This window comes from Anaerocolumna jejuensis DSM 15929 (genome assembly GCF_900142215.1).
GTDB lineage: Bacteria > Bacillota > Clostridia > Lachnospirales > Lachnospiraceae > Anaerocolumna > Anaerocolumna jejuensis.
The window spans coordinates 115,344-230,686 of sequence record NZ_FRAC01000009.1 but is presented as its reverse complement, the minus strand read 5'-3'; the positions used below and the strand labels follow the sequence as shown (position 1 = coordinate 230,686).

Annotated in this window: 97 protein-coding genes and 2 pseudogenes (2 of these 99 cut by a window edge); 80 read left to right on the top strand and 19 right to left on the bottom strand. The window is 41.7% G+C overall.

What is annotated here, in order from left to right; translation table 11 throughout:
• Window positions 1–130 carry the 3' portion of a helix-turn-helix transcriptional regulator gene (locus tag BUB77_RS08925; RefSeq protein WP_073274933.1) on the top strand. Its footprint begins 86 nt before the window's first position, so the window shows 130 of its 216 coding nt (coding positions 87–216); its start codon lies beyond the left edge, outside the window; it ends in the stop codon at window positions 128–130.
• Window positions 117–554 (top strand): hypothetical protein, encoded by a 438-nt coding sequence (locus BUB77_RS08920; RefSeq protein WP_073274931.1) that lies wholly within the window; start codon window positions 117–119, stop codon window positions 552–554. Before BUB77_RS08925 ends, BUB77_RS08920 begins: the two co-directional genes overlap by 14 nt.
• Window positions 555–667: 113 nt before the next feature.
• Here the strand turns inward: BUB77_RS08920 and BUB77_RS08915 are convergent, their stop codons facing one another.
• Both BUB77_RS08915 and BUB77_RS08910 read right to left on the bottom strand, forming a co-directional pair.
• Entirely contained in the window at window positions 668–1,420 is a 753-nt protein-coding gene (locus tag BUB77_RS08915) for an EFR1 family ferrodoxin (RefSeq protein ID WP_073274930.1), read from the bottom strand.
• 11 nt (window positions 1,421–1,431) lie between these two features.
• Complete coding sequence (locus tag BUB77_RS08910; protein WP_073274929.1) at window positions 1,432–1,815, bottom strand: ArsR/SmtB family transcription factor; 384 nt, start codon at window positions 1,813–1,815, stop codon at window positions 1,432–1,434.
• 319 nt (window positions 1,816–2,134) lie between these two features.
• On the opposite strand from BUB77_RS08910, the gene BUB77_RS08905 reads away from it, so the two are divergent.
• The 4 genes from BUB77_RS08905 to BUB77_RS08890 all read left to right on the top strand — a co-directional run bounded on the left by BUB77_RS08905 (window position 2,135) and on the right by BUB77_RS08890 (window position 7,484).
• Window positions 2,135–2,815: a response regulator transcription factor gene (locus BUB77_RS08905; protein ID WP_073274927.1), complete on the top strand. Its 681-nt coding sequence runs from the start codon at window positions 2,135–2,137 to the stop codon at window positions 2,813–2,815.
• Window positions 2,812–3,840, top strand: coding sequence for a sensor histidine kinase (locus BUB77_RS08900; RefSeq protein ID WP_073274926.1), 1,029 nt, complete (start codon window positions 2,812–2,814; stop codon window positions 3,838–3,840). The genes BUB77_RS08905 and BUB77_RS08900 overlap by 4 nt, the downstream gene beginning before the upstream one ends.
• Before the next feature lie 543 nt (window positions 3,841–4,383).
• Window positions 4,384–6,777, top strand: coding sequence for an ABC transporter permease (locus BUB77_RS08895; RefSeq protein WP_073274925.1), 2,394 nt, complete (start codon window positions 4,384–4,386; stop codon window positions 6,775–6,777).
• A 41-nt stretch (window positions 6,778–6,818) separates the two neighbouring features.
• Entirely contained in the window at window positions 6,819–7,484 is a 666-nt protein-coding gene (locus tag BUB77_RS08890) for an ABC transporter ATP-binding protein (RefSeq protein ID WP_073274924.1), read from the top strand.
• Between the two features lie 6 nt (window positions 7,485–7,490).
• On the opposite strand, the gene BUB77_RS08885 is transcribed toward BUB77_RS08890, so the two are convergent.
• On the bottom strand, window positions 7,491–8,912 hold the full coding sequence (locus BUB77_RS08885) for an MFS transporter (RefSeq protein ID WP_073274922.1): 1,422 nt from the start codon (window positions 8,910–8,912) through the stop codon (window positions 7,491–7,493).
• Between the two features lie 150 nt (window positions 8,913–9,062).
• Between BUB77_RS08885 and BUB77_RS08880 the strand changes: the two genes are divergently transcribed.
• The 5 genes and pseudogenes from BUB77_RS08880 to BUB77_RS30885 all read left to right on the top strand — a co-directional run bounded on the left by BUB77_RS08880 (window position 9,063) and on the right by BUB77_RS30885 (window position 13,182).
• A complete protein-coding gene (locus tag BUB77_RS08880) occupies window positions 9,063–9,677 on the top strand; it encodes a TetR/AcrR family transcriptional regulator (protein ID WP_073274921.1) in 615 nt (204 codons plus the stop codon).
• A 147-nt stretch (window positions 9,678–9,824) separates the two neighbouring features.
• Window positions 9,825–10,967, top strand: a complete 1,143-nt coding sequence (locus BUB77_RS08875; RefSeq protein WP_073274920.1) for an aldo/keto reductase — start codon at window positions 9,825–9,827, stop codon at window positions 10,965–10,967.
• A gap of 109 nt (window positions 10,968–11,076) precedes the next feature.
• A complete protein-coding gene (locus BUB77_RS08870) occupies window positions 11,077–12,183 on the top strand; it encodes a hypothetical protein (protein WP_073274918.1) in 1,107 nt (368 codons plus the stop codon).
• A gap of 181 nt (window positions 12,184–12,364) precedes the next feature.
• The gene (locus BUB77_RS08865; protein ID WP_073274916.1) at window positions 12,365–12,790 is read left to right on the top strand and encodes an acyl-CoA thioesterase; all 426 of its coding nucleotides are present in this window, start codon (window positions 12,365–12,367) and stop codon (window positions 12,788–12,790) included.
• Between the two features lie 53 nt (window positions 12,791–12,843).
• Window positions 12,844–13,182: pseudogene (locus tag BUB77_RS30885) on the top strand (oleate hydratase).
• A gap of 122 nt (window positions 13,183–13,304) precedes the next feature.
• Here the strand turns inward: BUB77_RS30885 and BUB77_RS08855 are convergent.
• On the bottom strand, window positions 13,305–13,889 hold the full coding sequence (locus BUB77_RS08855) for a TetR/AcrR family transcriptional regulator (protein WP_073274914.1): 585 nt from the start codon (window positions 13,887–13,889) through the stop codon (window positions 13,305–13,307).
• A 186-nt stretch (window positions 13,890–14,075) separates the two neighbouring features.
• Here BUB77_RS08855 and BUB77_RS08850 point away from each other — a divergent pair, with 186 nt between their 5' ends.
• The 7 genes from BUB77_RS08850 to BUB77_RS08825 all read left to right on the top strand — a co-directional run bounded on the left by BUB77_RS08850 (window position 14,076) and on the right by BUB77_RS08825 (window position 21,912).
• Window positions 14,076–15,269, top strand: a complete 1,194-nt coding sequence (locus BUB77_RS08850; RefSeq protein ID WP_073274912.1) for an MFS transporter — start codon at window positions 14,076–14,078, stop codon at window positions 15,267–15,269.
• 375 nt (window positions 15,270–15,644) lie between these two features.
• Complete coding sequence (locus BUB77_RS29850; RefSeq protein ID WP_170866619.1) at window positions 15,645–15,794, top strand: hypothetical protein; 150 nt, start codon at window positions 15,645–15,647, stop codon at window positions 15,792–15,794.
• A gap of 113 nt (window positions 15,795–15,907) precedes the next feature.
• Complete coding sequence (locus BUB77_RS08845; RefSeq protein ID WP_073274910.1) at window positions 15,908–16,732, top strand: nitroreductase family protein; 825 nt, start codon at window positions 15,908–15,910, stop codon at window positions 16,730–16,732.
• A gap of 476 nt (window positions 16,733–17,208) precedes the next feature.
• Complete coding sequence (locus BUB77_RS08840; protein ID WP_084124038.1) at window positions 17,209–17,658, top strand: Fur family transcriptional regulator; 450 nt, start codon at window positions 17,209–17,211, stop codon at window positions 17,656–17,658.
• A gap of 118 nt (window positions 17,659–17,776) precedes the next feature.
• The gene (locus BUB77_RS08835) at window positions 17,777–18,214 is read left to right on the top strand and encodes a MarR family winged helix-turn-helix transcriptional regulator (protein ID WP_170866618.1); all 438 of its coding nucleotides are present in this window, start codon (window positions 17,777–17,779) and stop codon (window positions 18,212–18,214) included.
• A gap of 87 nt (window positions 18,215–18,301) precedes the next feature.
• A complete protein-coding gene (locus tag BUB77_RS08830) occupies window positions 18,302–20,062 on the top strand; it encodes an ABC transporter ATP-binding protein (RefSeq protein ID WP_073274906.1) in 1,761 nt (586 codons plus the stop codon).
• Window positions 20,059–21,912 carry an ABC transporter ATP-binding protein gene (locus tag BUB77_RS08825; RefSeq protein ID WP_084124036.1) on the top strand — a complete coding sequence of 618 codons (1,854 nt, stop codon included), beginning with the start codon at window positions 20,059–20,061 and terminating at the stop codon, window positions 21,910–21,912. Before BUB77_RS08830 ends, BUB77_RS08825 begins: the two co-directional genes overlap by 4 nt.
• 296 nt (window positions 21,913–22,208) lie before the next feature.
• Here the strand turns inward: BUB77_RS08825 and BUB77_RS08820 are convergent, their stop codons facing one another.
• The 3 genes from BUB77_RS08820 to BUB77_RS08810 form a co-directional block, all read right to left on the bottom strand.
• Window positions 22,209–22,652, bottom strand: a complete 444-nt coding sequence (locus tag BUB77_RS08820; RefSeq protein WP_073274904.1) for a MarR family winged helix-turn-helix transcriptional regulator — start codon at window positions 22,650–22,652, stop codon at window positions 22,209–22,211.
• Window positions 22,653–22,794: 142 nt separating this feature from the next.
• Window positions 22,795–23,853, bottom strand: coding sequence for an epoxyqueuosine reductase (locus BUB77_RS08815; protein ID WP_073274902.1), 1,059 nt, complete (start codon window positions 23,851–23,853; stop codon window positions 22,795–22,797).
• 409 nt (window positions 23,854–24,262) lie between these two features.
• Window positions 24,263–24,637, bottom strand: a complete 375-nt coding sequence (locus tag BUB77_RS08810; RefSeq protein ID WP_073274900.1) for a winged helix-turn-helix transcriptional regulator — start codon at window positions 24,635–24,637, stop codon at window positions 24,263–24,265.
• A 134-nt stretch (window positions 24,638–24,771) separates the two neighbouring features.
• On the opposite strand from BUB77_RS08810, the gene BUB77_RS08805 reads away from it, so the two are divergent.
• From BUB77_RS08805 to BUB77_RS08795, 3 genes are all read left to right on the top strand, one after another.
• Window positions 24,772–25,440: an NAD(P)H-dependent oxidoreductase gene (locus BUB77_RS08805; RefSeq protein WP_073274898.1), complete on the top strand. Its 669-nt coding sequence runs from the start codon at window positions 24,772–24,774 to the stop codon at window positions 25,438–25,440.
• A gap of 333 nt (window positions 25,441–25,773) precedes the next feature.
• Window positions 25,774–26,361, top strand: coding sequence for a TetR/AcrR family transcriptional regulator (locus BUB77_RS08800; protein ID WP_073274896.1), 588 nt, complete (start codon window positions 25,774–25,776; stop codon window positions 26,359–26,361).
• Window positions 26,354–26,779, top strand: a complete 426-nt coding sequence (locus BUB77_RS08795) for a flavodoxin domain-containing protein (protein WP_073274894.1) — start codon at window positions 26,354–26,356, stop codon at window positions 26,777–26,779. Before BUB77_RS08800 ends, BUB77_RS08795 begins: the two co-directional genes overlap by 8 nt.
• Window positions 26,780–26,921: 142 nt before the next feature.
• Here BUB77_RS08795 and BUB77_RS08790 read toward each other — a convergent pair whose 3' ends face one another.
• From BUB77_RS08790 to BUB77_RS08780, 3 genes are all read right to left on the bottom strand, one after another.
• The gene (locus BUB77_RS08790) at window positions 26,922–27,245 is read right to left on the bottom strand and encodes a pyridoxamine 5'-phosphate oxidase family protein (RefSeq protein WP_242962434.1); all 324 of its coding nucleotides are present in this window, start codon (window positions 27,243–27,245) and stop codon (window positions 26,922–26,924) included.
• 143 nt (window positions 27,246–27,388) lie between these two features.
• The gene (locus BUB77_RS08785; RefSeq protein ID WP_073274892.1) at window positions 27,389–28,276 is read right to left on the bottom strand and encodes a DegV family protein; all 888 of its coding nucleotides are present in this window, start codon (window positions 28,274–28,276) and stop codon (window positions 27,389–27,391) included.
• Window positions 28,277–28,534: 258 nt separating this feature from the next.
• Complete coding sequence (locus tag BUB77_RS08780) at window positions 28,535–29,119, bottom strand: hypothetical protein (protein ID WP_073274891.1); 585 nt, start codon at window positions 29,117–29,119, stop codon at window positions 28,535–28,537.
• Between the two features lie 781 nt (window positions 29,120–29,900).
• On the opposite strand from BUB77_RS08780, the gene ytvI reads away from it, so the two are divergent.
• Together ytvI and BUB77_RS08770 are read left to right on the top strand one after the other, a co-directional pair.
• On the top strand, window positions 29,901–30,965 hold the full coding sequence (gene ytvI, locus BUB77_RS08775) for a sporulation integral membrane protein YtvI (RefSeq protein WP_073274889.1): 1,065 nt from the start codon (window positions 29,901–29,903) through the stop codon (window positions 30,963–30,965).
• A 163-nt stretch (window positions 30,966–31,128) separates the two neighbouring features.
• A complete protein-coding gene (locus BUB77_RS08770) occupies window positions 31,129–32,262 on the top strand; it encodes a GntR family transcriptional regulator (protein ID WP_073274887.1) in 1,134 nt (377 codons plus the stop codon).
• A 60-nt stretch (window positions 32,263–32,322) separates the two neighbouring features.
• On the opposite strand, the gene yeiL is transcribed toward BUB77_RS08770, so the two are convergent.
• The gene (yeiL, locus tag BUB77_RS08765; RefSeq protein ID WP_073274885.1) at window positions 32,323–32,985 is read right to left on the bottom strand and encodes a transcriptional regulator YeiL; all 663 of its coding nucleotides are present in this window, start codon (window positions 32,983–32,985) and stop codon (window positions 32,323–32,325) included.
• A 183-nt stretch (window positions 32,986–33,168) separates the two neighbouring features.
• Between yeiL and BUB77_RS08760 the strand changes: the two genes are divergently transcribed.
• From BUB77_RS08760 to BUB77_RS08625, 29 genes and pseudogenes are all read left to right on the top strand, one after another.
• Window positions 33,169–34,338 (top strand): U32 family peptidase, encoded by a 1,170-nt coding sequence (locus BUB77_RS08760; RefSeq protein ID WP_073274883.1) that lies wholly within the window; start codon window positions 33,169–33,171, stop codon window positions 34,336–34,338.
• A 14-nt stretch (window positions 34,339–34,352) separates the two neighbouring features.
• A complete protein-coding gene (locus BUB77_RS08755) occupies window positions 34,353–35,159 on the top strand; it encodes a hypothetical protein (RefSeq protein ID WP_073274881.1) in 807 nt (268 codons plus the stop codon).
• Window positions 35,160–35,240: 81 nt separating this feature from the next.
• Window positions 35,241–35,876, top strand: coding sequence for an HAD family hydrolase (locus BUB77_RS08750; RefSeq protein ID WP_073274879.1), 636 nt, complete (start codon window positions 35,241–35,243; stop codon window positions 35,874–35,876).
• Window positions 35,877–35,901: 25 nt separating this feature from the next.
• Window positions 35,902–37,392, top strand: a complete 1,491-nt coding sequence (locus tag BUB77_RS08745) for an IMP dehydrogenase (protein ID WP_073274877.1) — start codon at window positions 35,902–35,904, stop codon at window positions 37,390–37,392.
• A 394-nt stretch (window positions 37,393–37,786) separates the two neighbouring features.
• Window positions 37,787–39,640 carry a sensor histidine kinase gene (locus BUB77_RS08740; RefSeq protein ID WP_073274875.1) on the top strand — a complete coding sequence of 618 codons (1,854 nt, stop codon included), beginning with the start codon at window positions 37,787–37,789 and terminating at the stop codon, window positions 39,638–39,640.
• An 18-nt stretch (window positions 39,641–39,658) separates the two neighbouring features.
• Window positions 39,659–41,329: a response regulator gene (locus BUB77_RS08735; RefSeq protein WP_073274873.1), complete on the top strand. Its 1,671-nt coding sequence runs from the start codon at window positions 39,659–39,661 to the stop codon at window positions 41,327–41,329.
• Between the two features lie 190 nt (window positions 41,330–41,519).
• Window positions 41,520–42,467 carry an ABC transporter permease gene (locus BUB77_RS08730; RefSeq protein WP_073274871.1) on the top strand — a complete coding sequence of 316 codons (948 nt, stop codon included), beginning with the start codon at window positions 41,520–41,522 and terminating at the stop codon, window positions 42,465–42,467.
• 31 nt (window positions 42,468–42,498) lie between these two features.
• Complete coding sequence (locus BUB77_RS08725; protein WP_073274869.1) at window positions 42,499–43,389, top strand: carbohydrate ABC transporter permease; 891 nt, start codon at window positions 42,499–42,501, stop codon at window positions 43,387–43,389.
• Window positions 43,390–43,454: 65 nt separating this feature from the next.
• Window positions 43,455–45,203: a type 2 periplasmic-binding domain-containing protein gene (locus tag BUB77_RS08720; RefSeq protein WP_073274867.1), complete on the top strand. Its 1,749-nt coding sequence runs from the start codon at window positions 43,455–43,457 to the stop codon at window positions 45,201–45,203.
• A 98-nt stretch (window positions 45,204–45,301) separates the two neighbouring features.
• Entirely contained in the window at window positions 45,302–47,614 is a 2,313-nt protein-coding gene (locus BUB77_RS08715) for a hypothetical protein (RefSeq protein WP_073274866.1), read from the top strand.
• 303 nt (window positions 47,615–47,917) lie between these two features.
• Window positions 47,918–48,127: a GNAT family N-acetyltransferase gene (locus BUB77_RS08710; protein WP_278277713.1), complete on the top strand. Its 210-nt coding sequence runs from the start codon at window positions 47,918–47,920 to the stop codon at window positions 48,125–48,127.
• 32 nt (window positions 48,128–48,159) lie between these two features.
• Entirely contained in the window at window positions 48,160–48,702 is a 543-nt protein-coding gene (locus BUB77_RS08705; RefSeq protein ID WP_073274863.1) for a beta-class carbonic anhydrase, read from the top strand.
• Between the two features lie 346 nt (window positions 48,703–49,048).
• Window positions 49,049–51,103 carry an SPFH domain-containing protein gene (locus tag BUB77_RS08700; protein WP_084124030.1) on the top strand — a complete coding sequence of 685 codons (2,055 nt, stop codon included), beginning with the start codon at window positions 49,049–49,051 and terminating at the stop codon, window positions 51,101–51,103.
• A gap of 269 nt (window positions 51,104–51,372) precedes the next feature.
• Entirely contained in the window at window positions 51,373–51,828 is a 456-nt protein-coding gene (locus BUB77_RS08695) for a MarR family winged helix-turn-helix transcriptional regulator (RefSeq protein ID WP_073274861.1), read from the top strand.
• 167 nt (window positions 51,829–51,995) lie between these two features.
• Window positions 51,996–52,817, top strand: coding sequence for a hypothetical protein (locus BUB77_RS08690; RefSeq protein WP_242962431.1), 822 nt, complete (start codon window positions 51,996–51,998; stop codon window positions 52,815–52,817).
• A gap of 273 nt (window positions 52,818–53,090) precedes the next feature.
• Window positions 53,091–53,801: pseudogene (locus BUB77_RS30810) on the top strand (DUF5655 domain-containing protein); the annotation flags it as partial.
• A gap of 21 nt (window positions 53,802–53,822) precedes the next feature.
• Window positions 53,823–54,122: a DUF1905 domain-containing protein gene (locus BUB77_RS30880; RefSeq protein ID WP_073275221.1), complete on the top strand. Its 300-nt coding sequence runs from the start codon at window positions 53,823–53,825 to the stop codon at window positions 54,120–54,122.
• A 474-nt stretch (window positions 54,123–54,596) separates the two neighbouring features.
• On the top strand, window positions 54,597–57,260 hold the full coding sequence (locus BUB77_RS08675) for a translation factor GTPase family protein (protein WP_073274859.1): 2,664 nt from the start codon (window positions 54,597–54,599) through the stop codon (window positions 57,258–57,260).
• Window positions 57,261–57,350: 90 nt separating this feature from the next.
• The gene (locus BUB77_RS29390; RefSeq protein WP_139241139.1) at window positions 57,351–57,566 is read left to right on the top strand and encodes a hypothetical protein; all 216 of its coding nucleotides are present in this window, start codon (window positions 57,351–57,353) and stop codon (window positions 57,564–57,566) included.
• A 574-nt stretch (window positions 57,567–58,140) separates the two neighbouring features.
• Window positions 58,141–59,175 carry a LacI family DNA-binding transcriptional regulator gene (locus tag BUB77_RS08670; RefSeq protein ID WP_242962429.1) on the top strand — a complete coding sequence of 345 codons (1,035 nt, stop codon included), beginning with the start codon at window positions 58,141–58,143 and terminating at the stop codon, window positions 59,173–59,175.
• A gap of 32 nt (window positions 59,176–59,207) precedes the next feature.
• The gene (locus BUB77_RS08665) at window positions 59,208–60,128 is read left to right on the top strand and encodes an ABC transporter permease (RefSeq protein ID WP_073274857.1); all 921 of its coding nucleotides are present in this window, start codon (window positions 59,208–59,210) and stop codon (window positions 60,126–60,128) included.
• A 12-nt stretch (window positions 60,129–60,140) separates the two neighbouring features.
• Window positions 60,141–61,073, top strand: coding sequence for a carbohydrate ABC transporter permease (locus BUB77_RS08660; protein WP_073274855.1), 933 nt, complete (start codon window positions 60,141–60,143; stop codon window positions 61,071–61,073).
• A 133-nt stretch (window positions 61,074–61,206) separates the two neighbouring features.
• A complete protein-coding gene (locus BUB77_RS08655) occupies window positions 61,207–62,769 on the top strand; it encodes a DUF3502 domain-containing protein (RefSeq protein WP_073274853.1) in 1,563 nt (520 codons plus the stop codon).
• Between the two features lie 187 nt (window positions 62,770–62,956).
• Window positions 62,957–65,035, top strand: coding sequence for a beta-galactosidase (locus BUB77_RS08650; protein WP_073274851.1), 2,079 nt, complete (start codon window positions 62,957–62,959; stop codon window positions 65,033–65,035).
• Between the two features lie 276 nt (window positions 65,036–65,311).
• Window positions 65,312–66,373 (top strand): AraC family transcriptional regulator, encoded by a 1,062-nt coding sequence (locus BUB77_RS08645; protein ID WP_073274850.1) that lies wholly within the window; start codon window positions 65,312–65,314, stop codon window positions 66,371–66,373.
• 90 nt (window positions 66,374–66,463) lie between these two features.
• The gene (locus tag BUB77_RS08640) at window positions 66,464–67,819 is read left to right on the top strand and encodes an MATE family efflux transporter (protein WP_073274849.1); all 1,356 of its coding nucleotides are present in this window, start codon (window positions 66,464–66,466) and stop codon (window positions 67,817–67,819) included.
• Window positions 67,797–68,756, top strand: coding sequence for an aminoglycoside phosphotransferase family protein (locus BUB77_RS08635; protein ID WP_073274848.1), 960 nt, complete (start codon window positions 67,797–67,799; stop codon window positions 68,754–68,756). The genes BUB77_RS08640 and BUB77_RS08635 overlap by 23 nt, the downstream gene beginning before the upstream one ends.
• Window positions 68,757–68,909: 153 nt before the next feature.
• Window positions 68,910–69,677 (top strand): carboxymuconolactone decarboxylase family protein, encoded by a 768-nt coding sequence (locus tag BUB77_RS08630; protein ID WP_073274847.1) that lies wholly within the window; start codon window positions 68,910–68,912, stop codon window positions 69,675–69,677.
• 87 nt (window positions 69,678–69,764) lie between these two features.
• The gene (locus BUB77_RS08625) at window positions 69,765–70,244 is read left to right on the top strand and encodes a flavodoxin (RefSeq protein ID WP_073274846.1); all 480 of its coding nucleotides are present in this window, start codon (window positions 69,765–69,767) and stop codon (window positions 70,242–70,244) included.
• Window positions 70,245–70,538: 294 nt separating this feature from the next.
• Here BUB77_RS08625 and BUB77_RS08620 read toward each other — a convergent pair whose 3' ends face one another.
• Window positions 70,539–71,135, bottom strand: coding sequence for a TetR/AcrR family transcriptional regulator C-terminal domain-containing protein (locus tag BUB77_RS08620; RefSeq protein ID WP_073274845.1), 597 nt, complete (start codon window positions 71,133–71,135; stop codon window positions 70,539–70,541).
• Window positions 71,136–71,338: 203 nt separating this feature from the next.
• On the opposite strand from BUB77_RS08620, the gene BUB77_RS08615 reads away from it, so the two are divergent.
• From BUB77_RS08615 to BUB77_RS08570, 11 genes are all read left to right on the top strand, one after another.
• Window positions 71,339–72,043 carry an ABC transporter ATP-binding protein gene (locus BUB77_RS08615; protein WP_278277712.1) on the top strand — a complete coding sequence of 235 codons (705 nt, stop codon included), beginning with the start codon at window positions 71,339–71,341 and terminating at the stop codon, window positions 72,041–72,043.
• Entirely contained in the window at window positions 72,043–75,681 is a 3,639-nt protein-coding gene (locus tag BUB77_RS08610; protein ID WP_073274843.1) for an FtsX-like permease family protein, read from the top strand. Before BUB77_RS08615 ends, BUB77_RS08610 begins: the two co-directional genes overlap by 1 nt.
• 148 nt (window positions 75,682–75,829) lie before the next feature.
• Window positions 75,830–76,105, top strand: a complete 276-nt coding sequence (locus tag BUB77_RS08605) for a YciI family protein (protein WP_073274842.1) — start codon at window positions 75,830–75,832, stop codon at window positions 76,103–76,105.
• Between the two features lie 251 nt (window positions 76,106–76,356).
• Window positions 76,357–77,472, top strand: a complete 1,116-nt coding sequence (locus BUB77_RS08600; RefSeq protein ID WP_073274841.1) for an aldo/keto reductase — start codon at window positions 76,357–76,359, stop codon at window positions 77,470–77,472.
• A gap of 43 nt (window positions 77,473–77,515) precedes the next feature.
• Entirely contained in the window at window positions 77,516–77,935 is a 420-nt protein-coding gene (locus tag BUB77_RS08595; protein ID WP_073275219.1) for a cupin domain-containing protein, read from the top strand.
• Between the two features lie 14 nt (window positions 77,936–77,949).
• Window positions 77,950–79,116: an iron-containing alcohol dehydrogenase gene (locus BUB77_RS08590; RefSeq protein ID WP_073274840.1), complete on the top strand. Its 1,167-nt coding sequence runs from the start codon at window positions 77,950–77,952 to the stop codon at window positions 79,114–79,116.
• A 602-nt stretch (window positions 79,117–79,718) separates the two neighbouring features.
• Window positions 79,719–80,243: a helix-turn-helix domain-containing protein gene (locus BUB77_RS08585; RefSeq protein WP_073274838.1), complete on the top strand. Its 525-nt coding sequence runs from the start codon at window positions 79,719–79,721 to the stop codon at window positions 80,241–80,243.
• Entirely contained in the window at window positions 80,240–81,076 is an 837-nt protein-coding gene (locus BUB77_RS08580) for an alpha/beta fold hydrolase (protein ID WP_073274836.1), read from the top strand. Before BUB77_RS08585 ends, BUB77_RS08580 begins: the two co-directional genes overlap by 4 nt.
• A gap of 57 nt (window positions 81,077–81,133) precedes the next feature.
• Window positions 81,134–81,499 (top strand): DUF4180 domain-containing protein, encoded by a 366-nt coding sequence (locus BUB77_RS08575; RefSeq protein WP_073274834.1) that lies wholly within the window; start codon window positions 81,134–81,136, stop codon window positions 81,497–81,499.
• A 293-nt stretch (window positions 81,500–81,792) separates the two neighbouring features.
• Window positions 81,793–81,960 (top strand): hypothetical protein, encoded by a 168-nt coding sequence (locus BUB77_RS29845; protein WP_170866617.1) that lies wholly within the window; start codon window positions 81,793–81,795, stop codon window positions 81,958–81,960.
• A 167-nt stretch (window positions 81,961–82,127) separates the two neighbouring features.
• Complete coding sequence (locus BUB77_RS08570) at window positions 82,128–88,661, top strand: GH92 family glycosyl hydrolase (RefSeq protein WP_073274832.1); 6,534 nt, start codon at window positions 82,128–82,130, stop codon at window positions 88,659–88,661.
• Window positions 88,662–88,703: 42 nt separating this feature from the next.
• Here BUB77_RS08570 and BUB77_RS08565 read toward each other — a convergent pair whose 3' ends face one another.
• Complete coding sequence (locus tag BUB77_RS08565) at window positions 88,704–89,156, bottom strand: Rrf2 family transcriptional regulator (RefSeq protein WP_073274831.1); 453 nt, start codon at window positions 89,154–89,156, stop codon at window positions 88,704–88,706.
• Window positions 89,157–89,276: 120 nt separating this feature from the next.
• Between BUB77_RS08565 and BUB77_RS08560 the strand changes: the two genes are divergently transcribed.
• The 6 genes from BUB77_RS08560 (at window position 89,277) to BUB77_RS08535 (ending at window position 92,985) form a co-directional block, all read left to right on the top strand.
• The gene (locus BUB77_RS08560) at window positions 89,277–89,801 is read left to right on the top strand and encodes a nitroreductase family protein (RefSeq protein WP_073274829.1); all 525 of its coding nucleotides are present in this window, start codon (window positions 89,277–89,279) and stop codon (window positions 89,799–89,801) included.
• A 419-nt stretch (window positions 89,802–90,220) separates the two neighbouring features.
• Window positions 90,221–90,904 carry a dihydrofolate reductase family protein gene (locus BUB77_RS08555; protein WP_073274827.1) on the top strand — a complete coding sequence of 228 codons (684 nt, stop codon included), beginning with the start codon at window positions 90,221–90,223 and terminating at the stop codon, window positions 90,902–90,904.
• Window positions 90,905–90,950: 46 nt separating this feature from the next.
• Window positions 90,951–91,442: a GNAT family N-acetyltransferase gene (locus BUB77_RS08550; RefSeq protein ID WP_073274825.1), complete on the top strand. Its 492-nt coding sequence runs from the start codon at window positions 90,951–90,953 to the stop codon at window positions 91,440–91,442.
• A 272-nt stretch (window positions 91,443–91,714) separates the two neighbouring features.
• Window positions 91,715–91,969: a helix-turn-helix transcriptional regulator gene (locus BUB77_RS08545; protein WP_073274823.1), complete on the top strand. Its 255-nt coding sequence runs from the start codon at window positions 91,715–91,717 to the stop codon at window positions 91,967–91,969.
• Window positions 91,950–92,408, top strand: a complete 459-nt coding sequence (def, locus tag BUB77_RS08540; RefSeq protein ID WP_073275217.1) for a peptide deformylase — start codon at window positions 91,950–91,952, stop codon at window positions 92,406–92,408. The genes BUB77_RS08545 and def overlap by 20 nt, the downstream gene beginning before the upstream one ends.
• Before the next feature lie 37 nt (window positions 92,409–92,445).
• Entirely contained in the window at window positions 92,446–92,985 is a 540-nt protein-coding gene (locus BUB77_RS08535) for a ribonuclease FAU-1 family protein (RefSeq protein ID WP_073274821.1), read from the top strand.
• Between the two features lie 156 nt (window positions 92,986–93,141).
• On the opposite strand, the gene BUB77_RS08530 is transcribed toward BUB77_RS08535, so the two are convergent.
• Both BUB77_RS08530 and BUB77_RS08525 read right to left on the bottom strand, forming a co-directional pair.
• Complete coding sequence (locus tag BUB77_RS08530; protein ID WP_084124063.1) at window positions 93,142–94,023, bottom strand: YibE/F family protein; 882 nt, start codon at window positions 94,021–94,023, stop codon at window positions 93,142–93,144.
• 153 nt (window positions 94,024–94,176) lie between these two features.
• Window positions 94,177–95,307 (bottom strand): YibE/F family protein, encoded by a 1,131-nt coding sequence (locus BUB77_RS08525; protein WP_073274819.1) that lies wholly within the window; start codon window positions 95,305–95,307, stop codon window positions 94,177–94,179.
• Window positions 95,308–96,158: 851 nt separating this feature from the next.
• Between BUB77_RS08525 and nadA the strand changes: the two genes are divergently transcribed.
• The 8 genes from nadA to recA all read left to right on the top strand — a co-directional run bounded on the left by nadA (window position 96,159) and on the right by recA (window position 104,887).
• Window positions 96,159–97,067: a quinolinate synthase NadA gene (gene nadA, locus BUB77_RS08520; RefSeq protein ID WP_073275215.1), complete on the top strand. Its 909-nt coding sequence runs from the start codon at window positions 96,159–96,161 to the stop codon at window positions 97,065–97,067.
• Window positions 97,068–97,160: 93 nt separating this feature from the next.
• Entirely contained in the window at window positions 97,161–98,474 is a 1,314-nt protein-coding gene (locus BUB77_RS08515; protein ID WP_073275213.1) for an L-aspartate oxidase, read from the top strand.
• Complete coding sequence (gene nadC / locus BUB77_RS08510) at window positions 98,437–99,297, top strand: carboxylating nicotinate-nucleotide diphosphorylase (protein WP_073274817.1); 861 nt, start codon at window positions 98,437–98,439, stop codon at window positions 99,295–99,297. Before BUB77_RS08515 ends, nadC begins: the two co-directional genes overlap by 38 nt.
• Window positions 99,298–99,627: 330 nt before the next feature.
• Window positions 99,628–99,975 (top strand): PadR family transcriptional regulator, encoded by a 348-nt coding sequence (locus tag BUB77_RS08505; RefSeq protein ID WP_073274815.1) that lies wholly within the window; start codon window positions 99,628–99,630, stop codon window positions 99,973–99,975.
• Window positions 99,962–101,341: an FtsW/RodA/SpoVE family cell cycle protein gene (locus tag BUB77_RS08500; protein WP_073274813.1), complete on the top strand. Its 1,380-nt coding sequence runs from the start codon at window positions 99,962–99,964 to the stop codon at window positions 101,339–101,341. The genes BUB77_RS08505 and BUB77_RS08500 overlap by 14 nt, the downstream gene beginning before the upstream one ends.
• A 562-nt stretch (window positions 101,342–101,903) precedes the next feature.
• Window positions 101,904–102,287, top strand: coding sequence for a MerR family transcriptional regulator (locus tag BUB77_RS08495; RefSeq protein WP_073274810.1), 384 nt, complete (start codon window positions 101,904–101,906; stop codon window positions 102,285–102,287).
• Between the two features lie 70 nt (window positions 102,288–102,357).
• Complete coding sequence (locus BUB77_RS08490) at window positions 102,358–103,338, top strand: aldo/keto reductase (protein WP_073274808.1); 981 nt, start codon at window positions 102,358–102,360, stop codon at window positions 103,336–103,338.
• A 430-nt stretch (window positions 103,339–103,768) separates the two neighbouring features.
• Window positions 103,769–104,887 carry a recombinase RecA gene (recA, locus tag BUB77_RS08485; RefSeq protein ID WP_073274807.1) on the top strand — a complete coding sequence of 373 codons (1,119 nt, stop codon included), beginning with the start codon at window positions 103,769–103,771 and terminating at the stop codon, window positions 104,885–104,887.
• A gap of 250 nt (window positions 104,888–105,137) precedes the next feature.
• Here recA and BUB77_RS08480 read toward each other — a convergent pair whose 3' ends face one another.
• Window positions 105,138–105,557 carry an acyl-CoA thioesterase gene (locus tag BUB77_RS08480; RefSeq protein WP_073274805.1) on the bottom strand — a complete coding sequence of 140 codons (420 nt, stop codon included), beginning with the start codon at window positions 105,555–105,557 and terminating at the stop codon, window positions 105,138–105,140.
• 662 nt (window positions 105,558–106,219) lie between these two features.
• Between BUB77_RS08480 and BUB77_RS08475 the strand changes: the two genes are divergently transcribed.
• Both BUB77_RS08475 and BUB77_RS08470 read left to right on the top strand, forming a co-directional pair.
• Window positions 106,220–107,965, top strand: a complete 1,746-nt coding sequence (locus tag BUB77_RS08475) for an ABC transporter ATP-binding protein (protein ID WP_073275209.1) — start codon at window positions 106,220–106,222, stop codon at window positions 107,963–107,965.
• Window positions 107,962–109,812 (top strand): ABC transporter ATP-binding protein, encoded by a 1,851-nt coding sequence (locus tag BUB77_RS08470; protein WP_084124024.1) that lies wholly within the window; start codon window positions 107,962–107,964, stop codon window positions 109,810–109,812. Before BUB77_RS08475 ends, BUB77_RS08470 begins: the two co-directional genes overlap by 4 nt.
• 8 nt (window positions 109,813–109,820) lie before the next feature.
• Here BUB77_RS08470 and BUB77_RS08465 read toward each other — a convergent pair whose 3' ends face one another.
• The 3 genes from BUB77_RS08465 to BUB77_RS08455 all read right to left on the bottom strand — a co-directional run bounded on the left by BUB77_RS08465 (window position 109,821) and on the right by BUB77_RS08455 (window position 114,660).
• Window positions 109,821–110,675 carry an aminoglycoside 6-adenylyltransferase gene (locus BUB77_RS08465; RefSeq protein WP_073274804.1) on the bottom strand — a complete coding sequence of 285 codons (855 nt, stop codon included), beginning with the start codon at window positions 110,673–110,675 and terminating at the stop codon, window positions 109,821–109,823.
• Window positions 110,676–110,911: 236 nt separating this feature from the next.
• Window positions 110,912–113,953 carry an ABC transporter permease gene (locus tag BUB77_RS08460; protein ID WP_084124022.1) on the bottom strand — a complete coding sequence of 1,014 codons (3,042 nt, stop codon included), beginning with the start codon at window positions 113,951–113,953 and terminating at the stop codon, window positions 110,912–110,914.
• 5 nt (window positions 113,954–113,958) lie between these two features.
• A complete protein-coding gene (locus tag BUB77_RS08455; protein WP_073274801.1) occupies window positions 113,959–114,660 on the bottom strand; it encodes an ABC transporter ATP-binding protein in 702 nt (233 codons plus the stop codon).
• 262 nt (window positions 114,661–114,922) lie between these two features.
• On the opposite strand from BUB77_RS08455, the gene BUB77_RS08450 reads away from it, so the two are divergent.
• On the top strand, window positions 114,923–115,343 hold the 5' portion of the coding sequence (locus BUB77_RS08450) for a TetR/AcrR family transcriptional regulator (protein ID WP_073274799.1). It continues 143 nt past the right edge of the window; only the first 421 of its 564 coding nucleotides appear in the window; it begins with the start codon at window positions 114,923–114,925; its stop codon lies beyond the right edge, outside the window.

Below are 115,343 nucleotides of genomic sequence, written 5' to 3'. Positions count from 1 at the left end.
CGTAGGCTCCCTTGAAAACGGGAGATATAATCCATCCATTCTTTTAGCTTTTAAAATTGCCCGCTACTTTGGGTTGCAGATTGAGGATATCTTTATCTATGAGGAGGTTGAACAGGATGAAAAGCAATAAAGACGGAAAGTATGCCATATTTTCGGTATTAGGTTTTATTATATTTGCAGCAGGTTTTGTACTGCTCAGATTTGTACGGGATGGGGAGGGGATTATGCGAACTCTGCCCTATCTGTTCATTGGAGTTGGCGCAGGTGTATTTGGACAGAACCTTGGTGAACTGCTGAAGATACAAGCGGTGAAGAAAAATCCCCAGGCCGCAAAGCAGATTGAAATCGAAGCGAAGGATGAGCGTAACATCATCATCAGTAATAAAGCAAAAGCCAGGGCATACGACTTAATGCTGATGGTTTTTGGAGCATTAATGCTGGCTTTTGCTCTAATGCAGGTGGAAATATATGTAATACTCATATTTACAGCAGCTTATCTTTTTATCGTTTTTTCCAATGTCTATTATCTGAGCAGATACCAAAAAGAAATGTAACCGGCTAAAAAGGCCAATGGTGAGCTATTACCGGCAAAAGCTAAGCGGTCCGCTTCTGAAAGTATGTTCTTTCAGGAGCAGGAATCCGGCAGAAGATATTTCGTGAACAATTATCAGGGTTTTTCGCTGAGAAAGTATCTCGGTTTTCCCTTGGATTTATTCCGGTACTCAATGGCCTCTTTCGGGCAGCCGCAGATACATGCCATGCAATGGGTGCAATTACCGCTCCATTCCGGCCTGCCAACCTTAAGATGAACATTGTTGATCGGACAGAGAGTGACACATTTTCCGCAGCTGATGCAGGAATCGGTGGAATAAAAGCCCTTGTCGCTGACGATTATGGAATAGAACAGGGGATTTACCGCTGTACTTTGAAACCTGTCCAGAGGGGATATATTTTCTTTGGGAAGCGGCATTTCCTTCTTAATACACTCCGCCGTTTGTAAAATATGCGGTTTGGAGTTTTCGATAATTTTCAAAGCCTCCGTTTTATCTGGGGCGTTATACATGGCAATATAGTTTTCCGGCATTATAATAGATGAAATGCCCATAAATTCAAATCCTTTATCCAGGCATAGTTTTTTCAGATAATATACAGCATTACCCGTCTGGCTTCCGCAGGTCATAACGAAATAGGCTTTTTTACTTCCGGAAAAGGCTGCTTTGCGAAGGAAGGCATCCGCTATTCTGGGAATCCGCCAGGCATAGGTCGGCATAACAAAAACATATGGCTTACTGGATGAAAGCTGGTTGTAATCCCCCTTTTTTATCCCTTCATTCATGGAAAACATTTCATCCTCTGTCGCATCTGCAATAAGATTTGCTGCATATCGGCTATTACCGGTACCGGTGAAATACAATATCATAAAGTCCCTCCTTAATCCTCACCCCTTCTGTCAGGGGCATCTGTGACGAGTTCTCGAATGTGGGCAAACAGTGCCTCAATCTTCTTCAGTTCAGATTCACTGTAATCAATATAGTAGTAATTTCGCGTTCCCACACGCCGAAGTCCGATGATTCCGGCATCCATCAGGATTTTGATATGATGGGATACGGCAGGTCTGGACAGGTTGGTGCGGCCTGTTATCTCACCTACGCGAATACCCTGGCAGTCGCTTTTTAGCAATGCAATAATGATTAACTGCCTGGTTTCATCACCCATTGCAGTGAATGCTTTCTGGCAAGCCTTAAATTCCTCGGATAAGCCTATCAGGCAGTCTTTATACTTCTCTTGGCCAGTACATTTTTTATAATCACTCATGTGTATCATCCTTTACAAATTGAATGGTTCATAGGTTTATATGTTTGAACCATTATATCATATATTTTTTAAAATTATCCATTGGGAAAGAAAATCGAGACGATTAAATATATGATGGAAAAATAGATGAAGAGGCAAACGTAAGAGACTATTGTGATTTTACGGCCCGTTATGGTAAACTATTAACAAAAGGAAGAAGTTAGAAAATGCGTTGCATTTTCAATTTTTCTATATAAACAGTTTCACAAGCAAGCTTGCGATACGCCTGCAGATAAAGGTTTGAGAAGCCGTGGGCAAAATAGAAATGAGGAGGCAAAGAATGAAGAATATTCTTGTTATAGAAGACGATGTTATAATGAATTCCGGAATATGCTATAACCTGGTATTGGAGCAGTACAATGCCGTTCCCGTTTATAATGCAGCTGCGGCACTGGAGAAAATACAGTCACAGTCTTTTGAGCTGGTTGTTCTGGACGTAAATTTGCCTGACGGCAGCGGCTTTGAACTCTGTCCTAAAATCAAGGCGGTACAGGATATTCCGGTTGTATTTTTGACAGCCTGTGATCTGGAAAAGGATGTAATGACTGGCTATGAGCTGGGAGGGGATGATTATGTAACCAAGCCCTTTCAGATTAATATCTTCTGTAAAAAGGTCGCTGCTATTTTAAAACGGTGTGAAAAAAAAGGCAGCGAAGCTGTTTCTATTTGCGGTGACCTAATCATTGATTTTAACAGGCTCACAGCTGTCCTACATAACGAACCAGTAATTTTCACACCAACGGAATATAGAATGTTGAAGGTATTTACTGAAAATCCCGGTATTCTCCTGACAAAGCAGGTTCTCCTTGAGAAGCTGTATGATGTGGATGCAAATTTTGTGGATGAACATGTCCTTACGGTCAATATCAACCGGTTGCGGAGCAAAATAGAAGTTGGCGGAAGAAAATTTATTAAAACCGTTTATGGCATGGGTTATCTCTGGGCAGGCGATAAGAGATGAAAAACAGTTCTTCCTGGGATAAGCTTTCTATCGGTTTCAATGCTGCCTATATCCTTCTGCTGCTGAGCTTTGTTGCAGCTGCCTTCCTTTATTCGGAGGATTGGATTATCCGGGGAGGGGCCATCGTATTTGCACTGCTTTTACTCTTGCTGGCTATTGCCTTTATGAGATTACTTCGAAAACAGTTGGTAACTTTTTCCGCTTCATTGGCGGACTGTATCGATCATATGATTAATGGGAAAAAAGATATCAGCTTCGAGCTGGAGGATGAAACCTTAAGGTCAAAGCTGGGCTACAGGCTGAGGCGCCTGTATGAAATCATGCAGCGCAGCAGCGGGGAGATTCAGTCTGAAAAGGAAATGATGCAGGAGATTATTTCCGATATCTCACATCAGGTCAAAACTCCGCTGACTAACCTGAAAATCTATAATTCCACTCTTCTGGAACGCCAGCTGCCTCAGGAGAAGGAGCGTGAATTCCATTTACTGATGGAAAATCAGATTAACAAGCTTGAATTTTTAATGCAGTCCATGGTGAATATGTCAAGGCTGGAAACAGGGCTGATTACCCTGGCCGTTCAGCTGTCGCCGGTCTATGATACCATTGCCCTGTCTCTTGGCGGAATCGTACTTCCGGCAGAACAGAAAAACATAGAAATTACCGTTGACTGTTCCCCCCTGATTACTGTTCCCCATGATAAAAAGTGGACGGCAGAGGCGCTTTTCAACATACTGGATAACGCTGTCAAATATACCGGGCAGGGCGGCAAGATCACCATCAAAGCGGAACGCTGGGAAACTATGACCAGGATTGACATAGCTGATACCGGGAAAGGGATACCCGAGCAGCACTATGCGCAGATCTTTAAACGCTTTTACCGGGAAGAGGATGTCCATGACGTGGATGGTGTGGGCATCGGCCTTTATTTATGCCGTGAAATCATATCCCATCAGGGGGGATACATACAGGTGAAATCCGAGCCGGGCAAAGGCTCCGTATTTTCGGTTCTATTGCCCAATGAGTGAGTTTTTACAGGGTAATCAGCAACTGCTTTCTTATGAAGCTCCCGCCGGCATTAGGTATTGCAATGATTTATAATATTGCAATGATTTATAATATTGCAATGATTCATAAATATATGGAAATCCATAAATATAATGGGGCTGTTGCAAAATAAAGCTCTGGAAAGTATGACTTGTCACACACCGGTTGGCTGACATCTGACATGATTTGTATGCTAAAATCTTATATAAAATGTTCGCTTATAGCATACAAATCATACCATCTGTCTGTCTAACAGTGTGTGGCAAGTCATACTCCCCAGAGCTTCATTTTGCAACAGCCCCATCTTTATAGTATGGAAAAACAACAGCATTGGCAGCTTGCCTTTTCTGAATGTAAAAGTATCAAACCTGTGATATTTTATTTTGGAATTGAGATAATAGGGAGACATTTATCCTGTATTATGAGTATATCGGGTAAGATTACAGGAGGATGTACAATGAATATATTAAAAACGAGCAGCCTGAAAAAGAAGCTGCTATATTGGGGGACAGGAGGTGCCGGTTTTGTTTCAAAATAATAACAGAGGTGTGATAAAGCACATTTCAGCAGCAAATCTGAGAAGCAGCAAAATGCGTAACCGCCTTGCGGGAATAGTAATCGCACTGGCTGCATTTCTTTTAACGCTCACCCTGACATTTGGATATAATGCCGATATGGAGATGAAAAACAGAACAAGCTATCAGGGCGTATTTGAAAATTCCAGTGTGCAGGTGATTGAAAGAATCCGGACAAATCCGGACGTCAAAGCTTTTGGAACCTACCGGCAGGCCGGAATTGTGAAAAATAAAAATATCAGTCTGTCTTTGTTATATTCGGATGTAAAAATGCTGGAGCTGTCCAATGTACGGGTGAAAACAGGTTCAATACCTGAAAATACAAATCAGATTGCTATTGAAAAAGGCTACTTGGATTCCATTCAGCCAGGAGCGCAAATCGGTGATACGATTACTCTAAATTACCGCAACAATGTGAGTAAGGAAATGCAGACAAATAGCTTTGTTATCACAGGCTTTCTGGAGACCGGAGCCGAAAGCGAACCGAACAGGAAGACCTTTAATGCGATTGTATCCCAGGCCTTTATTAATTCCGACCCGGCACTTTCTTCGGCCTATTTATCCGTTGTAATTCAGATAGCAGATGCAGATAAATACTCCAATGGGGACTTGAAGAAAAAAATCAAAGAAGTCGGGGAAGCAGTCGGCCTTCCGGAACAATCCGTTAGAATCAACTATGTGAATATTGACAGCAATAATGCCACACCTGAGACCACCGCCGTTGTATTTGCAATCGTTTTTATCATCGTAACCGCATGTGCCCTCGTGATTTACAACATTTTCTACATTGCAATTATGCGTAAGGTAAGGGAATACGGGCAATTGCGTATTATTGGAACAACCCGGAAACAAATCAGAAGGATGGTCTTTCGCGAAGGTAAAGTGATGTCACTGCAGTACATACCCCTGGGTACACTGGCAGGCTGCGGAGTAAGCTACGCCCTAAGACCCTCCATGTGGCTTATGCGGTCAAGTGTAATACTTGCTCTCTGTGCAGGGGGTGCGGCGTTTCTTACCGTAATGCTGTCCATTCGAAAGCCCGCCCGAATCGCTGCCGGTGTTTCACCTATGGAGGCAGCCCGTTATACGAATTTCCATATTGGATTAAAGAGTAAAAGGCATACCTCCAAAAGGCTTACTCCCTATGCTCTTGGAAGAATGTATCTGGCGAGAAACAGGAAGAAAACGGCAGTCACCTTCCTGTCCCTTACCTTAAGCGGTATATTGCTTATTGCGGCCGCTTCGCTGCTGTCCTCTGTAGAAACTGCCAAGCGCGCCGGGCACGAATTTCCTTATGGCGGCGAATACAGAATCTCTTTAAACGATGATCTGGTGTCTCCGTCAACATCTTACAGTGATCTTCAAATAGACAATCCCCTTTCGGATGAGCTGAAAACGAAAATATCTTCCATTAGCGGCGTGGACAGTGTGGAAGTCCATAAATATATCAAGAGCAGGCTGGAAGGGGTAAAGCTTGACGATGGAATTATCGGTATTGATAATATCCGGGAAAAGGATTACAGCAAATATGAAAAATATATGAAAGAGGGGGCTTTGCCAGAGGACTCAGCAGAGGATATGCAAATCCTTGTGAACCGGGGAACAGTTACCTATGAATATTTTGGACTGCACTATAAAACCGGGGACAAAATTGCAATGGACCTTTATGACGGGGATAAGCAGATCAGGAAGGAATTTATTGTGTCCGGTGTCATTGAAAATAAAAGCAGCAGTGATACCTTTTTCCTGCCGGATAAGGTGATGGATGAGATTATGACCAGGAATTGCAATTTAAGCTTTGAGATATTGTCCGGGCGGGGCTATTCGGCTGATGTGGAGGCACAGCTGCTGGCACTGACCTCCTCCGATGAAAAGCTTGAATATGTATCCTTGAAGGAGCAGGCAGAGCTATATAAGAGCGTTTTCCATGTCATGATTATTACGGTTTATGCTTTTGTTGCCGTGATTGCATGCTTTGGCCTGGTGAATCTGGTGAATACGATTATCACAAATATTTTGTCTAGAAAAAACGAGATTGGCATTTTACAGGCTGTGGGATTAAGCAGGACACAGCTGCTCAAAATGCTGAATACCGAAAATGCCTATCTGATATACGGAAGCTTTGCCCTATCCGTGCTCCTTGGAAGTATTCTGGGATATGCCGCCTGCAGGATTGCGGAAAACACCGGCGGGCTGTCCTATTTCATTCAATACAAATTCCCGCTTTCAATGATTGGGTTGTATTTTATTCTGATAACAGCTCTGCAGATTGCAGTTACAAGAATCATTGGGTACAGCATGCAGAAGCAGAGTGTGGTTGTTCGCCTGCAGGAGGTTTCATAACAGTATTTATTTCAGGTAAATAGAATGAAGGAGGTCTTCCCATGAATATATTGGAGACAAGGGGATTAAAAAAGTATTATGGTACGAAAGGAAATCTTGTAAGAGCATTGGACGGTGTTGACCTGGCTGTGGAGCAGGGAGAATTTGTGGCTGTTGTCGGTACCTCCGGCAGCGGAAAATCCACACTGCTGCATATGCTTGGCGGTCTGGATAATCCTACCTCCGGCAATGTTATGGTGGACGGAAAAGAGCTGTCCAAAATGAATGATGACCAGTTAACGATTTTTAGGCGCAGGAACATCGGATTTGTGTTTCAGAGCTATAACCTTGTGCCAATCCTGAATGTCTATGAAAATATTATCCTGCCGGTCGAACTGGACGGTGACAGGCCGGACAAGGAATTCACAGATAAAATTGTAGGAATGCTGGGGCTTACGGAGAAGCTTGATAGTATGCCGAATAATCTGTCCGGCGGCCAGCAGCAGCGTGTGGCCATAGCACGGGCACTGGTAACCAAGCCGGCCATCCTCCTTGCTGACGAGCCGACAGGTAACCTTGACAGCAAAACCAGCCAGGAGGTCCTGGGACTCCTGAAAATGACCAGCCGGCAATTTCAGCAGACCATTGTGATGATTACCCATAACAATGAAATTGCTCAGCTCGCCGGCCGGATTGTACGGATAGAGGACGGCAGAATAGTCCGTTAATAGGCTTTATCCGACAGCCCTTCTGGTTTTCCCCCTGAACAGTGTAAGCATCAGTGCTGCCAGTGCACAGCAGGCTGCCACAATGCAGATAGTGCGCATAGCGTAATTGAATGCATCCTGCTGTAAGAGAGTGCCGTGAACTCCCTTGGCAGCGAAAGCGGAGGTGGCATAGCTGACCCTGGAGGAGAGCAGAGCCGCTGAAATTGCCTCACCCAGTACCATGCCTATATTGCGCATGGTTCCAAGTGTTGCACTTGCAACACCTCTGCTCTGTGCCGGGGCGCTTCCCATAACAGCACTGTTGTTTGGCGTATGAAAAAGCCCGGCTCCCATACCGGTGACTGCAAATGCCAGAAGTAATAAAATGGGCGAAGTGTCCGGTCTGAAACTGCTGAAAATAAAAATTGCTGCTGCCAGAATGCCAAGACCTGCACTGCTGATAAGCCGGCTGTCGGATTTATCGGATATTGCACCGCTTACAGGGGCTATTGCCATCATCATCAGGGACATAGGAAGCATTATCAGCCCGGAAACAGAAGCAGAGAACCTGTGCTGTTGCTGGAGATAATACGGTGCAAGGAAAACCATCATAAATTCACTCATATAGAAAAAGGTTGCGGCGAAATTACTTACGGCAAAAACCCTGTTTTTAAAGAGATTCAAATTGAGTATCGGATGACTGCATTTCTTTTCATAAATAAGAAATACGGCAAGCAAGGTAATCCCCAGGAACAGAGAAATTAAAATTGAAATGGAATTAACATTTGTTTTGCCAATCCGATCAAGGGGCAAAAGAATCAGTGTGAGGGAAGCCATAATCAGAATGCTTCCGGCAGAATCGAATTTTGCACCGGCTTTTGGGGCATCCGGCTGTATGTTTCTCATGGCAAGCATTGTGCCGATTAGGCCTATGGGAATATTAAGAAAGAAGATGCTGTTCCAGCCGAAGGCTGAAGCCAGAAAACCACCCAGTGAAGGTCCGGCACAGGTTGCCACTGCTACGGCCATGGAGGTTATGCTAAGTGCTTTTCCCCTGTTTTCCGGTAAGACCGAATTTGTTACAATGGCACTTCCTGACGCCATCATCATTGCGCCGCTCAATGCTTCAAGAACCCGAAACACAATCAGCATCGCGATATTCGCTGACAGGCCGCAAAATATGGAAGCCACTGTAAAACCGATAAAACCGGACACATAGACTTTTTTAAGCCCATAAAGATCTGAAATCCTTCCAAAGGTAAGTTGTGTAGTACACAGGGTGAGCAAATAAGCAACGACCACCCACTCTACGACGGCGATGGTGGTGTGAAAAGCTGTTTGCATAAGAGGCAGTGCTACATTCACTGCGTTGATGTCAAAGCAGGTCATGAATGTACCAAGAGCGACAGTAACCACTGTCAAATTGGTTTTTTTTTGATTCGTTTGCATTGGTGTCCTTCTTTCTGAAATTATATGAGTAAATACTCACATTTAATATAACTCCATGAATGCAGTCTGTCAATACTAAATATGAGTAATTGCTCATATTGTTGACAAATAAGGCTGCTTGCCTTACAATAATCACAAGGAGTTGATGGGATGAAACAGGATAAAGCTGTGCGTAGACCGCAGCAGGAAAGAAGTATTAAAACAAAAGAAAAGATATTAGATGCCGCATACAGGCTTTTTTGTGAAAAAGGTTATTACAATACAACAACAAATGAAATTGCACAGGTTGCAAATGTATCAATAGGCAGCCTTTATTCTTATTTCAAAGATAAGGATACCATCCTGTTAGAAATATTAGACCGGTATAATGATTCCTTTTTTAAAGTGCATGATAAATTATCCCGGGATATGGAGTTATACAAATCTGATCTGAGAATGTGGTTTCGACGGTTAATTGAAGGATTGATTGAAGTGCACCAGATTTCCAAGGAGCTGAACTGCGAGATGAATATTCTTTGCTACTCCATGCCGGAAGTGGCGGCTGTGCAGGAAAAGCAGCGTGAAAAAACATGGCAGATGACGCTCCAGTGTTTTCAGGCATACAAGGAATACATTAAGGTAGAAGATATTGAAGCAGCAGCAATTGTAACTTTTAAATTAATCAGTGCTGTTGTGGATCAAATCGTATTCGGCAAAAACGATATTGATAACGAACGGATTTTACAGGCAGGGGTTGAGGCTGTATATAAGTTCTTAATAGGATAAGCAAAACATAAGCAATGCTGTACTGGTATATTTGGTTATTGATATGATATAATTTAATCATATACTTAAAGTCTTTCAATATATTTGATTTAAAAAAATGGTTTATCGTTCCTTAAATTTATTAAGTGAGCAGAGAGGGGAAAGGCTATGAAATACAGGCAGATAGGAAAAACGGGGTTGAGTGTCAGTGAAATCGGACTTGGTGCAGAATGGCTGGAACGCCACAATGCAGCCGATGTAAAAGCAGTAATTGAGCGCAGTGAAGCATATGGGATTAACATCCTGGATTGTTGGATGTCGGAACCCAATGTACGCTCCAATATTGGTGCAGCAATTGCCGGCCGCCGGGAAAAATGGGTGATACAGGGGCATATCGGTTCAACCTGGCAGAATGGCCAGTATGTTCGAACCCGTGAATTGGAGAAGGTAAAGGAAGCTTTTCAGGATTTATTGAACCGTCTGAAAACAGATTATATTGACCTTGGTATGATTCATTTTGTTGATGAAGTGGCAGAGTTCAATAAAATCATGACGGGGGAATTTATCGATTACGTAAGAGGTTTAAAAGAAGTGGGAACAATCCGCCATATCGGGCTCAGCACGCACAATCCGGAGGTCGCAAAGGCAGCAGCATTGAGCGGTGAAATTGAGATGGTTTTGTTCAGTCTTAATCCTGCCTTTGATATGCTTCCCGCAAGTGAGGATATCAACCAGCTGTTCAGCGAACACTACAATGAGAACCTTAAGGGAATTGCACCGGAACGGGAAGAACTGTATCAGATTTGCGAAAGGGAAAATGTTGGAATCACTGTAATGAAGGGTTATGGCGGAGGAAGGCTGTTTCAGGCGGAAAGTTCACCCTTTGGTGTGGCTTTGACACCGGTTCAGTGCCTTCATTATGCACTTACTCGTCCGGCAGTTGCCACAGTTTTGGTGGGATGCGCTGCTCCGGAAGAAGTGGATGCTGCCGCAGCCTATGAAAATGCTACCGAGGAACAGAAGGACTATGCCACTGTGCTTGCAAATGCACCCTATCATGCATATTCCGGCCAATGTACTTATTGCGGCCATTGTGCCCCATGTCCGGTCTACATAGATATAGCAATGGTTAATAAGCTATATGATTTGGCAGAAATGCAGGAGGAAATTCCGGCTACGATTAAGGCCCACTATAGCTCCCTATCGGCAAATGCATCGAATTGTATCAGCTGCGCTGCCTGTGAGAAACGCTGTCCCTTTGGAGTACCGATAGTCCAGCGTATGAAAAAGGCAGTTCAAGTGTTTGTCTAGGAAAATGCTGATTAATTCAATATAAAGCCTTCAGTTTTTATAGCATGGCAGAGCTTATGCAGATATTGCCGATTATGAATACATATTACATTATGCTAAGGAAAAAAATATGCAGGAACTTAAGAAGTCAAATAATAAATACTGTGTTAATTATGTCAATGGAATAATTACAATTTCTGCAAATCAAAGCATTAGTGTCTCTTCTGTTTTTTGGGATAATGAGAGAGCTAATTTGCTGATTGCAGTTAAATTATATTCTTCAGATTATAGAAAAAATCTAGACTATATTATCTTGGATCATACAATGAAAATAGTAGATGTATTTACTGAGACTGAAGGTGTCATTCCATCTTTTCTTATGGCTCCGGATAAAACAGTTTGGGTGAGATTAAGTTCAACGAATACGGATAAAATTAGAGAGAGTATTTTACCTTTAGAAAATCGTAAACGTATACAAAGCGAGAAATTACTTACGGAGTTTGTGGATAATTTCTCTGTCTGGTATCGTCAGGAGGTAATTTATTTTAGTAAGGATATTTTTAACAAAGAGAAGAAAGACAAAATTGGTCAATATATATTTGATAAAAGCAATCTCTTTAAAAGCCGAAAAATCTATAATATACCATTACCGTCACAGACAAAGGTTATGTCCAAGGATGATAAATTACAGTTAATTAACAGCAAATATCCCAAAATTCTGCATCGTGAAATGCTATTAGATGGAGTGATAAGCAGGCAAAGGGAATTTTCGCTGGGAATAGAATATAATCATTTATATCCTATTAAATTATCGTTTGACGGTGATAGTATTTTTTATGTGGCATCAAACAATCAAATGTTTGAAATAACTATTAATGAGATGGGCTGTGTTGTAAAAACCAATTTACTGATTCAATTAAATGATGTTGAAGATATATTTTATAACATATGGGAACCAACACTTTTGAATGAGGCTTATGTAGTTCGTTTTAACTTTAAAGATGGTGATGGATATATTGTTATAAAACAAGGTGAAGCAATTGAATGCTGGATAAAACAAAATGGAGCTTCTGCTTATAGAGATGTCCTAAGTAAACGGTTAATAGAGTTAGAATCAGAATCGCTAATGCTAACTAATATTCAAAAAATGTCAAATTTCAAGTGTGCACTGGTTTACAGTAAAGTTAGTATAGAGTCACTAGATGAGAACATTAAGATACACATATTTGATGTATAGTACAAATGACAAATAGTATTCGATAGGATTTGTATAATATTTCCTGCCTTTTTGGCTGTAATATTGACAAATCCTTTTTTGGGTTATATGATATGTTAGGTACTAACTTAATTACATAGGATTTTTATCCCAATTTAAAATGCAAATGTAAAATTAAAGTAATGGAAGGAGCTATACTGTTATGAATTCAAGGCCAATGCTTGTGGAAAAAAAGATAAAGGTAAATGCCTATGACATTGATGTAATGGGAATTGTCAGCAATATAGTGTATGTCCGCTGGTTTGAGGATCTCCGGTTTTTACTGCTGGATCAGTTTTGGGCATATGAAGATATGTTAAAATTAAACCAATCACCTATTCTAAGCAAAACTGAAATTGATTATAAACGGCCGCTTACCATCCTGGACAACCCAGTTGGAGAATTATGGATATCCGATTTGAACAAATCACGGTGGACAATTAGTATTGAAATAAAATCAGACGGCAAATTAGTCTGCTGCGGCAAACAGACAGGATACTTTTATGACATGAACAGGAAAAGGCCAGTTCCCATTCCTCAGGAGCTGCTGCAAAAATATCAGAATTGTCTGGAAGAATCCATGGTTTAAATGCGTTATATACTAACACGTTTAGTTGATGAAAGTTTTATCAAAGAGTTTTTTTGATTATTGCTGCCTTCATGAAGATGAACTATTATTTAGCCAGAAATAACCAGTTTGCCGAAACCGTAAGGGATACCATTTTTACGACTGAGTATTCCATCCGTACCGGTATGGAGTCAGTCTATACTTTGCTGAATATTGACTGTGGTGTGCCTGAGGTCTGGGGCAGCTTATACGATGTGCGGGCTCTCCTGAATGCAACCGTATAGCTTTTTGACGGTAAGCAGCTCTCTGAGATGAAGCTGCCTCTAAAGGAAAAGATGGCACTCAAAGAAGCCCTCAAGAAGGTTGAGGGCACAGAGGTTGAAAAATTGCTCAAAGAATACAGGGCAATCTAATAAATCAGATATAGAATCATAAGGTTAATATAAGTAAGGTTAATATAAGCCACGGATGAGGGACAAGGTATTATTATAGAAAGTAATTCATAGATAGAAAGCTAGCAATTTATAAAAAGCAGTTATTCCGTTTGTGCCTTCATTCCTGTCAGGGTATGGGAAATCAGGCTTTTAACAAACGCAGAATCCACTGTTTTACCGGTTATTAATAACCGGTAAAATAGAGGAGCAAAAATCAGGTCAATACTCAGCTCCATGTCCAGGTCGTTTTTCAGCTCCCCTCTTTGCATACCGCGCTCAAGGATATGCTGTGATATGAGGCGGCGGGGATTGAAATACCTGACACGGTATTCTTCAGCAATGTTAGCATCAAATTGGCCGGCTGCAATCAGTTCTGTAATTACCTTTCCCTTCGGACTGGTAATAAAGGCTGCCAGGTTATTTACCTGTATGAAAAGATCTTCACTTACTGAACCGGTATCCGGTACATGGAGCATTGATTCTGTGGCTGCGAAAAAACCGTCTAAGACCACAGCTGCTTTGTTCGGCCACCATTTATAAATAGTCGCTTTACTGACTCCGGCTCTCTCAGCAATACCTTCAACAGTTATAGTATTAAAGCCATTCTCAAGCAATAGCTCGTAAGAAGCAGTGAGAATGGCTTTTTTTGTTTCTTCACTGCGGGGGCGTCCTACCTTTTTTTCCATTGAATTCTCCTTTTCATTTCATTATAAATGTAATATTAAAAACGATACGTACATTATACAATATAAATTTTTTAAAAGAAAGTACTTGACAAAACTAAACGGTGCGTTTAATATATAATCATAAACTAAACGTTCAGTATATAAATTATTTAAAAATCGTTTACAACTATGAATGGAGGATATTATATGAAAAGCGAATTATCTGAAGAAAAAAAGATATCCAGCTGGCTTGTATTTTTGCTGGCAAGTGCATGTGGTCTGATTGTTGCAAATTTATATTATGCACAGCCCCTGGTAGGTCCTATTAGTGCGGACACAGGAATTTCGGCCGGTTTATCCGGACTAATAGTTACAATGACACAGTTAGGTTATGCAATGGGGCTTTTGTTTCTTGTTCCCCTCAGTGATTTACTGGAAAATAAACGCCTTGTGGCATCCATATTGGTTGTAGCCATTCTGGGGCTGGTTTTGGCACCTATGGCAACAACTTCCTATCTCTTTTTCGCAGCTACGATATTAATTGGGTTAGGCTCTGTAGCCGCACAGATATTAGTTCCCTTTGCCGCACATCTGGCACCGGAAAAGCAAAGAGGAAGAATCGTTGGAAATGTAATGAGCGGTCTTTTGCTTGGGATTATGCTTGCAAGACCGGTAGCAAGTATAATTACCGGCATCTGGGGATGGAAATCCGTATTTTTAATATCAGCAGTTATTATAGCAATGCTCATAATCCTGTTAAGCTTTCTGCTTCCGAAAAGAAAGCCTCAGCCTCAGGACAATTACCAGGCTATTATTAAATCCCTGTGGCATTTATTTAGAACCAGTTCTGTATTACGCAGGAGGGCCCTGTACCAGGCAGCTTTATTTGGCAGCTACAGCTTATTCTGGACGGTTGTTCCGTTATGGCTGTCATATCACTTCCATCTAACCCAGAATGAAATTGCTTTATTTGCTCTAGCAGGAGTTGCAGGTGCTATTGCCTCACCAATCGCAGGAAGACTGGCAGACAAGGGGTGGGCCAGAAAGCTCACTGGACTTGCTTTTATAATCGCAGCAGCTTCCTTTGCATTAACCTATGTTTTACAAAGTAATCAAAGAATATCGCTGATCATATTCTGTGCCGCAGCCATTCTCCTCGATATGGCGGTTTCGGGAAATCTTGTTCTTGGGCAGCAGGCAATTTATGGGCTGGGCGATGAAATCCGCGGAAGGGTAAACGGAGTATTCATGGCAGTTTTCTTTGCCGGCGGTGCAATCGGATCGGCCCTGGGAGGCTGGTCATATGCCCAGGGTAGCTGGAAAGCAGCGTCTGTAATAGGCTTCATCTTACCAGTGATAGCATTCCTTTATTATCTTACTGAAAGAAAGGTAAAAGCATAAAATAAGTTTAGTGGCAGAGGGATAATGGAGAAAAACTGAAGATGCAATATATTTGTATTTTTCATAACTTAATGATAGTATTAAGAATGAAACTTCAATAAAATACTTCATAGAAAGAAACTTTATTCTCCCCATCGTTCCCACTTGCCAGATTTAAAGAAAAGAAAGCTAAAGTAAGCAAAAATTTTGTGGCTGCATTTTAACTTTTACCTTTGAGGGTTTCCTTACTTTTTATATTAGGAAATCCTCCTTATATTTATGCGGGGAATCAGACTGGAAGGTTTGGAATTGCCGGTAAGGAAAATGCACGGGATGGCTGGTGGCTGGATGATAGACACACTAGATGGCAGGTGCATTAGATAGAAGGAGCACTGGATGGTTGGAGCACTGGATGGCAGGAGCACTGGATGGCAGGAGCACTGGATAGCAGGAGCACTGGATAGCAGGTTCACTGGATGGCAGATGCACTGGACGACAGGCACACTGAATGAAGGTATACTGGATGGCAGGTGTACTAGATGGTAAGTGCACTGGATAAAGGGACGATGGATTGCAGATGATCGGATAGCGGAGCTGCAGAGCTTGAGAGAAAAGTGATTTCAGGAGGGTATAAAATTGAATAGGAGGATGTAAACAACATGATGAAAATTAATATTGAAAAATGCATTGGCTGCGGACAATGTGTCAAGGATTGTTTTCCAAAGGATATAGAGCTGATTGAAGGGAAAGCAAAAATCAATAATATTGCCTGTATAAAATGCGGGCACTGCATTGCGGTATGTCCCAAGGATGCGGTAACAACAGATGAATATGATATGAATGATGTAAAAAGCTATGTGAAAGAAGAGTTTGATATAGATGGGGATAATCTTCTAAATTTTATTAAATTCAGAAGGACTGTAAGGCAATTTAAAAACAGGGAAGTGGAAGAAGAGAAGCTGTTAAAAATAATTGAGGCCGGCAGGTTTACTCAGACAGGCAGCAATATGCAGGATGTTTCCTACATAGTTGTAAGAAAAGAAATTCAGAAGCTGAAGGCCCTGGCCCTGGAAACGCTTAAGCAAACAGGAGAGCAGATGTTAGCTGCTCCAGCTTCAGAGATAACAGCGGTAACTAAGAGATATGCCGGAATGTGGATTAAGATGTATGAGGATTACCTGGAAAAACCAAGTGTAAACGACAGGTTATTTTTTAATGCTCCGGCTGTCATTATTGTTACTGCAAATTCCGATATCAATGGGGGCCTGGCATCTTCTAATATGGAGCTGCTGGCAAATGCATTAGGCCTTGGAACCTTCTTCAGCGGATTTTTTATAAGGGCTGCCCAAAATAATGAAAAGATTAAGGAGTTTCTCGGAATTCAGGAAGGAAAACATATGGTATCCTGTATGGTGATAGGATACCCGGATGTAACATATTTGAGGACGGTACCAAGGAAAAGTGCGGACATTAACTGGAAATAGTGAAATGTACACTTGGCAGCTTTGGCATCGTTTCACCTTACTATAGGATAGAGTATTAAAATAAAATAATTAGAGAAAGTATAACTTAAAAAAATATAAATCTATAAAAATATAAATCCATAAAAAATACAAATACAGGCGGGGCTATGACCGCCTGTATTTGTATTGGAATCAAAGGAAAGCTATAATGCTTGATTTTATCGGATAAAAAAAATAACAAGGTACCTGAATAAAATGCTTGACTTTCATCTTAACGGGTGCTATTATGAAATTCACAAGGTACCTTATTAATTTCAAATAAAGAAGGGATGAAAGCAGTTATGGATAGCAGTAATTTTTCAAAAGACACCTCCGGATTAATAACTGTATGTAAATTGGGAGTTAGTGTGAAAATTAAAAAGCAATTTTCACACAAGATTGTGCCTGCGAAATCCTCGGCCCAATCTTGAGGCGTGTTGGGAGGCATGGTGGTTAGTATGAAAAAATTTGAAGTATTGCTGAAAGAAAATGGATATAAAATGACCGGACAGCGGCAGATAATCTGGAATATATTACTGGAAAGCCAGGATGGATACTTAAGTCCAAAAGAAATATGGGAAATTGCAAGGCAAAAGGACAAAGCTTTAGGAATTTCCACTGTTTACCGGTCCCTTCAGATTATGGATGAGTTGGGAATTATAAGATGCCTGGATAAAAAGGATGAAATCAGCAAATATGAGCTGGCTTCCGGGGAGGATACCATACACCCCCATCTTATCTGCATGTATTGCGGAAAAATTATTGGTGTGGCAGAGAACTTATTTGTCAGTGACTCCAATGCCATCATCCATGACAAATATAATTTTGAGGTAAGGGATATTCAAATTAAATATTATGGAATCTGCAGTGAATGCGCTCGGAAATCCTGTGAAAAGCAAGTAGTATAACATGACATTCTGACACCCGGATTAAATTTATATAAAATGAAAAATATCTCTTGACTTAAAATATTAACACTATTATAATACTAACAGGGTTAGATAAATGAAGCAGGGAGGTTTTAAGTTGGATTATAAAGAGCTGGCTTTCGAGCTTATGCAAAATATGCATAAAATAAGGCAGGCAGGGCCTCAAAAGCAAATCAGTGAATCCATGCAGGGTGAGCAGTTCGTACTCCAGTTTCTTGCTCTTAACAAAAGGTCTGTACTGCCCAGTGAAATCAGCAATAAAATGGGTATCAGCTCTGCACGTGTTGCTGCTGCCTTGAACAGCCTGGAGAGAAAAGAAATGGTTACACGGCAAATTAATACCAGCGACCGCAGAAAGATTTTAGTAGACCTTACACCTAAGGGAAAGGCTTTTGCGGAAAAACACCATCAGGAGGCTATGGAAATCATGGCGGGAGTCCTCGGGATGTTAGGCGAGCAGGATGCCCGGGAATGTGTACGAATTACCGGAAGAATTGCGGAATTTGCATCACAGAATAAAGATAAAATAAAGTAGCGGTCACTAAAACAGTGACCGCCTTTCAATACCTATATTGCTAACACTATTAGAATCGAACACTATTATTAAATGGAGGTTAACCCTATGATTAAAATTCTGAAACGACTGAACCGGATAGAATGGCTCCAGGTCATCATCAGCCTTGTGTTTATTGTCACACAGGTATGGCTTGATCTGAAATTGCCGGATTATATGTCTGAGATTACAAGATTAACACAAACAGCGGGAAGCAAAATGGCAGATATCTGGGAAGCCGGAGGGTATATGCTGCTCTGTGCCCTTGGAAGCCTTGCCTCATCCATTGCCGTCGGCTTCTTCGCGGCACGGATAGCCGCATCCTTTTCCCAAAGGCTGCGCAGTCTGCTGTATGACAAAGTAGATTCCTTTTCAATGGCAGAAATAAGCCGATTCTCTACAGCAAGTCTTATTACACGTTCCACCAATGATGTTACACAGATTCAAATGCTGGTGATTATGGGACTGCAAATGATAATTAAAGCGCCTATTACGGCAGTATGGGCAATCGCCAAGATTGCAGGAAAAGGGTTTGAATGGACGCTTGCCACCGGAGTTGTATTGTTATTCCTCATTGTCATGATGGCTGTCATTATGGCTCTGATAATGCCAAAATTCAAGATGATGCAGACACTTACCGACGGTCTGAATCGTGTTACTATGGAAAATCTTACAGGCCTGAGGGTGGTTCGTGCCTATAACGCCGAGAATTACCAGGAAGATAAATTTGAAGCTGCAAACGAAAGCCTGACATCGACACAGTTGTTTACCAGCAAGGGCATGGCTGTAATGATGCCGGTCCTAAGCTTGATGATGAGCGGACTTACTCTTGCCATTTACTGGATTGGCGCCTATCTCATCAATTCGGCACAAGCCATGGATAAGTTGTCACTGTTCTCTAACATGGTTGTCTTTTCTTCCTACTCCATGCAGATTATTATGGCGTTCATGATGGTTGTCATGATGTTCGTCATGCTCCCCAGGGCCTCTGTTTCTGCCAGGCGTATTAACGAGGTACTGGATATTGAGCCGGTTATTACCGAAGGCAGGGCAACGGCAGGAAAACCGGGAAGTGAGGGAGAGGTTACCTTTGACCATGTCAGCTTTCAGTATCCGGGTGCAGCTGATTATGTACTGCAGGATGTCAGCTTTTCGGTCAAAAAGGGTGAAACAGTGGCTTTCATTGGTGCCACAGGCAGCGGCAAGACCACGCTGGTCAATCTTGTACCACGCTTTTTTGATACAACGAAGGGGAAAGTCCTTATCGATGGTATGAATGTAAAAGAGTACACCCAGGAAGCCCTCCATAATAAAATTGGTTACGTGCCGCAAAAAGCAGTTTTATTCAAGGGAACCGTAAGCTCCAATGTGGGCTATGGTGACAACGGCCGTGCCAAACCTATGAAAGAAGAAATCAAGCAGGCTCTTCGGATTGCCCAGGGTGCGGAATTCGTGGAGAACATGGACGGACAGTATGAGGCAGATATTGCACAAGGCGGTGCTAATGTATCCGGCGGACAGAAACAGCGCCTTGCCATAGCCCGTGCCGTATGCCGTAAGCCGGAAATCTACATTTTTGATGACAGCTTTTCGGCGCTTGATTATAAGACTGACCGGGTGCTGCGTACAGCACTGAAAAAAGAAACAGCAGGGGTGACCAGCTTAATTGTTGCCCAGCGTATCGGAACAGTAATGGATGCCGATCAGATTATCGTGCTGGAGGAAGGCAGAGTTGTGGGCCATGGCAAGCATGATGAGCTTTTAAAGACATGTGAGGTATATAAGGAAATTGCCATGTCACAGTTAAGTGAGGAGGAACTTGCAATATGAGTGAAAATATAAAAACAAGACCCGCTCAAGGTCCAATGGGTGGAAGAGGCGGTATGGCGGGTCCCGCTGAAAAACCAAAAAACTTTAAAGGGACAATGGTAAAACTGCTGCAATACTGTAAAAGCTATTTACCGGTTATTATAATAGCACTGATTACCGCAGCCCTGGGTACAGTGTTCCAGATTATCGGTCCGGATAAGCTGAAGGACCTGACAAATGAAATCAGTAAAGGCCTTCCAATGCTGGTGAAAGGGGTTCCGGTATTTAAAAGCATCGATATGAATGCGGTAGCGAATATTACCTGGCTCCTTGTATTCTTTTATGTAGGTTCCATGCTGCTGAACCTGATTCAAAGCTTTATTATGGCAACAATGACCCAGAAAATTTCTAAAAAAATGCGTACGGATATTTCCGGGAAAATTAACCGCCTGCCCCTTCGATATTTTGATAAAACAAGCCATGGAGACGTTTTAAGCCGGGTGACTAACGATGTCGACGCCATAGGCCAGACCCTGAATCAAAGTATCGGTACCCTGATTACTTCCGTCACAATGTTCGTGGGTTCCCTTATTATGATGTTCTACAACAATTGGATTATGGCCCTTACTGCAGTCGGTTCCGGTGTAATAGGCTTTATCCTGATGATATTCATTATGAGCAAGACCCAGAAATTTTTCAGTGAACAGCAAAGGGAGCTTGGAAATATCAACGGTCATATAGAAGAAATCTATACGGGCCATAATGTTGTCAAGGTATATAACGGTGGCAGGGATGCAAAGAATACCTTTGAAAAGATAAACGGAAAGCTTTACAAGAGTGCATGGAAGTCTCAGTTTTTGTCAGGACTGATGATACCCATCATGGGCTTTGTGGGTAATCTGGGTTATGTGGCTGTGTGTGTGGTCGGTGCAGCCCTTGCCATGAACGGAACAATTACCTTTGGCGTTATTGTTGCATTTACCATGTATGTCCGCTTGTTTACACAGCCAATGTCACAGATTGCGCAGGCCTTTAACAATCTGCAGAGAACCGCCGCGGCAGGAGAACGTGTATTTGAATTCCTCGATGAAGAGGAATTAACGGATGAAAGCCAAAAGAGGAAGAAGCTTTCGAATATTAAAGGGGATGTGGAATTCAGGCATGTAAAATTCGGATATACTCCGGATAAGACTATAATTCATGACTTCTCTGCCGAAATTAAGGCAGGGCAAAAGGTTGCAATTGTCGGACCCACCGGCGCAGGTAAGACAACAATAGTGAATCTGCTTATGCGGTTCTATGAGTTGGACGGCGGTGAGATCCTCGTGGATAAGACACCGATCAGCCAGGTTCCCCGGGAAAATGTACATGAACAGTTCGGTATGGTCCTGCAGGATACATGGATATTTGAGGGAACTATTCGGGAGAATATTGTATACAGCAAGAAAGGGGTTACGGAGGAGCAGGTGGTTGCTGCCTGTAAGACAGTCGGATTGCATCATTTCATCAAGACGCTTCCTGATGGATATGATACCGTACTTAACGACAAGGCAAGCCTATCGGAAGGTCAAAAGCAGCTGATTACCATTGCACGTGCCATGATACAGAATGCGCCGCTGCTGATACTGGATGAAGCAACCAGCTCTGTTGATACCAGAACTGAGAGAATCGTTCAGAAAGCAATGGATAAACTGACAGAGGGCAGAACATCCTTTGTCATAGCACACAGGCTTTCCACTATTAAAAACGCTGATTTGATCCTGGTTATGAAGGACGGCGATATAATTGAAAGCGGCAGTCATGAGGAGCTGCTCGAAAATAGCGGTTTCTATGCGGATCTTTACAACAGCCAATTTGAACCAGCCGCATAAGAGAGCTGGATTTGAAATAATGATAAGGAAGGTTTCGCAGGATAAAAATAGCACAGGATAAATTCGTACTGGAAAAAATTAGCACAGGAAAAATAAACAAAGGATAAAGTAAACAAAGAATAAAATAAGCAAAGGATAAAATAAGCAAAGGAAAATTGAAGGCGTAAAAGTGGTACTTAGCTTTTACGCCTTAATTTAATAAACTTAAAATTTGAGAAGGATGAAAATATATCCGAATATTTCAGCAATAAAAAGTGTTTCAAGACAGGCTTCCCTACAGTCTTTAGCAGGATTATCTAAGTTAGTTCCCTTAAAAGTGAGAGGGTTTCCAATAGTACTTTATACCGTTCCAGTCCGATGGTCTGCTGCAATTTGATTTGAGCATCTTTCCAGGGAGGAGTAGCTGCCTTTAGCTTATCCTTACCGGCTTCACTTACTGTAATCCGTTTCTTTCGTGAGTCCTTTTCCTCCGTTTTAATATCCACATAACCCTTCTTGCGAAGAATTTCAATATTACGTGTGACTGTTGTCTGATCCATCATAGAGTACTCTGCCAGCTCGTTTACTGAAATGCCGTCCTCCTTTGAGGAGATATCGTTTAGCAGAGCAAATTGTGTGGATTTTAAACCGGAGTCCTGAAGTGCCCTGTCATAATATTGTGTGACCACACGGGTCGTCATTCTAAGATTCCTGCAGGCGCAATTCTCAAGTCTTGGCTCCTTACTGTTCTTTTGATCCATTCTATATTACCTCCCATAGGGAAATGTATGCAGATATAACAATAAAGGGAAAAAGCCAGCTTGTCAAGCAGCGGGGATTAGCTCGCTCATTTATTGTCGTTGGAAGAAGTTCATTTATTTATCATAAAGAGAAGTTCCTTTACTATTCATAAGAAGCTAATTCTTTTTCTACATGGATTTCATGACTTTTACAGATAGCTACTGCCATTTCCCGTACTTTTTCGAAACTGCTTCCGCAGGCCTCAAGAATGATTTGCTCAAAATGCTCCTGATAATTATTATTCATGTAATTGAGGGCGTTCACCTGCCATTTCCATAGTTCATCCGGTGTAAGATAGAAAAACTTCGGCTGTACCTTCTGCCGGTAGAATTCTTCGTCCATTTTCATAATGGTTTCCACCGTAAGAGAAGGAGCCAGCTCGGTCAGTCCGGGAAACTCCTCGCTGCCCGTCCACTTCCCATGGTTCATAGGACAGACTTCCTGGCAAATGTCACAGCCATAAATCCATTCACCGAAATCTGCTGCCAGGGGTTCCTGGGGCAGGTCTCTTCCGCTGAAGGTTGTCAGAAAAGAAACGCACCGGAGGGGGTTCATGGTATAAGCGTCACAAAGGGAAGAAGTGGGGCAGGCCTTGATGCAGCGGTCACAGTTCTTGGGACAGGGAGTAAACCTTGGTTTTTCTATGAGTTCCATGTCCCGGTCAGTCAGGAATGCTTCCAGCCGGACCCAGGAGCCGGACTCAGAATAGAAAAAATTATTTCTGCGGATAATCCCAAGGCCAGCCTGCATTGCAGCCCAGCGAAGTCCGACAATTCCATATTTGCGCTCAGTGGATACCCGCAGACCAAGTTCCTTCATATATGCCTCAAGACTCAGACTGTGCTGGTGTTCCTTCGTTTGTTCATCAACGCGGGAATCGAACAGATAGGATTTGGCAATATGGCCTCCGACAGCTTCCGGGACCTTGTACTGGGTCTGGGGAACCGTCAGAACAACAACGGACTTCGCCCAGGGGAATTCCTTTTCAAAATGTGCAAGGTGCTGCTTTCCCTTATAAAATGCCTCAGACTCGGCAACCTTTTGCACCCTTTCATTTAGTTTTTCCTTATACCCTTCCAGAAGGTGTACCGGAATAATACCGCACTTTTCATAGCCTAGTTCAAGGGCTTTTCTTTGAATCAGTTTTTCTATTTGTTCCATTTTAGAATGTCTCCCTTTTCCAGATTTATTTCCAAGTTATTTTAAATACATGTATATACATATATTTGCGCAGAGTGTAATTATGCCAATAAGTTTTAAGTAATACATATTAAGCAATATATTAAGTAATACATATAATTGGGCACATGATATTAATATTAAAACTATGCCATACAAATAATACAAATAGCTATGTTTGATAAATAGTACTGGTAATAACATTATATATGCATATATTATCAGCGGAAATATATAATGTCAAGAGCAATATAATTTCTGGTGCTAATTATATTAACATTTAATACATATATAAATTACAGTTCCGCCATTTTTCCTGGCTGCCATAAAGACAGCCAGGAAAAATAGCGGAGTTCAGGAGTTCAGAAATTGGTAAATAGTAGAGAAAGTATCACTCCGATTCTAATTCAGAGCTGTTGGTATCCACTCTGGTTTTTTGATAATCTGTGCCCCAATCATACATTGCCTGAATGATGGGGCGCATGGACTCCCCAAGGGCAGTAAGTGCGTAATCTACACGGGGCGGTACTTCTGCGTATACGGTGCGCTGGACGATTCCATCCTGCTCCAGCTGCCGCAGCTGCAGTGTTAAAGTTCGGAAGGTGATGGTGGGCATAAGTTTTTTGAGCTCGCCAAAGCGTTTCTTTCCGCCAAGCAGCCGGAAGAGGATAATTCCCTTCCATTTACCGCTCATAATGTTTAAAGTAGTTTCCACCGGGCAGACCCTGTTGGGGCAATCCGGAATCAGAATATTATTATTTTCCATAGTTTTTCTCCAATAATATAAAAAAGATAGTAATGTTACATTTAGTATATTATATATCATTATTTTGCGTACTTCAACATCCGAATATTATATGCTACTATGTTTCTATCAAAAGGAAAGGTGGTAATAATACCATGAGTAATATGAATCAAACCATTCTGGATGCATTCCGCTTCCGCCACGCCTGCAAGCAGTTTGACTCCACAAAATCCGTGTCAGGGGAAGATTTTGACACCATTCTGGAAGCTGCGCATCTCTCACCGAGTTCCTTCGGTTTTGAGCCGTGGAAATTGATTGTACTGCAGGACGCAGATTTGAAAAAGAAACTTTATCCCATAGCCTGGGGTGCCCAGAACAGTCTAGACGGAGCCAGCCATCTGGTAATTCTTCTTGCACGCAGAAAGGCCGATACGGTTTTCGACTCCGATTATCTCACACATATCATGAAGGATATACAGAAGCTGCCGGATAATATTGCCGAAGGCAAACGCCAGGCATTTAAAGGCTTCCAGCAAAATGATTTCAACCTGCTGGAAAGTGATCGCGCTTTATTTGACTGGGCAAGCAAGCAGACCTACATTGTAATGGCTAATATGCTGACAGCCGCAGCCCTTCTTGGCATCGATTCCTGTCCAATTGAGGGCTTCAATCAGAAAGCAGTAGATCAGCTCCTGGCTGAGGAAGGACTTATGGATCCAAAGCATTTTGGTGTATCGGTTATGGCAGGTTTCGGTTATCGCAGCGGAACGCCCCAATTTGAGAAAACCAGACAGCCTCTGGACGATGTGGTTTTGTGGAAATAAAAAATAGTTATATCAGAAAGTCAGTTTTTTGCTCAGATTGAACTGCCTTCATAAATTAGAACTAAAAATCTAACTTATAGGAGGTCAGTTCAATATGAGTAAAGTACTGGCTTTTTTACATTATGGAAAAGGCTAATCAAATAGGCAATCTGCTATGCAAAATCGGCTAATCGACTATACATTGATGGTCTGCAATAAATTAATAGTTTGCCATAGAATTTACACTTGATATTGACAATCTATGCTCCATATATTATCATTCTCATAACACTGTTATTAAAAAATACTTTGTTATTAAAAAATACTATGTTATGAAAATAAGAGGTGCACCTGTTGGCAAGAGAAGAGCAAAAAATGCGAAGTGAGATGATTCGTCAGGCAATTCTGGATACGGCATTGGAAATTGGAATTCAGGAAGGCTTTGAGGAAGTCTCCATTCGAAAAATCATAAAAAGGATGAAATATTCTACCGGTGTTGTCTATCATCATTTCAAGGATAAGCAGGAAATCATCGATGCCATAGAATTAGCTGAGACAGCATGGCTTCATGCCCAAATTGCTGAATTGCTGAAAAATCAAAAGGATGTTGTCTCTGAAATGGAAGTTGTATTCAAAAGAATTATGAAGCTGGCTTTTGATGAACCGGAAAAATATAATCTGATTGTTCTCCACAAGTATAGCAGACGAAGGTCTGATAGACCGGAATGGATTTCCCATCTGAGTGACAGGTTAAAGCAAGGAATGGAGAGCGGAATTATCAAGGAGATAGATTCTGAGAAAGCCGCGTTTTCCATCTGGAGCTCCTTTCTGGGATTTAATCTTATGATTTCAAGGCATACGGATTTAACAATGGAGCAGGCAGAAGAGCTGTTTCAGGTTCAATTTGATATTATTTTAAAGGGGGTTCTTAATCATGAGTAGATTCCGTATTGTATATGCAACCAAAACCAGGCATTCCAAAAAAATAGCACAGGCCATTGGCAATGCACTTAACATTCAGGCAGATAATGTACCGGACAATCCTGTACTGAGAGAGGTGGATTTGCTTTTTATTGTTGGAGGTATCTATGGAGGTGAAAGTCTGGCTGAGCTTTTAGCATTTGTGAAAAGCTTAGACAGAGAAAAGGTGGCAAGGGTTGCTTTAGTAACTTCATGTGCTACGAAAAAGCAGGGACAGGATACTGTCAGAAAGCTTTTAAAGGAAAAGGAAATTCCTGTTGTGGAGGAATTGATCTGCCAGGGAAGTTTTATACTTATGAAAATGGGCCATCCCAATAAAAACGACATCCGGGAGGCGGTAGATTTTGCTGTCAGGCTATCAGAAGGTATAGATGAGTAAAGGAAGGAATTGATTTACAGCAATAAAACGTATCTGTTTAATAGTGAAAATAAATTGGATATTCTCCAGGCAGAATAGATAAAGCATACTCTGAAAGTATTTTATTAGGACCTTGAATAGGCAGAATGATAGTTACGCCGGTTCAAGGTCCTAATATTACCAAAGTTACACTCTTCAACCTGGAGTTCAATGACTGCTGTACCTTGAACCATTTCTGAGGAAGCTCTATTCCCGCAAACTGAGGGGTGTACTTTTCCACCAGCTTATTCAGTACTTCACGCTTATATTCGTAATCTTGCAGTATCCGAGCGGTTCCGGTCATAACCACACTGTTGTAGAACGCTTCCGTATCACAGGCTGCCTCAATGCCTTCTGTCATCAGACCAAGTAATTCATCCACTTCAAAACAGGCTTTTGGATTGTTATTCACATTATCGATTTTTTGCCCCTTGGGTAATCCATGCATGTAAATGTTACCATTATGATATACAAAATGCATTGCAATTACATGCCTGCAAAAGCAAGGCTTTAATTTGGGTAAAATATGTATTTTATTATACTGTAAGAGGGATGCCTTGAAAAGAAGCATTTTATAGCTGCCATTTGTTCTTAATTCTTCCGCTCATCTCCCCAGAAAAACAATGCAACAGTTCCAGGGCCTGTGTGGCTTCCGATGGTTGTACCGACACTGTTGATTTCTACCTTGCCGTTTAATTTCGGAAATCTTGCTTCCACTAAATCTGCCACAGCACGGGCATCCTCGTAGCAGTAGGCATTGGAAATGTAGCATTTGCCGTTATAATTTGCTCCGTCCTGGGCGTGTAATTCCATTTGATTGACGATTTCTTCCACGACGCGTTTCTTTCCCCTGATTTTATCACGGGGGATAAGCTGGCCAAGATGGTTCATATTCAGCAGAGGGCAGATATTTAAAATGCTGCCGACAAAACCGGCTGTTTTGGAAATACGGCCGCCTTTGACATAGAAGGTAAGGTCGGTGGAGAAAAACCAGTGATGCAGTTCCAGTTTGTGAGTCTCAGCCCAATCATACAGCAAGTCAATTTCCATACCGGAGTCACGCTGGTCGGCCAATTTATCCAGGAACAGGCCATAACCCGAAGAGGCGCCCAGGGAATCTACAATATATATCTTTCTGTCAGGGTATTTTTCCAGCAGTTCGCTTCTGGCGATATTGGCAGAATTGAATACGCCGGAAATGCCGGAAGAGAGGCTTACATGGAGGATATCCAGCCCCTGTTCCAAAAAAGGTGTAAAGTATGTAATAAATTCGTCTACATTTACCTGTGACGTTTTGGTTTCCGCCCCATTTGCCATTGCTCTGTAAAATTCATCAAAGGGAAGGGATTTTCCGAGGTCATCTGCATATTGAACATTATTCAGAGAATAGTGGAAACAAATATAATGAATCTCCCTGTTATCAAAATGCTCCTGTGTTAAATCTGCTGTAGAGCAGCAGCTAAGAATATATTCAGCCATAAATTTTCTCCATCTTAAGTTCTTGAATTTAGTATTTACAATATACCTTTTTGATTTATACTCTTGCGGTACTTATACTCTTGCGGTACTTATACTCTTACCGTACTTATACTTTTGCGGTACTTATACTTTTTCAGTACTTACACTTTTGTAGTACTTATACTTTTTCGGTTCTTTATACGCTTGCGGTACTTTTATGGTTCTTTTCCTTTTATGCATCTTTTCTTTTTATACTTTTTTTTATGTAGTTCTCACTTTCTACAAGGAAAATGAATTAACAACCAGCAGAACGAGCAAAAAGGCTATGACAGAATCTATACCTCCAAGGATTAATTCCACCAGTGTGTGTCTTTTAGTTCTGAGACTTGCCCATGCCATAAGAATGAAAACCAGAATTGACGGTAAGGTCCTTGGACCGATAAAATAGAGCAGCATACTCATTGGTCCGGTCACTCCGCAGGCATGTCCGCTTGCTTTCCATTGGGTTGCCTTATTGAAAACAGTCAGCAGCAGGACAGAGACAAGATAAGTCCAATATATTATGTGAATTGCAATTGGAGCAGCTGTCGCAAATGAGAAAATAACCCCGCAAATATACCCGGCTGCGGAAGCAATGAAAGCCAGATGCCGTTGCCCGTCCCTGCCTTTTTCTCTGAACAGCGGAAGAAAGGGCTGGAGTAAGTAAGCAAGTGCCGGCAGGATTGTCAGAAAGAAAATCATGGCATAGAATTGCGTGTTATCTCCTAACAGAGCTTTGTCGTATATAAAAAGTGCAGCTGCCAGCCCAGCGGCAAGCACCGGAGGAATAGTTATAATCCGTATTGCTTTGGCCAAATGATCCATAACATCATCTCCTTTATCTAATGTAGTTGTGATTACTATGTTACGACATTGAAATAACCCTGTCAATAGTTATTATATAACTTATATTGGCATTATAATAACCTTTAAAGCTGCTATGTGTTAATGATATATCAGCTTGAAATTACGTAAAAGGCAAAAAGGGAATATCCTAAGAAAAAATAAAGAACATCTTCATAGAATAGCTTATTTAATATTAAGAAAATAAATGTTATAATAGCATAAATGAAAATTTAATTCGTGATTTCATATACATACAAAAAAAGGAAAAATGGATTGATTTTTTGGCTGCCTGCCTGACCAGAGGCTAATCGGAGGTTACATATTTAAAGCTGCAGGAAGTAATCAGGCATAATCAAATATAGATAGGAGTGTATAACTATAAGCTGTAAGCACAAACTTAGATAGGTTAAACAATATAGTGTGAATATAAAAAAGCTATTTTCACACAAGTGCCTGCGAAATCCTCAGCCCAATCTTGCGATGCGTTGAGAAGGTGAGGCAGTTAGTGTGAAATAAAAGACATTTCACACCCTGATTGGTGGTGTGTCATATCTGCGGGCAGATGTGGCATGCAATGGGAGCTAGGATAAAAGAATAAGAAAATGAAGATAAGGCTGTCCTGGCTTTTGAATCGTTTAGAAGGCAGGGCTGGTAACTTATCTTAAGTAAAGCCAACCCGGATAAAAGTTTGGATACTGCACTAGAATTAATAAAAACACATAAGAAGCATCTGCTGTTAACAGGAAGGGTAAATTAATTTATGAATATAAATAAGCAAAGAGCTTTTATTATCCATTTTTTCTATTTCTTAATTTTGATTTTACTGGTTTATGTTGGTATAAAATATGTATTCCCCTTGTTAATGCCTTTTGTTATCGGTATTATCATTGCTATGTCCTTTCGGAATCTTATTGATCTTATTGCAAAAAAGGCACATGTAAAGCGTGTTTTGGTTTCGATTATCATTTTAATAGTGTTCTATGGCCTGGTAGGATTTATAATCAGCTTAATCGGCGTTAAGATGGTAAATTTTATTAACTCATTATTTTACAGCTTACCTACTCTTTATAAAGAAACGCTGCTTCCTGCATTTCAGACAGTTACGGACAATATGATTCATAAATATCCCAGCACCAAATCCTATCTGGATAGCTTTATGAGCAATATTGACCAGTCCGTATTTGAATATTTAACAAAAATTTCTTCAAAGGTCGTAGGTATGGCTACCGGCTTTGCCAGCCAGGTTCCGACGTTGTTAATCAAGCTTATTTTTACCATTGTCTCTTCCTTTTTCTTTACCATAGACTATTATAAGATAACACGCTTTATTATCCGGCAGTTCCGTGAAGAGCACCAGAAGATCATAATAAAGCTAAAGGACAATGTAATCGGCTCTCTTGGTAATTTTATAAAGGCCTATGCGGCTATTATTACAATAACCTTTACGGAATTATCCATAGGCTTCTGGATTATTGGGATACCTACGCCTTTTCTATTCGGCCTGCTGGTGGCAATTATAGATATTATGCCGATTATTGGTACCGGAGCCGTATTGCTGCCCTGGTCTGTTATTGCATTTATAATGGGCAATACGAAGATAGGTATGGGAATGCTGATTCTATATATTGTAATAACTGTAGTCAGACAGATTATTGAGCCAAAGATAGTCGGCCAGCAGATTGGCTTATATCCCATTATAACCCTTGTTCTTATGTATGTCGGTGCGCAGCTGATGGGAGTTTTGGGGCTTCTGATACTCCCGATTATGGCTACTATATTGATAAAGCTTAATAAGGAAGGAAGCATTCATTTATTTAAAATATAGGAAGCAGTGATAATATATTTCAGTGCATTCAGTGATTTATAACTTAAAAAAGCGGTAAATGGGCCTTAAAAGGCCCATTTTTTTTCTTTATTTATCAGGGAGTGTCTGATATAATACATATCAGATATATTACGATATTATAAAAGGATGAGGTATAATACTTGTGCCAACAAAGATAAGTGATACAAAAACAGATCGTGTAAAGCGTGAGCTGCTGAAAATGCTCGTAGAGAAGAAATACGGCCCTCATGAGATGCTTCCCAGCGAAGGCATGATTGCGGAATTGTATGGTGTCAGCAGAATGACGAGCAAGCTGGCTCTGAATGCACTGGCTGAGGAGGGAATAATATATCGTGTGCCAAGGCAGGGCAGTTTTCTGAAGGACATTGATATGACGGTTATCAACTCATTGCTGGAGGAATCGGCGTTTAAGACGGAAGGTCAGGGAGATATACAGATCATTGCTCTGGTGATACCCAAAATTGATTTCTACACAGGGCAGATTATTACCGAGCTGTCTCAAATAGCCGGAGAAAGGAACTATGAGGTTATTGTGAAGGTCTCGGGAGGTGCTCTGGAAGAAGAGGAAAAGCTCCTTCGGGAGATTTCGGCAATATCGGGTATCAAGGGTGTCGTATTTTTTCCGGGTGATAAAAATGTCTGCGGGAAGGAGCTGCTGTATTATAAGCTGCGCAACTATCCCATAGTCATGGTGGACCGGGTCTACAAGGAAATTGAGTTTGACAGTGTCTACCATGACCATTACCAGGGAGCCAGAAAAATGGTAAATTATCTGATTGAGAAAGGACACAGGAAAATCGGATTTATCTCCTATGACATTTCGGAGGTTACGAGCAGGGATGAAAGGTATAAAGGCTATGTCAGTGCCATGTCGGAAAATAAGGTTCCCGTTGAAACTGACTATGTGATGATTAGCAGCTCTCAGGAGTCCCGAAATGATATCGTGAAGTATCTGAAAAAAAATACGGAGCTGACGGCAGTCTTCTGCGGAGACGATTACCTGGCAATCCGGCTGTTTTCGGCAGCAAATGAACTGGGGATACCCATTCCCGGCAAGCTTTCGGTAGCGGGCTTTACGGACAATAAAATATTGGAATATCTGGAGATGGAACTGACCACAATGCGCCAGCCGGTAAGACCTTTGATGATGGAAGCTTTTGATATTATAATTAATAAGCTGAAAATGAGAGGGGAACAGGTAAGGCATATTAAAATACCAACTGAGCTGATTGAAAGAAAAAGCGTAAAAAATCTTAGGGAAAGTGGCGTGAAATAAAAGACATTTCACACCCTGATTTAAGGCAGTACCGCTTCTTCAAGCAGAACCAGACACTTGTCATAAACTGTTCTCATTGACAGCCAACGTCGCAAGGGATGAAAAATCCTTAATTCGGTATCTTTTTTTGTCCATATGCTGCAAAATATCCGCCTCACATAAAACCGCAAACACATGAAGCAGGTGACGGTAGCTGACACCAAGGTATTCCGCAACCTCCGTGTGTTTCCTATTATAGATTTCTCCATCTGCAGATAATAGTATAAAATTAGCCAAACGGTTCACCAGAGGATAATTCTGGTTGGTCGCATAATTTGAGGTATTGCGCAAAGCCTTCCGGCATAAAAATAGGCACAGATAATTTAAGAATTTAGTATCATTTCTTAAAAGATGGCTGGTTTCCCTTAGGGGTAACAGGATACATACGCACTTATCCAAAGCAATGACTCCATTGGTAAATTTCTGCGCACCCATAAATTCCATCTCCCCAAATAAGGTAGGAGATTTAAAAAAATCAATGATGGTAACTTTTCCGTTTTCATGAGTCAGGAAAAGCTTAGCATTTCCCTTAATGAGAAATACCAGATCAGATAAATCATCACCTTCTCTGCATATTAAATCATTTTTTTGAAATTCTTTCCATTTGGCATAAGGAGTAATATCAAAGGAAAAAATATTAGTGACATATGAGGGAATCATTTCGTCCGCTTTTTTCATTTTCATCAACAAATCTCTTTCAAACTCTGTTTTTATAATTCATCTTACTATAAAACTTCTCTAAATTCCAGGTTTATGTGAGAAATCTCATATTTTTTACAAAAAGCAAATGATATAATTATTAAATATTAAAAGCAGTTAGTAAAAGAGTAAATTAAAACAACAAATTTTTTCCAGGGGAGGTGCCTTATGATAAAATTTGCGCTACCATACAATGGAGATATGGAGTTCATTGATCAATCGCTTTCTAAGTATGGGAATTATATTGAAAGCTACTTTGGTAATTTAGGAATTGATGATTTTGGAGGGGGACGCGCCCAAACTCAAAATATTGTGAAAAAGGAAAATGAATTGAAAGAAATCCTGGACAAGCTAAACGCTGCTGGCATTGAATTTAATTATGTCATCAACAATAACGGCCTGATGAACGAGGAGTTTACGGAAAAATACCATGAAAGGTATCTGAAATTTATCAACAAATTAGTTGATTTGGGGATACGAAAGGTCACATTGAGCAATCCATATCTAATCAAATATACAAAACAGGAACTGCCGGCTTTAAAAATATCAGCATCGGTGAATTTAAAAACTCGTTCATGGGAAGAACTTGAATATCTGATCCAATTAGGCATTGATGAAGCAACGCTGCATTATGATTTAATCAAGAATTTTGGAGAGCTGATCAGAATTCGTTCGAAAACTGATATATTGTTGAAGCTCATTCCAAATGACTTGTACATATCGAATTGCCCCTGGCAAAAAGGTCATACTCGTATGCAGGGTTCCCACAGCAAGCACAAGGAAACAAAAACACCATATTTCAGCTACTACAGAAATAAATGTGTTAATATCCGGAATTTAAGACCAGAGGAAATATATAGCGGAAAATGGATTGCTCCGGTTGATATTCCAAAATACATGGAAATTGGTTATAAAAATTTCAAATTGCTGGACCGACTGGCAACGACAGAATGGATCATGAAATCCATTGAAATATATCTTGAGCAAAGCCGGACATCCCATTTGGAAGAAATATTAGGCACCTATGGCTCCAAATCAAACATTCATGCCGCTGTCTCCGATGGCCTTTTGGAGCAGGCTCTTTATCCCAGAGACCAGCTGGAGCTTATACCTGAAATATCTCAAGTGGACAATAAAATCTGGTATTCTGCCAATCACACGGACAATTGCATGCACTGCGTTTCATGCCGCCATGCTGCTGACAAGGGTCTGATTTATCCGGAGGATAAGAGACATCAGTATATCGAAAATAACAGGAGGTGGCAGAGCAGAATTACAAAATTACCGTATATCAAAGAGTTAAATCATGGTGAGGTACAGCGTATAGAATATAAATAGGGGGGCAGTTATCGATGGGCGAAATGTTACTACCATTATACTTGGATGAGAGCTTTATGGAGTCTGAATCAGAGGGCAGAATTTTTTTGACCAGATTTGAGCAGGACTTTCAGAAGGATTGTTTTTTGTTTCATGAGGCGAGGAACTGTGCAATCTCACCGGAGGAAGCCAGGAGCATAAGCGGCAGGCATCAGTTATGTTATGCCTATGATATGTTTCATTTCGAAAACAGAGAATTCACCGTAGAGGGGTATAAAGAGATTTGCAAAGATATTCAAACCATGATTGACACAGGATTTAAATATATTCTGGTATCAAACCCCTATATTATTGAACTGCTTTGCAACGAATACAGCAAAGATATTCGTGTGATTGTTTCATCGCAGCTGGAAATCAATCATCCACACAGTAAAATATTTTTTGATGTTTTAAACAACACCAGAAGTATTTCCTATGTTGTCGTATCTCAGAATCATCTTCACAAACAAGAATTTGAAGAAATGAGACGTACATTCGGAAGTATTGAGCTTATGGTTGAGTTGGACCGCCTGATTTCAGATAATCAGATTGTGCATGAGCATTTCAACAACATGCTTTACGGATATTATAATGATTCTGTAAAATACCATTTAAAAAAATATATAGAGGAAAACCGGCGTTATTTCAGAAAGCAAGATTTGGTGGACCAGTTTGATGAAAACATTTCTTATAAGCTGGGAGAGATTGGTGTGGAGAAGGAAATTCCAGAAAAAAATCTGGGACATCTGCTTAATAATGAATTGGAAGATATTCAGGTAATTGATTATGACCTATGGCAGTGAAAGAGAATGAAATTTCAGCCATTATGAATTGGAATTATGATAAAATTAACTGTAATTATAAGGATGCGAGGGATATGGATCATGAAGCTTTTAATATTAGATTTTGACGGAACAATAGCAGATACAAAGAGCAGCATTGTAAATACAATTCAGGCCACGGGAAAACAGCTGGGCTATGGAATTGCCCAGGAGAAGGACATACAGGAAAAAATAGGGCTGCCGCTCAAGGATACCTTTTCATCCGTATTAAAAATCCCAGACAGCCAGATAGATAATGCCATTGATTTATACCGCAGAAAATACCAGGATATCTGCATGAAAAGTGTTGCACTGTTTCCAAATGTAAAGAGTACTATAGAGTACCTGTCACAAAAGGGAATCGTTATTACAGTTGCCTCAAGTAAGGGCAAAGAAGCTCTTCATCTATTGCTGGATCATTTAAAGGTAAGTCCTTTCATTTCTCGTATTTACGGAGAACAGGACGTAAAAAATAAAAAACCGGCTCCGGACATGGCACGATTAATATTGGAGCAGGAAAAATGTGAACCGGAAGAGGCGTTGGTGGTAGGGGATACGGTATTTGACCTTCAGATGGGACAGGGCGCAGGCTGTCACACCTGTGGTGTAACCTATGGAAACAATTCTTATGAAGAACTGAAAGCGCAAAACCCCACCTTTATCATCAATAATTTCGGCGAATTGAAAAGCATCTTTTAAGCTGCAAAAAGAAAAGAGGTCTCAAATGGCTAAACTATATAATGAAATTTCCAGAACCTTTAATGAATATCTGCTGATCCCTAATTTATCTACGCCCTTATGCATACCTGATAAAATTGATCTGACGACTCCTATTACAAGATTTAGAACAGGAGAGGCACACATAAGGCTTAACATTCCGTTTGTATCTTCGATTATGCAGGCTGTGTCGGACAACAAACTTGCCATTTCATTGGCCCGGTGCGGAGGGCTGTCATTTATATATGGGGCTCAGACAATTGATTCTCAGGCTGAAATGATACGGAAAGTCAAAAAATTCAAATCAGGCTTTGTTGTATGCGATTCGTACCTTTCGCCGGAACACACTTTGAATGATATACTGAGGCTGAAGGAGGATACCGGGCATTCTACCATAGCTGTTACCTCTAACGGAAATTCGGACGGTATTCTTACCGGAATTATTACAAGCAGAGATTACAGAATAAGCAGGGACTCCCTGGATAAAAAAGTCTGTCATATTATGACTCCTTTTGAAGCGCTTATTACAGGGAGGGATGGGATTCTTTTAAATGAAGCCAATGACTTGATTTGGGCAAATAAATTAAATTGTCTTCCTATCGTCAACGAAAAACAGCAGCTGGTCCATATGGTGTTCCGTAAGGATTACGAAGCTCATAAGGAGAACCCTTTTGAGCTTCTTGATGAGAAGAAGAGCCTTCTTGTAGGCGCCGGAATTAATACTTACGATTATCAGGACCGAGTCCCGGCACTGCTGGAAGCAGGTGCTGACATATTGTGTCTGGACTCTTCCGATGGTTATTCCACTTGGCAATATGATGCCATTACCTATATAAAGTCAAATTTTCCGAAGGCATATATTGGTGCCGGCAATGTGGTTGATGCCGAAGGTTTCCGTTATCTGGCTGATGCAGGGGCAGATTTTGTAAAGGTCGGCATCGGTGGCGGGTCTATTTGTATCACACGTGAGCAGAAGGGGATCGGAAGAGGTCAGGCGACTTCCATACTGGAAGTCGCTTGTGCCAGGGATAGATATAAGGAGGAGACAGGTATCTACATCCCCATATGTTCTGACGGAGGGATTGTATACGACAATCACATAGCTATAGCCCTGGCCATGGGAGCGGATTTTGTAATGATGGGAAGATATTTTGCAAGGTTTGACGAAAGCCCGGGAAAGAAGCTGAAAAGAGGCAATGAATATGTAAAGGAATATTGGGGAGAAGGATCAAACCGAGCAAAGAACTGGCAGCGATACAGCATGTCAGCCAACAAAGACACTCTTTTTGAAGAAGGTGTTGACAGTTATGTTCCTTATGCAGGTGCACTCAAGGATAATTTATCCGTCACTATCAGCAAGATAAAGTCCACAATGTCAAGCTGCGGGGCCGCTTCCATAGAGGAATTTCAGAAAAAAGCAAGGATCACCCTTGTTTCCCCCATAAGTATTCGGGAAGGCGGAGCCCATGATATCATACTGAAAGATAAAGATTACTAAACAGACTTAAAGAATACGTATAAAAGCAGTCAATCATGTCAATTCAACACCAAGGAGTTGTTGCAAAACTAACATTAAGTTAGTTGGGCAACAGCTCTTTTTATGTTTATTTGTCAGAATGCAATAAGGATTCCGGTATTTTTTTAATATATTATTGACAGAATTCATATAATTTTGTAACATATATATCAGATGATATCAAAAATATCACAAAATATTAAAATATATCAATCCTTGCGTATTGCAGAAATGCGGAAATTATATTTTAGGAGGAGCTGCTGTATCTATACAAACGGTGCAGCAGCTCCTTTCATAAAAGGTGATGCCAGGGGCTGTTCCTTTCAGCCCAAAGGGAAGGGTTAGCAGATAATATATTGCAAAGGAGTTCTGACCGGTGAAAGAAATTCCGAGAAAAAGGATTAAAACTACAGGGAAGCAGAGATTGCGGAAATTTATGCTGCTAACCTCCATGCATTCCATGCTGATGATTACCGTTATGATTGTGTTAATTGCATCCATAGGAATCTGGAATCTGGTGGGAAATTATCTGATGAAGGTGAACAGTGAAATTTATGGCATACAAAAGAATTCTGCTGATATTTATATTTCCGGTATTGAGGATAAATTATCAAATTATATCACAGCCATGGGAGTGGTTTCCATGAGCAATGATTTACGTAATCATATTTTTAATAAGAATATCAGCCGTTCCGAAATGGTAATCCTAAGCGCGGAATTAGGGCAGAGGATAAATGAAATGACATTTTTCCTCTACCAGTCCCAGGAGGTCATCAGTCAAAGATTATACACCTATCTTCCGGCGGACGGGTATTATTTCTGGGATGTTAATAAGGTTATGGATAAGTCCTGGTTTAAGGGCTTAAAGGAGAGCAGTCCCCAGTGGTGGTATACATATTCCGATGTAACCCATACCTACCATCTGACCCTGGCTGGAATCATCAATAACTATAACTCAAAATCCGGCGTATGGGGGCAGGGCTATTGCTGTCAGACCATTACGGTGGATACCGGCACTTTATTCCTTCCCTATAAGAGTTCTTTTAACAGCGTATTCATGTTTGATGATAAAAGCGGTAATGTTATCTATGATTATTCTTCCCCAACCCGGGAAAGGAAAATTAATTTGACTCAAGACCGGATGAAGGAGATTTATCAGGAAATACAGGAAAGCGGGGAATTATCTAAAAAGTTCAAGCTTACCGATGAAAAGGGAAATTCAGAAGTCTTTCATGTTTTGACAAGGAAGCTGGGTTCAATTGATGCAACTGCCGTGATTTTGTTTGATCCGAAACAGATGTCCAAGTCGGATGGAATTGGTGCAATATTTGCAACGGTGGTACTGCTTGTATTTATGATGCTGTTACTGATCCTTTCGAACCGGCTTTATAACAGAAAATTAAATATGCTTATAGGAAAGATGGATAAGTTTGATGAAAAAGAAGTACAGCCGGCAGAACCTATAGGAGGGAAGGATGAGCTTGCACGAATTGAAAGGCACCTTTTCCGGATGCAAAAGCGGATTCAGACCCTGATTCAGGAAGAGTATACTGCGAAAATGCAGGTGATGACTGCCCGTGAACAGGCGTTGATGTCCTGTATTAATCCCCATTTTCTTTATAATACGCTGAATACCATTTCGGCTATGGCCTGTATGGAGGGGGCGGACAGCACAACGGAAATGATAGCGGCATTATCCGCTATGTTCCGGTATTCTTCCGAGGTATCCAGACCCAACGTAACGTTAAAAGAGGAGCTTTCCAATATATCGGATTATTTGTATATCCAGAGTATCCGGTACCAAAATGCCTTTACTTACAGTGTGGATATCGGGGAAGACCTGTATGGCTGCCAGGTGCCGAAGCTCATTCTCCAGCCCTTGATAGAAAATGCCTTTAAGCATGGATTTAAGAATCAAATGACGGAGAAGGGGGAAGACAGGAGTATTCGCATATGGGCGGTGAGGATACAGGATGCGCTTGTTATATCCATACAGGATAACGGGGAAGGAATCTCACCCGAAAGACTCTCCGCCATACAGGAGCGCATAGCGGAACCGGAAGCACAAATAACGGTTATGGATAGGGATAGCAGCAATATCGGACTCTTAAATGTCCATCAGCGGATTCGCCTGCAGTATGGGGCGGATTACGGGCTCCAGATAGCAAGCGGGGGAGAGGTAAAGGGAGTATGTGTATCAGTTCGGATGCCCTGTGGCAGGACAGCATAGAAATTGTGGAGAAAAGGTATGCTTAGTATATTAATAGTGGATGACGAAAAATTAGCCTGTGCGGATATATTATATAAAGTCAGCCGGAGCGGTTTTGGATTTAAATGGGTAATGGAGGCTTCTTCAGCGGAGGAAGCTCTGGAAAAGATCAAGGAGCATAAGCCGGATATTCTGCTTACCGATATTATGATGGGAGAAATGAGCGGAATCGAACTGGTGAAGATAGCCAGGAGCTACGTGCCGGGACTGGCCTCGGTATTAATCTCCGGTTACTCAGAATTCAATTATGCCAAAGAGGCCATAGCCTTAGGGGTGGTTGATTATTTGCTGAAGCCTGTCAGGCAGGAGGAATTGACCGGCACTTTGTCAAAGGCAATTGCAATAGGAATGCACCAGCGAAATGTGCTGCAAAGTCTTTTTAATGGCGGGAAGCTGGAGGATGACAGGTTAAATGAGAGCCAGAGGGAACAGCTGATTGCATTTTTAAATGGCATGAAAACAAGTCTTGATTTTTCTGCGGCAGAATTATTTCCTGCCAATGCGGAATTTTATCAGATAGGAGTATTCAGGCTGTCTTCCTGTACGGCAGGCCAGAGTGAAGGCAGAGTACCTTTAAAGTCCGTTGAATACGAGGGCGTTACGGACCAATCCTTAGCTGATATCGGCGATAACAGCGGAAAAGGCAGGCAGTATTTTGATAAGCTGCGGCGCGCTGTTCAGGATATCATACAGGAGGTTGGGGGACCGTGGTTCCTGACCTTTCATAACTTTGCTCCCAACCAGCAGATTACCGTAATTGCGGCTGCCTTTCATAAAGACCGTAAAAAGTCGGAAGAAACAATTTTACAAAGCTTTCATGAAATTAACCGGAGGATTCACAGGAGGCTGAATATTGTCTTATATGCTGGCGTGTCCGGGCTGGAGGAATCCGTAACCGGAGCATTACTGACCCAGGCCAGGCAGGCCCTGGATTTACGCTTTTCCTTAGAGAGCAGTCCGGAAGGGCGAATATTTTACTGGAGGGAATGGGAGGAGAAGGCCACTTACAATTTGCCGGAAGAGGAATTTAAGCTATACCAAAGGTTACTGGCGGCAGGTGATTTAAAAGAAGCCCTTACAACAGTACAGCGGATTTTTTCCGTAGATATACCCGGTACGGCTATGCATATCCGCATGCTTTATGTGGAGCTTATCTGCATACTGGCACGAACCTGCATCAAAAAAGCAGGTGGAAATATCGTGTCCATGCTTGGTACGGAATGCTTGTCCGGCGGAATCATCGATGAGTTTTCCGACAGGGAAGAGCTGGTTGAAAGCCTTTGCCGGACGATAACAACAGTACTCAGCCAGTGGATGGCAGTGACCGCAGATGCAAGGTCCGTTCTGCTGATTGTAAAAAGCTACATAGAAAATAATTTTACCAGCAGTGAATTGTGCACGAATTTCCTGTCACAGAAATTTTGTATTTCGCTGGGGTATCTTTCCACCTCTTATAATAAGGAATTTGGCATCAATATTACAAAGTATATTATTACCTTAAGAATCGATTATGCAAAGAAGCTTCTTAAGGAGACCGGTTTATGTATCTTTGATATTTCTGAGAGCTGTGGTTTCAGCAATCTGAGTTATTTTATGCGCACCTTTAAAAAACATGCGGGATGTACGCCAAATGAATTTCGTGAAAAATGACGTGTAAAATAATAGGAAAAATAAAAATGATAGTAAAAAGTTCTTAAACACATGTTGTTTGAGAACTTTTTTTGTATTAAATAACAACGAAAATTAAAAAAGTGCATAGTAATCATGAAAATAATTGATATTTATTTACAGTTAAGGGTTGTAAAATTGTCTCACAACACATGAAAGGAGTGAAAAGCTTTTGAAAACTACCATAACAGGTTCGATAACCAGACAGGAAAGGACAAGAAGATTATGGCAGCAAATTATGAAACACAAGGTATTATATCTGTTTATCCTTCCCTGTGTGGTCTGGCTGCTGGTATTTTGCTACTACCCGATGTATGGCGCACTATTAGCTTTTAAAGCTTACAATTACAATCTTGGTATTTTAGGAAGTCCCTGGGTGGGATTACAGAATTTTGAGGAATTTATTAAGTCACCCGATTTTTGGATCGTAATGAAAAATACCATTATAATCAGCGGTCTTAAGATAATTTTCGGATTCCCCGCACCCATTTTTTTAGCATTACTGTTAAATGAGGTCAAGGCTGCTAAATTTAAAAAAGTCGTTCAGACTATGAGTTATCTGCCCAATTTTGTATCCTGGGTTGTAGTAGTCACCTTGATGACGGTAATTTTTACACCATACGGAGGAATTGTAAATAACATAAGAAAGGATTTTGGTCTGGATTCTGTTTTCTTTATGGGGGAGAAGGGGTATTTCTATCCCATGGTAGTCCTTTCTGATATTTGGAAGAATGCAGGCTGGGGATCCATTATATATCTGTCAGCGCTCTCAGGAGTAAGCCAGGAGCTTTATGAAGCAGCTACGGTAGACGGAGCAGGACATCTAAAATGCACATGGCATATCACATTGCCATCCATTAAAGGGACTATCGGAATTATGTTTATCTTTGCAGTTGGAGGTATTTTAAATGCAGGATTTGACCAGGTTCTCTTATTGCAGCAGCCTGCCAATACTCAAATTTCAGAAATCCTTGATACCTTTGTGCTGAAAACCGGTTTGAATTACGGCAGGTTTGAGTATGCTACGGCAATCGGTCTGTTCAAATCTGTTTTTGCGTTTGCACTGATGGCACTGACAAATACGGTTTCCAAGAAGTTTATGGAAGTAAGCATATGGTAATACATAACAAGGAAAGAAGGTTATACCTATTATGAAAATAAAAGAATCAAAATCCCGAAAAATATTCATGGTCTGTAATTACATATTTCTTGCTTTATTTGGCTTCATTTCCTTATATCCTTTCTGGTATGTTCTGATAGCTTCCTTAAATACCGGCAGGGATTTTGCAAAAGGAGGTGTATTCTTCTGGCCGCGTGTATTTACTTTGGAAAATTTCGCTCATGCTTTCAAGGATTCGCGTATTTTTGATTCCTTATCAATATCTGTAGCAAGAACCTTGCTGGGAGTAGTGCTTGGGTTATTTTTCACAGCGCTGATTGCCTATGCGCTAAGTGTTAAGACCTTACCGGGTAAAACATTTTTTACTTTCTTTTTTTACTTTACTACCATATTCGGAGGCGGAATGATTCCTTATTACATGCTGCTTCGTGACATGGGGCTGACCAAAAGCTTTCTGCTTTATGTTATACCGGCCGTTTATAGCTTTTTTAATTTCCTTCTGCTTCGGACTTATTTTGATAATATTCCGTCGGAGTTAAGAGAGTCGGCCCAAATTGACGGGGCAGGTGAAACCAGGATTCTGTTTGGCATCTTTATTCCTTTGTCTAAGCCAATACTGGCTACGCTGGCTTTGTTTATCGGGGTAGGGCATTGGAATGACTGGTTTACCGGGGCTTATTATCAGAGCAGGACGGCTTTGTATCCGGCTGCCACTTTACTGCAAAGGCTCCTCAGCGAAGCAACGGCATCTTCTACGATTAAGGTGGGGCAGGAAACGAGCTTAACAGCAATGACCACTTATACATCCCAATCTTTGCAAATGGCATTTGTTATGCTGCTTACAATGCCTATCGTAGTAGTTTATCCGTTTTTGCAAAAGTACTATGTAAAAGGCGTTATGATCGGTTCCGTAAAAGGCTGATGGTATGAAGGAGCTGCTAAAAGCGGCCCATAAAAAGCATACAAAAAATGAAAAGGAGAATGTCTATGAAAAAAAAGTTACTTAGTATCTTAATGGTAATGATGATGGCGGCTACACTGCTTTCAGGGTGCGGAAAACCCGGCAGCACAAAAAATGATTCGAAGCCGGCTGATTCCAAGGGGGAAAGCAGTACAACAGAAGGTGCAGCAGATGCAGGCGGAGCTAAAAAGTTCGACGATGTAAAATTAAAAATGCTGATATGCTGGAATGGCGGTTTTAAAACAGCATCTGACCAGTACAACAATGAAGTTGCAAAGAAAATCAGAGAAAAAACCGGCGTTACGGTCGAGTTTGAAGGAATCATGATGAGTGAAACCGAAAAACTGAATCTGATGTTTGCTTCCGGTGATATGCCGGATATCATCAATGCACCGTATTGGGGCGGCAGTGCCGGTGAAACAGCAGTTATTAAGAAAGCGGCTACAGAAGGCAGACTGCTTCCTATCGAAGACTATTTGCCCAATTATCCGAATCTGGCAAATTCTTATGATGTGGGAATTGTATCACAGTCTTATCTTGAAAATGATTTGAATTTTAAAGGCTTTGATGGTCATAAATATATTTTGCCTCAGGAAACGCCCGGAGATACAGCTGATGTGACAAACTGGGCATATGGTGTATTTGTCCGCGGTGATGTTCTGAAGGCCTTGGGAATTGATCCGACTACAATTAAAACATCGGATGATTTATACAATTTCATGGTAAAAGCCAAAGAGCATGGATTTAAAGATGTAAATGGCAATGACACGATTGTTGCCACTACTTATCATAACGGATGGGACAGTTCAGGATATTCCATTAATCTTTCCGACAAGAAATTCAGTAATTATATCAAACAGGCAGACGGTACCTATAATTACGTTCCTTTAACAGAGGATTGGACCAATAGACAGCTTTTCATCTGGAAGCTTGTTAATCAGGGATTACTGGATGTAGAGTGCTTTAAGCAGTCGGATGCCCAGGCCGATGAGAAAGTCGGAAACGGAACAGCATTATTTGCTTCAGCCCAATATAGCTCTGTTATTAATTCTACAAAGCTTACCGGTTTATACAGTGCTCATCCGGAAATGAAGTATGTTCCTGTAGGACCTATGACCTATAAGGACGGACAGCCGTTAGTACAGCTTGAGCAGAACGGCCGCGCAGGTTCTCCCGCTATTATTTTCCCGAGCACCTGTTCCAATATCGAAGCTGCTCTTACTTATCTTGATTATATAAACAGTGAAGAAGGTGCCCGTTTATGCCAGTATGGTGTTGAAGGAGATACTTATACTTTAAACGATGCCGGACAGCCTCGTCTGAACAGTGATTTACTTGCCAGAAAGGCAGAAGGAGATTCTTCCGTTGATGATGAGCTCCGTGAAAAAGGAATTGGTTACATATTAGGACGTACACTTCAGGCTGATAAACGTTTTACCTGGTGGGGTGAAATCGGTGCAGGTGATGCAGATGCGGCACCCCAGGAAATGGTGGAATATAAGAAAGCACGTCCCGTTGAACGTGCTGACGGATATCCGCTGGAAGGCCTTGTAGTTAATTATAAGGATTACGATAAGGTAAAGAAATTTGCTTTTGAAGGAACGACCATGGATGACTATGAGCAGCGTGCGTACTTTGCTAAAACAGAAGCAGAAGCACGTTCTATCCTGGAGGATTACCAGAAATATCTATTAACTCAGGATAACGGAATTTTTAAAGACTATTTGAAATATGTAACAGAGTCTGCTAATTCCAGGGATGATATACTGGATTAATAAAAGCTGTGACATAAGACGTCAGCGCAAGCTGGCGTCTTATGCAAATAGAGAGTATTATTTAATAAGACGAGAAATGACGGAGAAGGGAGAAATTTATGGCTTATATCAGGGAACGCTCGCAGGAATTAACGGGATATCAGGAAAGTGCAGCCTGGCAGCCTAGCATTGATGTTCAATGTGATTTTGTTATGGTTTACGGTATTGATGCTTCCATGCCCGAAAGAGTGCACAGGTTTAAGGAGAAAGGGTATGTTGTCCATCTGATGACGGGTATTTCCTGGGGAGAGTATCAGGATTACCTGTATGGAGAATACGACGGGAAAAACCACTGGGATGAAAGCCAGATGGACCGTCATGGCAGGCATATAAAACACGGAAAAGATGTTCCCTATATGTCACCTGCCATAGCCTTTGCAGAGTATCTTGCAAAGAAGCTGAAGATTGCCGTAGATGCGGGAGTTGAGGCGATACATATGGAGGAGCCTGAATTCTGGGACCGTGGGGGATACTCGGAAGCCTTTCAGAGGGAATATCTGTTGTATTACAGAGAACCCTGGCAGGCACCCCACAGCAGTCTGGATGCAAGATATAAAGTATCAAAGCTCAAGGCATATCTTTATGCAAGGACAATTAGTTATATCGGAAATGCCCTGAAGGAATATGCCCTGACAGAGTATGGAAGGGTGCTGCGGTTCTATGTTCCTACCCATAGCCTGCTCAACTATACCCAGTGGAAGATTATCAGTCCAGAAGGCGCTCTCATTGGCTTGCCGGCCGTAGACGGATATATTGCCCAGGTATGGACCGGTACCAGCCGCCCGGCAAATGTCTATGAAGGGGTGGTAAAGGAAAGGACCTTTGAAACGGCATTTCTGGAATACGGAATCATGCAGGAGCTGGTGAAGGGCACTGGAAAAAGAATGTGGTTCCTCCATGATCCCATAGAGGATAATCCGGAATATACCTGGGAGGATTACCGCTATAATTATCTAAAGACCGCAGTCGCCTCCCTCTTGCATCCTGCTGTCTGCCATTATGAAATCTGCCCATGGCCCAAAAGAGTATTTGACGGGGTATTTCCGCGTAAAGCAGGTCTTGCAGGGGGTACAATACCAACAGACAATATGCCAGGCGCCAGGGCAATTCCTCCCGAATATGCCACACTGCTTAACAGCATGATACAGCTCTTTGGAGATATGGACCAGACAGAATATACTTTTGACGGCATGAGGGAAGGTGTAGGTATCCTGATGTCAGATTCAGGATTGTTTCAGAGAAGCTATCCTGACGGAATAATAACGGAAGAAGCTGCCGGCAGTCTGGAAAATGCCATGGAGGCTTTGAAGGACAGAATGCATGAAGGGGAGGATTGTTCCGGGGATAGCCGGATATTAATGGAAAAGGTGGAAAAGGATAAAAATTCCTATCAGGCCTTTATCCAAAGCGGCACCTTCCCGAATTTTTTTGGCATGGCAATGCCTTTATTAAAATACGGTCTTCCCGTAAGACCTGTGCTGCTGGATAATATAAGGCGGTATCCGGGATATTTTGATGATTATAAGACCCTTATTCTAAGCTATGAATACATAAAACCGGAATCTCCCGATGTAAACAATGCCCTTGCAGCCTGGGTAAAAAGCGGCGGTACCCTTGTGTACATAGGAGACGGCAGTGACCCCTATCACAGGATAGACGGCTGGTGGAACCGGCCTGTTCCAGCCACCGGGAAGGAAGGCTATGGCAATCCTTCGGAACATTTGTTTGAAATGCTGGGCCTGTCTCTAAAACCGGAGGATGGCCTTTACAAGGCAGGCAAGGGACGGGTCATGGTATGGAACCTATCGCCCGGAAGGCTTTGCCTGACACCAAAGCTGGCGGATGAATACCGTTTCCGTATGAAGGAGCTATTGGCACATGGGGGCAGTGACTGGAGATTTACCAACCAGCTTACTTTACGCAGGGGACCCTATATCATTTCCTCCGTCATGAATGAGGGCAGAGGAGAGATAGCAGAGGAAACACATATCTTCAAAGGACTGTTTGCGGATATGCTTACCTGTGACTATTCCATACTAAAGGAAAAAAGCCTGTCCCAGGATGAAAATACAATATTATTTGATTTCTCTAAAATCCAGGGTGTTGACTGGCGGATTATCGGCTGCTCTGCCAGAGTATTTTCCTTGGAGAAAGCGGAGGATGGCACCGGTTTTGCCATGAGGGTCAAAGCAGCGAATAAATTAAATGCATTTCTGAGAATCCGCCTGCCAAAGCCGGTAGTGTCAATAGCAGCGGAGGATGAGGCAGGTAATCAGGTCCCGGTTGACTATTCATGGGAGGAAGAAACGAAGACAGAATTATTCCGTTATGAAAGCTCTAATCAGGAACTGAATATCAAAGGATTTTTTTGAGGGGAAATCCTGAATAGATTTTTGGAATTCAAGTAAAAGGAACTGTTGCAAAATGAAGCTCTGCAGAGTATAACATGCCTCACACACCGGTTGACCGACATCGGGTATGATTCGTATGCTAAAATCGTACATTATATGTTCGCTTATAGGATACAAATCATATCATCTGTCTGTCAAACAGTGCATTATGGCAAGTCATACTCCGCAGAGCTTCATTTTGCACCAGCCCCTTTTACATTCCCGGAAACAAGAGTAGTATTCTTTTCTATGCATTTATGTTAAAATACAGGAGGGTTATTCCAGATCGGTCCGCTTGCTATTCTGCCGGACCACCAGGGAATGGGTCTGGGAAGACAGCTGCTTAGAGCTGCACTTGCTTTTACACAGGAAAAGAAGTATAAAAAGGCAACGCTTTGTGTTAATGGGGATAATGAAAGAGCAAAGGTGCTTTATTTAAAAGAAGGCTTCCTTCAAGCTGAAGGAGTGACCGCTTATGAGTATTTCTTAAGCTAAGTACCCATATCTTTGAATAGAAAGGATACCTTATGATTGATGAAATAATGAAATATAATGAAGCTTTTGTTAAAAATAATGAATATGAAAAGTATATTACCAGCAAATACCCGGATAAAAAGTTAGCTATCGTTTCCTGTATGGATACAAGGCTGACCCAGCTGCTGCCGGCAGCACTGGGGCTTAAAAATGGTGACGCCAAAATTATCCAGAATGCAGGAGGTGTCATTTCCCATCCCTTTGGAAGTGCTATGCGAAGCCTTCTGATTGGTATTTATGAATTGTATGTTGAGGAAATTCTGGTAATAGGCCATACGGATTGCGGCGCCAGGTATATAGACAGTCAAAAAATGATAGAGAAGATGAAAGCCCAGGGAATAACCCAGGAAAATATCAATCTGTTAAAGTATTGCGGTGTTGATTTTGATTCCTGGCTGGGAGGGTTTATGGACCTGGAGGTTTCTATCAGGAAATCTGTTGATATGATCTGCTCCCATCCCCTGGTTCCAAAGACGGTAGTGGTTCATGGTTTGATAATAGATTCGGTGACCGGAGAGTTAACGAAGGTAATCTGAGTCAGAGTAATGATAATTGAAATATGATCAATAGCAAAAATTTGGAAGAAACTGAGAAGTATTGGACGGGATTAACAAGGGAATCATTAGTCCGGAACAGGGCTTTTTTCAAGCTTTGCTGTCCAAGGATATTTTCAATTTATTTTCTTAAGTTGTGATAACTTCCCTGTTGTATTTTTTCAAGAAGCGGCGTATATTTGAGTGAGGATTATATTGTTGGATAGACATATAACCGGATAGCAAAATGCGAAGAAGGAAGTGGAAGTTGTGTGAAAATTAAAAAGCAATTTTCACTTTCTATTAGGGCAGTTTCGCAAGTAAACTTGCGAAATGCATGGAGGGCAAAATGGATATTATTTTGGTATTATGCATTGTTTTAGGTGTGGTCTTCGTTCTTTACCTCTTGATTTTCGTAATTCTGGGCATTAGGGTCATTTCCTCGGACCAGGTAGCCGTAGTCGAAAAATGGTGGAGCTTTAAGGGTTCCTTAAAGGATTCCATTATAGCATTAAACGGTGAGGCCGGTTACGCGCCCATACTGCTTCGCGGCGGTATTCATTTTAAAACGGCATTAATGTATAAGGTTCACAAATACCCTCTGATTACAATCCCCCAGGGGCAGATTGCATACATATTCGCCCGTGACGGTAAACCGCTGGAACCGACACAGACCCTGGGCAAAGTAATTACAGAGGCAAATAATTTTCAGGATGTTACCGGATTTTTAAGAAACGGCGGCCAGAGAGGCCCTCAGAGAGGGATTTTAAGAGAGGGTACCTATGCCATCAACCTGGCCCAGTTCATTGTTATAACGCCTACGGATATTAAGGCGGTTTTCAACAGCTCAAAGAGCGAACGTATGGAGCTGGTTACCATGCAGAAGACACTATTGGACCGCAATGCCTTCAGTCCTGTAATAATCATGGCGCAGGGAGCGGAAGCAAGCGATGTGATGGGAATTGTTACGGTACATGACGGCCCTTCCCTTCAGGAAGGGGAAATTATAGCTCCTTATGTAGGGGAGGCACATGCCAGCTTTCAGGACCCGGAGAAATTCCTGGAGCTGGGTGGCAGGCGCGGTAAGCAGATTCAGGTGCTGACGGACGGTACTTATTACGTTAACCGGCTGTTTGCGACCGTAGAATTCCGTGCCAAGACGGTTGTTCCCATCGGTTTTGTAGGTGTTGTTGTTTCTTTCTTTGGAAAAGAAGGCAAGGATACCACCGGTGAAAATTACAAGCATGGGGAACTGGTCGGTGAAGGCTGCAAGGGTGTTCTTGAAAAGCCTCTGATGCCTGGTAAATATGCTTTCAATACGGATGCAGGTAAGGTGGTCCTTGTACCTACCACCAACATTATTCTCAAATGGAATAAATCCGAGGTAGGTTCCCATAAATACGATGAGAACCTGACTGAGGTGGATATTATCACCAAGGACGCCTTTGAGCCGTCCCTGCCCCTGTCGGTGGTAATGCATATCGATTATAAGCAGGCCCCCTGGGTTATCCAGCGTTTTGGTGACATCAACATGCTGGTGAACCAGTCCCTGGACCCTCTGGTAAGCGCCTATTTTAAGGATGTTGCCCAGACGAAAACGTTAATCGAACTCATCCAGGAACGTAGTGAAATCAGGGAAAGAGCGCTGGGAGAAATGCTGGAGAAATTCCAGAAGTATAACCTTCAGTTAGAGGAAGTACTGATTGGAACTCCCAAAGCATCGACTTCCGATGTACAGATTGAAAATATTCTTACCCAGCTTAGAGAAAGACAAATTGCAGAAGAGAAAAAGGTTACCTACCAAAAGCAGCAATCCGCAGCAGAAAGTGAGAAATCCCTTCGAGAAGCACAGGCAGTTGCAGAGCAGCAGAGTTACCTGACAAAATCCAAGATTCAGATTGATATCGAGCGTAATAATGGTGCTGCGCTGGCAAGTAAGGCTGAACAGGAAGCAAACCAGATCATTGCTCTTGCCAAGGCAAACTCCTCCAGAATTACCCTGGAAGGTGAAGCAGAAGCCTCCAAGGAAAGCAATGTCGGTCTGGCAAAGGCCAGAGCAATTGATGCGCAGGTAAAGGCTTACGGCGGCGCAGAATTCCGTGTTATTCAGGAAATTACCGATAAGCTCTCCGATGCCATTAAGAATGCCAAGGTGGATATTGTTCCCAGGACAATGGTAAATATGGGAGCCGGTGAGGGCGGTACGGAAAACGGCAGTACGATCATTGACACCCTGCTGAAATTTATCACAATGGAAAAGCTGGGGGTATCTGTGAAGGATTCCGCTGAGAAGCCCTGGAGAGAAGAAATGGACGATGCGGCTGTTTCGCAGGAAACAGAAGGAATAAAGGAAAAAGAGGAAACAGAGGGAAAAGAACCTCAGCAAAATAGTGATGGGGTATAAAATTGGTATGATTTGAGAAGAGAGCTGTTACAAAAATCATAAAGTCATTAAGCGGCTCATCCATGGAAGAGCCCTGTATATAAGAGGCTGGTGTACTACCTGACGGTAGTCCACCACTTCTTTTATACAGGGTTCTTTTTGAATTAAAATCATGATTATCTCCTGTGCAAGCTGCTTGCAAGGAATGAGAAAGGTATTGACATTTAAAAAAAGGTAACATATTATCTATATAGGTAATGTGTTACCTTTATTTTGACAGGAGAATATGCATGAATAAACTCGAATTAATGACGGATCGACAGTATTTGTTTGGGGCCATTTTTGTAGCGGCCAACAGGATGGATACTTTAATGGAAAGGGAATTTAAGAAGTTTGATATTACAACAAAGCAGTGGTTTTTATCCATTGTGATTGACAACCTGTTCGATAAGCCGCCTACAATAAAGGAAGCGGCCAGGGAAATGGGAAGCTCCCACCAGAATGTCAAACAGGTGGCATTAAAGCTGGAACAAAAAGGCCTGCTGGTCTTAGAGAAAGATGCAAGGGATTCCCGTGTTATAAGACTTAAGCTGACGGAACATAGTCTGGATTTATGGAAAGGGGTAAGGGAAGAAGGAAATGCCTTTACGGAAGCACTGTTTAAAGATATCAGTGAAGAGGAAAAAGGAACGGCAAGAAGAGTAATGGAAAAGTTATTATCCAATATCGCTGAGATGGACAGGTAAAGAGAAGAGAGTTAGGGTTGAAAGAAAATATAAAAAAGAAAGGATGCCACACTGTGATTCTTTCAACCTGCGAAGCTGGTTTCGCATTTATGTTGTGGCAGTGCCTCAGGCAAGCCTGGTGTAGGCAATGAGTGGAATATTTGATGGAAAATTTGAGGGAGAATAATGTGAGAACCAAAACCGACAGAGCCTTTTTGTATTTTACAGTTCCCATAGTCATACTTATAGCAATAAGCAGCATTACAGGCATCTGGCACCAGGAAATATACGCGAAGGAAACAGCGGACTGGCTGTCGCAGTGTGTCGGGCAGGATATTTCCAATCTGTTTTTGGTAGTACCAGCACTTACCCTGTCTGCTTTTTTTGCTTCAAGAGGAATAAGGAGCGCCAGGATTATCTGGATTGGAACAATGATTACCAATATATATTCTTATGTTATTTATTGTTTTTCCGTTCACTTTAACTTTTTGTTCCATGTATACTGTATCATATTAGGATTATCCCTTTACTCGGTAATTTATTTTTTCTTCCATTATATGAAGGAAGATTATAAGAGCTGGTATACGGAAAAGGTACCGGTTAAGGCAACCGGGATTTTTTTGCTGGTTATAGCAGGTATATTTCTGCTCCTATGGCTTTCTCAATCATTACCCGCGGCTATAGCCCGCACAGTGCCGGAGACTATTATCAAGGATGGTCTGTTTACTAATCCGGTTCACGCTCTGGATTATTCCTTTTACCTGCCATTAATGTTCATATCCGCTGTAATGCTGCTGAAAAGGAAGACCCTTGGATATCTGTTGGCGCCGATGATGATAGTTTTTGCCATTATAACCAATTTCAATATAATATCTCTCATGTTCGTTACAATGAAAAAGACATCCGTGGATAGTACACCGATGATTGCTGTTTTTGGTACCTTAACAATTATCTGCCTGGGGTTCTTACTGCTCATGCAAAAGGAGATAGTTAAGCTTTCAGAAAAATAAGCATCAATTACAGGAATGCCTCGTTAAGCTACAGTGTTTATGTGCTATAACAAGCGAATTAATCAGTTGAAAGTAATTGAAAATAATGCTAACATGAATTTATAGTGAAAACAATTTGGGAAGAAGCCCGGAGCCTTCAGCCTGAGATTGTATAAGAGTAATTGAGTGGCTTGGGAACAACTCCTGAGTGTTAAATGTTAAACGGAATAAAATTGTAAGTAATTTCGAATACTGGATGAATACAGGAAGCTAATATTTTCTTACTTACAGCAGATGCTGTCGGATAAAAAAGGGATGGTAAAAATGATGGATACGATTTTTTCGGGAGTCCGGGCCAAGTGGCTGCCGCTTTATGGGGAGCTTCACAGTATGGCCCTGGAAAAGCTGGGAGCATTTGAGGAATATGAGAATTCAAGTGCCGTGCTATGGAAGCACCACACGACCTTTGCTGAGGTCAGTGTAAAAAAGGATTGCCTGGTGGTTGCTTTTGCTTCGGACACCCTTCATGAAGAATGGGAGCCTAAGAAGGCAGTAAGGACCTCTAAAAACCGGGTGGCACATTATTTTGAAGTGACGGACAGCACCTTGTTTCCCCTATTAATCGGACGTATTGAGAAGGCCTATAGCCTCACACAGGCCAATCCTCCAAAGAAAAACCAGGCAGAAAAGCAGGAATATTCCTCCGTGGATGAATACATTGCATTATTTTCGGAAGAGGTACAGGATATTCTGAAACAGGTTCGGCAGACTATCAGGGAAGCCGCTCCGGAAGCAATAGAAAAGATAAGCTGGCAGATGCCGACCTTCTGGCAGAAGGAAAACCTAATCCATTTTGCGGCAATGAAAAACCACATTGGGCTATATCCCGGAGAGAAAGGTGTCCGGGTCTTTGCCGATAAGCTGACCGGCTATAAGACTTCAAAGGGAGCAATCCAGTTTCCGATAGACGGGCCGATACCCTATGAGTTGATTTCAGAAATCACAAGGTTCAGGGTTGGCGAGGTTGTGGATGCGGTAAAAGAAGAAACCGAAGAGGAAGAATATGTATTTGATGCTGTAATTAAGAAGGTTCCGGACCTGGACGGAGCCTATGTTGAAATTCCTTTTGATGTCAAGGAAAAATTCGGAAAAGGCCGTGTGCCTGTTCATGCTGAATTTGATGGGGAGCCTTATGACGGAAGCTTAGTCAGAATGGGAACACCTTGTCATATCCTTGGAATCCGGAAGGATATCCGGGCAAAAATCGGCAAGCAGCCAGGTGATACCGTGAAGGTGGCAATAAAAGAAAGAGTTTCCCGGAAGTGATTATACCAGAAAAAACAATAGGCAACTGACACAAAACACTGCCGGAGAAAATAATGATTTATTATGACAAGAAGTAAAGTAAATACAGGAAAATAACTGTCCTAATATCAAATATGGCAGTTAATAAGAACCCCGCACAAACTAAAATGTGCGGGGTTCCGTGCTTATGAGAAGCAGAGGGAAGTAAGTTGACTGTACCCAGAAAAGACAGTGTGAGGAAATGGTATCTGATGTTATCTGAAAAATAATATAGTCAAGCTCAACTGCCATGTATCAACAATAGAATACAGTTATAAACAGGAAATTTTCTCCGAATTATAGGAACGTACCTCCTTTCGAGAATTAAATTACAGGAAAATAAAACAAGTAAATTGTCAAATTGTAAACTTGCTGTTATCATAATAATATAGAAATCGACAGATAGCCTTAACGGCTTTGTTTTTAATAGATGAGAATGAAGGATTTAAATAGATTATGAAAAAATTAGTGATTGGAATATTAGCACATGTAGATGCAGGCAAGACCACTTTATCAGAAAGCATGCTGTATCTGAGCGGAAAAATCGGAAAACTGGGCAGAGTGGATAACAAGGATGCCTTTTTGGATAATTACGAGTTAGAAAAGGCAAGGGGAATCACCATTTTTTCCAAGCAGGCCATATTGGACATTGGTGAGACGCAGATTACTTTACTGGATACCCCGGGCCATGTGGATTTTTCGGCTGAAATGGAAAGGACCCTTCAGGTCCTGGATTATGCCGTTCTGGTAATAAGCGGTGCGGATGGGGTGCAGGGGCATACCAAAACACTGTGGCGGCTGCTGAATATGTACCGGATACCTGTTTTTTTGTTTATCAATAAGATGGACCAGAATGGAACCGATAAAAATAAATTAATGAAAGAAATGAAGCAGCTGGATGACGGATGTGTGGAGTTTGGAGGAGTAAAGACGGACAGTTTTTATGAACAGCTGGCTATGTGTGAGGAAGACATGCTGGAAGCCTTTCTGGAAACAGGGCACATTGAAGCCTCCCAAATAAAAAAAGCTGTCAGGGAACGCAGAGTATTTCCGTGCTTTTTTGGTTCAGCCCTGAAATTGGAGGGTGTTGAACAATTGCTGGAGGGTATTGGGGAATATGCCATGCTTCCTTCCTATCCGAAGGAATTTGGTGGGAGAATCTTCAAAATAACAAGGGATGAGCAAGGGAACCGCCTGACACACTTAAAGCTTACAGGCGGTATTCTAAGGGTGAAGGATGCTCTAAAAGGCGGCAGCTGGGAAGAAAAGGTCAACCAGATCCGAATTTATTCCGGGCAGAAGTACGAGACAGTAAATGAGCTGGAGGCAGGGGCAGTATGCGCTGTAACAGGGCTCACTCTGAGCAGAGCCGGGGAGGGACTGGGGACTGAGGAAGCTTCTTATGCACCGGTATTGGAACCGGTACTTTCCTACCAGATAATACTGCCGGAGGGGTGCGACCCAAGGGAAATGCTCCCGAAGCTGCGCCAGATTGAAGAAGAGGAACCGGAGCTGCATATAGTCTGGGAGGAGCAGCTGCAGGAAATACAGGCTCAGATTATGGGAGAAGTACAGATTGAAATTCTCAGCAGCCTCATACGGAACCGGTTTGGCATTCAAGTAGCTTTTGGTGACGGAAGAATTGTATATAAGGAGACAATTAAGGATACCGTGGAAGGAGTAGGGCACTTTGAACCTCTGCGGCATTATGCGGAAGTCCACCTGCTGCTGGAACCGGGGGAGCCTGGCAGCGGAGTACAGTTTGGCATAAACTGCAGTGAGGATATACTGGGAAAAAGCTGGCAGAGGCTTGTCCTGACCCATCTGGAAGAAAAAGAGCATAAAGGAGTTCTGACAGGGTCAGCGATTACCGACATGAAGATAACACTGGTCTCGGGCAGGGCACATAATAAGCATACAGAGGGCGGTGACTTCCGGGAAGCCACCTACCGTGCCGTACGCCAGGGACTAAAAGAGGCAGAAGCCGTACTCTTAGAGCCCTATTATGCCTTCCAGCTGGAAGTGCCTGAGAAAATGGTGGGAAGGGCTATGACCGACATTGAAAAAATGTGCGGCACAAGCGAAATAGCACAGACAAATGCCGGGATGGTACTTCTTACAGGGAGTGCTCCGGTTATTACCATGAGAAATTACCAGAAAGAGGTAGCTGCCTATACACAAGGCCTTGGCAGGCTGTTTTGCAGTTTAAAGGGCTATGAACCCTGCCACAATGGGAAGGAAGTAATGGAACATATCGGGTATGACTCGGAAAGAGATTTGGAAAATCCCACAGGCTCCGTATTCTGTGCTCATGGGGCAGGCTTTTTAGTGGATTGGAAGGAGGTTAAAAGCTACATGCATGTGGAAGGCTTTCTCCAGAAGAAGAAGGAACTGCCGGAGGAAACTGCGGGGAACCAGGCCGGGTACACAGAGAAGGAATGGATCAGTCTGGAGGAGATTGACAGGATTATCAATAATACCGCTTATGCCAACCAGGGAAAGAAAACCGTCTGGAAAAAGCACAGAACAGCTCATGAAAGCTATTATAAGACCAGCGGCTATTCAGAGGCCGGCTATGATAACGGGCAGAAAGAAACGAAAGAGGAGTACCTTCTGGTGGATGGTTATAACATTATCTTTGCCTGGCCTGAACTAAGCGACCTTGCTGAGGATAATATGGACGGTGCCAGGATGAAGCTTATGGATACCTTAAGCAATTATCAGGGGATTCGTAAATGTCAGATTATTGCTGTATTTGATGCTTACCGGGTGCAGGGACACCTGGAGGAAGTAATCGATTATCACAATATCCATATGGTATACACCAAAGAAGCCCAGACAGCGGACCAGTATATTGAAAAATTTGCCCATGACAATAAGAAAAAATACAATATAACCGTTGCGACCTCGGACGGCTTGCAGCAGGTTATTATAAGAGGCGCCGGAAGTTCCCTGCTGTCTGCCAGGGAATTAAAGGCTGAAATAGAAACAGCCACTGAAAGAATGAGACAGGAATATGAGGAATCACAGGATAAAAAGCGTAATTACCTGATAGATACACTGCCTGCTGAAGTAAAGCAGCAAATGGAAGATCTGATACGCAAAGAAGATAAAAAGTAACCATACTTAAATTCTTTAGACATTGAAAGCGAAAAAACGCTCTCAAGACATGAATTATTACAATATCTTGAGAGCCTTAAGGTGAAAATCATGAACTATCTAAATACACTAACTGACGAAATGCTATATGATATTCCATCAGGCTGTAAATCCAACCGATTGGGCTTGATTCTTACACAATTCCGCCATTTTTATGCTCATTTAGGTAATATAAATGCTACAAGGATAATTGAAACCAATAACTGGCCGCGAGTTATCGGTACAAGTGGTACAAGTGGGAAATCCACCGAAGGACTTTATGAGTAAACAGCTCACATTCCCTTCCCTCAGCTAAGGTACGGTTTATACTGAAAGTACCTGGGCTGAATTCTGTTTAACTGTTATTCTAGCGCCCGATATACCAAATTATATAAAAGGATGCGTTCTTTAATTTCCGGGCTGACGAGAACCTTAACCAGCATCTTGTTTTCCTGGATTTCCTTTAAATGAATCTTGAATCTTATTATCCCGATTTTTTTAAAAGTTGACAGTTTCTAACTTCAATATATCTTGAAAGCTAGAGCAATATAATCAAAGTACAGTTTATAATATATAATTGCGCAATTTATGCGCAAACTATGAGCGAGCCATAAGTTTTTATTATTCTGAAATTAAAAAATTAAATAATTAATTATAAAAAAATTATAAGTGAAAAACAACCAAAGCATAATACTAGTAATGCGCAACAATAATTGCGCATAAAAATACAATAAAATTATGCAATATGCATAAAAATATAGATAATTTATATAATATAATGACAATTGAAATAAGAGAAGCATCTGATATAATTAAAAATGAACAACCGATTGAGCAAAACGTCGGAGGAGGGCAAATGCAAGTGCAAAATCAAGAGGAAAAAGAAAATAAGGATTTACTTTCCGGCAGTAAATTAACCATAGCTGATATAGCGGAAGAGCTGGGGGTTTCCAAGACTACCGTCTCCAGGGCTATTTCTGGGAAAGGCAGAATCGGCAAGGACACCGTACAGCGGGTCATTGAGTGTATTGAAAAATATAATTATAAACCCAGCTCCATTGCAAAGGGCCTGGCTAATTCAAAAACCTATAATATCGGAGTTGCTTTTCCGGCGGATGCCAATTTAAGCAGTACACCTTTCTTCCAGGTATGTCTTTTAGGAGTATGCGAAGTAGCTGCTGCCATGGACTATGATGTGGTAGTGACTACCGTAAAGGAAACGGATATTAACCTGTTAAAAAGAATCGTAGACCACAATAAAGTGGACGGCATGATACTTACCAGAAACTTTACCAATGATATTGCAACAGAATATCTGAAACAGAAGGGGATTCCCTTTGTGCTGGTCGGCTCCAGTGAAGATGATACGGTTGTCCAGGTGGATAATAACCATAGGGAGGCCTGTGAGAAATTAGTCTCTTTGCTGCTGGCAGACGGCGTCGGAAGAATTGCTTTAATTGCAGGTGACAAAAAGCACATTGTAAACCGTTCCCGTTGTGAAGGATATTATAATGCACTGAAAAACCGCGGAGTTGATATTGAGCAGGATATGGTATTTTCGGACTGTGACAGTCCGGTATTTATTGAACAGGCAGTCCGATACCTGTTGAAGAAGCAGACTGAATGCATCGTATGCACCGATGATGTCATCTGTGCAAAGGTTCTGTCCCTGCTCCGGGAAGAAGGATACTCGGTGCCGGGAGACATGAAGGTGGCCTCCTTTTACGATAGTGTGCATTTGGAGACGAATAATCCGCCTGTAACTGCTATCGGGATAGATGTGGAGGAACTGGGGAATGTTGCCGGAAAGCGTTTGATTGAGATAATAAACGGAGATATAAGTACCCATAAGACAATACTGGATTACGAAATTCATCTAAGACGCTCAACACAATAAGAAGACAGGACAATTGACTGGAGGTATGGGTTTTGAATAAGAAAGGTTTTTTATATAAGCTGAAGAAATATCGTGTATTTTTACTTATGATACTTCCGGCGGTAATCTATACGTTAGTATTTAGCTACATACCCATGGCGGGAATCGTTATGGCTTTTAAAAAATATACATATGCAGGCGGAATTTTTAACAGTCCGTGGAATGGGCTGAAGAATTTTGAGTTCTTCTTCAAATCAGGACAGGCTTTTCTGGTAACCAGGAATACGGTGCTGTACAATCTGTGCTTTATCGTTTTTAATACAGTCCTTCAGATGGCTGTTGCAATACTTTTAACGGAAATGAGAAACAGGCATTTCAAAAAGCTGTTACAATCCTTCATGTTCCTGCCGTATTTTATATCCTGGGTTATTGTATCCGTTATTGCATTTAACCTGTTAAGTTATGACTTTGGTTTTATCAACGGCATTCTTGAGAAAATGGGCGGCGCGAAGATTAATTTTTATTCCAATGGATATCTGTGGCCCATTATCCTGACCTTGTTTAATGCTTGGAAGAGTGTCGGCTACGGCTCGGTAATGTACCTGGCGGCAATCATGGGAATCGATACCTCTATCTATGAGGCTGCCTCCATTGACGGAGCCAATGTATTCCAGCGGATTTTTAAGATTACCATACCTCTTATGATGCCCACAGTCATTATTTTATTGCTCTTGTCGGTGGGAGGTATTTTCCGTGGAAACTTCGATATGTTCTACAACTTAGTCGGGAAGAACGGAGTGCTTTATAAATATACGGATGTTATCGATACACTTACTTTCCGCGCATTAATTACGAACAATGATTTCGGTATGGCAGCAGCCTCCGGTTTTTACCAGTCGATCTTATGCTTCGTGACAATCTTGTTGGTAAATAAGCTTGTAAGCTGTTACAACAAAGATTACAGCTTATTCTAGGAGGGACAGAACATGAATGAAAATACAGCGACCTATTCTAAGGGAATTACAAAAGGCTGGGATTCCAGGATACTTGCTTTTCTTGCCTATTTTATCAATGGTATGGTAGCTTTATTCTGCCTGATACCTTTTATCATGGTCATATCTGCTTCCTTTTCATCGGAAGAAGCAATCAAAGCAAATGGCTTCTCCATATTGCCTCAAGGGCTTACCATGGCGGCTTATAACACAGTATTTAAAGAGCCGGGAGTAATACTAAGGGCTTACGGCGTTACAATCCTGCTGACCATAGTGGGTACGGTAACCGGATTATTTTTTCAGACCATGACAGCCTACGTACTGTCCAGAAAGGAATTTGAATGGAGGAACAAGTTCTCATTTTTCTTCTATTTTACCACACTGTTTAACGGCGGGCTGGTACCTTACTTTATATTGATGACCAGATATCTGAATTTGAAGGATAATTACCTGGCGCTTTTGCTGCCATTGCTGTTTAGTGTTTATAACCTGCTGATAATGAAGAGTTATATTATGGGAATACCGGATTCCCTGATTGATGCGGCCAAGATAGACGGCTGCGGCGAATTCGGTACCCTTGTGAAGGTGGTTATGCCCCTGCTAAAGCCTGCAATGGCTACCGTGGGGCTCTTTATTGCTCTGGCTTACTGGAATGACTGGTATAATGCCATGCTCTTTATTGGAAAGAAGACCATGCATCCTCTTCAGTATTTTTTATATAATCAGGTCAATAACATCGAGGCTTATAAACGTATTCTGGAAACCACGGGAGGCGGAAGCAGCGCTGCCGTATCTGCCATGTCCATGCCGACCCAGTCTCTGAAAATGGCACTTACCGTTGTAGTAACCGGACCGATTATCCTGTTATATCCCTTTGTTCAGAGATATTTTGTACAGGGAATCACCATCGGTGCGGTAAAGGGGTAGAAATAAATCCAAAAGGTTCTATAGAGCTCGTAGAATCCTGATGGATTTAAATAAAGCTAAGAAATGAAAATATATAATGTAGATGTAGTTTTCATATCAAATCAAAGATTTGATATGAAAGAAAGGGGATTTTATGAAAAAAAGAATTTTTTCCATTATCATGGTATTGACTTTGATAGCTGCGATGTTTACAGGCTGCAGCCAGGATAAGAAAACGGAGGGAAAAGAAAAGCGGGTATCGGCAGAAGGAAAGACATTAAATCGGGTTGATATTTCTGAACCGGTAACTTTGAAAATGTATCTTTTAGGCGAGCGAACACCGGATTTTGACAAGGTATATGCAGAGGTCAACAAAATATTGAAAGAAAAGGTCAATGCAACCGTTGAGGTTGATTTCCTTTCCTGGAGCGAGCATGACAAGAAATACTCCCTGTTATTTTCCGGTGGTGAAGATTTTGACTTGATTTTTACAGCTGCCGGCTGGGGACATTATGAAAATACAGTTGCAATGGGAGGCTTCTATGCCCTTACAAAGGATTTCCTGAATACCTATGCACCGGATATCCTGAAGGCGGTTCCGGAAGTGGCCTGGAATCAGGCTGCCATTGACGGAAGTATTTATATGGTACCTAATTATCAGAACGAATTCGGTAACAATGTAGTAGGGCTTCGGGGTGATTTACTTGCAAAATACGGATACAGCGATATTACAAGCTTTGATCAGCTGATTCAGTTTTTTGGAGATGTTGCATCAAAGGAGTCGGGGATTTCACCTTTGGGAACACAGGCAGGAGGGCTTTACTACCAGTATTTATTGGATAAAGGGATGGACACGGTAAGCGGAACCTCTACCAAAGAGCTTTTTCTGTATAATACCCTTAATTCCGGGGATAAGACAATTACCTATGCTCTTGACTGGGATGGCTTTACCGAATACTGCAAGCTGGCAAAGGAATTATTCGATAAGGGCTACTGGTCTGCAGATTCCCTGGCAACAACAGAAGAAAGGCAGGATGGCTTCCTGAACGGAACAGCAGCTTCCTTGATCTGGAACATCGGCACTACCGAGACTTATGTGGATCAGGCCAACAAAGAGCATCCCGACTGGAAATGCCAGATTTATGATACATCACCAAAGGTTGCAAAGGCTGTAAATGCTTATATCAATAACGGTATGGCTATCAATGCCGCAAGTAAGAACAAAGAACGTGCCATGATGGTTTTAAATGAATTCTATACCAATCCGGATATCCAGGATTTAACTTCCCTTGGAATTGAAGGTACTCACTGGAAAACGGAAGATAACAACCAGTACAGTGTTTTAGATGAATCCAATTATGGGGTGGATGCCAACTGTAACTGGGGCTGGGTTAATATGAACATCAAACGTACGGAGTTCAAAGCAAATCCTGACGATGTGGATAAGAAAGTTCAGGCAATCAAGGATTCCTGGAATGCCAGTATCAAACCGGAGCATATTTATGACGGGTTTACCTTTAATAACGCAAATGTAAGCTCACAGGCAGCGGCCATTGAGACAGTATTGGATCAGTATTATACTCCCCTTATCCTTGGAATGGCAGGAGATGTGGATAAAGCTGTGGCAGAACTGCGCAAGCAGCTTGAGGATGCCGGAATCCAGGCGGTATATGATGAAATAAAGAAGCAGGCTGAGACCTATTCTGCCGGCAAATAAAGAGGCTGCTTTAGGAATAATGGGGACTGTACTTTTTCAGTCCCCATTGCTGCTATCAGCTGCCCGGTATAGAACAGAAGAAGACAGCCTGAGAATAGGTATAATAATTGTATCACCTTCGGTATTCGGAAAGATATGCAGATTGAAATTGACCAGACAGGAATAAGACCTACAGGAGGAATAAGAAATGAGCAAAATCGAGTATGGGTTCACCCCAAAATACATGACAAAGAACGGAAAGCCATGGTTTCCCATGATGGGAGAATTCCATTACAGCCGGTATCCGAAGGAATACTGGAAGGAATCCCTTTACAAGATGAAGGCCGGAGGAATAGAGACGGTATCTGCCTATGCATTCTGGATTCATCATGAAGAAGTGGAGGGGGAATATGATTTTAGCGGAGTGAGAGACTTAAGAGCTTTTACAGAGCTGGTAAAGGAAACCGGGCTGACAATGTTTCTAAGAATCGGTCCCTGGTGCCATGGAGAAGTCAGAAACGGCGGCTTACCGGACTGGCTGTTAAAGAAAAGCTTTGAAATCAGGTCAAATAACGAGGAATATTTTGCAGAGGTAAAGCGCTATTACAAGAAGCTGGCCGAAGAGGTGGAAGGACTGCTTTATAAGGATAACGGCCCTATCATCGGCATACAGATAGAAAATGAATACGGTCATTGCGGAGGGCTCCAGGGAGAAGCTGGAGAAGAGCATATGAGATGCCTTACCGGACTGGCAAAGGAAGCTGGATTTTTGGTGCCTTATTATACGGCCACAGGCTGGGGCGGAGCCGTTACGGGGGGACTTTTGCCGGTAATGGGAGGTTATTGCGAAGCACCCTGGGATCAAAGGCTTACGGAGATTGAACCAAGTGGGAATTATGTGTTTACGGAGGAAAGAAATGACCATAATATCGGAAGTGATTATGGTTTTGGTGCCGGAATTACCTTTGACATTCATAAATTCCCTTTTCTTACCGCAGAGCTTGGCGGAGGGCTGCAGGTCACCCGCCACAGAAGGCCGGTAGCCCATCCGAAGGATATTGGTGCCATGTCTATGGTTAAGCTGGGCTGCGGGGTAAATCTCCTTGGGTACTATATGTATCACGGCGGTACCAATCCAAAGGGAAAAAGAACAACACTTCAGGAATCCAGAGAAACAGGGTACCCCAATGACCTTCCGGTTTACAGCTATGATTTTGCGGCACCCATCAGAGAGTACGGGCAGATGTCGGAAACTTTAAAGGAAATTAAGCTGCTGGCAATGTTCCTTCGTGATTTTGGAAGCTCTTTCTGCGAAATGGAACCCTTTATACCGGAGAGTAATCCCTTGTACCAGAATAATCTGAAGGATTTAAGGACCTCCGTGCGCAGGAAAGATAACAGTGGGTATCTCTTTGTGAATAATTATCAGAGAAGGTATACCATGGCGGAGCATTTGTCTGAGGTTTTAAAGGTTGAGCTGGACAGTGAGGTTATCACCTTTCCGGCAAGAGATATCAAAAATGGTGACTTTTTCTTTCTGCCATTTTATATGCCGGTGGGAGATGGAATGCTTAAGTCTGCCATGGCAACACCGCTGTGTGTCCTGCATAACGGGGAAAAGGATACCTATGTGTTTTATACAGACACTGCTCCTGACTATCAATGGGTAAAAAAACCGGATAAGGCAGAAATACTTACCATAACAAGGGAAGAGGCCCTTAATGCCTGGAAGGTAGAAGGGGATAGGGAATATCTTCTGATTACCTGCGGAAATGTTATAGAGACTGACACAGGGCATGCCATTCTCAGCCGCAGTACACACCAGGTAAAAGCGTATCCAAGGCTTTCCGCCCCTCCTGCCGGTTACCGCTATACAGGGGAAGAAAAGGGCTTTTCGGTATATGAGAAACTCTCTGACAGGCCTTCCGGCAGGGTTGAATATACTTTAATACGGGAGGCTGCGGGCATAAAGGTCTATGAGTTTACAATACAGTATCCTTCTGATATAGAAGACTGCTTCCTGCGGATAGATTTCGGAGGTGACAGTGCGAAGCTTTATGTCAAAGGTGAATGGGAGGATGACTGGTTCTATACCGGCCAGACCTGGGAAATCGGATTAAAACGCTATGGCTTCCCGGAAAAGCTTCAGGTTGAAATCCAGGCTTTGAAAGAAAAGGCAGAATGTTATCTGGAGATTTGGCCCGAGTTTAAGGACGGAATCGCCTGTGATATCTATCAGGCATCTGTCGAAGCTGAATATAAGGATTGCTTGAATGCTCGTATTTGATACAGATAAGTAAATCTGGTTATCTCTTTCGGATTCGTTATCGTTAGTAAATGAATCCAACATGCAGAATTTCTGGAACAGTATTTGCTATTTTTCTATACTTGAAATAGAATATAAATTAAGAAAAATGAAATGCATTTTTCAAAATCCTATTTTAGCAGTATCGGAAGCAGGATTGTGAAATGCCTAGGAGGTAGATTGAAAAATGCATTGCATTTTTATCTTTCTATTTAAGCAGTATCGCAATCAAGCTTGCAAAATGCATGGGGGATCGATATGGATGATAGCATAAATTTTAATGATATACTGTCTTTATCAAAAAAACTGGAATCTGAACGGATGGAGAGGGAGATTGATGAGGTTATGCTGGATGAGTATGAAGTGGATGCTGATTTACAATGCCAGCTGAAAGAAGGAACCTATCATTTTCCGAATGTTACTCATACAAAGACGGATAAACAAATACTTACAAGGGTACAAAGTCAGTTTTCGGCAAAGGTGCATATTTGCCGGATGCCCTTGTATTTCCATAAGCATGACTTTATTGAAATCCTGTATGTATACCAGGGAGAATGTAAGCAGTTTATAGAAAGCCTTGATAACTGCCATGTCTTACAGGAGGGCGATTTATTTATGCTGAATCAGAATGTTACTCACGCTTTGCTGCAGGAGGATGAAGATGCCGTTCTAATTAAGATTGTTGTCCCGGTATCCTGGATTTCACATAATTTTATCCAGAATATTGAACATGAAAACCATTTATATGATTTCTTTGTAAATGCAAAATCAGAACGGAAGGAATACTATCATTACCTGCAGTTCCAAAACTGCATTGGCGAGGGCAAATTATTAATTGAACGGATCGTGACGGAGTATTACCTTCAGCAGCAACATTCTGAGGCAGCAATACAGAGCTGCTTACAGCTGCTTATGATTTTCCTTCAAAGAAAAAATGAAGAATACAGCAATATAAGGTATAAAATAGCTCACAGCTCTTTGCAGACAGGGAAAATAATGCAGTATATTTATGACCACAGTGAAACCGTTACGCTGGAAGAATTATCACAGAAATTTTCCTTTAATCAGAGTTATTTAAGCAGGATCATTAAGGGGAATTGTAATATGAATTTTCAGGACCTGGTTCGGAAATGCCGATTAGAGAAGGCTGCCATTTTGCTGGAAAATTCAAAATGTTCCGTAGAAAAAATAGCTTTGATGGTCGGCTACCAAAATGCAATACCTGTTTATAAAGGAATCAAAGAGAAATATGGAATTTCTCCCACAAAATACAGAAAATTACATAGTAAAAATAAAATAGACAATTTATCAAATGAATGAATAGAAAAAAGACATCCAGGTGTGTAAAATTCAGGATAAAGGAATGATGCAGGAGCCTTTATCCTGAATTTTTACAGCGAGGACATTATATTGGAAAAAACGCAAAAGAACAAATTGGAAACGGCATCCATAGGAAAGCTCATGCTTGAGCTGTGCACGCAGACTACATTTTCAATCATGCTGTTTAACATTTACACGATTACGGATACATTGTTTGTTTCGAAAGGAGTTGGAAGTGTTGCAAGCGGAGCTATTGGAATTTTCTCGCCGGTTCTAGTGCTGATCGGGGGCATCAGCTCTACCTTGGGAGCCGGAGGAGGTTCTATTATCTCCAGAAAATTAGGAGAAAAAGATCAAACAAATGCCAAAGCTATTGTGGGGTGCATAATGTGGATATGGCTGCTTTGTTCTTTGGCAATTACCATAACTGGCATTGTGTTCCTGAAGCCTTTGCTGTATTTATTGGGGTGTACGGCAGAAATTTACCCATATGCGGTACAATACGGGCGCATTATTCTTTTGAGTACCGTAATTAGTACAGGATTTTCCGGAATCATGCGTGCAGAAGGAGATATTCTCTTTTCAACGCTGCAATGGTCCTTCCCGGTGATAATCAATATAGCATTGAATCCTTTATTTATTTTTGCTTTTGATATGGGGATTACCGGAACAGCTCTGGCAACTTTAGTTGCACAACTGTTTTCAGCGGGAACCAGTGCCTATTACTTCTTTATCAGGCGCTCAACTCCTTGCAGGATTGGGCTTAGAGATATCCGGTGGAACTGGAAGATAAGCAGGGAAATCTTATATATAGGTGTCCCGGCTCTTCTCAGCAGCTTTGGTGGCAGCTTTATTGGCATTGCCTGGAATCATGTACTAAATCAGGTCGGGGGGACCCTGGCTATCAGCACATTTGCCATTATATCCAGAATCCAGGGCTTTTTAGCCACACCATTCACCGGGGTTATGCAGGGAATTCAACCGATATTAGGATTTGAATGGGGCCGCCAAGAGATTAAAAGGGTAAAAAGAACCGTGTTTTATGCCGGCCGCTTCAATTTGATATATGGGGTTTTTATTGCTGTGTGCTGCTATTTTGGAGCAGAACGAATCCTGACGGTGTTTACCAGTAATGCGGAAATCATAAGTATGGGGAAGGGGGCCTTGAAAATCATTTGCATTTCATTTGCAGCAAGCGGAACCATTCCAATAGTACAAGCTTATTTTCAGGCAATCGGGAATGGAAAAAAGATGCTGCTGTTATCCTTGTGCAGCATTTTTATCATTCGTCTGCCGCTTCTCTTTATCAGCAGAGAGACAATGAATTTGGCAGTTATGTGGTGGACTTATGTCTTTGGTGATGTTCTTACCGCGGGCTGGTCTGTATATGAATATTTAAAATTTCAGAAGGGAGCAAGGATACATGGAGAGCTTAACGAAAAATAAACAGAAGGAAGAAACAATCCATGAAATGGTAAAAAAATTTTTTGGCTCTAATGAATTAAAAAGCTATAAGGAGCTGACAGAAGGATATTTTAATTTAGCCTATGAAATCACGCTAGGGGATGGAGAGGCAGTCATTTTGAAAATTGCTCCATCACCCAATGTGACGGTTATGACTTATGAGAAAAATATTATGTACAGCGAAGTGGAAGCAATGAAGATGGCGGCAAAGCATGCGGATATTCCGGTTCCGAAAATGCTGGGGTATGATGACAGCTGTATGATTTCTTCGTCTCCCTATTTTTTCATGGAAAAACTAAAAGGACACAGCTTGAATTCAGTAAAGGACACTTTATCACAGGAAGAAATTCAGAGGATATATATAGAGGCAGGAAAAATTAATCAAAGAATCAATGAAATTAATTGTCCGTGCTTTGGTTATCCTGGACAGCCAGAATTTCAGGGGAATAATTGGTATGATGTTTTCGGCAGGATGTTAAAAGGGGGGATTGCTGATGCGAAAAGAGGAAAGGTCGACTTAAAAATTCCCGTAGAAGAAATATGGGGTTATTTAGAAAAGGATAAGAGTATTTTTGATGAGGTAACAGTACCTAAACTGGTGCATTGGGATTGCTGGGATGGCAATATATTTGTAGAAGCTGGAAGGATTACAGGCTTTATTGACTGGGAGCGCAGTCTTTGGGCTGATCCCTTGCTGGAGGTAGGGTTTAGAACCTATTCGGATAACACTGATTTCCAAAAAGGGTATGGGCTGGAATTAAGCGCCAGCCAAAAACGACGGGCTCTTTGGTATGATATTTATCTTATGATTCTGGTTGCACTTGAATGTGAATATCGAAAATATGAAACAATGGATATGTATAACTGGTCAACAGATATTTTGACCAGGCAATATGCTCTTTTAAAAACAAATGCATAATATGAAATATTGCACTGTGATATAGCCAATCCGTAAATTTTTTCGGATTGGCTTTTTCTGTTTTGAACAAATTTTTCTTGACTTGGAGCCTGCTTCAAGTGGTAGGCTATTATAAGACAAATAAAAAATATAAGTTAAGAAAGGAGCAAACCTATGGCAATTAGCGGATTTGCAAAGAATTATCATGAAAAAATGCTTCCGGGGTATGTATCGGAATTATTAGAAACAGATCCGGAATTTATTGAGCTTTTTGATAACTTTGCCTTTGATGAAGTGGTGAAGGGTGGTGATTTGGATAACCGGACACGTATGCTTGCAATTCTGGCAGCTCTTGTCGGCGCCCAGTGTAAAAGTGGATACCGGATTATGATGGAGGCAGCACTGAATCTCGGAGTTTCTCCGGTTGAAATCAAAGAGATTGTATATCAGGCAGCTGCTTACCTTGGCATTGGGAGGGTGCTTGACTTCCTGCAGGTTACCAACGATGTGCTGAAAGAGAGGGGAATCCGCCTGCCTTTAAAAGGACAGGCGACCACAACTGCAGATAACCGTCTGGAAAAGGGAATTCAGGCCCAGGTAGACATTTTCGGGCCTCAGATGGCAGAGTTTTATAAATCAGGAGCGGAGGAGGTCCGCCATATCAATTACTGGCTGGCAGAAAATTGTTTCGGAGACTATTACACCCGTACAGGCCTTGATTATAAATTGCGGGAGATGATTACCTTCTGCTTTCTGTCTGCCCAGGGCGGCTGCGAGCCTCAGCTTACCAGCCATGCAGCGGCCAATATGCGAATTGGCAATGACACGCACTTTCTGATTCAGATCATATCCCAGTGTCTGCCCTATATTGGTTATCCAAGGAGCTTGAATGCCCTTCGCTGTGTCACGGAAGCGGCATCCCTGGCTGTAGAAAAGAGTTAATCACCGGGATAGTGCACAGTCAGGTTAAAACAAATACTTTTGAGAATCCCATGTAAGCCTAGAATAAATAAGAAAGAAGTGGAAGAAATGAGAAAAGCAGCAATAGTATATTATTCATATACCAATAACACGAAAAAAATAGCGGAAATGATTCAGCATAAGATGGGTGGAGATTTATTCGAGATAAAGACAGTTACACCATATACAGGAAGCTATAATGAGGTGGTAGAGCAGGGACAGAAAGAAATAAATGAGGGATTTAAGCCGCCGATTCAGCCAATGAATATACAGTTGGAGCAATATGATACCATCATTTTGGGTACGCCGGTATGGTGGTATACCCTGACACCGGCAGTTCGGACGTTTTTGTCGGGTACAGATTTAACAGGTAAGAGAATTATTCCGTTCGCCACGAATGCCGGATGGCTTGGACATACTTTTCAGGACATACGGAAATTATGCCCTGACTCAGAGGTTGTAAAGGAGAGGAACATTGAATTTTCAGAAGACACATTAAAAACATCTGGAAAGGATATAGAGAACTGGATAGAAGGTATGCTGAAATGAAGTATAAACTGCAGGTTAAACGTATGGAGCTGAAACACAAAATAGAATATATATAAGTAACATGGTACTCATGCCGCAGCCGCAAAAGGTGCTGTGGAATCCTGGCTAAAAGAAAATATGTGATATCATCCTTATCGCAGAATATAAGGCTGGAAAATCCACCAAAGGATTTCCAGCCTTAATTGCCTTCCGGCTGAGAAAGGGAAAGCCATTTGCGGAACCTTCTTTGCCGGCAATACTGAACGACTCTTTTATACAATTTCGAATGCCCATACTTTCAACCCCCTTTCACTTTTAAGGAAGCCTTTTGGGAGGGGATAATTCCGTTTCAGCTCTCGAAAGTACCTGCTCAATAGTACCGTAGAAGGCGATGGAAATATAGCGGATAAATTTTTCCCGGTCCCGGTCCTCTTTATTACGAAGCCATTCAATCAGAAGAGAGGCAAGAGATTCCGTATAAATGGTTATGAGAAATTCCTTAAAATCTTCCGGAATATTTTTTCCTTCTGATAGCTGTGTTATGATATTTTCAACAAATGAAAAAAAATCTTTTTGGAAAAACCGTTTTAGTTCATCTCTGCCAAGGGCATCAAAGGCGCAATTGCAGATTACCTTGTTTTCTTCCACATAATTTAAAGTAAACCGGATGGCATCCACGTAATCCACTATCAAATCATATTGCTTTACAACTTCTATTGCTTCTTCTTCAAAAATCCATTTGACCAGGGCATAGATATCCTGAAAATGATAATAGAAAGTTTTACGGTTAACACCGCAGTCTTCAATAATTTCCCGCACTGAGATTTTGCTGAGAGGTTTCTTCTCCATGATTTTTTTTAGGGAAGATGCCAGTGCCCTTTTGGTCATTAAGGTAGTTGTTTCGTGCTTCAAGATAGTTCTCCTTTCCTGGTATTATTATACAGCTGTCCGGATAATTTGACAATGTTAAGCTGCTTTTATTCCACAATTAAGTGGAATTTGTCCGGTTTTTATACAAAACAAGGGTAATTGACCATTTCTAAGGCTTTTACCCCCAGCTATAATGTGAAAAGGAGGCAGGCGCTAAAAACTATTACAGCAAAGGGAGGCAAATAATAATGGCATTTGTAGAATTCGACAATGTACGTAAAGTTTATCAAAGCGGCGAAGTTAAAGTTGAGGCGGTAAAAGGTGTTAACTTTATCATAAAGGAAGGGGAGCTGGTTATTATAGTGGGCCCTTCCGGAGCGGGAAAAACCACAGTTCTGAACATGCTTGGCGGCATGGATAGCTGTACTTCAGGAGATATATTCTTAGACGGAGCAAAAATAAGTAAATATAACCGAAACCAGTTGATCAAGTACCGCAGGGAGGAAATCGGATTTGTATTCCAATTCTATAATCTGGTTCAGAATCTGACAACTGTTGAGAATGTAGAATTAGCATCTCAGATATGCAAAAATCCGCTGGATGCCACTCAATGTCTTAAAGATGTGGGACTTGGAGAAAGGCTTCAGAACTTTCCGTCCCAGTTATCCGGCGGTGAACAGCAGCGTGTAGCAATAGCAAGGGCCCTTGCGAAAAATCCAAAGCTGATGCTTTGTGATGAGCCAACAGGAGCACTTGATTATGTGACAGGCAAGAATATTCTGAAATTATTACAGGATACCTGCAGAAATAACGGCAAGACAGTAGTAATAATCACCCATAACTCAGCATTTGAAGCATTAGGGGACCGGATAATCCGTGTCAGCAACGGTACGGTTTCAGAGATGCAGGTAAATCCAGATCCTATGCCCGCGGAAAGGATTGAGTGGTAATGAAAAGTGTATCATTTCAGAAAAGTGCAAGACGTGCTGTTAAAAGTACTGCCACACGTTTTATATCCATTGCCCTGATTTCTTTTCTGGGAGCAGGGATATTTGCAGGGCTTGCAGCCGTTTCCCCCAATATGAAGAGGGTTGGGGATGAGTATTATGACAAGCAGAATGTAATGGATATCCGGATGCTTTCTACCTATGGATTTACGGAAGAAGATATTTCGGCAATCAGAAACACAGAGGGTGTTTTGGGTGTTATGGCAAGCTATACGGTGGATGCTACGGGAACGGCCGGGGATAAGGATTATGCTTTTCGTTTAAACGGTTTATCCAATACGAAGGACCCGGAAGCGGAGGATTATATCAACCAGCTGAAACTAATTGACGGAAAATGGCCGAAAAACAGCAATGAAGCAATTATTGTCCGTCCCTCCATCGGATTGAAGAATATTACCATAGGCAGTACCATTTCACTTGACAGTGCTTCGAATAATTCTATCCCTGATACCCTGGGCAGAACCGATTATACTATTTCAGGAATTGCAGAGACTCCCTACTACCTGTCATTTATGCAGGGAAATACATCGGTAGGCAGCGGTTCTGTAGATTATGTCCTCTATGTCCCGGAGAGTAATTTTATCATAGACAGCTATACCGATCTCTATGTGACGATAGAGGGAGCTAAAGAGAAAAATGCCTTTGAACAGGAATATTTTCAGCAGATAGATGCCACAGCTGACAGGCTTAAAGTATTGGCAGGCCAGAGGGAGACCTTGCGGTATGAGAAGTTTCGGTCCGATTTGGCAGATGCCAGGAAGGAATATGCCAAGAAAGTAAAGGAGGTTAATGGAAAACTTGCCAATGCAGAAGAAAAGCTTACGGATGGCAGAAAAACTCTGGCAGATGCCAAGGAACAATATGCAGGCAGTTTAGCGGAATATAACACTCGGAAGGGGGAGGCAGATAAGAAGCTGACAGATGCCAGGATTAAGCTTGAGGGTGCTGCTGTACAAATCGCTGAAGGAGACAGGGGGCTTTCGGCAAAGCAGAAGGAATTATATTCAGCCGAGGCACAGTTAAAGACAGCGAGGGAAAAGCTTGACAATGGCTGGAGGGAGTACTATGCCAGAGAAACAGAGTTTACCGATAATAAATCCCTCCTGTCTCAAAATAAAAAGGCTCTTGATAGGGCACAGGCCCAATATGATGCAGGAGTAAAGGCAGCAGAAAGTTCAACAGGTATGACCCTGGAACAAATCGAAGCAGCACTGCCCTCTATGAAAAAGCAGCTGGAGATTTCGCAGTCCCAGTATGATTCTCTTTCGCAGCTTGCCGCCTTAAAAGCCGCAAGAGATGCTGGAGCGCCGGATTCCAAAGAATATGCAGAATGGAATGCGAAATATCAGCAAGCCCTAAGGGGAGCAGGCTTAACTGAACAGCAGGCCGCCCAGCAGATTGGGCAACTGGATTCCCTTAAGATGCAGCTCGATACCTCAAGGAAGCAGTATGAAAATCTTCTATCCTTAGTTTCCTCAAAGGACAACCTGGCAAAGAAATGGGAAGAGTATTATGGGGCTAATACGAAATTAAAGAAAGCAGGTACAGAACTGGCGGCTGCTAAGAAGAAACTGAGCAGTGAAGAAGCAGAATATTCGGCAAAGACAGCAGAACTTAAAAGGGCACGAGTACAGTTACAAAGTGCCGAAAGTAAGCTGACTGCAGCAAAGCAATCCTATCAGACAGGCCTTTTAGAATATAATAAGCAGAAATCTGAAGCAGATACCAAACTTGCCGATGGAAGGAAGGGACTTAGGGATGCCAGAAGCAAGATAGAGGATGGTGAAAAGAAAATTGCGGGCAGCCAGCAGGAGTATGATGACAAAAAGGCGGAAGCCGATGGTAAGCTGTCAGATGGAAAACAGGAAATAGAGGATGCTTCGAAAAAATTATCAGATTTAGGAGAACCTAAGTGGTATGTGCTGGACCGTGACATGAATGAATCCTTTGTCACTTATAATGATGATGCCGGCCGTATGCACGACCTGGCAACGGTATTCCCCGTTATATTTTTCCTTGTGGCAGCACTTGTCTGCCTGACAACTATGACAAGAATGGTTGATGAGGACAGAACACTTATCGGTACCTTTAAGGCTCTTGGCTATTCCAATGGTAAAATCGCAGGCAGATATTTAAAATACGCCGCTTCCGCCAGTATTGTCGGAAGTATTGCAGGGGTATTGTTGGGATTCTGGCTGCTGCCGACCATTATCTGGAATGCTTACAATATTGTATTTGCATTGCCGCAGTTAACTCCGGCTTTTTATACCGGTATAGCATTTATATCAATATTTGCAACGGTTTTCATTATTACGCTTTCCACCGGTATTGCAGCGAAAAAAATACTAGTTGAATCATCGGCTGAATTGATGCGTCCTAAGGCTCCAAAGAGCGGCAAGAGAGTATTGTTAGAATATGTAAAGCCTATATGGAACAATCTTTCCTTCACAAAGAAAGTAACCGTAAGAAATCTGGGATTGAACAAGAAGCGTCTGGTCATGACCCTTATCGGTATCATTGGTTGTACGGCTCTTGTAGTTACTGCCTTTGGTGCTAAAAATGCTGTTAGGACCCTGCTGGATAAACAGTTTGACGGAATATTCCACTATAATGTGACAGTGGGGTTCAATGAAAAAGCACCATCGGATGAGCTGTTTTCCTTGCTGGCAGATAAAACGTATTTTGAACAGTCAACCATAGTACTACGTAAATCTGCTGAAGCCGGTCTATCGGATGATGACAGAAATACCTCCAATGTTTATATTATTGCTGCGAAGGATGCTGAAAGCTTCACAAATTTTGTTACCCTTACCAATCCGGAATCAAAGAATGACATTGCTTTTCATCAGGATAGTGCTATTGTTACAGAAAAGCTGTCAATGAATCTGAATGTGGGTATTGGGGATACAATTAAGGTAAAATACCTGGATGATAATAAATACCACTCCGTTACCATAACGGGTATTACAAATAATTATGCCTTTAATTATGTCTATCTGGGAAGCCGGGCTTACGAAAAAGTATTCGGCGAGGCACCTGATTATAACCAGTTTTTTGCTGTGGCAAAGGATTCCCACAGTAAGGATGAAATAAAGGACTATTTAACCACTGCATCCGATACCGGTATTATCTCCTTTACGGATGACCTTATGGGAAATATCAGAACTTCCATCAACAGCGTAAACAATATTATATGGATACTTATTATTGCAGCCGGCCTCCTTGCGTTTGTAGTTTTATATAACCTGACTAACATTAATATAGGAGAACGGCAAAGAGAACTGGCAACGCTGAAGGTACTGGGCTTCTATGATAAAGAGACCTATAGTTATATTTTCCGTGAAACAGTTGTTTTATCAATTATTGGATGTCTGCTAGGCCTATTCGGTGGAATATTCCTATACCGGGCGGTAATATCAACAGTGGAACCGGATATGATATTGCTCACCAGGGAGCTTACCTGGCAGGGGTATATGGGAGCAGGTATTCTCACCTTGTTCTTTACCTGGGTTGTCAATCAATGTATGAAACCCCGTATTAAGAATATCGACATGTTAGAGTCTTTAAAATCCGTGGATTAAATCACAACAGTATGTTATCTTATTATGCTTGGAACTCCTTTTGCAGGGGTAAAAAAGTAGATTATTTTGATATATTTCCTATCCAATATACGGTATAATAGAATTACAAAACAGCGAATTATAATAACTTACCAAAGGAGCCAGAACAATGACATTCGTATACTTAATGAAAAACCAAAAGCCCCTCAATGAGGAAATAGTAAAGAGCCACGTTGAACATTTAAAAGAATTAAAGAGCCAGGGCAGGCTTGTACTTTGCGGGCCTTTTTCAGATTATCCCGGAGGAATGGTGGTTTTCCTGGCTGAGGATCTGGCTGAAGCCACAAAGATTGCAGAGGCCGACCCGTTTATTGCCTCCGGATGTAAAACTTTTGAAATCAGAACGCTGGAACAAGCCAATGAAGAAAATAATTATCTGCTGTAGTATAGTGCAACAAGGATATTGCAGCATGAGTGTTGTAACAGGGATATTGTAACAAGGGTGCAGCAAAAAGGATGTAGCAGCAGGGATGTAGCAGCATCCTTTTTGCTTTTTGCTTCAAAATTTTACAATTTGAAATTTCTGCTTGCGTTGGAGCTAACTCCAGGTGATATCATGAAAGAGTCAATGAAACAGAGTTGTATCATATCTGCTAAAATCGACTCATTATAAATGTATTGAAAGGAGTTAAAGAAATGAAGAAGTTAGGATTTGGCTGTATGAGGCTTCCCATGAAAGAGGGAAATGAAGGAATGGAAAGGGAAGTGGACTATGAACAGTTTAATCAGATGATTGACCGCTTTTTGGAAGAGGGGTTTAATTATTTCGATACTGCTCATGGATATGTGGAAGGAAAAAGCGAGCTTGCATTAAGAGAATGTCTCGTAAAGAGATATCCGAGAGAAGCGTATATTCTTACAGATAAGCTTACGACACATTTCTTTAAAAAAGAAGAGGAAATCAGGCCTTTATTTGAATTACAGCTTGAAAACGCAGGCGTCGAATATTTCGATTATTATCTGATGCATGCCATGAACCGTGATTTTTATCAGAAATATGTGAAATGCCATGCCTTTGAGATTGTCAGACAGCTTAAGGAAGAAGGAAAAATCAAACATATCGGATTATCTTTCCATGACAAGGCAGAAGTATTGGAAGAAATACTTAGAGAACAGCCGGACGTTGAAGTCGTTCAGATACAGTTCAATTATGCCGATTATGATGATCCGGGAATTGAAAGCTATAAATGCTATCAGATATGTGAGAAATACAATAAACCTGTTATTGTAATGGAACCGGTAAAAGGCGGAGTACTAGTGAATCTCCCGGAAGAAGCAAAAAAGCTCCTTTCGGATTATAACAGGGAAGCAAGTTATGCAAGCTATGCTATCCGCTATTGTGCTTCCTTTGAGAAGGTTTTTATGGTATTAAGCGGAATGAGTACGGCAGAGCAGATGGAAGATAATATCGGGTACATGAAAGAATTCAAGCCTTTTACAAAAGAGGAGTACAATATTGTGGACCATATCAGGGAAATGCTTAAGGGGCAGGATAATATTGCCTGTACAGCCTGTAAGTACTGTATTGACGAATGTCCAAAGAGTATACCAATACCGGACCTTTTTGCCTGCAATAATGCCAAGAAGCAATTCAAGGACTGGAATAGTGAATGGTATTATGGGGTCTATACAAATGGGAAGGGCAAGGCAGCCGACTGCATAAAATGCGGTAAATGTGAAACTGTATGTCCTCAGCATTTGACGATCAGGGACTATTTAGAGGAAGTCAGCGGAATATTTGACCGTAAATAAGCAGACTATATACTGGAATTGCCTGGAAGAAAGGAAGCCTTTTATGAAGGAAAATATTGATTTTAAAGCGGATACTATCTTTCCGGCCGGGGAGCCCTTGCCGGAGATGTTAAGTAAATATTTTATCGGCCAGGCATACTTAAATATGCTGACCACCACAGGGGTTGGAATTGGAAATGTAACCTTTGAGCCGGGTGCCCGGAATAACTGGCATATCCATCACAAAGGAGGACAAATTCTTTTAGTAACAGGTGGAAGGGGATATTACCAGGCATGGGGAGAAGCAGCCAGAGAGTTGAAAACGGGGGATGTCGTAAATATTCCCGCGGAGGTGAAGCATTGGCATGGCGCTGCTCCGGACAGCTGGTTTTCCCATCTGGCAATTGAAATACCGGCAGAGGGTGCTTCCAATGAGTGGCTGGAAGCAGTGACCGAGGAAACTTATAATAATAGTAAGAAATGAAGAGGTGAAAGAGAATGAACAGTTTTATTTATGATATTCCAACAAGAGTATATTTTGGAGAAAATCAGCTGGGACACTTAGGGAAAGAATTAGCGGGATATGGCAGGCGTGTCCTGTTGGTGTACGGCGGCGGTTCCATTAAAAAGACAGGATTGTACAATAAGGTTGTGACAGAAATTAAAAAGGCGGGACTGGAGCTGTTCGAGTGTTCCGGTATTGAGCCAAATCCCAGAGTTACCTCAGTAAACAGGGGCGCGGATATCTGTAAAAAGGAAAAGATAGATGTTTTGCTTGCAGTAGGCGGAGGCTCCACTATTGATGCAACAAAGTTTATCGGAGCGGCAGCTTTTTATGAGGGGGATGCCTGGGACATTATGACGGAGAAGGCACCGATAGTAAACTTTCTTCCGATTGTTACCGTATTGACCCTTTCTGCTACCGGCTCTGAGATGGATGCAGGGGGCGTTATCAGCAATATCGAAACAAAAGATAAGATTGGCTTGATGCATCCTGTCCTTTTACCGAAGGTATCCTTCCTTGATCCAACCAATACCTACACCGTAAATGAATACCAGACGGCCTGCGGTGCTGCTGATATGCTGAATCATATCCTGGAAGTATATTTTAATATGAATCAGGACCTCTATATGCTGGACTGTGTCATGGAAGGCCTTATGAAGACCATTATCAAATATGCGCCGGTTGCCATGAGTGATCCGGAAAATTATGAAGCACGTGCAAATCTGATGTGGGCTTCCTCCTGGGCAATCAACGGTTTTGTTGACGGCGGAAAGCAGCAGGCTTGGAGCTGCCATCCTATGGAACATGAGATTTCAGCATACTATGATATTACCCATGGACTGGGACTGGCAATTCTGACTCCTCGCTGGCTCACCTATACCTTGGATGAGACGACTGTATCAAAATTTTATCAGTTTGGAGTAAATGTATTTGACATTGATAAGAACCTGGAGCCGATGACGGTGGCAAAGAAGAGTGTAGAAATGATATCGGAATTCCTCTTTCATACCCTGAAACTACAGAGCACCCTTACCGAAATAGGGATTGATGATTCCAATTTCAGCATTATGGCTAAGAAAGCCTGCGAAGGAAACGTATTACCCGGCTTTAAACCATTAAATCAGCAGGATATTGAAAATATCTTCAGAATGTGTCTGTAATAAGAAATAAGAGCGGGTATTGCAGAAGTTGCTGGAATTGGCATTTCTTATTATGGGTATTGGATTTATAAAAATTATACTATCGAGCAATGATATGGCTGACCTGAAAATGGGTCAGCCATTTTTCATAAGCTTTTGGGAGTTTATATAACAAACGAAAATGGAAAACAAAGCTGGAATTGGATATTTAGTCCCTGCTTGCCATTCCTCCTGCTATCAAGCCTGCAATTGCTGAATCAAATTTACTGATTTAAATTATGATATAAAATTGCTGGTTCAAATTTACGGAATCGGAATTACTAAATCAAAATTACGGAATCAAAATTGTTGAATCAAAAATACTAAATCAAAATTGCTGAATCAAAAATACTAAATCAAAAATTACTGATGTAAATTATTTTTTGAAAGATTAATGATTGAAAATAATAGATTACTGCTTGAAAAATAATTATAAAGAATACATTTATATATCATTATTGAAATGAGGTGCATTAAAGTGTAATAAAGTTTATCAAAATGCAATAAATTGCAATGATATATTGACAACTGCAATCAAATCGGCTAGTATTATACTACTGTTATGCCTTGGAGGATAAATCATTATGAAGGAAAAATTTTATACAATTTATCAGGTAGCGGAATTGCTGGACATGCATCATAAAACAATCAGAAAATTTATAGCAGATGGTAAGCTGGGAGCGACAAAGGCAGGAAAGCAGTGGAGAATTTCTGATAAGGATTTGTCAGCGTTTATGGAGAACAGCAATGAAAAGGCCGAAGAAAAGGCATATGAAATGACAGAGGAAAGGCTGGAAGGAAATACTTCATCGGACTTTACGGCGAAAGGTTTGCCGCCAAAGAGTGAAAAGCCAAGAATCAGTGTGTCAACCGTCATCGACATAGATGAGATAGAGAAAAACCAGTATATGCGGATATCCAATACCCTTATAGCCGCAATGAACAGCAAGGATTCAACATTCCAGAATTCTACCCTTCATGTAAAATACTACGAGGAAGAAGGCAGATTGAAGATACTGCTTTGGGGACCGGTAAAATTCACAGAAGAAATGCTGGACATAATTACTATGCTGTCAGAGCCTGCCAGGGAAGGAGAGTCAGAGGAATGAAAACAGTAACCGCATTCAGAACACAGGAAGGAAAGAATGAAATTTTTAAGGCCTATGACGAATTTCTTCAAGGGTGGGATTTTCCATATGAGGAAATATCTATAGATACCCGTTATGGTAAAACCTATATCCTTGCAGGGGGAGATAAAAATAATCCGCCCCTTCTGCTTCTCCATGGTACCGGAATGAATTCAATTATGTGGCTAAAGGATATTAAGACGTATGCTCATAAATATCGGGTATATGCAGTAGACATAGTTGGGGAGCCGGGGAAAAGCGATGCCAGGCAGCTTCCCTTAAAAGGGAACTTTTATGCAGATTGGCTTTATGAGGTATTCAATAAACTGAGTATCGGGAAAGCCATAATTATCGGTATTTCACTGGGAGCATGGCTGGGAGTGAAATTTGCAATCAACTATCCGGATAAAACGGATAAGCTGGTACTTCTGTCACCCTCCGGGATAGGACCTCAAAGAAAGGCTTTTATTTTTACTGCGTTGTATTATGGAATATTCGGAGAAAAGGGAACGGAAAGGCTATATGCTAAAATTAACGGAAATAAGCCTTTACCGGCTTCCATTCTGCAATATCAAAAGCTTATAAGAAATAACTTTCATTACCGCCATGAAGCAATCCCTTTGTTTTCCAACAAAGAACTGGCAAAGCTTAGTATGCCAACGGTACTTCTTGCAGGCAGTAAGGATATCATGCTTCATTCCGAAAAAACAGCAGCACGGCTGAAAACATTGCTGCCCCAGGCGACAATCTGTTTACTGCCGGAAGAGGGGCATTCAATTGTTAATCCGGCTGAGAAAATAAAAGAATTTTTATAATTATAAGAAAGGCCATAACATATCCATTTGGCCTGTCTTTGGAAAGGAATAATTAGGATGAATGTTAAGACCATAGAAAGAAACGGTACTTTAATTGCATTTGTACAAAGTGATGAGGTCATAATATCAGATGCACAGTCTGCATTGGATTTTGTAATGAGCATAAACTATGAAACAGGCTGTAACCATATCGCCATTAATAAACAAACCATTACCGAAGATTTCTTTAAGCTGAGCAATTGTCTTGCCGGAGAGATACTTCAAAAATTCGTCAATTATAATGTGAAATTTGCTATCATCGGGGATTTTTCACATTATCAAAGTAAGCCGCTAAGAGATTTGATATATGAGAGCAATCATGGGAAAGATATTTATTTTGTCCCTACAGAAGAGGAAGCGTTCGACAAGCTGGCTTCTGTCTGATACTGTGTTTTTACGAAGATAAGTACCATTTAAACATTATTTATGTTTAAATGGTACTTTTTTTGAAATTAGAAGTTGGAATCGGGTGTGAGAATATCATGATTATTAAATACATGCTTGGATTAAAAATGACTCAGTTCCTTGTAATTCGCTTCCCTGCATTTCATACCCCAAGTATACATGGATGAAAGCTGAGATTAGCTTTTTATGCCTGAGCAGGATTTACAAAATGGCATATCCAAGAACCAAGAAATGCACCCATAAATCGAATAAACCACCCCTACTTTAGAAGAATGGCGGATGTTATACTCAAAACGAAATACTACCTTTATAAAGCGGATGAAGTATTGTGCCTGCTATCGGGTATTTTTGAAAGGAAGGCAGGCTTCAATATGGAACCGGAAATCACCAAGGATTCAAAAAAAGGAAGGCAGGCTGTTATAACAGCCGGATATTGTTAAAAAGGAGGATAGGGGAAGAGAAGGCAAAACTATTGCTGCCAGGGGAGCAGCCGAGAAAACCACAGATACCGATGGGGGAAGAAGTACAACTGCTTTTTGCAGGATGTACTTGCGTTTTGATGGTTAGGAGAAATGTATATAGGGGCAATTCATTATGGAGGATGAGCATGAGAAACAGGGAAAAAAGGATAATTTCATGGTTATTAATGTTATGTATGATTCTTTCAAACTGTATTACTGTATTCGCAGAAACACTTCCTATAAGAACGGATGATGCGCAGACCGGTAAAACAACCCTATGGTCCGCATCGTTTGAAGATACAAGCGGCTTTCAAGCCAATAAGCTGGACAGTAAAGGCGCGGACCACATAAAACCGGTATCGTCAAAGGCATTTGCCGGAGACATTACTTATTTGGTGGATCTGAATTCTGTCACCGGTAATTCAGATTATAATTCAACAGAAACAAAATTAAAGCTATTTGATAAAGCATCCTCGACGAAATATTTGACCAATACGGGGGTGCCTGTAAATATCAGCTGGTCGCTGACAGGAAAGGTAAAAAAAGCGGTTAACCAGTATTCCATTGTATCGGCCAATGATGTGGCAGCCCGTGATCCAAAGAGCTGGGTACTCTATGGACAAAATGAAGGGGATTCTGACTGGACCATGCTTGACCAACGGTCAGGGATTACCTTTGCAGGCCGTTTTGAGGAACAGACCTTTGCGGTATCCAGTCCGAAGGCTTTTTCCAGCTACAAGCTGTCAATCACAGCAAATGCGGGAAACGGGGGAATGACCCAGCTGGCGGATATTATTCTTGGCACCGGCAATCCGGCAGATGACCAATATCAGCTTAATGGCATGATGGTGGATATTTCAAACGGACCCTCATCCACCTGGAATCAGGCAGCAAATGCCGGCTGGTCCGGAGCAAAGGCCTTAAAAGCCGCAGGCAGCATCACGGAGCAGGATGCTTATTCCTACGATGTTATTTATGAGGACTTAAGCATACCGGTCAGTGATAATACCTATTTGAAGTACAACATATTTCCCGCCATGTCCAACGGGGAAGCATACGACTTCCAATATACCCAGATGTATATGGCTGTGGACATCAAATTTTCCGACGGTACTTATTTAAGTGATTTACATGCAAAGGATCAGAACGGTAACGGAATCGACGCGGTATCCCAGGGGGACAGCAAGACCCTTACCACGAATCAGTGGAATCAGATATACGGTAAAATCGGTGATGTGGCAAAGGGAAAAACAATCAAAAAAATTCTGGTCGTTTATCATAAACCTGCCCATGACATGACAGGATTAAAGGATTTTACTGCCTATTTTGATGATATTGAAATTTATAATAAAGGGGAGCAGGTTTACACCCATTTATCAAATTACACCAATATATTAAGAGGAACCAATGATTCCCCAGGCTTTTCAAGAGGCCTGACAGCTCCGGCAGTTACAATGCCCCATGGCTTTAACTTCTGGGTTCCGGCAACAAATACGAATGATAATAAAATATACGATTATCAGGATACTTCCTTACGGTACATAACCATAAGCCATGAACCCTCCTACTGGGTCGGAGACCGGGGCACCTGGCAGTTCATGGTCAATACAAGCGTGGATGCAGCTACGGCGGCCAGTTTTGGATTAGGCAGTCTGACAGCTGATTATTCCCATGAAAATGAAACGGCACATGCCCATTATTACAGTGTGGAATTTGATAAGGCACAGGGGGCGGCAAAAGGCTCGAAGCTGGAATTGACCCCTACGGATCATGGGGCGGCGGTAAGGTTCACCTTTGATTCCGGAGTGACTAACAAAAATGTTATTTTTGACTGTGTCCGTGCCGGCGGTGCTGTTACCTTTGATAATTCGGGAGCAGTAACGACCTTCCAGGGCTACAGTGACCATACGGGCAATGGCTCCAAGCGCATGTATGTATATGGAACCTTTGATACAAAAGCCCAGGTAACAAAGACCAATAATAAGGCAGGCATTGCAAGCTTTCTTAAAAATGTGGTCGAAATGAAAATAGCAACCTCCTACATCAGCTATGACCAGGCGAAGAAGAACCTGGAGCTGGAAATAGAAGCAGCAGAAACCTTTGACGATATTTTTGTAAAAGCACAGACTGCCTGGGACCAGAAATTAGGAGTGGTAAACGGTGTAAAGGGAGCGGCCTATGAGCAGCTGGTCACGCTGTACTCCAATCTCTACCGCCTCTTTACCTATCCCAATACCATGTCGGAAAATACCGGAACAAAAGCGGCACCGGTATGGAAATATAAGAGCCCTTACAAGGATGCCGGTGCAGAGCCGGTGGAGGGGAAAATCTATATTAATAATGGCTTCTGGGATACTTACCGTACCGCATGGGCTGCTTACAGCCTGTTAACACCAACGGAGTCGGCAGAAATGCTGAACGGACTGGTACAGCATTATCATGACCAGGGCTGGGTACCGAGATGGATTGCGCCGGGTGGAACCAACAGCATGGTAGGCACCAGCAGTGATGTAATCTTTGCGGATGCCCTGGTAAAAGGAATTTCCTTTGATTATGAAGGAGCCTATGCATCTGCCCTGCGCAACGCGGCAGCTGTATCCTCCAATCTGACAAATGGAGGACGTAAGAACCTGAATACGTCCATTTTCCTGGGTTATACACCTGGAACCGGCGAAGATTTCTCCTGGTCAATGGAAGGATATATAAATGATTACGGCATTTCCCAGATGGCAAAGGTATTGGCGGAAAAAGAAACTGACGCAGCGAAGAAGGAAGAGTACCTTGCCGAATATCAATACTATCTGAATCGTGCAAAGAATTATGTGAAATTATTCGACAATTCCGGAGAGGCCTATGGGGACCAATGGTTTAAAGGCAAAGCCGCAAATGGTGACTGGGTAACCTCGAATTATACCAATGATGTGTTTGATCCCTTTTACTGGGGAGAAAGCTATACGGAAACCAATGCATTTAATATGGCCGCATCCGTACCCCAGGATGGCCTGGGGCTGGCTGCTCTTTATGGCGGGACAGAGAAGCTGGGGCTTAAGCTGGATACGGTTTTTGAGACAAACGGTATCTATAATGGCTATGGTGCTGTAAATGGCGTTGGCGGTATCCATGAGCAGAAGGAAGCCCGTGAGGTAAAGCTGGGGCAGTATGGACACAGCAACCAGCCTTCCCATCATCTGATCTACATGTATAATTATGCCGCACAGCCCTGGAAGACTCAAAAATACGTCCGTGATGTGCTGGACCGCTGCTACGTGGGAGGCACCTTCGGCCAGGGTTATATCGGAGATGAAGACAACGGTGAAATGTCGGCCTGGTATATATTTTCTGCTTTGGGCTTTTATCCTTTGCAGATGGGCAGTGATGAATTCGCAGTCGGGTCACCGTTATTTGATGAAGTTACCCTTCAGCTTGAAGGAGGGCATGCCTTAACTATAAAGGCAAATAACAACAGTAAGGATAATGTCTATGTTCAGAGCATGAAGCTGAATGGGTCCCCCTATACGAAATCCTATATTAAATATTCGGATATTATTCAGGGCGGAACGGTAGAATTTAATATGGGTGCGGCACCCAATACCTCTTTTGGAACAGGTGACGGCGATTTACCCGGCTCCATTACTGCATTGGGAGAAGAACCCAGGGCTTATGATGATTTGATGGATGCATCTGCAAATAAGCTCCAGGCAGCAACAGATACCTCCTTGGTATTGCAGGATAATTTTGCATCCGGCGTAACCGGTGCAGCTGCCTTAATCGATAATAATTCCGGTACGGAAATATCCTTATCGGAGGGAGATACTGTCTATTATAATTTATTAAAGGGCAAGAAAGCGGAAATGTTTACGATTACCTCCGGTAAAACGGATGGGGCACCAGCATGGGTGACACTGTACGGTGCCGAGGATAACGGGCAATGGACTGAACTGGCAGCTTATAATAACCTGGCCTTTGAGTGGAGCCAGTATACCCGGCCGTTTAGAATCAATGAGGCTTTACAGAAGGAATATACCCATTATAAATTTGTGTTTGGACAGGGTACGGTATCTGAAATAGAGCTATTAAATTATGATGACGGTGCTTTTGACAGAGAGGATCTCGGAAGACTGATTCAGTCAGCAAAGTTAATTGACCAGTCAAATCTGATAGATACCTTAAAGGAGATACTCAATACTGCAATTATTACTGCAAATGCAGTATACGCCCTGCCGGATTCATCAGAGGAGGCTTATACAAATGCCTTTAATGCTTTGAAAAAAGCTATCAAAAAAGTTACAGGAACCCTAACCGAAGCCTACAGCAGGATAGAAGCGGAGGCATTTTCCAATGGAAATGTTCTGATTGATAAAATCGGGGATATTCCCAATAACATTGGCGGTGTAAAAGCAAACTACTGGGCAAGCTATGATAATGTATTATTCAAAGGGGATACCAATTATATTGAGATGTATTATGCAGCCCAGGGCTCCGATGGCGGAGGCTATGTGGAAATACATCTGGATGATAAGGAATCGGCACCGGTTGGAATCATTCAGACACCGGTTACGGCATCAAGCGGCTGGTCCAACTATGTAAAAGTTACGGCAGCCCTGCCGAAGGGAATTACAGGAGTACATGACGTATACCTGGTATTCAGAAATGACGGTACACACGCCTATGTTGCAAATGTCGACTGGTTCAGATTTGATGCAATCAGCTCCATTACTGCAATTGCAGGAGAGCATGGTTTGATATCTTCATCCGGCAGTTCTGCTGCATACGGCGGAAATGTAACCTTTGATATTGATCCGGATGACGGATATGTAATCGAACAGCTGCTGGTTAATGGCGTTGACACAGGTTTCAGGGGCTATGGAAGTCAGAAGGTCTTATACCCGCTGAAAAACATAACCCAGAATATTACGGCAAATGTTACGTTCCAGCCAATAAATGCCGGTGCCGTAACGCCATCGGCGATACAAATAACGGCATTGCCCCATAAGCTTAATTATACGGTAGGAGAATCCCTGGATCTAAGCGGACTGGAAGTATCGGCGACCTTTGAGGACGGTACCACAGCACTTGTTTATGATTATCAGATTGCAACGGAGAATCCAACAGCCAGGGAAGGAACAGTACCGGTTGTCATAAGCTATGGAAATGTTTCGGCAAGCTTTGATATTACAGTAAGTGGGGCAGTTTCCGTAACGCCATCGGCAATCCGGATTACAATGCTGCCAAATAAGCTGGTATATCATGTTGGGGAAGCCTTGGACCTGACAGGAATGGAAGTAACAGCGGACTACAGTGACGGCAGGTCGGCAGTTGTGAGCGGCTATGAAGTAATCACCAAGGAGCCGACAAGTACACCGGGAACAATTACGGTCACCATAGGCTATGAAGGCGTAACCGCGGCTTTTGAAATCAGGGTTGCATCCAATAATCCCAGTGAGCCCGATATAACCGGCCTGGAAATAACGAAATATCCGGATAAACTGGAGTATTATACGGGAGAAGCCTTGGATCTGACAGGGATGGAAGTGAAGGCGGCTTATAAGGACGGTACGATGGCTTATATAAAGGACTATGAGGTGGTAACACAGAATCCGATAAGCGGCCAGGGCTTGAAACCAATTACAATCAGCTATAAGGGCTTTACTGCTGCCTTTAATATCAGGGTTATTTCAACTCCAAGCGTTCCTGGAAATCCAAGCGAACCGGCTGCTCCGAGCATATCAGTTACCGGCCTGGTTATCGCAAAACAGCCGGATAAGCTGGAATATTACGTTGGAGAAGCAATTGATCTAAGCGGGCTGGAGGTTTTGGCTGCCTATAGCAATGGTACAACAAGGAGTATAACCGGCTATCAGGTTTCAGAAAAAACTGCCGCTAAAGCGGGGGATGCTGTCATAACGATAAGCTATGAGGGTGCAAGGGCAAGCTTTACCATACATGTGAAAAATCTGAAGCTTACCTTAAATATCACCAAAAAAACCATGAAGGCAGGAGAAAGCTTTCAGTTAATACCAGATGTTTATCCTGCAGGTTCAGTGTATAAAGCACAGTTCAGTTCAAGTGATCCAGCCGTTGCTTCGGTGAACGGGGATGGAAACATAACGGCCAATAAAGCCGGAATGGCCACAATAACAGTTTCAATCGGAAATAGTGTAACCGCATCCTGCTCCGTAACTGTTGCCGCTCAGGTAAAAGCAATAAAGCTGAAGGATACGAAAAAAACGCTGGGTGTTGGAGAAAAATTTAAGTTATTGTATGAATTTAGTTCCGCAAATAACCACAGTAAGGTTATATTCAAATCCAGTAAAAAGTCAGTTGCAGCTGTTGATGCAAAGGGCGTAATTACAGCTAAAAAAACAGGTACAGCCATTATCACGGTAACTTTGGAAAACGGAGCTTCCGTAACCTGTGCCATTACCGTAAAAAAAGCACCTGCTTCAGTGAAAACCGGAAAGAGTTCATTAACTTTGAAGGTTAATGGGAAATACCAGACTAAGGTTTCCTTGAATAAGAATTCCGCAGGCAGTGTAACCTATTCATCCAGTGATGTATCCATTGTCATGGTGGATAAGAACGGTAAACTTAAGGCTAAGAAACCCGGAAGAGCGGTAATTACGGTGAAAACCTATAATGGAAAGACAGCGAAGATAGCAGTGACCGTTACCGGAAAGTAAGGAAGAAACAATTACATTACAGGGCAGTACTAGCTGAAATTATCAGCTGCTACTGCCCTGTTCCATGGTACTTGGAAATGTTTTTAATTCCTGTGTCAAATCTTCCAGTGTGACACTCGAAAGTTCTGCTCTCATAGCAGCCACCGCATTATCCAGATGGGAAAGGAGGAGGCAGCGGATATTACAGCCAACAGGACAAGTGTCGGAAGTATTGGGATGGAACTTAAAGATTTCGTCGGTTTCATCTGTCTCGACGGCAGAATAAATATCCCAGAGTGTAATATCGCTTATGGGCTTTGCAAGCTTCATTTTACCTCTGCCGGGTCTTACGGATAATAGACCGGCCTTTTTTAATTTCAGGAATATATTGCGGATAATAACGGAATTGCATCCGGCACTTTCCGCTGCAAGGTCACTGGTAATCCGTGTTTCCGGAAAATAAGCAACCATCATCAGAGCATGTACTGCGATAGGAAATTGTGTACTTACACGCATATTTAATCACCCAAAGTAATTGTAACTTATTTTATGAAAAAAGTCAATTGTAAGTATTGACATTACAAATACAACGTGATATTGTATGTAACATAAAACATTACAAAAGGAGTATAAATCATGGAAGCAAAGAAAGCTATTGCATCAAGATATTCAGTACGTGCATATAAGAAGGATCAAATAGCAGAAGAAAAGCTGGAGACAATTCTGGCCGCCGGCAGTGCAGCACCGGTTGGTATGGGGAGATATGATTCACTTCATGTGACAGTAATTCAGGATGAAGAAATACGTAAGAGAATTTCAGAAGGTATCCGGCAGATATTCAATACAGAAAGCGACGCTTTATATGGTGGGTCAACGCTGGTTCTGGTTTCTTCCAAGGAGGAAGTGCCTGCTCCGGGTATTGATTATACAAATGCAGCCTGTGTTGCGGAAAACATGATGTTAGCAGGGGCGGATATTGGTATCGGAAGTGTTCTGGTATGGGGAATAGCCCTTGCAGTGGAAGCAGATAAGAGCTTAAAAGAAGCCCTTTCCATCCCGGAAGGATTCAAAGCTATGATTGGAACAGTTTTTGGCTATGCAGCAAATGCAGAACAGAAAGAAAAGGATTTAAAAGTAAAGATTCAAATGAACCGGATATAATCAGCGGGTTCCTTACATTTAAGTAAAGATTGTCAGGCTTCCGGCTAAGCAGAGGGTTTTAAAAGAAAGACGGAAGTATAATATGGTATAAAATTTTTAAAGATGTAAGAGTGCAAAACTTTTACATCTTTTTTAGTGTTTAAATTCCTGTAAGTTTACATGTGATCATATAAGTTATTACAAAATATATCAATTTGGGATTCTTAGGAAAACGCATGGAATTAAATTATAGATTCCCTAGTCCTCGTGCCTTTTCATTAACGGGTTTCATGCGTTTACCATGTTTGGAATTCTAGTCTGCCATGCTTGGAATTCTAATCTGCCATGCTTGGAATTCTTGTCGTAATTGAATATAGAGTGGTATACTGTTATAATTTAGTTAATTACAATAAAAGAAAAAATTTCAGGAGGCAGCAAAGATGAAAAAACGCCCAGTAACAACGCTGTATATGCTATCAAGTGTGGATGGGAAAATCAGTACAGGAGCTTCTGACCATTTGGATGCAGACGCGGATTTTCCGAAGATTGACGGCCTGAAGCAAGGTCTTCACCAATATTATGAAATTGAGCAGACTACGGATTTATGGTCATTGAATTCCGGGCGTGTGCAGGCTAAAATCGGAGCTAATGAAAAAGCGATGCCTGCCAAAACACCGGTGTCCTTTGTGATAATAGATAACAAGAACCTGACGGAGCATGGTATTCACTATTTTTGCAGTCTGGCAAAAACATTTGTACTGGTTACTACGAATAAAGAGCATCCGGCTTATGCTGTGGATGAGAGTAATCTGCATATCATTTATCAGCCAAAGCTGAATCTGCGAGAAATGCTGGAAATCCTGTATGAAGAGTATGCTTGTGAAAGAATAACCGTGCAAGCAGGCGGTATGCTGAACGGACTTTTTCTCAGGGAAAAGCTTTTTGATTACATTGATGTAGTTGTTGCCCCGGTACTTGTCGGCGGAAAAGAAACGTCCACCCTGATAGATGGAACTGCTATTACTTCGCCGGAGGAGCTTGGTCAATTGGGTGTGCTTCATCTTGAAAATTGCAGTGTGCTGGAAGATTCCTATATCCGCCTGCAATATAAGGTCATGGGGTGATAACTCCGGTTAGTCAAGCTGTAATTAACAGAAGGGAATATGAAAAATGAAAATAAATATCAGAAAGTATAACACAATGGACCTGTCTACCATGATTCAAATCTGGAATGAAGTTGTAGAAGATGGAATTGCTTTTCCTCAGGAAGACTGTTTGACGGAAGAAGCAGGCTACAGGTTCTTTGGTGAACAAACCTATTGTGCTGTTGCAGAAGACAGTGAGAGCAAAAAAATATTTGGTCTATATATCCTCCACCCAAATAATGTAGGAAGGTGCGGACATATTTGCAATGCAAGTTATGCAGTAAGCTCTGAAAGCAGGGGGCTGCACATTGGGGAAAAATTGGTACAGGACTGTCTTGTCCAGGCAAAGGAGCATGGATTTTCCATTATGCAGTTTAACGCCGTGGTCGCAACCAATACCCATGCAAGGAATTTATATGAACGCCTAGGCTTTCAACCGCTTGGAACTATACCAGGCGGCTTCCGCATGAAAGACGGGCATTATGAGGATATTTGCCCTTATTATTTTGTTCTGTAGTAACTTTCTGCTGCTTCTAAGATACTAGAATCTGGCGGATGCAATGGCATTTTCGCAGTAATTCTGCCATGTATTACCATTTGTACCGGCAGGCTATAGAATAGGCTGTTTCCAGCTGCTTCTTTGTAGTCTTATGGTTCTGAAATGATTGTAAGGTTAAGTTGACATGAGGTAGAAACAGTTGTATAATCTTATGTAAGGTTAACGTTACATGAAGCATTTGCTGAATAAAACAGATTCGCAAATAAACTTACGAAACGCATGGAGATTAAATGAAGAACAGAGTCAGACAATTAAGAGAAGCCATGGGTATGACCCAGGAGCAGCTGGGGGAATTGGTCGGGACCTCCAGACAGGCTATCAATGCTATTGAAACAGAAAAAAATGAGCCGTCCATATGGCTTGCTTATGATATCTCAAGAGTTTTTCATGAACCGATTGAGGATGTATTCTTATTTGAAGAAAGTGAAAGAAAATCAAGAGCAGATGTAAGCAGGGGGTATGCTTGTGGCACTAAGAGAGATTAGAACCTTTGAGGATGAAATTTTACGAAAGAAAAGCAAAGCTGTTGCTAAAGTCGATGATAAAATCAGGCAGCTTTTGGAGGATATGGCGGAGACCATGTATCATACTCCCAATGGAGGAGGACTGGCAGCCTGCCAGGTAGGAATACTAAGGCGTCTGGTAGTTGCAGATATGGGCGAGGGGCTGTTAAAGCTTGTAAACCCTGAAATCACTGAACAAGAAGGAGAGCAGACAGTAATAGAGGGGTGTTTAAGCTATCCCGGCGTATGGGGAAAGCTAATCAGACCTTACAGGGTAGTGGTAAGAGCCCTGAATGAAAAAGGGGAGCAGATTACGATTGAAGCAGTAGGAGACTTGGCAAAATGCCTCTGTCATGAAATTGATCATTTGGAGGGAATTATCTTTACCGATAAGGTAATTGAATACGTTAAGGCAGAATAAAAAGTGTATGGCTGTACTCAGATAGGAAGTGAACAAATTGAAACGAAGAAGATTTACATATGATGAATGGGCCGGCATACCGAACCAAAGATTCTGCCAGCAAAGAATAGATACAGCTCTTTTTCATGGAATGGCACGGCTTATTTGTATGGACAAGGTAGCAGAGCCAATCATATGGAACTTTCAAAATGATGATATCCTTGTATGTGATAATGGCATGAAATGGTTAGCCATGATGCCGGATAATGAATATTATGTAATTAGTGCTTTGCTAAATAACAGGAACGAGATTACTTTATGGTATATTGATATGATAGCAGATTCCGGTTTGGATGAGGATGGCATTGTCTATTATGATGACTTGTATTTGGATCTGGTGGTCTATCCTTATGGGGAAGTCTATACGGATGATATGGATGAACTGGAAGAAGCCTTAGAAAAGAAGGATATCTCACAGGACCTGTATGATTTGGCATTAAGGACCAGTGATAAATTAAGGGCAGGCTTATTATCCGACAGAAAGAAACTGCAGGATATCTCAATGGGATGTCTGCAGTTTCTTTCAGGAAATATGTAAAGAAGCAGCAGAATTAGTTGGAAAAACACAGTGCACTTTTCTGGTTTCTAAATAAGCTATGCTGTAGGCCTGCTTGGGATGTACATGGGGATAGGATTACTATTTAAGCAGAATTGCAAGTAAGTGTGAAAGCCTTTAATACTTCAAAGTTTTTCATTAGGGGATATCATCCCCTTTTATTATGTCTATTTTATTTGTATCTAAGTTACTATCTATAGCCAGGTCTGGTGAGCTATCTGATAAATGCTCCAAATTCTCCGAAGAATTTCCATCAGCAACAGCATACTGCTTCTTAGAAAGCAGAATATAGGAAGTAATCCCTGCGGTTATGGGGATGATTAAGGTTACACCGAGACTGCTGCACAATATGGAAATGATTTCAGAACAGAAGACCTTTGAATTTATAATTGTTCCAAAGGAGTAATGCAGGTCCTTCAGCCATAAAATGAGAGCCATATAGCCTCCTACAAAGGCAAAATAAAGTGTGTTTGTAGTGGTTCCAAGGATATCCCTTGAGATATTCAGTCCCGATTCAAATAATTTGCGCCTTGTAATGGAAGGGTTATGCAGAAATACCTCATTCATGGAAGAGGAGATGGATATTGCGGTATCAATAATCGCACCGATTAAGCTCATAATAATGGTGCTGATAATGAGCTTTGTAAAATTGGTCCCGATATAGAGGGAATACAAGCTTATCTCTTCGAATTCTTCTTCGCTGAAGCCCTGTATCCGTGCGGCATAGCCGATAAAGTATATGAAGAAAAACAAGACTGCCAATGTTAAAAGAGTGGACCAAAAGGCGGCATATGTTTTGGGATGCTTTCCGTTAATGGTAAAAAGGGAAACATAGCTTATCAGAATGCAGGCCAGAATGGTTATAGTGATAGGATTTAAATTATGGGCTATCAGCATAATGGCAGTAAATATAATAAGAAAATTTATTATTAAGGAAAAGAAGGCTTTCGTACCTTTTTCTTTTCCGATTAACTTCATGAGTATAAATAGGATGAGAGCTAAAATAATGATAACATTCATCTGCTTACTTACACCAGGCTGTTGGGCAAGGGAAAACTGTATAATCCATAGGGAAAATAGGAAGGTTATGCAAGTGGAATCCCTGCTGCGGCGTCCTTTCTTTCTATTGTTAAAAATTTTTCTGTGGTTCTGCTTCATCCAATAATAAGGAGATTATGATACAGAATCATGAATTCTGTTTTTTCTATGCCGTTGCTGTATAAATACGGAGGTAAACAAGGATAGGGGGATGGCTAAGACAATGCCGATGCTTCCGGTCAGGGCACGTATTAGCTCAAGGGACAGGTTCATATTAAAGCTGTACCCTGTCTGAAAGCCGTTTTTAAGGTAAACGAGCAGCATTGGAATAGCACCGCTGACATAGGCAAAAAACAGTACATTGGTCATTGTGCCCATAATATCCTTCCCTATCTCCATTCCGGAATCCATCAGGGCTTTCCTTGGAATATTGGGATTTTTTTCGCTTAATTCATAGACGGAGGAAGAAATGGTGATGCATACATCCATAACAGCTCCAAGGCACCCAACCAGGATTTCAGCCATAAAGATTTCATGGGGAGGATGGGTTAAAAACTGCATTTCTTCATACCGAACGCCTTTTTCATTGGTCAGCTTCATTACAACATAAGCAATGATAAGGGTAAGGAACGTGCCGGTTATTGTGGATATAATGGCAGTAAAGGTCTTTTGATTGAAGCCTCCCACAAGAAGAAGGGAAAAGACCGTAAATACAATCACTACGATACTGCAAACAAACAGCAGATTGATTCCTTTTAAATATAAGTCCATAACGAAAGAAAAGAGGACAATGTTAAACCCAAGACTGAGCAGTGAGAATAGTCCCTTTTTCTTTCCCACAGCGATAATAAAGGCAGTAAATAAAACCGCCATAAATACGAGATAGGTATCCCTCTTTAATCCCTTTATGGTACCGGTGAGAGTGGCTTTTGTACTCTTGTCCAGTGAAATGAACAAATCGTCGCCTATATTATACCGGTTGTCTGCGGCACCGGAATAGGAATATTGATTCTTTAGCTCTACATTTCTGCCCTTGAAGCTCCCATTTTGAATCTTGCATGTAAGAAGCTGCGTATACAGAATGTCTTTGTTTCCGTAATAATCGACGGACTTTTCTTTGCTTACCAACTGTACCCCGGTTACTTTGGCAATGGTATCCCTGTAGCAATTATAATCCCTCTTTACGAATAGCAGGGAAAATATACAGCAGATCCCCAAGAGAGTATACAGTAGTATTTTCTTTTTATGTATCAGTATTTTTTTCATAAACGCGCCTTTAATACAAATAAAATGTCTTAAAATCTCTAATCATCCTATCACAACACTTAAAACTTGTAAATATTTTTTATCAAATGACATTACATACGAAGGAATTTTTTTCCTGTCCAAATTTTAAAACCATACATTTTATTAAGGGGAAAGTGGGGGGGATTGGGAATGGACGATGATTTTGGCTTACCTTTTGTAATTTTCTCGTTCGGGGTTCCGAATCCCACTAAAATGCCAGCAGCTGTTCCTGGCAGGTGAAATTATACCAAACTCGCTGGAAGGTTGTATTTGTGCAGGGCTGTGAGCTCAGACAGTGGTATAATTTTACCTAGGAACAGCTGCTGCCATTTAAGTGTCATTAGGGAACTCCTCAATAGAAAATTACGAAAGGTAAGCCAAAATCATCTGGGGATTGGCAATAAACTCTTGGACAGTTGTTGTATTATTTGGGTCTTATAGTGTTTTGGGCTGGCAAACGCATAAGGTCAAATAATGGATATACACAGATGACCAAGGGGGTTGTTTGGGCATTTTGTCTCAAGAGGTTCCTTATGACACTTAAGCGGCAGGAAATGTGACTAGGTAAAGTAATGCCACTGTTTGAGCTCGATAACTAACACAGCCATATTTGTTACAGCGAGTTTGGCATTACTTTACCTGCCAGTCACGTTTTCTGCCGCTTTAGTGGAATAAGGGTTCTCGCGTAACAAAACGCCCAAACAACCCCCTTGGTCATCGTCCGTTTCCATAAACTTCCTTCATTCGTTTGTCGGCTTTATTTATTTGACTTGTCAGCTGACAAGACATGTGCTATAATGGCGAAAAATACAAATGGGAAGTGATGAGTGATAGATAAAATAAAAAATAAGATAGAGGAATTAAAAAAAGAAAAGGATATAGCGGTACTGGCCCACTATTACACCGACGGGCAGATTCAGGCTCTTGCTGATTATGTCGGAGATTCTTATTATCTTAGCAAAATAGCAACAGAGATACCCCAGCAGACAATTTTATTCTGCGGTGTATCCTTTATGGGGGAAAGTGCAAAGCTGCTTAATCCCGGGAAAACAATTATTATGCCTGACAGTTATGCCGATTGCCCGATGGCACATATGGCTGATATTGATGAAATAGAGGAAGTCAGAAAAAAGCATAAGGACGCAGCGGTAGTCTGCTATGTGAATTCCACTGCTGAGATTAAGGCCCACTCAGATGTCTGTGTGACCTCTGCCAATGCCTTAAAGATAGTAAAGGCCCTGCCAAATGAGACGATTTATTTTATACCTGACGGGAATCTGGGAAGATATCTTGCAGGGAAGATTCCCGAAAAGAATTTTATATTAAGTGACGGATTTTGCCATGTACATACTAGCATTACAAGAGAAAATGTTGAAAGAGCAAAACAGCTGCATCCTCAGGCAATTGTTTTGGCTCATCCTGAATGTACATGGGATGTATTGGAGATTTCGGATTATATCGGAAGTACCTCCGGTATTATAGAGTATGCCACGAAAAGTGAGGGGGAAGTATTCATTATATGTACCGAAATGGGAGTACTCTACGAGCTGGAATTAAAGAATCCGCAGAAGAAGTTCTATTCGGTAGGGCACAGGCAGTTTTGCCCCAACATGAAGAGGATAACCCCGGAAAAAATTTTGGAACAGTTACAAACTATGAGCAATGTAGTTGAATTAGACGAAGAAATGTATGACAAAGCAAACAGACCCCTTGAGAGAATGCTTACTATGTCAAAGTAAGGGGATTAGTGAAAAGTTGAAAAGCATAATTCACACCCTGATTTGTAGCAGTGCTCCATCTGCAAGCAAATGGAGCATGCAATGGGAGCTAATATGAATATAAAAGCAGATGTTGTTATAGTAGGAAGCGGCGCAGCCGGTCTGTACTGCGCACTTAACCTGCCGGAGAATAAAACAATCCGGCTGATTACAAAGAGTACCCTGGAAATGAGCGATTCTTATCTGGCCCAGGGAGGAATATGTGTACTGAAGGAAGAAGCGGATTATGAAAGCTTTTTTACGGATACTTTAAAAGCCGGACATTTTGAAAATGACAAGGCAGCAGTATCCCGAATGATACGAAAATCCCCGGAAGTAATTCAGGAGCTGGTTTCATTGGGAGTGGAATTTGAGCAAAGAGAAGGAAAATTCCTTTACACAAAAGAAGGCGCCCATTCCCAGCCAAGAATTTTATACCATAAGGACGTTACCGGGCAGGAGATTACACAAAAACTCCTGGCACAGGTAAAAAAGAAAAGCAATATTATCCTGATGGAATATACCGAAATGATAGATTTGATATGCAGTGACAACTATTGCAGCGGAGTTGTAATCCGCACGAAGGAGGGTATTAACCAAAGACTGGATGCGGATTTTACAGTGCTGGCAACAGGGGGAATCGGAGGCTTATACCAGGCTTCCACCAATTATCCTCATTTGACGGGAGATTCTCTGGCACTTGCTGTCAAACACCATATCCAGTTAAAGAATATCAACTATATACAGATTCATCCTACCACCCTGTATACGGAAAAGCCCGGAAGGCGCTTCCTGATTTCAGAGTCCGTAAGGGGTGAAGGTGCTTACCTTCTTAATGGGAAAAAGGAGCGCTTTGTCGATGAGCTTTTACCAAGGGATATTCTGACCCGGAAAATCTTTCAGCAGATGAAAAAGGAAGGCAGTAAGCATGTATGGCTTTCCGTTGCCCACATGGGAAGTGATGCTGTGACAGGGCGGTTTCCCAATATATATAAGCGCTGTAGGGAGGAAGGAATTGATATTACAAGGGACTGCATTCCTGTCACACCTGCACAGCATTATTTTATGGGAGGAATAAAGGTAGGCTTAAACAGTAAGACCTCCATGGAGCACCTGTATGCAGTGGGAGAGACCAGCTGCAACGGAGTGCATGGGGCAAACCGCCTTGCCAGCAATTCTCTGCTGGAAAGCCTGGTTTTTGCAAGGGAAGCTGCAAAGGATATTTTGGCACAGCATCAAAAGATAAGCTTTTCACCGGTAGCGGTAGACCTTGCCCAGTATTATGATTACGGAAAGCTGCAGGCAAAAAATAAGGAACTGGTATTAAAGGAAATAGAAAGGGCAGAGCAGAATGTACAACGAAATAACCTTCAAGTTAAATATGGATGAGCTGATATTGCAAGCATTGAGGGAGGATATTTCCAGTGAGGATATCACAACCAATGCAGTGATAAGGGAGAAAAAAACAGGCAGGGCAGAGCTTTTATGCAAGCAGGACGGTGTCATGGCAGGGCTTGAGGTCTTTTTCCGGGTATTTTTCCTCTTAGACCCGTTTGCAAAGATGGAAGCCTATGTAAAGGATGGGGATAAGGTGAAAAGCGGTGACCTCCTTGCCGTGGTAACAGCCGATGCCAGGGCATTGCTCTCAGGGGAAAGAACAGCACTGAATTATCTCCAGCGTATGAGCGGAATAGCGACATATACAAAGGAAGCTGCCGATCTTTTAGAGGGAAGCAATACCAGGTTACTGGATACCAGAAAGACAACACCTGGCATGAGAATATTTGAGAAATATGCAGTTAAAGCAGGAGGGGGCTTTAATCACAGGTATAATCTCTCTGACGGAATTCTGTTAAAGGATAATCACATAGCAGCTGCCGGCGGTGTAAAGCAGGCAGTTGAACTGGCAAAGGAATATGCTCCCTTTGTGCGGAAAATTGAGGTGGAGGTAGAGAATCTGGAAATGTTAAAGGAGGCCCTGGAGGCCGGTGCGGATATCATTATGTTAGACAATATGAGCATCGATATGATGAAGCAGGCGGTGGAAATCACAGCGGGCAGGGCTAAGACAGAATGTTCCGGCAACGTAACAAAGGAGCGGATTACGGAGCTAAGAGATATAGGAGTTGATTATATTTCCTGCGGAGCCTTAACACACTCTGCCCCCATATTGGATGTATCATTAAAAAATCTTGTTATAATAAAGGAATAGTCGTTAAAAAGCATTGCTTTGTAACGATAACCAATACTCTTTATCAAAAGGGCCGCTGTAATTCATTGACCTGGCTGTCATCAAAATGCCAGCCAGGTCAATGAATTACAGCAGCCCTTTTGAATTAAAGCTATGAGCTTCTTGTGAAGCTTACTATTACTTAGCACGCATACATTCAATAAGTATGATATTCTGATACTTGAATCAATAATGGCATGTATAAATTGTTTCAATATATTTACAAGTATAAATTACCTCACTATATTGACATATATAGATTATCTATATATAATGACATGTATAGATAATCTATATAAAGGAGAACGATATATGGCTATTGATAAAAGTCTGCTGACCGGCAGTACAACGACTCTTATTTTAAAGCTGCTGGATGAAAAGGATATGTACGGATATCAGATGATTGAAACACTTGCCAGGAAATCGGACAATACCTTCAATCTTAAGGCAGGGACATTATATCCGATTTTGCATGGACTTGAAAATGACGGCATGGTGGAGTCCTATGATGAACAAGCAGAGGGAACCAGAATAAGGAAGTATTATCATATCACTAAAAAGGGCAGAAAGCTCCTGAAAGATAAACAGCAGGAGTGGATAGACTATACCTCCGCAGTCAACAAGGTATTGAATGGAGGTGCGGGCTATGCAGCCACTTGATGAAATCAAGAAATACAGTGAGACTGTCTGTGAGCAGATAAGGTGGAAAAAAGCACATCCTGTCATTGGAGAGGAAATAGAGAACCATCTTTGCGACCAGAGAGATGCCTATATTTGTGAAGGGCAGGAGGAAGAAACCGCAACTCGTAATGCAATAATCCAAATGGGTGATGCGGTTGCGGTCGGAATGGCCTTGGATAAAACGCATAAACCAAAGCCTCAGTGGGCATTGATTATTTTGGCGTTGCTTTTAATGGTAATTGGAGCCGGAGCCAGTTATTTAACCGATACCCCAGGGGATACCCGTGGCAGTTTTAGCATTTTCCCGTACATAGCCGCAGCGGCTGTATTTTTTATTACCTATTTTCTTGACTTTTCAATTTTAGGAAAGTATCCGAAACAATCTTACTATTTAGTTTTGGTGATTAGTGTGCTGGGCGTCCTGCAGTCTTCCCGGATTATTGGCAGAGCCTGGTTTGTGCTGGGGCCATATTCCGTGAGTTTAGCGTATTTATCATTGATATTTCCGCTGACATATTCGCTGTTTCTCTATGCTATGAGAAACAAGGGAGTTCGGGGGATTCTTTGCTGCGGGTTAGGCTATTTGCCATATGCGGTCATTTTATTGCTTATTCCATCAACTACAGGCTTTATACTGTTTACTCTCACAACTTTCATACTGCTGGGGATTGCGGTTGCACGAGGGTGGTTTGGTGTCAGTAAAAAAACCGGTATGCTGCTGGTTCTGCTTCCTGGTGCTTGTTCCGCTGGACTTACGTGTATCTGGTTTTTCCAGAACGCTTACCGGATAAGCCGGCTTAGTACCCTGTTAAATCCTTATTCTGATTCGAGGGGGTATCAAATCGTATTAATTCGGGAACTGATGTCCAATGCGGCATTTATAGGGAAAGGCAGTGTTCCCCGGCAATATGGGGAGAATGTATTATCTATGTCGTATTTTGGAAACGACTTTATTCTTACGACTATGGCCCATCAGTGGGGATGGGCTGCATTCTTTGGAGTTGTAATGATTTTTACCGCTTTTTCTGTTCTGGGTTTTTTATATGTATCCAGGCAGAAAAGTGTACTGGGGTCAATGGTGTCCATGGCAATTCTGCTTACTTTTATAATGCAGACAGTTATTTATATTGCCGGTAACCTGGGGTATGGTTTATTATCCGTACTTTCCCTGCCCCTGGTATCCTATGGAAAGGCGGCACTTCTCATCAATTCAGGTTTGATTGGATTTATGCTTTCTGTGTTCCGTACAGGAGATATTATGAAGGACAGCTATAAACCATATACTAAGAAAAGTTCCTTTATTGCTTATGAGGATGGAAAATTAATCATCAATTTTAAGGGGTAATATAGCACTCCTATGAATCTTTTATTGTTCTTTTAATTTTATATACTATCTTCTTTTAATCTGTATAGAGTACGTTTGGATAATGTACAACTTTTTCCTTAGGAGATTAGAGAAAGTTTCAATAAGGGCAGCGCATTTGGCTGTCCTTTGTTTTGCTGCTACTTAAGTTCACCAAGGGAGCAGAATTTTGTCAAAGTGTTCTAAGATTTTTTTCATAATGACAAATGCTTTATTTTTCTGCTATTTCAATACTGCTAACAATAAAAGTAAGAGTTTGACAATAGAAAGTTTCTTTTCATTTGACATTTGATAAACCATATCAAAAATATACACTATATTTTTATATTTTATACATTGTTATGCATATATATACAAAAATAAACAAATATAAAATAATACTTGACTTGGAGTGGGCTCCAGATGCTAAAGTAAATTTATAGTTAGTTTATAGTATAATAAATTTCAGAGAAGTTGGGGACTGCTATGTTAAAAAAACAACCACTTGGAAGATTAATCATTCCCATATATGTAAATAGTAATGGAAGCAAATAGGAGGAAAGTAATGACAATTGCAGAGGCGAGTAGAAAATATGAATTATCACAGGACACGCTGCGCTATTATGAACGTATCGGCCTGTTACCAAGAGTTAACAGAAATAAAAGCGGAATCAGGGATTATACGGAAGAGGACTGCGGATGGATTGAGTTTGTAAAGTGCATGAGAAATGCAGGGCTTCCCATTGAAGTATTGATTGAATATGTATCCCTGTATCAGAAAGGCGATAGTTCGCTTGAAGCCAGAAGGGAGCTTTTAGTCGAGCAGCGGACGTTATTGATGGCAAAAATGGAAGAAATGAAAGTAACACTGGAGCGTCTGAATGGGAAGATTGACCGATATGATCAGATATATATCCCAAACCAGAAAAAGCAAAAACCAAAAGAATAGGCTTTGCCTGATTCTGTTGAACCATAGAAGTTAAAGTTGCTGATTTTAGAAAAGAAAGAGAGGCAGTCATATGGAATATGTAAAACTGGGAAATACCGGTATGGATGTATCCCGCATATGCCTGGGATGCATGAGCTTTGGAGATCCTGGCAGCTGGATTCATCAATGGGTACTAAAGGAGGAAGAAAGCCGTGAAATCATTAAAAGGGCCTTGGATTTAGGGATTAACTTCTTTGACACTGCCAATGTCTATTCTCTTGGTAAAAGTGAAGAAATACTTGGCCGTGCCCTAAAGGACTACGGAAATCGTGAGGAGATAGTGATAGCCACCAAGGTACATGGAAAGATGTCGGAAGGGCCCAACGGCGGAGGGCTGTCCAGGAAAGAGATATTTAACGAAATTGATAAAAGCCTCAAACGGCTGGGGACAGACTATGTGGACCTCTATATCATCCATAGGTGGGATTACAATACGCCAATAGAAGAGACCATGGAAGCACTTCATGATGTGGTCAAAGCAGGAAAAGCACGCTATATCGGAGCTTCCGCCATGTATGCCTGGCAGTTCCAGAAGGCTTTATACACAGCAGAAAAGCACGGCTGGACCCGGTTTGTATCCATGCAGGACCATTTGAATCTGCTGTACAGAGAGGAAGAGCGGGAAATGCTTCCTCTATGCAGGGAGGAGAAGATAGGGGTAACTCCCTATAGTCCCTTGGCCTCCGGGCGTCTGTGCAGGGACTGGTCAGAAACCACCAAAAGATATGAAACGGACCAGATTGCAAGAAGTAAATACGATGCCACGGCAGAGGCTGATAAACTAGTGGTGGAAAGGCTTGCGAAGGTAGCAAAAGACAGGGGGATTCCCCGCACCCATGCAGCAATAGCATGGCTGCTGCAGAAGGAGCCCGTAGCGGCGCCGATTATCGGTGCTACAAAGCTATCCCATATTGAAACCGCAGCTGAGGCTGTAAAGGTTAAATTGACCACAGAAGAAATTATGTTTTTGGAAGAGCCGTATATTCCCCATGGGATTGTCGGGCACAATTAGAAAGATTAGAAATGGTAGAAAAGAAGGGCAATTCGGAGTCATAACTATGAAGCCGGATGGCCCTTGTTCTATTTGAAGCCTTTCATTCGAAAGAGGCATGGCTATTTGTCTGTCAGATGCTGCTGGCAATCGAGGCAATAGTGGGGCTATAAGCTTTGATGCTGCCTTGGTATCTATTTTACATAGGATTTTTTATATGTAATAAGTACTTAATCTAAATTGGCTTTAATTATATTCAGCCTAGATTAAACTTACCAATAATATTGTCAAAATGCACTATATAAACAGGGGCAGTGATTGTAAATAGTATCAAAAATAATTTTTAGAGATAAAAAATGCTGACATTTTAATATTTAGAGTGTTAAAATAGTATTTTGAATAATTTTAAGCTGTGAAAAAGATATGGCTTAATAGAACAGGCAGGTGAAAAATGGAAGAGAATAACAAGTTAAAGGCATTGGATGCGGCTATTTTAAAAATTGAGAAGGATTTTGGAAGAGGTTCTGTTATTCGTTTAGGAGATTCCAGTGCTTTTGGCGAGATAGAAGTGATTCCGACAGGTTCCTTAAGTCTTGATATTGCATTAGGACTGGGAGGTATTCCCAGAGGCAGGATAGTAGAGGTATATGGTCCGGAGTCCTCAGGAAAAACAACAGTTTCACTTCATATGGTTGCAGAAGTTCAGAAACGTGGCGGAATAGCAGCTTTTATTGACGCCGAGCATGCTCTTGATCCTAAATATGCAAAAAGCATTGGTGTAGATGTTGATGAGTTGTATATATCGCAGCCGGATGCAGGAGAACAGGCACTGGAGATAGCAGAAACTATGGTTCGCTCAGGTGCAATTGATATTTTAGTAATAGATTCCGTTGCTGCTTTAGTACCTAAGGCAGAAATAGATGGTGAGATGGGGGACAGCCACATTGGACTTCAGGCCAGACTGATGTCACAAGCGCTTAGAAAGCTTACACCTGTTGTCAGTAAGTCGAAATGTATTGTTATATTTATTAATCAGCTTCGTGAAAAAATCGGAATTATGTTTGGTAATCCCGAAGTAACAACGGGAGGTAAGGCCTTAAAGTTTTATGCTTCTTTAAGACTGGATGTCAGAAAAATCGACATGATAAAAGTTGGCGGTGAACGGGTTGGAAACCGGACAAGAATTAAGGTGGTAAAGAATAAGATTGCCCCGCCGTTTAAAGAGGCGGAATTTGATATTATGTATGGAACCGGAATATCAAGAGAAGGAGATATTCTTGATTTAGCTGCCGATATCGATATCATTAATAAAAGCGGTTCATGGTATGCCTATGAAGGGGAAAAGATAGGCCAGGGACGGGAGGCAGTCAAGATATACTTAGCCGGACATCCTGACAGGATGGCAGAAGTAGAAAAAAGGGTCAGGGAATTTTATCATCTGCAGACAGATAAAATAAATACAGAAGATGGAATAAAGATGCAAGAAGAAAACCAGGACTTATCGGAATATGAAATGAAAGAATCAGAAATGAAAGAATCAGAAAGTGATGAAGTTATAATGGTTAATTAATAAGCAAATATTGTAACTAATCATAATTGTGATGCCAGAAGGTACTTCGATATTTCAATAACTTAAGTTTTATACTGATAAAGCAGCCTATGGGATAAAATAACTCCTCCAAAACTGACATTTGGGGGAGTTGAAAAGGAAATTTGTTGCTTCCTGTATTTATGTAATTTCCACCATAACTCAATACTGATATGATGAAAACATCAGAATTCGAATTCTTTCCTTTGAAAATTCCGAAGTTTTCATATCTTTAAGCGACATAAGAAGCAAATAAATCATACAGCTCAGGAAGGACTTTCTTCAGTGAAACCGGGCGTTTTCTATTGGAGTCAAAATAGCAGTGGATACTTTCACCTGTTGTCCGAAGTTTACCGGTTACGGCATCCGTAATCTGATAGTGGACTGTCATTTTGGTCACCGTCAGGGCTGAAATCGAAACCTCAATGTTAACGGTATCCCCGAAGGAGACCATGGACTTGTACTCACAGGATAAACCAAGCAGTGCGAAGTCGATGCCTTCCTTTACTGCCCGGTCATAACCAAAGCCAACCTGTTCCATGAAATCCACTCTTGCTTCCTCCATCCAATGGATATAATTGGCATGATGGATAATACCCATCTGGTCTGTTTCATAATACTGTGCTTTTCTTACATATGGTCTAATATTCATGAGATTTCTCCTCTTTCCCTTCAATATCCTAAATTACTTTTATTATTGCGGCTGGAAATATTTATAAGCTACAGATATATTAACGTAAAAAATTCTTTATTGCAATTCATAAGTTCATGAATTATTCTGTTTTACATAATTATTACAGATAAATTCATGGGTTATAAACAAGCAGAAATACAGCCGGAGCAAGGAATCAAGAAGCTATTATTACTGCAGCCGTAAACCGTATTTTGTTATATTTGAATATTTTTTCATTTTTTTCTTGCAATAGCTGCCATTATATGTTAACATACTCAAGAATTAATTTGATGAAAAGGAGGTCAGGCATATGTTTATTATTACAATGTTAAACACAAATCAACAGAATAAAAGATGCATGACCGGCCTGTGTGAGAGATTATCATAATTTTGAACATATATAAGCTTTTTGAGCCGCGGGTTGTGTAGAATCTGCGGCTTTTTTAATACATGGAACGGGATGTCAGGCTAAAAGTATACTTAAAATATGCCTGAACGCCAAAAGACGCAGAGAACAGAATCTGCGTCTTTTTTTGCTTATATGGCATGCAAAGTTTGAGCACATCGGCCGGAAAAGGCAGGAGCGTAAGATATTTTGTACAATCCTCCCAAACATGCGAAGAAAGGAAATAAACGTATACATGAAATTATCCATTAAAAAATATGGAGCACTGCTTGCAAAATACATGAAAAACAGTAAGCTTTCCTTGTTTTTGCTGGCGCTGATATTAGGGGGCAGCATAGGGCTGCAATTGGTCAATCCGATGCTTATCAGCTTTTTCATTGACGGCATAGGGGCAAATAAACCAATGAACGATTTGATCAAGGCAGCGGTGCTCTTTATAATTGCTGCCTTTACCCAGCAATTACTGGCAATTGCCTCTACATACCTTAGCCAGAATATCGGCTGGCGTACCACCAATACCCTTAGACGGGATATGGTAAAACACTGTCTTTCTCTGGATATGAATTACTTTAAGGAGCATCCCTCCGGAGAGCTGGTGGAAAGAATTGATGGAGATGTAACAGCATTATTTAACTTTTTTTCAAAGCTGTTTATCAGCTTTGCCAATAATGTTCTGCTAATGGTTGGAATCATACTTGTTTTAGCTTTTAAAAGCCCTCTGATTGGATTGGCTTTTACCCTGTTTTTGGTATTGGCCTTTAGCATATTGGGGAGAACCCAGAAAGATGCTGTGGACAATTTCGGAAAGGACCGAGAAATTACTACAAAATTCTATGGCTTTTTGGGCGAGCACCTGGATTGCACCGAAGAAATCAAGGTAAACGGTGCAGGAAGCTATTGCCTGGAGCGCTTTATGGAGCTGCTGCGAAAATGGCTGCCCATACGTCTGAAAGCTCATTTATCAGGCTATAAGATCTGGATTACCCTGTCCGGACTTTTTGGAATGGGGGATATTATGATATTTGCCTTGGGAGGATATCTCTGGTACAAAGGAAATATCACCTTAGGGCTGGTATACCTTATGATTAATTATTTTCAGCTTCTGGAGAATCCCCTGGACCAGTTACGGGAGCAGCTAATGGATATCCAGAAGGCAACTGCCAGTATTATACGCATTGAGGAGCTGTTAAAGCTGACTTCCAGCATCAAAGACGATGGCACAGCCAGCCTTGGAGAGGAAGAGGAGCTGTCCTTAAGCTTTGAAGAGGTTTCCTTTTCCTATGAAAAAGAAATACCCGTATTGCAGAATATCACCTTTGACCTTGGGGCAGGGAAGGTATTGGGGATTTTGGGACACACGGGCTGCGGAAAGACGACCCTTGCAAGGCTTGTGGTAAGATTCTACGAACCGGATTCGGGGAATATTTATTTAAACGGTAAGAAGCAGCAGGATATCCTGCTAAAGGATATTCGCAAAAGCATTGCGTATGTAACCCAGGAGGTACAGCTGTTTCATGCCAGCGTGAGGGACAATATCACCTTTTTTAATCCCGGAATCCCGGATGAGCTGATTATCTCAACCATCTGCCGGATGGGATTAAAGGACTGGTATGAAAATCTGAAAGAGGGGCTTGATACCGTGCTGGTGCCGGGAGGCGGAATGTCCTCCGGTGAGGCACAGCTCCTGACCCTTGTCAGAGTGTTTTTAAGGAATCCCAGGCTGATTATTCTGGATGAGGCCTCTGCAAGACTTGACCCGGTTACGGAAAGGTTCCTGGAAAATGCCTTATCCACACTGATAGAAGGCAGGGCTTGCATTATCATAGCCCACAGGCTGTCAACGGTTCAAAGGGCTGACAACATCCTGATTCTGGATAAGGGAAGAATGCTGGAATACGGTCAGAGAGAAGAGCTGTTAAAGAATAAGAATTCAAGATTGAATGAGCTGTTAAGCTTTGGGATAGAGGAGGTGCTGGTATGAAAAGCAAAAAACAAAAGAAGGAGCTTTCTATGGCAAGGCTGATGCTTAAGATGATGGCTTACAGGCCCGGCCTTTATGCCGTAAACTGTCTTTTATGGGCAATGATACATGTACTTCCTCTGGTAATGGGCTTACTGTACAAGGAGTTTTTTCAGATACTTACACCTCACAGTGACTTTTGGAACAGTCTGGCGGTGATATGCGCCCTGACTCTTGCCTATACGCTTGGCCGAATGGTGAATATTTATCTTGGTGCCAATGCAGATAACCTGCACCGTTTTACCATGAGTGCCCTGCTGCGCAGGAATATGTTTGAAAGTATTCTGAAGAAGCCCGGAGCGGCAGCAGTACCCTGGGCCTCGGGAGAAGCACTTAACTGCTTTCGGGATGATGCGGATACCATCGAGAATACCATTAGCTGGACATTGGATTTTATTGGAACCCTTACCTTTGTGGTAGTTGCCGTGACCATCATGTTAAATATCAACGTTAAGATTACACTTTTAGTATTTGCTCCCATGGTAATTGTAGTAGGTGTTGTACAGATGCTGAGAGAGAAGCTGCAAAAATACAGAGAAGCCGCCAGAGAAGCTACGGGAATGGTGACCGGAGCAATGGGAGAAATCTTTGGTGCGGTTCAGGCTATTAAGGTAGCAGGGGAAGAAGAACATGTATTGGGCTATCTGGAGGAACTGAATCATAAGAGGCATAAATTTATGCTGAGAGACACACTGCTTTCACAGACCCTTAATTCCGTATTCCATAATACGGTAAACCTGGGAACGGGATTTATTCTCCTTTTGGCAGCAGGACTTATGAAAAAAGGGGAGCTAAGTATCGGCGATTTGTCCTTATTCATATTTTATCTGAATTTTATCTCTGACTTTACCAGTTTTTATGGAAGTTTTATTGCCAATGTCAGGCAGGGAAAGATATCCTTTGAAAGAATTGCGGAGCTGATGCAGGAGGCGACTCCCGAAGGTGCCGTGGCACATACAGGGATGCCCTTAAAAGATGCAGAAAGTAAAAGAAAAATTGCGGCAGGCAGGAAGATAGAGGCAGGAAGGAAGACAGAGTCAGGAAGAAAGACAGAGAAAGGAAGAATGGCAGAGGTGAAAAAGGAAGCGGAGGCGGAAGCACTTCGGGAGCTCCAGGTAAAGGGATTGACTTACCTTTATGAAAGCTCCGGAAACGGAGTGGAAGACGTAAGCTTTACCTTAAAGAAAGGTTCCTTTACTGTGATAACCGGAAGAATCGGCTCCGGTAAATCTACCCTGTTAAAGGTATTGTTAGGCCTTTTGCCTGCCCAGAAAGGAAGTATTTACTGGAACAGCAGGGAACTGAAGGAACCCGGCGAATTTCTTACAAAGCCCCATTGTGCCTATACTCCCCAGATTCCAAGGCTTGTCAGTGACACTGTAAGGAATAATATTCTTTTTGGATTAAAGGAAGAGGATACGGATTTACTGGAAGCTCTGCACTCGGCTGTTTTCGAGGAGGATATTTCACAGCTGGAGCAGGGGCTTGATACTGTCGTCGGTCCAAGGGGTGTGAAATTATCAGGCGGGCAGATACAAAGAGTTGCGGTAGCCCGTATGTTTGCCAGAAAAGCAAGCCTCATGGTATTTGATGATATCTCAAGTGCGTTGGATGTGGAGACTGAGAACAAGCTATGGAACCGGCTGTTCGGGAAACGCCCCGCAGCCAGCCTGGTGGTATCCAACCGCAGACTGGCACTAAAACAGGCGGACCAGATAATTGTTATGAAAGATGGCCGAGTGGATGCCGTGGGAACCCTGGAGGAGTTACTTCAAAATAACGAAGAAATGCAGGCTATCTGGGGCTGATGAAGATATTACGGTGTTTCCCTGAGCTTTTTCAGATATATTAACATATTATCTTCATCTCTTTGGTTATATTCATAGAAAAGACTGCCCGCAACGGCGACTGCTATCCGGTGGAAAAGTTCACAGGCATGAAATACGGCATCCCATAGGTTATCATAATCGGAATAGGTAAGCTCATAGAGTTCATACAGCTCATGGGGCAGGTATTTTTTAAAATACTTGCCCCACTTTCCGGCTGAGACTTTAAAGCCGGTCTGGGTGCCAATATACCATTCTATCATTTTATCAAGCTCGGCATGGACTGTTCCATGATACATTCTCATGGCATAGGGCATCTGATTTCGAACCAGCCCCTTGGCAACGTTGTTAAGGCACCACCAGAACTCGTTGCAGCAGCCGTCATACCGGCACTTTGAAGGTTTCTGAATCCAGTAGCCGCTGTCATTTGATGAAGGGATGGAGGGAAGGATAGTATCCTTATCCAGTAGAGGTACGGTTAAAGTATCTGACGTATATTCTTCCTCCATCACTTCCTTTATCTGTATGTGCAGATCAATACGGTTGCCATCCACAAAGAGCATCAGCCAGCCATAGGAGCGGCTGAGATCGGCATTCATACCAAATCCCAGGTCATTGGAATCCGGTTCCTGTACCATGGCAATATCACCGAATTTTTCTATCCAGCCCTTATCCTTTAGGAAGGAAGCTGTCTCTGTAACAACATAAACAATATCATAATCCTGATAACTGTCCCTTGTTACATTGGGATTTGTCCGGGAGCCGTTCATATAAACTGCCCGGATACGCTCGTCCTCTCTTGCAAGACCAAGGATCAAGTCAAACATTTCATTTTCTGAACGCATCTTAACCTCTTTTCTGAAAATTCAATTTTGAATTGGATAATCGTTAAACTTACATAAATCCCAGGGAAGCTCTATGAATTTCCTCATCCCAGCAATTATTGTCCATTTTTTCGTATAACAGAATAGTATAATTATACCACGTGTAAAAATAAGAACAAGTGTTTAGATGGAAAACCTTTCTCATTATCTGGATAGCTGGCTAAGCAAAAAAACAGGATAAGGTATTTTTAATTCCCCTATTCAACCGATTTCAATGATTCAATCATATCAATCTTTTTCAGGTTAAAATAAGTAGTAATCTGCATGATCAGAGAAAAAGCCATTGTAATTAAAAAGGTCCAGAGAAAGCTTAACCCTTTGACAGACTTAAAATATACAAACTCCTCCCGTTCAATGACTCCCATAACGAACCGGTGCAGGCCGATTCCAAGAAGAAGTCCGGCAGCAATGCTGATTATTGTTAAGAGCAGGGCTTCCCGGTAGATATATTCATTGGTTTCCATGTCATAGAAGCCAAGTACCTTTAAGGTGGCAATTTCACGTTTCCGCTCGCTGATATTAATAGAGGTGAGATTGTAAAGTACAATGACCACTAAAAGGCAGGAAACAAAGACCAGCAGAAGGACAACACTGTTTAAGCTGCTGTTTTCTTTCACAGCCCGTGATAGAATATCCTCCGTAAAGGTTACATTTACCGCCACTTTGCTGTCAAGCAGGTTTTGGGCGTAAACAGCGGCATCTCCCTGATAATTGGAAACAATCATATTGTAGGTGAGGGGCTGTTGGAATAGCTTTGTGTAAAGGCCCTTACTGATATAAACATAATTTTTGATATGGTTTTCTGCGATATCCGAAACCGGCAGGGAGTAGGAATTGTTATCTGAGTCTTTAATCCGGAGTATATCGCCCTTTTTTAAGTTGTATACAGCAGCAATCTTTTCAGAGATAATCACTCCGGTATTATTTAATTTAACAGTATTTCCCGTCTTATAGTTTCTGATATTGTAATAGGTTTTAAAAGCTTCTTCTTTTTCCGGCACTATCAGGTAGGCATCCAGTTCCTTTTCCTTTGATTCACAGGTAACGGAAGTCTGCTTGATAAATAAGGGATTTGAAATACCTTCTTTCTTTAAAAGAGCTGACAGGTCATTGCTGCTTTTGGTGTCATTCTTCAGCACGACCATATTGTTGTACCGGAAAATATCCTGGAATTGTTTCTCTGCTACGCCGTTTATGCTGTCCTTAATGCCAAATCCGGTAAGAAGCAGCGCCGTGCACCCGGATATTCCAATGATTGTCATAAAGACTCTGGACTTATAACGGAAGATATTACGCATGGTAACCTTCCAGGTAAAGGACAGGTGCTTCCATACAAAGCCAATTTTCTCAAGGAGAATGGTCTGGCCTTTCTTGGGAGGAACCGGACGCAATAAGGCAGCCGGACGGGCCTTTAATTCCTGGTGGCAGAAAATCACAGTCACTGTAGTCATAAGCAGGACGGCAACAGCTAAAATGGTAAGAAAGCTTATGACGTCAAACTGCAGAATCAAAGGCGGCAGGATATAGGGAAAGCAGGTATAGATGATTTTAGGGATGATTGTACAGCCAATAAAAAATCCACAGGTACTTCCCAGAACAGTAGCGGATAAAACATAAAGGAGATAGGTTGCAACAATGCTATTATCATGAAAGCCCAGAGAAGTCAGGGTGCCAAGCTCTCCGCGCTCCTCCGTAATCATTCTGGCCATGGTATTGGAGGTCATTAAAATCACTATCAGTATAAAAAATAAAGGAATGATTGCCGCAATGAGCCTGATGGTAGTGGCAGCGGATTTTAAATCACTGTAACCGTTTATTACATTGTTTCTGTCAAGAATGGTCCATTTGGCTTTTTCGATATCGGAAAGCTTATCTTTTGCTTCCGCTAGCTTCTTTTGAGCATCGGATATCTTGGTCTGAAACTCCTTTAGATTCTTATTGTATTTGTCATATCCGTCCTTCAGCTTTTTTTCGTTTTTGGAAAGCTCTTTCCTGCCATCCTTTATTTGCTCTCTTGCACTGGCAATCTGGGAGTTAAAGGCAGCTATCCCCTGATTCAGCTCGCTTTCCCTGGCAGTGAGGCTCTTAATGGACTCCTCTAGAGTGAGTAAGCCCTTATAGGAAGCGGAATATTCCTGAATCTGTGCATCCAGCTGCTTATATTCCGGGCTGTCTTTTGAAAGAAGGCTCTGCCTGGATTTTAAGGTTTCAAGAGCTGTGTTTAATTCTGTTATTTTCGCATTCAGTTCGGCTTTGGTGATGCCGTACTTTTTTAAAGCAGAGTCAATCTGATTCCAGCCGTCGGCAATTTTCTTCTTTGCATCTTTAAAAGCAGCGTTTTGAGAGGTAATCGTGTCCTCCAGGCCGGCTTCCTTTTTGGCAAGTTCCTCTTTGCCATCGCTTAATTTCAGTGCGTTTTTATCAAGCTTTTTCTTAGCATCGGCCAGTTTACTTTCACCTTTGGCTTTTTCCTTTTCAAAATCCTTCGTTTTCTCCTCAATTTTATTGTTTGCTTTTTCGTAAATTTCCTGATATCTGGCATTTTCTCTTTCGGGCTTTAGCTTTTCGATTTCGGTTTGAAGCTCTGTCATGATATCCTCATGCTTCTTTGAAAAGGCATTCAGATTATCGGTACCGGCAGCCCGGATATTGATATGGGTATAGGCATCCAGATTAAAATTATCCTTTTTCACATAAAGAAAGGAAAAGAGTTTTCCGTCACCGACAGTGGTGCTTCCGTAATCTTCCGATAAAAACAGCGGAGTTTTTACCGTTCCGACAACGGTAAATTCCGTATTTGATAATTTATCACCTTCATCGCTGGTAATCGTGATTTTATCACCGATTTTATAATGCTTACTATCGGCTGCACATTCGGTATTGCTTTCCGGCAAACGGCCCTGCACTAGCTTTAAGGTGTTGACGGTTTCTTCAATTGACTGAATTCTTAAGGCATTTCCCTGTTCCAGCACATCCAGTGAGTAGCTTGGTGTAACAGAGCTCACAGCTTTCAGAGTCTGCAGGGCGTTCACATCCTCTGCTGTCAGACCCAGAGTACTGACGATCTGATAATCCATCAGTTTCCGGGATTCCATGTATTTGCTGAAGGAAGAGGTGATGTCCGGGACACTTTCCTGTATTCCGGCAAAGAAACCAACTCCTACCAATACTATCAAAAACAGGGACAGGAATCTTCCCAGGGATTTTTTAATTTTAATCAGAGTATTCTTATACAGCACGTTTCTCACCACACGATTTCATTTGATTTTTTGGGATTCTCATTGAGAACAATATGATTGACGGTTCCGTTTTTAACATGGATAACCTTGTCGGCGATATCTGCCAAAACCGCATTATGGGTTATGAGAATAGTTGTTGTCCCCATGGTTTTGCAGGTGTTCTGAAGCAGTTCAATGATCCGCTGTCCAGTGGTGCTGTCAAGGGCTCCGGTAGGCTCGTCACATAAAAGGATCTTTGGATTTTTAGCAATTGCCCTGGCGATGGCAACGCGCTGCTGCTCACCGCCGGAGAGCTGTGCCGGGAAATTGTTGATACGGTCGGATAAGCCTACCTGTTCCAGTACTGTTTTCGGGTCAAGGGAGTCACGGCATATCTGACAGGCCAGTTCTACGTTTTCAAGAGCGGTTAAATTTGCCACCAGGTTATAGAACTGGAAGACGAAGCCGATATCATTCCGCCGGTAGTTTACAAGATTCTTTTTGTTATATTGATGAATGGCATTGCTGTCTACAAGGATGCTGCCCCCGCTTGGAGTGTCCATACCCCCTAAGAGGTTCAGGACAGTGGTTTTCCCTGCTCCCGACGGCCCCAGTATAACCACCAGTTCGCCTTTTTCCACTGTAAAGGAGCAGTCCCTTACCGCTGATATGGTGACATCACCCACGGTGTATTCTTTTTTTATGTTATTCAGCTCAATGAAAGCCATGTATTTTCCTCCGGTAATCCAACATAGTGTTGATGATTTATCTTTAATATAGTATACTGACAGTATGTATTTAATTCAACAGACAAAAAGTTAAAAAATGAAAATTAATCAACAGATTTAATAAATATGTTGAGAAAACAGCAAAAAAGTTAAAATTCAGGGAATATTCACTGGTTATTTATGGGATACAATAGTAATAGTATAAATAGCCAGTTCTTAAGCATTTCGCAAGTAAACTTACAATATACATGGGAGTTAAATTATGAAGGAAAAGAAAACCGACAGGCGGGTAAAGTATACCATCATGGTAATTAAGCAAAGCTTTGTAAAATTGTTAAAGACGAAGCCAATAGCTAAAATCACTATAAAGGAAATCTGCGAGGAGGCGGACATCAACAGAGCCACCTTTTATGCCCATTACCAGGACCAGTATGACCTGCTGCAGCAGATTGAGAAGGATATCATCAGTGATATTAACCAGTATCTTGGCAGCTATAATTTGCGGAATGCCCATGAAATGCCTCTTGAAATGCTTGATAAAATCCTGGAATACATAAAAGAAAATTCGGAAATATTTGATGTGCTTTTAAATTCCAGCGGAGATATCAAGTTCCAGCAGGAAGTTACCAATATTATCGGAAGGCAGCATTTCTCCCTGCAGGGGACCAACGAGGATGAGGACG

Excerpts from the sequence above, each read along its gene's own strand:
- BUB77_RS08905 (WP_073274927.1), top strand. The coding sequence starts at position 2,135 with ATGAAGAATATTCTTGTTATAGAAGACGATGTTATAATGAATTCCGGA.
- BUB77_RS08745 (WP_073274877.1), top strand. The coding sequence starts at position 35,902 with ATGGCTAAACTATATAATGAAATTTCCAGAACCTTTAATGAATATCTG.
- BUB77_RS08585 (WP_073274838.1), top strand. The coding sequence starts at position 79,719 with ATGAAGGAAAAATTTTATACAATTTATCAGGTAGCGGAATTGCTGGAC.
- BUB77_RS08850 (WP_073274912.1), top strand. The coding sequence starts at position 14,076 with ATGAAAAGCGAATTATCTGAAGAAAAAAAGATATCCAGCTGGCTTGTA.
- BUB77_RS08735 (WP_073274873.1), top strand. The coding sequence starts at position 39,659 with ATGCTTAGTATATTAATAGTGGATGACGAAAAATTAGCCTGTGCGGAT.
- BUB77_RS08525 (WP_073274819.1), bottom strand. The coding sequence starts at position 95,307 with ATGAAAAAAATACTGATACATAAAAAGAAAATACTACTGTATACTCTC.
- BUB77_RS08635 (WP_073274848.1), top strand. The coding sequence starts at position 67,797 with ATGGAGAGCTTAACGAAAAATAAACAGAAGGAAGAAACAATCCATGAA.
- BUB77_RS08785 (WP_073274892.1), bottom strand. The coding sequence starts at position 28,276 with ATGGCTGAATATATTCTTAGCTGCTGCTCTACAGCAGATTTAACACAG.
- BUB77_RS08465 (WP_073274804.1), bottom strand. The coding sequence starts at position 110,675 with ATGCGTTCAGAAAATGAAATGTTTGACTTGATCCTTGGTCTTGCAAGA.
- BUB77_RS08630 (WP_073274847.1), top strand. The coding sequence starts at position 68,910 with ATGGCAATTAGCGGATTTGCAAAGAATTATCATGAAAAAATGCTTCCG.
- BUB77_RS08480 (WP_073274805.1), bottom strand. The coding sequence starts at position 105,557 with ATGAATATTAGACCATATGTAAGAAAAGCACAGTATTATGAAACAGAC.
- nadC (WP_073274817.1), top strand. The coding sequence starts at position 98,437 with ATGTACAACGAAATAACCTTCAAGTTAAATATGGATGAGCTGATATTG.
- BUB77_RS08845 (WP_073274910.1), top strand. The coding sequence starts at position 15,908 with ATGATGAAAATTAATATTGAAAAATGCATTGGCTGCGGACAATGTGTC.
- BUB77_RS08885 (WP_073274922.1), bottom strand. The coding sequence starts at position 8,912 with ATGCAAACGAATCAAAAAAAAACCAATTTGACAGTGGTTACTGTCGCT.
- BUB77_RS08530 (WP_084124063.1), bottom strand. The coding sequence starts at position 94,023 with ATGAATGTTATCATTATTTTAGCTCTCATCCTATTTATACTCATGAAG.
- BUB77_RS08810 (WP_073274900.1), bottom strand. The coding sequence starts at position 24,637 with ATGGAAAATAATAATATTCTGATTCCGGATTGCCCCAACAGGGTCTGC.
- BUB77_RS08820 (WP_073274904.1), bottom strand. The coding sequence starts at position 22,652 with ATGGATCAAAAGAACAGTAAGGAGCCAAGACTTGAGAATTGCGCCTGC.
- BUB77_RS08655 (WP_073274853.1), top strand. The coding sequence starts at position 61,207 with ATGAAAAAAAGAATTTTTTCCATTATCATGGTATTGACTTTGATAGCT.
- BUB77_RS08790 (WP_242962434.1), bottom strand. The coding sequence starts at position 27,245 with ATGCATGGATTACCCAAGGGGCAAAAAATCGATAATGTGAATAACAAT.
- BUB77_RS08675 (WP_073274859.1), top strand. The coding sequence starts at position 54,597 with ATGAAAAAATTAGTGATTGGAATATTAGCACATGTAGATGCAGGCAAG.
- BUB77_RS08595 (WP_073275219.1), top strand. The coding sequence starts at position 77,516 with ATGAAGGAAAATATTGATTTTAAAGCGGATACTATCTTTCCGGCCGGG.
- BUB77_RS08695 (WP_073274861.1), top strand. The coding sequence starts at position 51,373 with ATGAATAAACTCGAATTAATGACGGATCGACAGTATTTGTTTGGGGCC.
- BUB77_RS08830 (WP_073274906.1), top strand. The coding sequence starts at position 18,302 with ATGATTAAAATTCTGAAACGACTGAACCGGATAGAATGGCTCCAGGTC.
- BUB77_RS08840 (WP_084124038.1), top strand. The coding sequence starts at position 17,209 with ATGAAAAAATTTGAAGTATTGCTGAAAGAAAATGGATATAAAATGACC.
- BUB77_RS08505 (WP_073274815.1), top strand. The coding sequence starts at position 99,628 with ATGGCTATTGATAAAAGTCTGCTGACCGGCAGTACAACGACTCTTATT.
- BUB77_RS08650 (WP_073274851.1), top strand. The coding sequence starts at position 62,957 with ATGAGCAAAATCGAGTATGGGTTCACCCCAAAATACATGACAAAGAAC.
- BUB77_RS29390 (WP_139241139.1), top strand. The coding sequence starts at position 57,351 with ATGAACTATCTAAATACACTAACTGACGAAATGCTATATGATATTCCA.
- BUB77_RS08870 (WP_073274918.1), top strand. The coding sequence starts at position 11,077 with ATGCAGGAACTTAAGAAGTCAAATAATAAATACTGTGTTAATTATGTC.
- BUB77_RS08855 (WP_073274914.1), bottom strand. The coding sequence starts at position 13,889 with ATGGAAAAAAAGGTAGGACGCCCCCGCAGTGAAGAAACAAAAAAAGCC.
- BUB77_RS08545 (WP_073274823.1), top strand. The coding sequence starts at position 91,715 with ATGAAGAACAGAGTCAGACAATTAAGAGAAGCCATGGGTATGACCCAG.
- BUB77_RS08625 (WP_073274846.1), top strand. The coding sequence starts at position 69,765 with ATGAGAAAAGCAGCAATAGTATATTATTCATATACCAATAACACGAAA.
- BUB77_RS08490 (WP_073274808.1), top strand. The coding sequence starts at position 102,358 with ATGGAATATGTAAAACTGGGAAATACCGGTATGGATGTATCCCGCATA.
- BUB77_RS08555 (WP_073274827.1), top strand. The coding sequence starts at position 90,221 with ATGAAAAAACGCCCAGTAACAACGCTGTATATGCTATCAAGTGTGGAT.
- BUB77_RS08455 (WP_073274801.1), bottom strand. The coding sequence starts at position 114,660 with ATGGCTTTCATTGAGCTGAATAACATAAAAAAAGAATACACCGTGGGT.
- BUB77_RS08755 (WP_073274881.1), top strand. The coding sequence starts at position 34,353 with ATGGGCGAAATGTTACTACCATTATACTTGGATGAGAGCTTTATGGAG.
- BUB77_RS29845 (WP_170866617.1), top strand. The coding sequence starts at position 81,793 with ATGGCGGATGTTATACTCAAAACGAAATACTACCTTTATAAAGCGGAT.
- ytvI (WP_073274889.1), top strand. The coding sequence starts at position 29,901 with ATGAATATAAATAAGCAAAGAGCTTTTATTATCCATTTTTTCTATTTC.
- BUB77_RS08715 (WP_073274866.1), top strand. The coding sequence starts at position 45,302 with ATGGCTTATATCAGGGAACGCTCGCAGGAATTAACGGGATATCAGGAA.
- BUB77_RS08500 (WP_073274813.1), top strand. The coding sequence starts at position 99,962 with ATGCAGCCACTTGATGAAATCAAGAAATACAGTGAGACTGTCTGTGAG.
- BUB77_RS08815 (WP_073274902.1), bottom strand. The coding sequence starts at position 23,853 with ATGGAACAAATAGAAAAACTGATTCAAAGAAAAGCCCTTGAACTAGGC.
- BUB77_RS08795 (WP_073274894.1), top strand. The coding sequence starts at position 26,354 with ATGAGTAGATTCCGTATTGTATATGCAACCAAAACCAGGCATTCCAAA.
- yeiL (WP_073274885.1), bottom strand. The coding sequence starts at position 32,985 with ATGAAAATGAAAAAAGCGGACGAAATGATTCCCTCATATGTCACTAAT.
- BUB77_RS08605 (WP_073274842.1), top strand. The coding sequence starts at position 75,830 with ATGACATTCGTATACTTAATGAAAAACCAAAAGCCCCTCAATGAGGAA.
- BUB77_RS08660 (WP_073274855.1), top strand. The coding sequence starts at position 60,141 with ATGAATGAAAATACAGCGACCTATTCTAAGGGAATTACAAAAGGCTGG.
- BUB77_RS08580 (WP_073274836.1), top strand. The coding sequence starts at position 80,240 with ATGAAAACAGTAACCGCATTCAGAACACAGGAAGGAAAGAATGAAATT.
- BUB77_RS08565 (WP_073274831.1), bottom strand. The coding sequence starts at position 89,156 with ATGCGTGTAAGTACACAATTTCCTATCGCAGTACATGCTCTGATGATG.
- BUB77_RS08550 (WP_073274825.1), top strand. The coding sequence starts at position 90,951 with ATGAAAATAAATATCAGAAAGTATAACACAATGGACCTGTCTACCATG.
- BUB77_RS08805 (WP_073274898.1), top strand. The coding sequence starts at position 24,772 with ATGAGTAATATGAATCAAACCATTCTGGATGCATTCCGCTTCCGCCAC.
- BUB77_RS08515 (WP_073275213.1), top strand. The coding sequence starts at position 97,161 with ATGAATATAAAAGCAGATGTTGTTATAGTAGGAAGCGGCGCAGCCGGT.
- BUB77_RS08610 (WP_073274843.1), top strand. The coding sequence starts at position 72,043 with ATGAAAAGTGTATCATTTCAGAAAAGTGCAAGACGTGCTGTTAAAAGT.
- BUB77_RS08750 (WP_073274879.1), top strand. The coding sequence starts at position 35,241 with ATGAAGCTTTTAATATTAGATTTTGACGGAACAATAGCAGATACAAAG.
- BUB77_RS08560 (WP_073274829.1), top strand. The coding sequence starts at position 89,277 with ATGGAAGCAAAGAAAGCTATTGCATCAAGATATTCAGTACGTGCATAT.
- BUB77_RS08575 (WP_073274834.1), top strand. The coding sequence starts at position 81,134 with ATGAATGTTAAGACCATAGAAAGAAACGGTACTTTAATTGCATTTGTA.
- BUB77_RS08600 (WP_073274841.1), top strand. The coding sequence starts at position 76,357 with ATGAAGAAGTTAGGATTTGGCTGTATGAGGCTTCCCATGAAAGAGGGA.
- BUB77_RS08890 (WP_073274924.1), top strand. The coding sequence starts at position 6,819 with ATGAATATATTGGAGACAAGGGGATTAAAAAAGTATTATGGTACGAAA.
- BUB77_RS08495 (WP_073274810.1), top strand. The coding sequence starts at position 101,904 with ATGACAATTGCAGAGGCGAGTAGAAAATATGAATTATCACAGGACACG.
- BUB77_RS08645 (WP_073274850.1), top strand. The coding sequence starts at position 65,312 with ATGGATGATAGCATAAATTTTAATGATATACTGTCTTTATCAAAAAAA.
- BUB77_RS08590 (WP_073274840.1), top strand. The coding sequence starts at position 77,950 with ATGAACAGTTTTATTTATGATATTCCAACAAGAGTATATTTTGGAGAA.
- BUB77_RS08780 (WP_073274891.1), bottom strand. The coding sequence starts at position 29,119 with ATGGATCATTTGGCCAAAGCAATACGGATTATAACTATTCCTCCGGTG.
- recA (WP_073274807.1), top strand. The coding sequence starts at position 103,769 with ATGGAAGAGAATAACAAGTTAAAGGCATTGGATGCGGCTATTTTAAAA.
- BUB77_RS08880 (WP_073274921.1), top strand. The coding sequence starts at position 9,063 with ATGAAACAGGATAAAGCTGTGCGTAGACCGCAGCAGGAAAGAAGTATT.
- BUB77_RS08825 (WP_084124036.1), top strand. The coding sequence starts at position 20,059 with ATGAGTGAAAATATAAAAACAAGACCCGCTCAAGGTCCAATGGGTGGA.
- BUB77_RS08720 (WP_073274867.1), top strand. The coding sequence starts at position 43,455 with ATGAAAAAAAAGTTACTTAGTATCTTAATGGTAATGATGATGGCGGCT.
- BUB77_RS08920 (WP_073274931.1), top strand. The coding sequence starts at position 117 with ATGAAAAGCAATAAAGACGGAAAGTATGCCATATTTTCGGTATTAGGT.
- BUB77_RS08705 (WP_073274863.1), top strand. The coding sequence starts at position 48,160 with ATGATTGATGAAATAATGAAATATAATGAAGCTTTTGTTAAAAATAAT.
- BUB77_RS08865 (WP_073274916.1), top strand. The coding sequence starts at position 12,365 with ATGAATTCAAGGCCAATGCTTGTGGAAAAAAAGATAAAGGTAAATGCC.
- BUB77_RS08915 (WP_073274930.1), bottom strand. The coding sequence starts at position 1,420 with ATGATATTGTATTTCACCGGTACCGGTAATAGCCGATATGCAGCAAAT.
- BUB77_RS08700 (WP_084124030.1), top strand. The coding sequence starts at position 49,049 with ATGGATATTATTTTGGTATTATGCATTGTTTTAGGTGTGGTCTTCGTT.
- BUB77_RS08875 (WP_073274920.1), top strand. The coding sequence starts at position 9,825 with ATGAAATACAGGCAGATAGGAAAAACGGGGTTGAGTGTCAGTGAAATC.
- BUB77_RS08475 (WP_073275209.1), top strand. The coding sequence starts at position 106,220 with ATGAAATTATCCATTAAAAAATATGGAGCACTGCTTGCAAAATACATG.
- BUB77_RS08760 (WP_073274883.1), top strand. The coding sequence starts at position 33,169 with ATGATAAAATTTGCGCTACCATACAATGGAGATATGGAGTTCATTGAT.
- BUB77_RS08910 (WP_073274929.1), bottom strand. The coding sequence starts at position 1,815 with ATGAGTGATTATAAAAAATGTACTGGCCAAGAGAAGTATAAAGACTGC.
- BUB77_RS08470 (WP_084124024.1), top strand. The coding sequence starts at position 107,962 with ATGAAAAGCAAAAAACAAAAGAAGGAGCTTTCTATGGCAAGGCTGATG.
- BUB77_RS08725 (WP_073274869.1), top strand. The coding sequence starts at position 42,499 with ATGAAAATAAAAGAATCAAAATCCCGAAAAATATTCATGGTCTGTAAT.
- BUB77_RS08900 (WP_073274926.1), top strand. The coding sequence starts at position 2,812 with ATGAAAAACAGTTCTTCCTGGGATAAGCTTTCTATCGGTTTCAATGCT.
- BUB77_RS29850 (WP_170866619.1), top strand. The coding sequence starts at position 15,645 with ATGGTTGGAGCACTGGATGGCAGGAGCACTGGATGGCAGGAGCACTGG.
- BUB77_RS08570 (WP_073274832.1), top strand. The coding sequence starts at position 82,128 with ATGAGAAACAGGGAAAAAAGGATAATTTCATGGTTATTAATGTTATGT.